At 62.2% G+C, this 110,357-nt stretch carries 120 protein-coding genes (1 of these 120 running past the window's edge); 66 read left to right on the plus strand and 54 right to left on the minus strand.

The window, feature by feature from the left end; genetic code table 11:
* Positions 1-152: 152 nt before the first annotated feature.
* A complete protein-coding gene (locus AN189_RS11440) occupies positions 153-1,811 on the minus strand; it encodes an ATP-binding protein (protein WP_056035819.1) in 1,659 nt (552 codons plus the stop codon).
* Positions 1,789-2,868, minus strand: a complete 1,080-nt coding sequence (locus AN189_RS18795) for a DNA cytosine methyltransferase (protein WP_157057465.1) — start codon at positions 2,866-2,868, stop codon at positions 1,789-1,791. The genes AN189_RS11440 and AN189_RS18795 overlap by 23 nt, the downstream gene beginning before the upstream one ends.
* A 474-nt stretch (positions 2,869-3,342) precedes the next feature.
* On the opposite strand from AN189_RS18795, the gene nrdR reads away from it, so the two are divergent.
* From nrdR to queF, 6 genes are all read left to right on the plus strand, one after another.
* Positions 3,343-3,810: a transcriptional regulator NrdR gene (nrdR, locus tag AN189_RS11450; protein ID WP_056035826.1), complete on the plus strand. Its 468-nt coding sequence runs from the start codon at positions 3,343-3,345 to the stop codon at positions 3,808-3,810.
* Positions 3,807-4,907 (plus strand): bifunctional diaminohydroxyphosphoribosylaminopyrimidine deaminase/5-amino-6-(5-phosphoribosylamino)uracil reductase RibD, encoded by a 1,101-nt coding sequence (ribD, locus tag AN189_RS11455; protein ID WP_056035828.1) that lies wholly within the window; start codon positions 3,807-3,809, stop codon positions 4,905-4,907. Before nrdR ends, ribD begins: the two co-directional genes overlap by 4 nt.
* A 132-nt stretch (positions 4,908-5,039) precedes the next feature.
* Positions 5,040-5,741 carry a 7-cyano-7-deazaguanine synthase QueC gene (gene queC, locus AN189_RS11460; RefSeq protein ID WP_056035831.1) on the plus strand — a complete coding sequence of 234 codons (702 nt, stop codon included), beginning with the start codon at positions 5,040-5,042 and terminating at the stop codon, positions 5,739-5,741.
* Entirely contained in the window at positions 5,741-6,094 is a 354-nt protein-coding gene (gene queD, locus AN189_RS11465) for a 6-carboxytetrahydropterin synthase QueD (RefSeq protein ID WP_056035836.1), read from the plus strand. Before queC ends, queD begins: the two co-directional genes overlap by 1 nt.
* On the plus strand, positions 6,091-6,801 hold the full coding sequence (queE, locus tag AN189_RS11470; RefSeq protein ID WP_056035839.1) for a 7-carboxy-7-deazaguanine synthase QueE: 711 nt from the start codon (positions 6,091-6,093) through the stop codon (positions 6,799-6,801). Before queD ends, queE begins: the two co-directional genes overlap by 4 nt.
* A 19-nt stretch (positions 6,802-6,820) precedes the next feature.
* A complete protein-coding gene (gene queF, locus AN189_RS11475) occupies positions 6,821-7,282 on the plus strand; it encodes a preQ(1) synthase (protein WP_056035842.1) in 462 nt (153 codons plus the stop codon).
* A gap of 16 nt (positions 7,283-7,298) precedes the next feature.
* Here queF and AN189_RS11480 read toward each other — a convergent pair whose 3' ends face one another.
* From AN189_RS11480 to AN189_RS11490, 3 genes are all read right to left on the minus strand, one after another.
* Positions 7,299-8,708 carry a cell wall metabolism sensor histidine kinase WalK gene (locus AN189_RS11480; RefSeq protein ID WP_056035845.1) on the minus strand — a complete coding sequence of 470 codons (1,410 nt, stop codon included), beginning with the start codon at positions 8,706-8,708 and terminating at the stop codon, positions 7,299-7,301.
* Positions 8,709-8,873: 165 nt separating this feature from the next.
* A complete protein-coding gene (locus tag AN189_RS11485; protein WP_253279607.1) occupies positions 8,874-9,587 on the minus strand; it encodes a GNAT family N-acyltransferase in 714 nt (237 codons plus the stop codon).
* Positions 9,584-10,468 (minus strand): trans-aconitate 2-methyltransferase, encoded by an 885-nt coding sequence (locus tag AN189_RS11490; RefSeq protein WP_253279608.1) that lies wholly within the window; start codon positions 10,466-10,468, stop codon positions 9,584-9,586. The genes AN189_RS11485 and AN189_RS11490 overlap by 4 nt, the downstream gene beginning before the upstream one ends.
* Positions 10,469-10,802: 334 nt before the next feature.
* On the opposite strand from AN189_RS11490, the gene AN189_RS11495 reads away from it, so the two are divergent.
* A complete protein-coding gene (locus tag AN189_RS11495) occupies positions 10,803-10,991 on the plus strand; it encodes a hypothetical protein (RefSeq protein WP_157057466.1) in 189 nt (62 codons plus the stop codon).
* 8 nt (positions 10,992-10,999) lie between these two features.
* Here the strand turns inward: AN189_RS11495 and AN189_RS11500 are convergent, their stop codons facing one another.
* Together AN189_RS11500 and AN189_RS11505 are read right to left on the minus strand one after the other, a co-directional pair.
* On the minus strand, positions 11,000-11,473 hold the full coding sequence (locus AN189_RS11500; RefSeq protein ID WP_056035851.1) for a hypothetical protein: 474 nt from the start codon (positions 11,471-11,473) through the stop codon (positions 11,000-11,002).
* The gene (locus tag AN189_RS11505; protein ID WP_056035854.1) at positions 11,470-11,784 is read right to left on the minus strand and encodes a DUF2218 domain-containing protein; all 315 of its coding nucleotides are present in this window, start codon (positions 11,782-11,784) and stop codon (positions 11,470-11,472) included. Before AN189_RS11505 ends, AN189_RS11500 begins: the two co-directional genes overlap by 4 nt.
* 88 nt (positions 11,785-11,872) lie before the next feature.
* Between AN189_RS11505 and AN189_RS11510 the strand changes: the two genes are divergently transcribed.
* The 4 genes from AN189_RS11510 to AN189_RS11525 are packed head-to-tail and all read left to right on the plus strand — an operon-like array spanning position 11,873 to position 15,419.
* Complete coding sequence (locus AN189_RS11510; RefSeq protein WP_056035858.1) at positions 11,873-12,775, plus strand: siderophore ABC transporter substrate-binding protein; 903 nt, start codon at positions 11,873-11,875, stop codon at positions 12,773-12,775.
* Between the two features lies 1 nt (position 12,776).
* On the plus strand, positions 12,777-13,724 hold the full coding sequence (locus AN189_RS11515; protein ID WP_056035861.1) for an ABC transporter permease: 948 nt from the start codon (positions 12,777-12,779) through the stop codon (positions 13,722-13,724).
* A complete protein-coding gene (locus tag AN189_RS11520; protein WP_056035863.1) occupies positions 13,717-14,661 on the plus strand; it encodes an iron chelate uptake ABC transporter family permease subunit in 945 nt (314 codons plus the stop codon). The genes AN189_RS11515 and AN189_RS11520 overlap by 8 nt, the downstream gene beginning before the upstream one ends.
* Entirely contained in the window at positions 14,658-15,419 is a 762-nt protein-coding gene (locus AN189_RS11525) for an ATP-binding cassette domain-containing protein (RefSeq protein ID WP_056035866.1), read from the plus strand. Before AN189_RS11520 ends, AN189_RS11525 begins: the two co-directional genes overlap by 4 nt.
* A 16-nt stretch (positions 15,420-15,435) precedes the next feature.
* Here AN189_RS11525 and AN189_RS11530 read toward each other — a convergent pair whose 3' ends face one another.
* Entirely contained in the window at positions 15,436-15,852 is a 417-nt protein-coding gene (locus AN189_RS11530) for a secondary thiamine-phosphate synthase enzyme YjbQ (protein WP_056035869.1), read from the minus strand.
* 59 nt (positions 15,853-15,911) lie between these two features.
* Here AN189_RS11530 and AN189_RS11535 point away from each other — a divergent pair, with 59 nt between their 5' ends.
* Positions 15,912-16,586: an SDR family oxidoreductase gene (locus AN189_RS11535; protein WP_056035872.1), complete on the plus strand. Its 675-nt coding sequence runs from the start codon at positions 15,912-15,914 to the stop codon at positions 16,584-16,586.
* A 44-nt stretch (positions 16,587-16,630) separates the two neighbouring features.
* Here the strand turns inward: AN189_RS11535 and AN189_RS11540 are convergent, their stop codons facing one another.
* The gene (locus AN189_RS11540; protein ID WP_367379439.1) at positions 16,631-17,029 is read right to left on the minus strand and encodes a winged helix-turn-helix transcriptional regulator; all 399 of its coding nucleotides are present in this window, start codon (positions 17,027-17,029) and stop codon (positions 16,631-16,633) included.
* Positions 17,030-17,138: 109 nt separating this feature from the next.
* Between AN189_RS11540 and AN189_RS11545 the strand changes: the two genes are divergently transcribed.
* On the plus strand, positions 17,139-18,002 hold the full coding sequence (locus tag AN189_RS11545; RefSeq protein WP_056035874.1) for an SDR family oxidoreductase: 864 nt from the start codon (positions 17,139-17,141) through the stop codon (positions 18,000-18,002).
* 54 nt (positions 18,003-18,056) lie between these two features.
* Here AN189_RS11545 and AN189_RS11550 read toward each other — a convergent pair whose 3' ends face one another.
* From AN189_RS11550 to AN189_RS11575, 6 genes are all read right to left on the minus strand, one after another.
* Complete coding sequence (locus AN189_RS11550) at positions 18,057-18,344, minus strand: HlyU family transcriptional regulator (RefSeq protein WP_056035877.1); 288 nt, start codon at positions 18,342-18,344, stop codon at positions 18,057-18,059.
* 2 nt (positions 18,345-18,346) lie between these two features.
* A complete protein-coding gene (rpoD, locus tag AN189_RS11555; RefSeq protein WP_056035880.1) occupies positions 18,347-20,323 on the minus strand; it encodes an RNA polymerase sigma factor RpoD in 1,977 nt (658 codons plus the stop codon).
* A 167-nt stretch (positions 20,324-20,490) separates the two neighbouring features.
* Positions 20,491-22,455 (minus strand): DNA primase, encoded by a 1,965-nt coding sequence (gene dnaG, locus AN189_RS11560; protein ID WP_056035883.1) that lies wholly within the window; start codon positions 22,453-22,455, stop codon positions 20,491-20,493.
* A gap of 136 nt (positions 22,456-22,591) precedes the next feature.
* On the minus strand, positions 22,592-23,902 hold the full coding sequence (locus AN189_RS11565) for an MATE family efflux transporter (RefSeq protein ID WP_056035886.1): 1,311 nt from the start codon (positions 23,900-23,902) through the stop codon (positions 22,592-22,594).
* Positions 23,895-24,383, minus strand: coding sequence for a PaaI family thioesterase (locus tag AN189_RS11570; RefSeq protein ID WP_056035891.1), 489 nt, complete (start codon positions 24,381-24,383; stop codon positions 23,895-23,897). The genes AN189_RS11565 and AN189_RS11570 overlap by 8 nt, the downstream gene beginning before the upstream one ends.
* Positions 24,380-24,847 (minus strand): PaaI family thioesterase, encoded by a 468-nt coding sequence (locus AN189_RS11575; protein WP_056035894.1) that lies wholly within the window; start codon positions 24,845-24,847, stop codon positions 24,380-24,382. The genes AN189_RS11570 and AN189_RS11575 overlap by 4 nt, the downstream gene beginning before the upstream one ends.
* 97 nt (positions 24,848-24,944) lie before the next feature.
* Between AN189_RS11575 and AN189_RS11580 the strand changes: the two genes are divergently transcribed.
* From AN189_RS11580 to AN189_RS11620, 9 genes are all read left to right on the plus strand, one after another.
* Positions 24,945-26,087: a putative manganese transporter gene (locus AN189_RS11580; protein WP_056035897.1), complete on the plus strand. Its 1,143-nt coding sequence runs from the start codon at positions 24,945-24,947 to the stop codon at positions 26,085-26,087.
* Positions 26,088-26,141: 54 nt separating this feature from the next.
* The gene (locus AN189_RS11585; RefSeq protein ID WP_056035900.1) at positions 26,142-26,510 is read left to right on the plus strand and encodes a MerR family DNA-binding transcriptional regulator; all 369 of its coding nucleotides are present in this window, start codon (positions 26,142-26,144) and stop codon (positions 26,508-26,510) included.
* Positions 26,511-26,638: 128 nt separating this feature from the next.
* The gene (locus AN189_RS11590; RefSeq protein WP_056036286.1) at positions 26,639-27,040 is read left to right on the plus strand and encodes a MerR family DNA-binding transcriptional regulator; all 402 of its coding nucleotides are present in this window, start codon (positions 26,639-26,641) and stop codon (positions 27,038-27,040) included.
* 31 nt (positions 27,041-27,071) lie between these two features.
* The gene (locus AN189_RS11595) at positions 27,072-28,847 is read left to right on the plus strand and encodes an acyl-CoA dehydrogenase C-terminal domain-containing protein (protein WP_056035903.1); all 1,776 of its coding nucleotides are present in this window, start codon (positions 27,072-27,074) and stop codon (positions 28,845-28,847) included.
* Positions 28,848-28,901: 54 nt separating this feature from the next.
* Positions 28,902-29,114 (plus strand): hypothetical protein, encoded by a 213-nt coding sequence (locus AN189_RS11600; RefSeq protein ID WP_056035906.1) that lies wholly within the window; start codon positions 28,902-28,904, stop codon positions 29,112-29,114.
* 257 nt (positions 29,115-29,371) lie between these two features.
* On the plus strand, positions 29,372-30,004 hold the full coding sequence (locus AN189_RS11605; RefSeq protein ID WP_056035909.1) for a glutathione S-transferase family protein: 633 nt from the start codon (positions 29,372-29,374) through the stop codon (positions 30,002-30,004).
* An 11-nt stretch (positions 30,005-30,015) separates the two neighbouring features.
* Positions 30,016-31,227, plus strand: coding sequence for an acetyl-CoA C-acetyltransferase (locus AN189_RS11610; RefSeq protein WP_056035912.1), 1,212 nt, complete (start codon positions 30,016-30,018; stop codon positions 31,225-31,227).
* A gap of 18 nt (positions 31,228-31,245) precedes the next feature.
* A complete protein-coding gene (locus AN189_RS11615) occupies positions 31,246-31,680 on the plus strand; it encodes a hypothetical protein (RefSeq protein WP_056035915.1) in 435 nt (144 codons plus the stop codon).
* 37 nt (positions 31,681-31,717) lie between these two features.
* Positions 31,718-33,916 carry a 3-hydroxyacyl-CoA dehydrogenase NAD-binding domain-containing protein gene (locus AN189_RS11620; RefSeq protein WP_056035919.1) on the plus strand — a complete coding sequence of 733 codons (2,199 nt, stop codon included), beginning with the start codon at positions 31,718-31,720 and terminating at the stop codon, positions 33,914-33,916.
* Positions 33,917-34,025: 109 nt separating this feature from the next.
* Here the strand turns inward: AN189_RS11620 and AN189_RS11625 are convergent, their stop codons facing one another.
* A complete protein-coding gene (locus AN189_RS11625) occupies positions 34,026-34,664 on the minus strand; it encodes a Hint domain-containing protein (protein ID WP_172794901.1) in 639 nt (212 codons plus the stop codon).
* Between the two features lie 181 nt (positions 34,665-34,845).
* Positions 34,846-35,493 (minus strand): sulfotransferase family 2 domain-containing protein, encoded by a 648-nt coding sequence (locus AN189_RS11630; protein WP_056035926.1) that lies wholly within the window; start codon positions 35,491-35,493, stop codon positions 34,846-34,848.
* Between the two features lie 108 nt (positions 35,494-35,601).
* Here AN189_RS11630 and AN189_RS11635 point away from each other — a divergent pair, with 108 nt between their 5' ends.
* Entirely contained in the window at positions 35,602-37,227 is a 1,626-nt protein-coding gene (locus AN189_RS11635; protein WP_056035929.1) for an AMP-binding protein, read from the plus strand.
* 27 nt (positions 37,228-37,254) lie between these two features.
* Positions 37,255-38,268 (plus strand): hypothetical protein, encoded by a 1,014-nt coding sequence (locus AN189_RS11640; protein ID WP_056035933.1) that lies wholly within the window; start codon positions 37,255-37,257, stop codon positions 38,266-38,268.
* 6 nt (positions 38,269-38,274) lie between these two features.
* On the opposite strand, the gene AN189_RS11645 is transcribed toward AN189_RS11640, so the two are convergent.
* From AN189_RS11645 to AN189_RS11670, 6 genes are all read right to left on the minus strand, one after another.
* A complete protein-coding gene (locus tag AN189_RS11645; RefSeq protein ID WP_172794902.1) occupies positions 38,275-39,597 on the minus strand; it encodes an SPOR domain-containing protein in 1,323 nt (440 codons plus the stop codon).
* Between the two features lie 117 nt (positions 39,598-39,714).
* On the minus strand, positions 39,715-40,368 hold the full coding sequence (gene upp, locus AN189_RS11650) for a uracil phosphoribosyltransferase (protein ID WP_056035941.1): 654 nt from the start codon (positions 40,366-40,368) through the stop codon (positions 39,715-39,717).
* On the minus strand, positions 40,365-41,354 hold the full coding sequence (locus tag AN189_RS11655; protein ID WP_056035945.1) for an adenosine deaminase: 990 nt from the start codon (positions 41,352-41,354) through the stop codon (positions 40,365-40,367). The genes upp and AN189_RS11655 overlap by 4 nt, the downstream gene beginning before the upstream one ends.
* A complete protein-coding gene (locus AN189_RS11660; protein WP_056035949.1) occupies positions 41,351-42,547 on the minus strand; it encodes a phosphopentomutase in 1,197 nt (398 codons plus the stop codon). Before AN189_RS11660 ends, AN189_RS11655 begins: the two co-directional genes overlap by 4 nt.
* Complete coding sequence (locus tag AN189_RS11665; RefSeq protein ID WP_056035952.1) at positions 42,544-43,845, minus strand: thymidine phosphorylase; 1,302 nt, start codon at positions 43,843-43,845, stop codon at positions 42,544-42,546. The genes AN189_RS11660 and AN189_RS11665 overlap by 4 nt, the downstream gene beginning before the upstream one ends.
* A gap of 3 nt (positions 43,846-43,848) precedes the next feature.
* A complete protein-coding gene (locus AN189_RS11670; protein WP_056035957.1) occupies positions 43,849-44,253 on the minus strand; it encodes a cytidine deaminase in 405 nt (134 codons plus the stop codon).
* 121 nt (positions 44,254-44,374) lie between these two features.
* Here AN189_RS11670 and AN189_RS11675 point away from each other — a divergent pair, with 121 nt between their 5' ends.
* Positions 44,375-44,581: a DUF3072 domain-containing protein gene (locus tag AN189_RS11675; RefSeq protein WP_056035960.1), complete on the plus strand. Its 207-nt coding sequence runs from the start codon at positions 44,375-44,377 to the stop codon at positions 44,579-44,581.
* Between the two features lie 12 nt (positions 44,582-44,593).
* Positions 44,594-44,773, plus strand: a complete 180-nt coding sequence (locus AN189_RS11680) for a hypothetical protein (protein ID WP_056035962.1) — start codon at positions 44,594-44,596, stop codon at positions 44,771-44,773.
* Between the two features lie 3 nt (positions 44,774-44,776).
* On the opposite strand, the gene AN189_RS11685 is transcribed toward AN189_RS11680, so the two are convergent.
* Complete coding sequence (locus tag AN189_RS11685; protein WP_056036288.1) at positions 44,777-45,859, minus strand: cupin domain-containing protein; 1,083 nt, start codon at positions 45,857-45,859, stop codon at positions 44,777-44,779.
* Between the two features lie 155 nt (positions 45,860-46,014).
* On the opposite strand from AN189_RS11685, the gene AN189_RS11690 reads away from it, so the two are divergent.
* The 3 genes from AN189_RS11690 to AN189_RS11700 all read left to right on the plus strand — a co-directional run bounded on the left by AN189_RS11690 (position 46,015) and on the right by AN189_RS11700 (position 50,939).
* Positions 46,015-48,294, plus strand: a complete 2,280-nt coding sequence (locus AN189_RS11690; RefSeq protein ID WP_056035966.1) for an NADP-dependent malic enzyme — start codon at positions 46,015-46,017, stop codon at positions 48,292-48,294.
* A 169-nt stretch (positions 48,295-48,463) separates the two neighbouring features.
* Positions 48,464-50,353, plus strand: a complete 1,890-nt coding sequence (locus tag AN189_RS11695) for a propionyl-CoA synthetase (protein WP_056035969.1) — start codon at positions 48,464-48,466, stop codon at positions 50,351-50,353.
* A gap of 115 nt (positions 50,354-50,468) precedes the next feature.
* Entirely contained in the window at positions 50,469-50,939 is a 471-nt protein-coding gene (locus tag AN189_RS11700) for a CIA30 family protein (RefSeq protein WP_056035972.1), read from the plus strand.
* Here the strand turns inward: AN189_RS11700 and AN189_RS11705 are convergent.
* Positions 50,936-51,700, minus strand: coding sequence for an NAD kinase (locus tag AN189_RS11705; RefSeq protein ID WP_056036290.1), 765 nt, complete (start codon positions 51,698-51,700; stop codon positions 50,936-50,938). The genes AN189_RS11700 and AN189_RS11705 overlap by 4 nt on opposite strands.
* A 154-nt stretch (positions 51,701-51,854) precedes the next feature.
* Here AN189_RS11705 and glyA point away from each other — a divergent pair, with 154 nt between their 5' ends.
* Together glyA and AN189_RS11715 are read left to right on the plus strand one after the other, a co-directional pair.
* A complete protein-coding gene (gene glyA, locus AN189_RS11710; protein WP_056035974.1) occupies positions 51,855-53,150 on the plus strand; it encodes a serine hydroxymethyltransferase in 1,296 nt (431 codons plus the stop codon).
* A gap of 142 nt (positions 53,151-53,292) precedes the next feature.
* Complete coding sequence (locus tag AN189_RS11715; RefSeq protein WP_056035977.1) at positions 53,293-53,949, plus strand: DsbA family oxidoreductase; 657 nt, start codon at positions 53,293-53,295, stop codon at positions 53,947-53,949.
* Here the strand turns inward: AN189_RS11715 and AN189_RS11720 are convergent.
* Positions 53,946-54,320 carry a hypothetical protein gene (locus tag AN189_RS11720; RefSeq protein WP_056035980.1) on the minus strand — a complete coding sequence of 125 codons (375 nt, stop codon included), beginning with the start codon at positions 54,318-54,320 and terminating at the stop codon, positions 53,946-53,948. The two genes, AN189_RS11715 and AN189_RS11720, sit on opposite strands and share 4 nt — an antisense overlap.
* A 79-nt stretch (positions 54,321-54,399) precedes the next feature.
* On the opposite strand from AN189_RS11720, the gene AN189_RS11725 reads away from it, so the two are divergent.
* From AN189_RS11725 to mprF, 5 genes are all read left to right on the plus strand, one after another.
* Complete coding sequence (locus AN189_RS11725; RefSeq protein ID WP_056035984.1) at positions 54,400-55,152, plus strand: alpha/beta fold hydrolase; 753 nt, start codon at positions 54,400-54,402, stop codon at positions 55,150-55,152.
* Positions 55,149-55,520, plus strand: a complete 372-nt coding sequence (rbsD, locus tag AN189_RS11730) for a D-ribose pyranase (RefSeq protein ID WP_056035988.1) — start codon at positions 55,149-55,151, stop codon at positions 55,518-55,520. The genes AN189_RS11725 and rbsD overlap by 4 nt, the downstream gene beginning before the upstream one ends.
* Before the next feature lie 72 nt (positions 55,521-55,592).
* Positions 55,593-55,739, plus strand: coding sequence for an entericidin, EcnA/B family (locus tag AN189_RS19160; RefSeq protein WP_157057468.1), 147 nt, complete (start codon positions 55,593-55,595; stop codon positions 55,737-55,739).
* 48 nt (positions 55,740-55,787) lie between these two features.
* Positions 55,788-56,141, plus strand: coding sequence for a hypothetical protein (locus tag AN189_RS11735; protein ID WP_056035992.1), 354 nt, complete (start codon positions 55,788-55,790; stop codon positions 56,139-56,141).
* Between the two features lie 77 nt (positions 56,142-56,218).
* Complete coding sequence (gene mprF, locus AN189_RS11740) at positions 56,219-58,807, plus strand: bifunctional lysylphosphatidylglycerol flippase/synthetase MprF (RefSeq protein WP_056036292.1); 2,589 nt, start codon at positions 56,219-56,221, stop codon at positions 58,805-58,807.
* 55 nt (positions 58,808-58,862) lie between these two features.
* Here the strand turns inward: mprF and AN189_RS11745 are convergent, their stop codons facing one another.
* The 3 genes from AN189_RS11745 to lepA all read right to left on the minus strand — a co-directional run bounded on the left by AN189_RS11745 (position 58,863) and on the right by lepA (position 62,862).
* Positions 58,863-59,723 carry an NAD(P)-dependent oxidoreductase gene (locus AN189_RS11745; protein WP_056035995.1) on the minus strand — a complete coding sequence of 287 codons (861 nt, stop codon included), beginning with the start codon at positions 59,721-59,723 and terminating at the stop codon, positions 58,863-58,865.
* Positions 59,724-59,781: 58 nt separating this feature from the next.
* A complete protein-coding gene (locus AN189_RS18800) occupies positions 59,782-60,927 on the minus strand; it encodes a PqqD family protein (RefSeq protein WP_083484378.1) in 1,146 nt (381 codons plus the stop codon).
* Positions 60,928-61,062: 135 nt separating this feature from the next.
* Positions 61,063-62,862, minus strand: coding sequence for a translation elongation factor 4 (gene lepA, locus AN189_RS11750; protein ID WP_056035997.1), 1,800 nt, complete (start codon positions 62,860-62,862; stop codon positions 61,063-61,065).
* Positions 62,863-63,031: 169 nt separating this feature from the next.
* Here lepA and AN189_RS11755 point away from each other — a divergent pair, with 169 nt between their 5' ends.
* The 7 genes from AN189_RS11755 to AN189_RS11785 all read left to right on the plus strand — a co-directional run bounded on the left by AN189_RS11755 (position 63,032) and on the right by AN189_RS11785 (position 69,120).
* A complete protein-coding gene (locus AN189_RS11755; protein WP_056036000.1) occupies positions 63,032-63,298 on the plus strand; it encodes a cupin domain-containing protein in 267 nt (88 codons plus the stop codon).
* 279 nt (positions 63,299-63,577) lie between these two features.
* Positions 63,578-63,751, plus strand: a complete 174-nt coding sequence (locus AN189_RS19605) for a hypothetical protein (RefSeq protein ID WP_253279609.1) — start codon at positions 63,578-63,580, stop codon at positions 63,749-63,751.
* Positions 63,752-63,850: 99 nt separating this feature from the next.
* Positions 63,851-64,831 carry a methylmalonyl Co-A mutase-associated GTPase MeaB gene (gene meaB, locus AN189_RS11765; RefSeq protein WP_056036006.1) on the plus strand — a complete coding sequence of 327 codons (981 nt, stop codon included), beginning with the start codon at positions 63,851-63,853 and terminating at the stop codon, positions 64,829-64,831.
* On the plus strand, positions 64,828-65,622 hold the full coding sequence (locus AN189_RS11770) for a hypothetical protein (RefSeq protein WP_056036008.1): 795 nt from the start codon (positions 64,828-64,830) through the stop codon (positions 65,620-65,622). The genes meaB and AN189_RS11770 overlap by 4 nt, the downstream gene beginning before the upstream one ends.
* Before the next feature lie 161 nt (positions 65,623-65,783).
* Complete coding sequence (rpmB, locus tag AN189_RS11775; protein ID WP_083484380.1) at positions 65,784-66,065, plus strand: 50S ribosomal protein L28; 282 nt, start codon at positions 65,784-65,786, stop codon at positions 66,063-66,065.
* A gap of 122 nt (positions 66,066-66,187) precedes the next feature.
* Positions 66,188-68,608 (plus strand): ATP-dependent helicase HrpB, encoded by a 2,421-nt coding sequence (gene hrpB / locus AN189_RS11780; RefSeq protein WP_056036013.1) that lies wholly within the window; start codon positions 66,188-66,190, stop codon positions 68,606-68,608.
* Between the two features lie 68 nt (positions 68,609-68,676).
* Positions 68,677-69,120, plus strand: a complete 444-nt coding sequence (locus tag AN189_RS11785) for an NUDIX hydrolase (protein ID WP_056036016.1) — start codon at positions 68,677-68,679, stop codon at positions 69,118-69,120.
* Between the two features lie 4 nt (positions 69,121-69,124).
* Here AN189_RS11785 and argF read toward each other — a convergent pair whose 3' ends face one another.
* The 3 genes from argF to AN189_RS11800 all read right to left on the minus strand — a co-directional run bounded on the left by argF (position 69,125) and on the right by AN189_RS11800 (position 72,279).
* Positions 69,125-70,030, minus strand: a complete 906-nt coding sequence (argF, locus tag AN189_RS11790; RefSeq protein ID WP_056036019.1) for an ornithine carbamoyltransferase — start codon at positions 70,028-70,030, stop codon at positions 69,125-69,127.
* Between the two features lie 61 nt (positions 70,031-70,091).
* Positions 70,092-71,276, minus strand: coding sequence for an aspartate aminotransferase family protein (locus AN189_RS11795; RefSeq protein WP_056036021.1), 1,185 nt, complete (start codon positions 71,274-71,276; stop codon positions 70,092-70,094).
* Positions 71,277-71,466: 190 nt separating this feature from the next.
* The gene (locus tag AN189_RS11800) at positions 71,467-72,279 is read right to left on the minus strand and encodes an ABC transporter permease (RefSeq protein WP_253279610.1); all 813 of its coding nucleotides are present in this window, start codon (positions 72,277-72,279) and stop codon (positions 71,467-71,469) included.
* Positions 72,280-72,461: 182 nt separating this feature from the next.
* On the opposite strand from AN189_RS11800, the gene AN189_RS11805 reads away from it, so the two are divergent.
* Positions 72,462-73,076, plus strand: a complete 615-nt coding sequence (locus AN189_RS11805) for a GcrA family cell cycle regulator (RefSeq protein WP_056036022.1) — start codon at positions 72,462-72,464, stop codon at positions 73,074-73,076.
* Positions 73,077-73,232: 156 nt separating this feature from the next.
* Positions 73,233-74,009 (plus strand): SDR family oxidoreductase, encoded by a 777-nt coding sequence (locus AN189_RS11810; RefSeq protein WP_056036024.1) that lies wholly within the window; start codon positions 73,233-73,235, stop codon positions 74,007-74,009.
* Here the strand turns inward: AN189_RS11810 and AN189_RS11815 are convergent.
* The gene (locus AN189_RS11815; protein ID WP_056036026.1) at positions 74,006-75,097 is read right to left on the minus strand and encodes an endonuclease/exonuclease/phosphatase family protein; all 1,092 of its coding nucleotides are present in this window, start codon (positions 75,095-75,097) and stop codon (positions 74,006-74,008) included. The genes AN189_RS11810 and AN189_RS11815 overlap by 4 nt on opposite strands.
* 133 nt (positions 75,098-75,230) lie before the next feature.
* Here AN189_RS11815 and rimO point away from each other — a divergent pair, with 133 nt between their 5' ends.
* Positions 75,231-76,625, plus strand: a complete 1,395-nt coding sequence (gene rimO, locus AN189_RS11820) for a 30S ribosomal protein S12 methylthiotransferase RimO (RefSeq protein ID WP_056036295.1) — start codon at positions 75,231-75,233, stop codon at positions 76,623-76,625.
* Between the two features lie 304 nt (positions 76,626-76,929).
* Here rimO and AN189_RS11825 read toward each other — a convergent pair whose 3' ends face one another.
* Positions 76,930-77,286: a YigZ family protein gene (locus AN189_RS11825; protein WP_056036030.1), complete on the minus strand. Its 357-nt coding sequence runs from the start codon at positions 77,284-77,286 to the stop codon at positions 76,930-76,932.
* A gap of 105 nt (positions 77,287-77,391) precedes the next feature.
* Between AN189_RS11825 and AN189_RS11830 the strand changes: the two genes are divergently transcribed.
* Positions 77,392-78,039 carry a hemolysin III family protein gene (locus AN189_RS11830; protein WP_056036032.1) on the plus strand — a complete coding sequence of 216 codons (648 nt, stop codon included), beginning with the start codon at positions 77,392-77,394 and terminating at the stop codon, positions 78,037-78,039.
* On the opposite strand, the gene AN189_RS11835 is transcribed toward AN189_RS11830, so the two are convergent.
* Positions 78,036-78,779 carry a M48 family metalloprotease gene (locus tag AN189_RS11835; protein ID WP_367379440.1) on the minus strand — a complete coding sequence of 248 codons (744 nt, stop codon included), beginning with the start codon at positions 78,777-78,779 and terminating at the stop codon, positions 78,036-78,038. The two genes, AN189_RS11830 and AN189_RS11835, sit on opposite strands and share 4 nt — an antisense overlap.
* Before the next feature lie 132 nt (positions 78,780-78,911).
* On the opposite strand from AN189_RS11835, the gene AN189_RS11840 reads away from it, so the two are divergent.
* The 3 genes from AN189_RS11840 (at position 78,912) to AN189_RS11850 (ending at position 80,565) form a co-directional block, all read left to right on the plus strand.
* Complete coding sequence (locus AN189_RS11840) at positions 78,912-79,157, plus strand: hypothetical protein (RefSeq protein WP_056036034.1); 246 nt, start codon at positions 78,912-78,914, stop codon at positions 79,155-79,157.
* A gap of 119 nt (positions 79,158-79,276) precedes the next feature.
* Positions 79,277-79,855 carry a nitroreductase gene (locus AN189_RS11845; protein ID WP_056036037.1) on the plus strand — a complete coding sequence of 193 codons (579 nt, stop codon included), beginning with the start codon at positions 79,277-79,279 and terminating at the stop codon, positions 79,853-79,855.
* On the plus strand, positions 79,852-80,565 hold the full coding sequence (locus tag AN189_RS11850) for an EI24 domain-containing protein (protein ID WP_056036040.1): 714 nt from the start codon (positions 79,852-79,854) through the stop codon (positions 80,563-80,565). Before AN189_RS11845 ends, AN189_RS11850 begins: the two co-directional genes overlap by 4 nt.
* On the opposite strand, the gene AN189_RS11855 is transcribed toward AN189_RS11850, so the two are convergent.
* Both AN189_RS11855 and mce read right to left on the minus strand, forming a co-directional pair.
* Positions 80,528-80,815, minus strand: coding sequence for a DUF1467 family protein (locus tag AN189_RS11855; RefSeq protein ID WP_056036043.1), 288 nt, complete (start codon positions 80,813-80,815; stop codon positions 80,528-80,530). The genes AN189_RS11850 and AN189_RS11855 overlap by 38 nt on opposite strands.
* 3 nt (positions 80,816-80,818) lie before the next feature.
* Positions 80,819-81,223: a methylmalonyl-CoA epimerase gene (gene mce / locus AN189_RS11860; protein WP_056036046.1), complete on the minus strand. Its 405-nt coding sequence runs from the start codon at positions 81,221-81,223 to the stop codon at positions 80,819-80,821.
* Positions 81,224-81,369: 146 nt separating this feature from the next.
* Here mce and AN189_RS11865 point away from each other — a divergent pair, with 146 nt between their 5' ends.
* Positions 81,370-82,086, plus strand: a complete 717-nt coding sequence (locus AN189_RS11865; RefSeq protein ID WP_056036049.1) for a response regulator — start codon at positions 81,370-81,372, stop codon at positions 82,084-82,086.
* Here AN189_RS11865 and AN189_RS11870 read toward each other — a convergent pair.
* The 3 genes from AN189_RS11870 to AN189_RS11880 are packed head-to-tail and all read right to left on the minus strand — an operon-like array spanning position 82,083 to position 85,403.
* The gene (locus tag AN189_RS11870; RefSeq protein ID WP_056036052.1) at positions 82,083-82,838 is read right to left on the minus strand and encodes a GNAT family N-acetyltransferase; all 756 of its coding nucleotides are present in this window, start codon (positions 82,836-82,838) and stop codon (positions 82,083-82,085) included. The two genes, AN189_RS11865 and AN189_RS11870, sit on opposite strands and share 4 nt — an antisense overlap.
* Positions 82,816-84,018, minus strand: a complete 1,203-nt coding sequence (locus AN189_RS11875) for a DUF1501 domain-containing protein (protein ID WP_056036055.1) — start codon at positions 84,016-84,018, stop codon at positions 82,816-82,818. Before AN189_RS11875 ends, AN189_RS11870 begins: the two co-directional genes overlap by 23 nt.
* Before the next feature lie 2 nt (positions 84,019-84,020).
* Complete coding sequence (locus AN189_RS11880) at positions 84,021-85,403, minus strand: DUF1800 family protein (RefSeq protein ID WP_056036058.1); 1,383 nt, start codon at positions 85,401-85,403, stop codon at positions 84,021-84,023.
* A 199-nt stretch (positions 85,404-85,602) separates the two neighbouring features.
* On the opposite strand from AN189_RS11880, the gene AN189_RS11885 reads away from it, so the two are divergent.
* On the plus strand, positions 85,603-86,205 hold the full coding sequence (locus tag AN189_RS11885; RefSeq protein ID WP_056036061.1) for a L,D-transpeptidase: 603 nt from the start codon (positions 85,603-85,605) through the stop codon (positions 86,203-86,205).
* 68 nt (positions 86,206-86,273) lie between these two features.
* On the opposite strand, the gene aspS is transcribed toward AN189_RS11885, so the two are convergent.
* Positions 86,274-88,052 (minus strand): aspartate--tRNA ligase, encoded by a 1,779-nt coding sequence (gene aspS / locus AN189_RS11890; protein WP_056036064.1) that lies wholly within the window; start codon positions 88,050-88,052, stop codon positions 86,274-86,276.
* Positions 88,053-88,261: 209 nt separating this feature from the next.
* On the opposite strand from aspS, the gene carB reads away from it, so the two are divergent.
* Positions 88,262-91,594 carry a carbamoyl-phosphate synthase large subunit gene (gene carB, locus AN189_RS11895; protein WP_056036066.1) on the plus strand — a complete coding sequence of 1,111 codons (3,333 nt, stop codon included), beginning with the start codon at positions 88,262-88,264 and terminating at the stop codon, positions 91,592-91,594.
* A 64-nt stretch (positions 91,595-91,658) separates the two neighbouring features.
* Complete coding sequence (locus AN189_RS11900) at positions 91,659-91,931, plus strand: hypothetical protein (RefSeq protein WP_056036069.1); 273 nt, start codon at positions 91,659-91,661, stop codon at positions 91,929-91,931.
* 2 nt (positions 91,932-91,933) lie between these two features.
* Here the strand turns inward: AN189_RS11900 and AN189_RS18805 are convergent, their stop codons facing one another.
* Positions 91,934-92,530, minus strand: a complete 597-nt coding sequence (locus tag AN189_RS18805; protein ID WP_083484382.1) for a DUF805 domain-containing protein — start codon at positions 92,528-92,530, stop codon at positions 91,934-91,936.
* Positions 92,531-92,652: 122 nt separating this feature from the next.
* On the opposite strand from AN189_RS18805, the gene AN189_RS11910 reads away from it, so the two are divergent.
* Entirely contained in the window at positions 92,653-93,771 is a 1,119-nt protein-coding gene (locus tag AN189_RS11910) for a beta-ketoacyl-ACP synthase III (protein ID WP_056036073.1), read from the plus strand.
* Here AN189_RS11910 and AN189_RS11915 read toward each other — a convergent pair.
* Positions 93,768-94,601 (minus strand): aldo/keto reductase, encoded by an 834-nt coding sequence (locus AN189_RS11915; protein WP_056036302.1) that lies wholly within the window; start codon positions 94,599-94,601, stop codon positions 93,768-93,770. The two genes, AN189_RS11910 and AN189_RS11915, sit on opposite strands and share 4 nt — an antisense overlap.
* Positions 94,602-94,734: 133 nt before the next feature.
* Here AN189_RS11915 and AN189_RS11920 point away from each other — a divergent pair, with 133 nt between their 5' ends.
* Both AN189_RS11920 and AN189_RS11925 read left to right on the plus strand, forming a co-directional pair.
* Positions 94,735-95,334, plus strand: a complete 600-nt coding sequence (locus AN189_RS11920) for a thymidine kinase (RefSeq protein ID WP_056036304.1) — start codon at positions 94,735-94,737, stop codon at positions 95,332-95,334.
* Between the two features lie 34 nt (positions 95,335-95,368).
* Positions 95,369-95,857: a cytochrome b gene (locus tag AN189_RS11925; RefSeq protein ID WP_083484383.1), complete on the plus strand. Its 489-nt coding sequence runs from the start codon at positions 95,369-95,371 to the stop codon at positions 95,855-95,857.
* On the opposite strand, the gene AN189_RS11930 is transcribed toward AN189_RS11925, so the two are convergent.
* The 4 genes from AN189_RS11930 to AN189_RS11945 form a co-directional block, all read right to left on the minus strand.
* Entirely contained in the window at positions 95,854-96,798 is a 945-nt protein-coding gene (locus AN189_RS11930) for a D-glycerate dehydrogenase (protein WP_056036079.1), read from the minus strand. The two genes, AN189_RS11925 and AN189_RS11930, sit on opposite strands and share 4 nt — an antisense overlap.
* Positions 96,795-97,136 (minus strand): tRNA-binding protein, encoded by a 342-nt coding sequence (locus tag AN189_RS11935; RefSeq protein WP_083484384.1) that lies wholly within the window; start codon positions 97,134-97,136, stop codon positions 96,795-96,797. The genes AN189_RS11930 and AN189_RS11935 overlap by 4 nt, the downstream gene beginning before the upstream one ends.
* On the minus strand, positions 97,129-97,944 hold the full coding sequence (proC, locus tag AN189_RS11940) for a pyrroline-5-carboxylate reductase (RefSeq protein WP_056036083.1): 816 nt from the start codon (positions 97,942-97,944) through the stop codon (positions 97,129-97,131). The genes AN189_RS11935 and proC overlap by 8 nt, the downstream gene beginning before the upstream one ends.
* 80 nt (positions 97,945-98,024) lie before the next feature.
* Positions 98,025-98,528 carry a YbjN domain-containing protein gene (locus AN189_RS11945; protein WP_056036088.1) on the minus strand — a complete coding sequence of 168 codons (504 nt, stop codon included), beginning with the start codon at positions 98,526-98,528 and terminating at the stop codon, positions 98,025-98,027.
* Positions 98,529-98,818: 290 nt separating this feature from the next.
* On the opposite strand from AN189_RS11945, the gene AN189_RS11950 reads away from it, so the two are divergent.
* A complete protein-coding gene (locus AN189_RS11950) occupies positions 98,819-99,850 on the plus strand; it encodes a M42 family metallopeptidase (protein WP_056036090.1) in 1,032 nt (343 codons plus the stop codon).
* 88 nt (positions 99,851-99,938) lie between these two features.
* Here the strand turns inward: AN189_RS11950 and AN189_RS11955 are convergent, their stop codons facing one another.
* From AN189_RS11955 to AN189_RS11965, 3 genes are all read right to left on the minus strand, one after another.
* Positions 99,939-100,502: a fasciclin domain-containing protein gene (locus AN189_RS11955; protein ID WP_253279611.1), complete on the minus strand. Its 564-nt coding sequence runs from the start codon at positions 100,500-100,502 to the stop codon at positions 99,939-99,941.
* 150 nt (positions 100,503-100,652) lie between these two features.
* Positions 100,653-101,351 carry an HAD family hydrolase gene (locus AN189_RS11960; RefSeq protein WP_056036092.1) on the minus strand — a complete coding sequence of 233 codons (699 nt, stop codon included), beginning with the start codon at positions 101,349-101,351 and terminating at the stop codon, positions 100,653-100,655.
* The gene (locus tag AN189_RS11965) at positions 101,351-101,629 is read right to left on the minus strand and encodes a DUF3572 domain-containing protein (protein WP_056036094.1); all 279 of its coding nucleotides are present in this window, start codon (positions 101,627-101,629) and stop codon (positions 101,351-101,353) included. The genes AN189_RS11960 and AN189_RS11965 overlap by 1 nt, the downstream gene beginning before the upstream one ends.
* A gap of 93 nt (positions 101,630-101,722) precedes the next feature.
* Between AN189_RS11965 and AN189_RS11970 the strand changes: the two genes are divergently transcribed.
* The 4 genes from AN189_RS11970 (at position 101,723) to AN189_RS11985 (ending at position 104,300) form a co-directional block, all read left to right on the plus strand.
* Positions 101,723-102,418: a two-component system response regulator gene (locus AN189_RS11970; protein WP_172794904.1), complete on the plus strand. Its 696-nt coding sequence runs from the start codon at positions 101,723-101,725 to the stop codon at positions 102,416-102,418.
* Positions 102,301-103,110, plus strand: coding sequence for a diguanylate cyclase (locus AN189_RS11975; RefSeq protein ID WP_172794905.1), 810 nt, complete (start codon positions 102,301-102,303; stop codon positions 103,108-103,110). The genes AN189_RS11970 and AN189_RS11975 overlap by 118 nt, the downstream gene beginning before the upstream one ends.
* A gap of 109 nt (positions 103,111-103,219) precedes the next feature.
* On the plus strand, positions 103,220-103,615 hold the full coding sequence (locus tag AN189_RS11980) for a DUF983 domain-containing protein (RefSeq protein WP_056036105.1): 396 nt from the start codon (positions 103,220-103,222) through the stop codon (positions 103,613-103,615).
* 1 nt (position 103,616) lies between these two features.
* The gene (locus AN189_RS11985) at positions 103,617-104,300 is read left to right on the plus strand and encodes an NUDIX domain-containing protein (RefSeq protein ID WP_056036310.1); all 684 of its coding nucleotides are present in this window, start codon (positions 103,617-103,619) and stop codon (positions 104,298-104,300) included.
* On the opposite strand, the gene AN189_RS11990 is transcribed toward AN189_RS11985, so the two are convergent.
* The 3 genes from AN189_RS11990 to AN189_RS12000 are packed head-to-tail and all read right to left on the minus strand — an operon-like array spanning position 104,282 to position 105,962.
* Positions 104,282-104,623, minus strand: coding sequence for an arsenate reductase family protein (locus AN189_RS11990; RefSeq protein ID WP_056036108.1), 342 nt, complete (start codon positions 104,621-104,623; stop codon positions 104,282-104,284). The two genes, AN189_RS11985 and AN189_RS11990, sit on opposite strands and share 19 nt — an antisense overlap.
* A 38-nt stretch (positions 104,624-104,661) precedes the next feature.
* Positions 104,662-105,144, minus strand: a complete 483-nt coding sequence (locus AN189_RS11995; protein WP_056036110.1) for a dihydrofolate reductase — start codon at positions 105,142-105,144, stop codon at positions 104,662-104,664.
* Entirely contained in the window at positions 105,144-105,962 is an 819-nt protein-coding gene (locus AN189_RS12000; protein WP_056036113.1) for a thymidylate synthase, read from the minus strand. The genes AN189_RS11995 and AN189_RS12000 overlap by 1 nt, the downstream gene beginning before the upstream one ends.
* 182 nt (positions 105,963-106,144) lie before the next feature.
* Between AN189_RS12000 and AN189_RS12005 the strand changes: the two genes are divergently transcribed.
* From AN189_RS12005 to AN189_RS12020, 4 genes are all read left to right on the plus strand, one after another.
* Complete coding sequence (locus tag AN189_RS12005; protein ID WP_056036116.1) at positions 106,145-107,158, plus strand: hypothetical protein; 1,014 nt, start codon at positions 106,145-106,147, stop codon at positions 107,156-107,158.
* Positions 107,155-108,579 carry a hypothetical protein gene (locus tag AN189_RS12010; protein WP_056036119.1) on the plus strand — a complete coding sequence of 475 codons (1,425 nt, stop codon included), beginning with the start codon at positions 107,155-107,157 and terminating at the stop codon, positions 108,577-108,579. Before AN189_RS12005 ends, AN189_RS12010 begins: the two co-directional genes overlap by 4 nt.
* Before the next feature lie 64 nt (positions 108,580-108,643).
* Entirely contained in the window at positions 108,644-109,072 is a 429-nt protein-coding gene (locus tag AN189_RS12015; RefSeq protein WP_056036122.1) for a VOC family protein, read from the plus strand.
* Positions 109,072-109,776: a DUF1194 domain-containing protein gene (locus AN189_RS12020; protein ID WP_056036125.1), complete on the plus strand. Its 705-nt coding sequence runs from the start codon at positions 109,072-109,074 to the stop codon at positions 109,774-109,776. Before AN189_RS12015 ends, AN189_RS12020 begins: the two co-directional genes overlap by 1 nt.
* Before the next feature lie 31 nt (positions 109,777-109,807).
* Here AN189_RS12020 and acs read toward each other — a convergent pair whose 3' ends face one another.
* Positions 109,808-110,357: the end of an acetate--CoA ligase gene (gene acs, locus AN189_RS12025; RefSeq protein WP_056036128.1), read on the minus strand. Its footprint extends 1,406 nt past the window's final position; only the last 550 of its 1,956 coding nucleotides appear in the window; the start codon falls outside the window, past its right edge — the gene reads right to left on this strand; its stop codon occupies positions 109,808-109,810.

Consider the following 110,357-nt stretch of genomic DNA (forward strand, 5'->3'; position numbering starts at 1 on the left):
AAGGGCGTGGCGGTGGTTGAGGGGGTGTTTTTGAGGGCGGAAACCGGACATTCTCTGCGCCAGCGGAACATTAACGCTTTTTCGAAAAGCAGCCATTCGGCGATGCAAGTGAAGTCAAAACACCCCTCTAAACGCCTTGCGTTTTCGACTGCCTAACTTGATATCAGGGTTCGAATACGTGCCTTGATATTCTCAAACGTTAAGTTCAGGTGATCCTTGGCGGTCTTTGTAAGTCGTCCAGTATGGCCTACAGCGTTTCTGACAGGCCTGAAGGCTCCAGCATCTGCCCAAAGAGATGGGCTAGGTGCTTTCTTGTTCCCCTCAGCCGTGAATGCAAGATCGTTCATATCTACATAGCTAAGGTCGAAGGACGCTTGGCGGATCGGAAAACTAATATTCGCAGCACCTTTGAAGGTCGTCTCCTGCTCCTTGAACTGATCAATCTTCGTCTGGATGTTTGATTTCAAAGGGAGGCTTTTGTGCGCAATGTATTTGCGAACGAGGTTTTCCGAAAGAAAGCAGTCCACATACGCTGAGGTGTTGAACTCTGCGTCGGGCATAATCTCTGTCAGCCAAGCATCAACTTCATCTTTGGCGGGTGCATCATCATCTGGTATATAGTCGTTGATAGCCTCTGCAACCAAAGCTTGAGCCTTCCGCTCTCGTTTGGACTTTCTCGTATTCTCCTCATCACCCTCATCTCTAACTTCGAGCCTAAGCCTGTCCCAATCGTCGATAATTTGGGACAGCAGTTCGCGCTTCAGGTAATCCATTAGACTGCGGAACCTTTCGTCGTCCTCAACGACACCTTCACGGCTGCTTGTGAACGGATCGACGCCCTCTCTGTCGAGAGTATCAAAGTGAATTTGGCCGTAAATGTAGCTTTCGACGATCCGCTGAGTGGGAATGTGTCTTATTATGTTCTTCTCGCGGAGCCTGCCATTTACAAAGAGATCAATGGTCGCCCGCTCCTCGGTTCCAGTGATCTTGAGCATTGCGGGCTTCTTTACTGATCCGATAAAACCTTTGATGGCTAATGGGCTAGTAATTTCAACCTTCGGTTTTTCCAGATTTTGAAGCCCTTTGACGTAATCGTCAGTATACTCATTTATAAGCCACAAGAATTGGGTCGCATCGGACAAGTTCTTCAGGTCGTCAATTGTAACCGGAGTTCCGTTTACGTGAATTGTGAAATCTGCATCCAGCAGAGAGAACTTAAAGCTAAGAGCAAGCAATTTTCTCAGATAGGAATCGGAGTTTCTGAGTTGATCGTTGGTTTCTTCAAAACAGATTATTGTTCCTTTTTCATGACCACCGCGCAGCCTAGCTATGAGGTCAAAGTTAAGTCCCTCAAGCGGGTATTCTTCGGTGCTTTGATCGCCCTTAATCGCGTCGTCTAATCCAGCATTGTCAATTACGCCGCCTGTATAATCGGAATTTTTGGTCTTAGAGAAAACAGATATGCGGTTTGCACAAGAAAGAAGGGCTAGCTTCCCAATACCTTTGGCCCCAATGTAGGGGCGATCCTTGGGCGAACGCCCCCCACCTTCAGCTCTCTTTGAGTAGCCAATCTTCAAGAATTTGGATTGAAACGACGTTGCATCCATACCGACGCCATCATCCTTTATCGAAAAATTTAATTTCTCACGATCAATCTCGATCCAAACGTTGTTAGCATCAGCGTCCCATGAATTTGAAATCGCTTCGCCAAGAACTGTAACGAAGTTTCGGTATAGGTTCCTGCCCAAATGGTTTAAAACACTAAGCGATATTTCAAACCTGTATGAGTCACGTTGTGGATCTTCTACCAAGTGATTTCTCCGTTATTATTGAACTTATACTTCTGCCGATAGCTTCTGCCAGCCCCACAGGAACCGCATTACCAATCCAACGGCCAACTTCTGAAAGGGCGGGCTTTTCACCCTTGGGTAGAAATGAATAGTCTTTTGGAAATGATTGCAAGATAGCTGCTTCACGGAGTGTTATCGCTCGATCCTGTTCAGGATGCCCAAAACGACCATTGCCAAATCCGTAACATTGGGTGGTCATGGTCGGAGACGGCTTGTCCCACTCCATCCGTGCATACACGCCTGAATACGTTTTACCTGTTGCTCGCTGATGGCACTTCGCCCTGAGGTCAAACGGCCAATCGCGCCAAGTTCCTCCAGGCTTTGATGCTCTGATGCGAGCAAGATTGGTTTCTGAAAGAGAGGCGGCCACATGGAGCGCATCCTTTTTCTTATTCTCTCCCGCCCCAATTGGCGGCAACGAGGCGATTGCATCTCTTACGGTCAAGGAGGTTGAATGGGTCGCTCTGAGTTTGGGTGGAAGTGCAATCCTAGATGCGATCACAACCAACCGCCTCCGTCGCTGTGGGACACCATATTGCTCACATCGGGCCACTTCCCATTGAACATTGTATCCAGCGTCTTCGATAACTTCTTTGAAGCGAGCGAATACACGCCCCTCCTTGTATTTCAGAAGGGACGGAACGTTTTCCATAGTCACAAAATCTGGCTGAACTCTCACAGCAAGCTGGGCGAAGCTTTCAACCAAATCCCACCGTGGATCTTCGTCATAACGCTGTTTGTATGTTGAGAAGGGCTGACAAGGTGCACAACCTGCCAAGACAGTCGGAAGATTACCTGAAAAGTGAGACTGTATCTCCTCTGGTTGCAACTTTGCGACGTCTCTGGAATGAAATTTTGCTTCGTTATTTACCTCGAAGGCATGCTTGCACCGGCTATCAGTGTCGTATCCCGCCCGTATATCAAAACCCGCTCTGAATAAGCCATGGCTTAACGCTCCTACGCCGCAGAACAAATCCACTACTTCAGCAAACGGTTCAGGGCCTTCTTTTTCGACCATATTTGAACATCCCTGTGCCATCACTATTGAGCTTTGGTAACTAGCTCAGTTTTTTGGAGCACGCTAAACAATCGAACGTCCAAGGGGAAGCTCTATTGCAATCTCAGGTGGCTTCCAGCCATGCGCGGCAACGAGATCCACCGAAGACTGCTATGGGGAAACTGTATGCGGCTTCGACTTAAGTTCTCAATGATCGGTTGAGGCCGGAAGCCGCTGGCGACGCAATTTATACAGTCTTCAAAAAAAACCGCTTGCTGCAACTTCAACTGTTACGCACTGCAAAACCTGCTGTCACGCTACAAACAGCTACACTTACAAAACCTACAGTCACGCTACCCGCCTGATGCATCCGGGACTCACCCTCGCAGCAACATCATGCGGGTTATCCACAGGGCTACCCAAAGTCTGGGGCCAATCCTATAGTCGATGTGGATAAGTGGGGTTCAGCCCCCAAGACAGGACAAGGAACGGCCCATGCGTTGCCCCTTTTGCGGAAATGTCGATACACAGGTCAAGGACAGCCGCCCCGCCGAAGATCATGTCGCCATTCGCAGGCGACGGTTCTGTCCGGCCTGTGGCGGACGTTTCACGACCTATGAACGGGTTCAGTTGCGTGACCTCGTCGTCATCAAATCCAACGGCCGACGCGAGGATTTCGACCGTGACAAACTGGAACGGTCGATCCGGATCGCACTTCAAAAGCGCCCGGTCGAACCCGAACGCATGGACCAGATGATCTCGGGGATCGTGCGCCGGTTGGAGAGCATGGGCGAAACCGACATCCCCTCGGGGACCATCGGCGAGATCGTAATGGAAAGCCTCGCGCGGATCGACACGGTGGCCTACGTTCGTTTTGCCAGCGTTTACAAGAACTTTCAGGCGGCGGACGACTTCGAGAAATTCATGGAAGACCTGCGCCCGAACACCAAGCCGGACGTATGACGCCCGACATCAGGTTCATGGAACTGGCGCTGTCGCTGGGCCGGCGCGGGTTGGGTCAGGTCTGGCCGAACCCGGCGGTGGGATGCGTCATCGTGCGGGACGGGGTCATCGTCGGACGCGGGCACACGCGGCGCGGCGGCAGACCGCATGCCGAACGCGTGGCGCTGGATCAGGCGGGTGAGGCCGCGCGCGGTGCCGTGGCATATGTCACGCTGGAACCCTGTGCGCACCACGGCCAGACGCCGCCCTGCGCCGAGGCATTGATTGCGGCAGGCATTGCCCGCGTCGTGGTCGGCACCGGGGACCCTGATCCGCGAGTGGCGGGCCGGGGTCTGGACATGCTGCGTGCAGCAGGCATCGCTGTCACCACAGGGGTCTGCGCCGCACAGGCGCAGGACGCCAACGCAGGGTTCCTGAAATCGGTGACGCAGGGTCTGCCCTGGGTCACGCTGAAACTGGCTACCACGCTGGACGGACGGATTGCGACCGCAACCGGAGAAAGCCGCTGGATCACCGGTCCGCAGGCCCGCCGCACGGTGCACGGTCTGCGGGCAAATCATGACGCGGTGCTGGTGGGGGCCGGAACGGCCCGCGCCGATGACCCGGCGCTGGACGTGCGCGATCTGGGTGATGTGCGCCAGCCGGTCCGTATCGTGGTTTCGCGCGATCTGAATTTGCGGGTCAATGGGCGTTTGGGACAGACCGCCCACCTGCAACCGGTCTGGATCGTTCATGCGAACGACGCCGAAACACGCGACTGGTCATCGACCGGGGCGACATTGATCCCCTGCCCCCTGCTCCACCATCAGATCGACATGCTGGCCGCCCTGCAAGAGCTGGCGCGCCGCGGATTGACCCGCATCCTGTGCGAAGGCGGCAGTCATCTGGCCGCGTCGCTGCTGCATGCGGGCCTGGTGGACGAGGTAGTGATGATGCAGGCCGGTTGCATGATCGGGGCGGATGGTCTGCCGTCGATGGCTGGCCTTGGCACACGCGCGTTGGGTGATGCGCCCCGGTTCGATCTGATCGAGACCCGCGCGTTGGGCGGTGATGTGCTGCATCGCTGGCGACCGCGCCGCAGTCGCGCCGACGACTGACAGGGCCCGGCCCTGACGTGACCGCCTGCGGCATGCTGACCCGGCGGTCACAACTTGGCATCCGCCGTGAATTGGTCTAAGCGGCGCACTCCGGTCGCAGCCTACCCGGATATCAAAACAAGGGTTAACATAATGAAGACGATTGTCATCTGCTCCGGCGGACTCGATTCAGTGTCGCTTGCCCATATGGTCGCGGCAGAGCATCAGCTGACCCGCCTTGTGTCGTTCGACTACGGGCAGCGCCACCGCAAGGAACTGGATTTCGCGGCCCGCTGTGCCGGGCGGCTGGGCGTGCCCCATGACATCATTGATTTGCGCGGGATCGGTGCCGCGCTGACGGGATCGGCGCTGACCGATGACCTGGATGTGCCCGACGGACACTACGCCGAGGAAAGCATGCGGATCACGGTCGTGCCGAACCGCAACGCCATCATGCTGGCCGTGGCATTCGGTGTGGCGGCGGCCAATGGTGACGATGCGGTGGCGACTGCCGTGCACGGCGGCGATCATTTCATCTATCCCGACTGTCGGCCCGCCTTTACCCAGGCCTTCGAGGCGATGCAGAAGGCGGCGCTGGACGGCTATGCCGACGTGTCGCTGTACACACCCTTTGTGACCCGGACCAAGGCGGATATCGTCACCGCAGGTGCGCGCCACGACACGCCGTTCGCAGACACATGGTCCTGCTACAAGGGTGGCGCGGTTCACTGCGGGCGTTGCGGCACCTGCGTCGAACGGCGCGAGGCCTTTGATCTGGCGGGGATCACAGACCCCACGGCCTATGCCGACCCCAATTTCTGGGCCCATGCCATCGCCGCAAAGGAAGGTGTCTGATGTACCGGATCACCAAGGAATTTCATTTCTCCGCCTCGCACCAATTGGCCCATCTGCCCGCGGACCATCAATGCGCGCGCCTGCACGGTCACAACTACATCGTGGTGGTGGAACTGGCGTCACCTACCCTGGACGGCGATGGTTTCGTGCGCGACTACGGCGAGCTGAAGGCGCTCAAGACCTATATCGACGACACCTTTGATCATCGCCACCTGAACGATGTTCTGGACGTTCATTCCACGGGCGAAAACATGGCGCGGCATTTCTACGACTGGTGCAGGGCGCGTTGGCCGGAGACCTGCGCGGTCAAGGTCAGCGAAACCCCCAAGACCTGGGCGGAATACCGGCCGTGACCCGGCTGCGGATCGTCGAAATTTTCGGTCCCACGGTTCAGGGCGAAGGCGCGCTGATCGGGGAACCAACCGTGTTCGTGCGTAGCGGCGGCTGTGACTATCGCTGCAGCTGGTGCGATAGCATGCATGCGGTTGACCCGGCGTTTCGCGCCTCCTGGACTGCAATGGACACCGCCGAGGTCTGGGCCGAGGTGCAGCGCCTGTCGGGGCATCAGCCTTTGACCGTTTCGCTGTCAGGCGGCAATCCGGCCATTCAGGATTTCGCGCCGCTGATCGCGCGGGGTCAGGCGCAGGGATACCGTTTCGCCTGCGAAACACAGGGGTCCATCGCCAAACCCTGGTTCGCCGATCTGGACACCTTGGTGCTGAGCCCGAAACCACCATCAAGCGGGGAATGCGTCGATTGGGACGCCTTTGAGGCCTGCTGTCAGGCTGCCCGCGGCGCGGGCGCGGTCGTGCTGAAGATCGTGATTTTCGACGACGCGGATTACGCCTGGGCGCGGGCGGCGGCGGATCGGTATCCGCATCTGCCGCTATATCTGCAACCCGGCAATCCAGAGGTCGATCCCGACTGCCCGGTCGATCCCCAGCGCCTGTCCGACAGGTTGCTGTGGCTGGTCGACAAAACGATGAACGACAACTGGTTTGCCCCCCGCATCCTGCCGCAATTGCATGTGCTGCTGTGGGGCAACAAACGCGGGGTGTGACCCGTTAGAGGAGACAACAATGGAAACGATTTACAGCGATCTGAAACAACTGGGCGACCAGACCAAACTGCCGAACTCTCCCGAAGAGGCGGTGCTGGAACGTGTGGCCAACCCCCAGGCCGATATCGCCTATTGCGTGCGATTTACCGCGCCAGAGTTCACATCGCTGTGCCCGATGACGGGTCAGCCCGACTTTGCCCATCTGGTGATCGACTATGTGCCGGGGGATTATCTGGTCGAATCCAAATCGCTGAAACTGTTTCTGGGGTCATTTCGCAACCACGGGGCGTTCCACGAGGATTGCACGATCTCGATTGCGCGGCGTCTGGTCGATTTTCTGAACCCGCAATGGCTGCGCATCGGTGGCTACTGGTACCCGCGCGGGGGCATTCCCATCGACGTGTTCTGGCAGACCGGCGCCGTCCCGCAAAATGTCTGGATCCCGGATCAGGGCGTGCCGCCCTATCGCGGTCGGGGCTGACCGGCGACATCGGACGTCAGGCGACCTGCGACAGCTGCGGGCCGCCGTCGTCCGCGTCCGCATCCCCGATCAACCGATCGAATTCCACAAAGAAGGTCGAGCCGACACCAAGTTCGCTGGTGTAGTCGATGAGACCACCGTGTTGTTCGACGATCAGTTTCGAAATGTTCAACCCCAGACCGGTGCCGCCTACCTTGCGGATGTCAGAGGAATCGACCTGCGTGAAACGGCCGAACACGTTCTCGCGGGCACCATCGGGGATGCCCTGACCATGGTCATGCACGGACACGCGCGTCCGCTGACCCAAGGTTTCGACCTGCACCGTGACCGTGCCGCCCTTGTCAGAGAACTTGATGGCGTTTGACAACATGTTGTTCATCACCTGGATCAGTCGCTTGCGGTCACCCGCGATCAGCGCCCCTTGGGCACAAAGATCGGTTTCCACATCAATCCCGAAATTGCTGGCGTAGCCTGCGATGCTCTCGACCGCCTCGATCGCCAGCGTATTCACCGAGATCGGACGCAGATCAAATACCATTTCGCCTGCTTCGATCTTTTGCATGTCGAGCAGATCCTCGACGAGGTCGGCCAGACGTCGCGCATTGCGCGCCGCAATTTTTATTGCAGGTTTGAGGTTGTCTGGCACAGGACCCAGACGGTCACCGTTTATCAGCTCCAATGAGCCGATGATGGACGTCAAAGGCGTGCGCAGCTCGTGGCTGACAGTGGCCAGAAACCTTGACTTGACCTCAAGCGCGGCCTTGGCGCGGGCGTGCTCTTGCTTGATACGTCGGAGTTGCTCGTAGCGCTCGCGATAGCCCTGATTGAACTTGATCGAGATGTCGCAGAGGAAATAGAGCACAAAGATGACCGTAAAGAATTCCAGCCAGATCGGCGAGGAAAACGCGGGCAGCTCTCGCATCACGTCAAGCAGCGCGATCGTCAGAAACGCAATGCCGTAGATGCCAAGCCGCAGCAGCAGAATGCCGATCATCTGGCTGTTGTGCATCGCCGCAAAGACAGAGGCCGAAAACAGCAGGAACAGCGGCGTGAAGTGACCGCCCGATGTTTGCTGGATCGCCATGTTCACGCTGAAAATGCTGATAGCGGTCGCGCTGACCAGCGTATTGATGGTGATCCGCCACAGAATTTCCCGCCCGACGGCACGGTTCCGACCGTCCCAATTTGCCGCAACGGAACCCAGCCGCAGATCGAGGATTTCTGCAAAGACGACAAAGCCGTAGCACAGCACGACTGACGATGGGTCAAAATAGAATGCCGCAAGTATCGCAGCAGCAAGAAAGCTGGCCTGCCGTTTCCAGATCAGCTGGTTGGAAAGGGCGATGTAGTCCTTGATCTTTTGCTCACGACCGTGAACGCTGAACCACCTGCGCGGAGACCCCACAAGAACGTTAAAGAAGGTCATCGTAACCTCTGCTGCAATTCCGAGGTCAGGTCTAACCAGAAGTTGTGTTTTAGTTGTGACGCCTGAGGGGCGCGGACGCACAAAAAGCAAAACCCTGCTAAGAAATTAGTAACATTTTAATGAATATGGTTGGATTGCCGTTGGGTAATCCGCAGGCAGGATCGGTCAGGCAGCTGCAGTGCGCCTGTCCTGCGACGGAATATAAACACCGGCAAGGTCGGGAAACGCGATGTCGGATTGGGGCATATCCGCAATGGGGCCGAAAACCGGGGTCCGTGACAACACGGCGGCGCGCTGTTCACGCACGTTTGTCGTCAGCAAGTGTATGGGTTTGGCCAACCCAGGGTAACTGCGCGGATCGAGCGTCGGCGCATAGCCCAGATAGCGGCGATAAAATGCCATGTGTTCTGACCGCACGGGCGCAAGCGCCAGATCCACATCGTAGAAAAGCGCTGCCATGAACGGAATGCGCAGCACGAGAAAGTGCAATGAAACCCGCTGCTTGCGTGCGGATGGATCAATCACGAAACGCGTCGGGTCAAGGACGGTCTTGCCTTGGCCGAAACCGGACGTGATTTCGGGGAAAACTTCGGCGGTGGGGGAAACCGCCGACAGTTCCGACATCAGATGCAACCGCACCGCTGCAAGCAGCTTGCCGTTGGTTTCGACCGCGATGTGCAGGCAATTTGCCGTGTCATCGTAGGCGTCATGCATGATGCCTTGTGCGTTTGCTGCGATCGACCCTTCGGCACGATAGCAATCGTATCGCAGACGGTAGATGTCTTCGAGGTCGCGATCGTCTGTCATCACACGGTACCGCGACTGACGCAGCGCATCCAGAACCCGCTCGTTCATGTTCAGGTCTCTTTGATAGGTCACAGGTCGGTCGCGCGGCAGATCAGCAGGTCGCTATACCCGCGATAAACGACCTCTTGGCGCAGGACCTCGAACCCGGCATTGCGGACCGCAGTCGCAAGTTCATCTCCGCTGTGTGTCCAGTAGGTGCCGTCGTCTTGGGATGCGCGGATATTCGCGTTCTGTTTCGCGATCTCACGCCCCTGCCAAAAAATCCGGCATGCGCCAAACAGGCCATGTTCCCGCCGCAGATGACCAAAGAGGTAGCGCCGCCAGTCAGAGACGTTCATCGCACGTCCCAGGTCCACCAGATACAGCAATCCGCCCGGTCGCAACATGCGGCGCATGTCGGCCAGTCGGTCCTGCTGGTCCGGCATGGCATAGAGGGAATGGATCGAAACGATCAGATCGGCGTCGCCCGGCGCACCTGCAGATTCCAGACCAGCATTTTCAAAGATGATGTTGTCGTGGTCCGAGAGTTTTCGCTGCGCGACGCCCAGCATTCCGGGATCAGGCTCGATAAAGCGTATCTGACTGGTAGGGCAGCATCGCGCGATGATCTGCGAATAGTTTCCCGTCCCGCCGCCGATATCGTAAATCACCGATGGACCATCCAATTGCGACAAGAAGTCCTCAAACCCCGAGAGAAGAGACTGATACTCGGGGTTGTGCGCCGACAGCAGGTCATAGGCGGCCGCGTAGGCTTGCCAATCGGTCTGCGCTGCGCGACTGCCCTTGTCTTTTGAAAAAACACCATCATTTTCAACGGAATATACGGACATGACTGCAACACCTCTGGCAACAGGAGCTTGAAATGTCCCGATCTGTGTCGGGCATAAGATCACTATAGGTTGCAAATTTAATCCAGCACAACCCGAACTGAGAACAGTTTCGACGTCACGCATATATTAGCCCCGGTCCGAGAACAATTTACCCGATCGCTCAGGTCAATATTATTAATCTGTATTTAGTTATTGGGGCGTATCAATCTGCCAATTCATGATTTGCACGGAAATCAGGCGAAACTGAAACGGCTATGCCTGCCCCGGTCCAGCGGCGTTTTTCGGACCGACCGGGATGTCCTGACGGCACCCAGCGTCCCGAATGGTCACCACCACTGGCAGGCCAGTGATCTGACCCCCCGGCCCTGCGCCATGAAATTCACGATGCCGCCAAACCGCGGCCTCAATTTTGGGCGATCAGGACATCGTGCGTCACGCCGATGCAAAAGGAGGCATCATGGAATACAATGCCGCGCGGCCCAGTGACATGGACCTCGAACTTGTCGCGCATTTTTTGGGGCTGGTGACCTGTGCCAATGACAACGCCCCACCGCAACAGACCGAGGCGCATGCCCCCTATCGCAGTGCCGGGAACAGGACCACACTGCGCCGCCCGCGGCCCTGCAACACAACTCCAGACGTCTGAACCGTTTGTCAGTGCAATTTGCGGGCGGCGTTGATCTGTCTTGAGATCTGCCAGATATCCCGCCCTGCCCGTTCTGCATATTGGATCAGGACAAGCAGCACCTCGCCGGGGACCAGCAGCGACAGCAGCAACATCGCATCCTCGCGGTCTGCGGTCACAGCGGCGGTCAGGATATGGGCGACGACCGCCTCGTCCGCGCCCACACAACGGCAGTCGGCACCGTGACGCATGACCGGACGGCGTGCATGATCGACCAGCGCCGTCACAAAGCCCGCCCAGTTTTCAGTTGCGGCTTGCCCACGCGCAGGCCCGAGGGCGGATTCAAAGAAGTCGCTGACCCGGTCACGACCCGCCGGACCGTCGAACCAGTCGCGAAACAGTGAAACGCTCACGAACTGCATCGGGTTCAGCGCGCGGATGTCGCCAACGACGACGCTACCCGTCACGGATTGGCGAGTGTCGATCTCCGTATCCATCATCATGACGCGGCACCCCCGGTTTGCGTGGCCCAGACCATCGTCGAAAACGAGTCCCGGAACGCGAAACGCGCGAGGTGGCTGTCGACGATACCGCGCATCCTGTCCAGTTTTTCCGGATCATCCGTGGTGACAACGACGCGCAGCACATCGTCGGTCGCTGTCAGTGCAATCTTGCCGGGCGGCAGCGCGATTTCGGCCGCTGCCGGATCGAAACGCACCTCTGCCTTGTGCGCGAAATGTTTGCTGAGTTGCTGAAGGTAGCGGCTGGCCTGTGTCGTGTCGAAGTGACCTTCATCGCGAAAAGCGGGTTGCATCTGATTTTATCCTGAGTATTTCTGTCTGATATAACCTGACAAGTTTAATCAGGTTTGTCTAGCCACTTTGGACCAACTGGAGTCTCACATGAAAGTCACCCTTCCCATGCTCGCCCTGGCGGGGTTCGCAACCACGGCAGCAGCCCAGCAGGTCGAGGTTCTCACCTTTGCCGGGCCGGTCGATGTGGCAACCAGCCCGCAACGTGTCGTGGCACTCGACCTTGCGGCAATCGACAGTCTGGACGCCCTGGGGGTCACCGTGGACGGGGTGCCCGATTTCACACCGCCGGCTTATCTTGCGGATGCGATGGACGGGATCACGACCGTCGGCACCCTGTTCGAGCCCGATTTCGAAGCCTTGGCGGTCATGGCACCGGATCTGATCATCGCGGGCGGCCGGTCGCAAACACAGGTGGACGCATTGTCCCGCGTGGCCCCGACCCTGGACATGACCGTCAGCGAGACGCTGATTGACGATGCCATCGCACGCGTCACCGCCTACGGCCAGATTTTCGACAAACCCGAGGCCGCAGCAACCCTGACCGCCGATCTGGACGCTGCCGTGACACAGGCGCAATCGGTCGCAGCCGGCAAAGGCCGTGCGCTGATCCTGCTGACCAACGGCGGCAAGATTTCGGCCTATGGCGAAGGGTCCCGGTTCGGGTGGATTCACAGCGCATTGCACATCCCGCAGGCCTATCCCGACCTGACAGCCGGGTCACATGGCGAGGCCGTGTCGTTTGAATTCGTGGCCGAAGTCGATCCCGACTGGATCTTTGTCGTCGATCGCGGCGCTGCAATCGGTCAGGAAGGCGAGGCCGCAGCCGTCACACTCGACAACCCGCTGGTGGCTGAAACCAAGGCGGCACAGCAAGGTCAGATCGTCTATCTGGACAGCGCCCCCCTGTATCTGGCCGGCGGCGGTATCCAGTCGCTGATGGGCAGCATCGCTGACATCACAGCCGCCCTTCAGGGCGACACGGACAGCTAAGGTGACCCGCAACGGCCTTCTTGGTGCATTGACGCTCGTGCTGTTGATCGGCACGAGCGTTTTCGTCGGGGCAACGGATATGCTGTCGGGGGATCTGGATGCGGGGTTCCTGATGGCCGTCAGCCGCCTGCCCCGGACCGCTGCCGCGATCCTGACGGGCGCGGGTCTGGCAATGGCGGGTGTCGTCGTGCAACTGTGCGTGCAAAATCGGATGGTCGAACCGGGTCTGGTCGGCACACCTGAATCCGCGATGCTGGGCTTGCTGGCCATCACCCTGATCGCCCCCGGGGCCGCACTGATGACCAAGATGTCGGTGGCGGCCGTCACGGCCTTGGTCGGCACGCTGGGATTTATGGCCCTGGCCCGGCAGGTTCCCCGGCAGGACCCCGTGCTGTTGCCATTGGTCGGGTTGATCTACGGCGGCATTCTGGGGTCAGTCGTTCTGGGCATCGCCTGGGTCACCGATCTGGTGCAATTCATAGGCGTCTGGCAGTCAGGCGAATTTTCCGGCGTCCTGCAGGGCCGCTATGAATTGCTCTGGATCGTGGCACTGGTGGCGGCCGCACTTTACCTTGCGGCTGACCGTCTGACGCTGCTGGGTCTGGGCGAGGATGCCGCCCGCAGTCTGGGACTGGATTACCGGCAGACGTTGATCGGCGGACTGGTCCTTGTGGCGATCACGGTTGCAGTCATCGTCGTCACCGTTGGCAGCATCCCGTTTGTGGGCCTCGTTGTGCCCAACATCGTCTCCCGCCTGCGCGGGGACAATCTGCGCGACAATCTGCCTGTCGTGGCGTGGACGGGTGCTGTGCTTGTGCTGGCCTGCGACATCCTGGGCCGCGTGCTGCGCTGGCCTTATGAAATTCCTGCGGGCACGATCTTTGCGGTGTTCGGTGCGGGCCTGTTTTTGTGGTTGCTGCACAGCAGACCGGGGCGGTCCCATGGCTGAGCGTCGCCTGTTCGCCCTGTTGGGTCTGCTCGCACTGCTGTCGGCGCTGTTCCTGGGCTGGGGATTGCGCGAACCAGCAGGGTTCATCCTGTCGCTGCGCGCGGTCAAGCTGGCCGCACTGCTGGTCGTCGGTGCCGCGATCGGTGCTGCGACGGTCATGTTTCAGACGGTTGCCGCCAATCGGCTGCTGACCCCCGGTATCGTGGGTTTTGACGCGCTGTTCGTCTTTCTCCAGACGGGGTTGGTCCTGCTGCTGGGGGGAGCGGGGTTCGCCACATTGCCGGACCTGGCAAAGTTCGGTGCGGAACTGTTGTGCATGTTGCTGGCCGGTGTCGCCCTGTTCGGGGTGATGTTGCGCCGAGGGGCCGAGGACGTCCTGCGGCTGGTGCTGACAGGCGTCATTCTGGGCGTTTTCCTGCGGGGGCTGTCCGGTTTTGCGGGCCGCCTGCTGGACCCGTCGGAATACAGTATCGTGCAGCAGGCCAGTTTCGCGACATTCGGCACCGTTGACGGCACGCAACTGGCCATCGCCGCGGCGGTCCTCGCTGCGGCCCTGACCGGCGCACGCCTGTTGGCACCGGCGCTGGATGCCGCGGCACTGGGGCGCACGACCGCGCGCGCCATCGGGCTGCCGTTCGACCGTATCGCACTGTTGGCACTGGTCATCGTGTCGGCTTGTGTCGCCGCATCGACCGCACTGGTCGGGCCGATCACCTTTCTGGGCCTGCTGGCCGCGAGTCTCGCCCATGCTGTCCTGCGGACCTGGCGGCATGCGCTGCTGATCCCCGGTGCCGCGATCATCGGCGCAAGCATCCTGGTAGCCGGGCAGTTCGTGTTCGAACGCCTGCTAGGCCAGCAATCGACATTGGCCGTGATCGTGGGATGCGTTGGCGGCCTGCTGTTCCTGTTCCTTGTCCTACGAAAGTCTCGCCCATGATCCGGATCGAAAACATGTCCGTCGCACGTCAGGGCATCACGACCCTGTCAGACATCAACCTCGGCTTTGGCGAAGGTGGCGTCACCGCGCTGATTGGTCCGAACGGCGCGGGGAAATCCACCCTGTTGCATGCGATGTCGGGGCTGCTGCCGCTGGCCAGCGGTCGCGTCACGATCGCGGGTCAGGATATCGCCCGTGCGACGGCGCAGGTGCGGGCCCGCACCGTCGCCCTGCTGACCCAGTCGGAACATGTGACCGCCCGGCTGACCGTCGCCGATCTGGTGACCTTCGGACGTTGGCCGCACCATCGCGGCAGGCCCGGTCCGGCCGACCATGCGGCCGTCGCACAGGCGTTGGACCTGTTTGCGCTGACCGACCTCGCGCAGCGGCAGATTGACCGGCTGTCCGGTGGCCAGCGGCAACGGGCCTTTGTCGCGATGGCCTATGCGCAGGGCACGCCGTGGATGCTGCTGGATGAACCACTGGCGGCACTGGACCCGCGCCATGCGCGTGATCTGATGGAACGGCTGCACGCGTTGTCGCGGCCAGGACCACGGCAGCGCAGCGTCGTCATCGTGGTGCACGACCTCAATATCGCGGCCCGCTATGCCGACCGGATCGTCGCGCTGAAGGATGGCCGGATCGCCCGGACCGGACCCAAGGTGATCGCCCTGACCTCGGCCATGCTGTCAGACCTGTTCGACACGCGCATGGCGGTGGACGCGGTAAACGGCCATCCCGTGGTGGTCCCGGTCTGAGGCCGAGGCTGCCCCCTCACCCGCTGAAATGCGCCATCACGTTCCGCCTGTGCGGGGCCGTGCGGTGTTCGAACACGTAAATCCCCTGCCAGGTGCCGAGGGCCATGCGCCCCGCTGTCACCGGGATCGACAGGCTGACTGGCAAAAGCGCCGCCTTGATATGGGCGGGCATGTCGTCGGGGCCTTCGTAGGTATGGGTCAGATAGGACATGGCCGGGTCCGTTGTCGGCGGCACGAGCCGCGCAAAATAGGCGTTCAGGTCGGTCTGCACCTCGGGGTCGGCGTTTTCCTGCACCAGCAGGCTGGCAGAAGTGTGCTGGATGAACAGCGTCAGCAGGCCGTCGCGGCCAGTCTGGCGGACCCAGTCCGCGACCTGATCGGTGATGTCCGTCAGGCCGGGGCCGCGCGTCGGAACGGTGAAACGGGTCTGCATCGGGAACCTTTCAGGTGGGGGGCGGCGTTGGGTCGGCAACACGCATAAGGAGTGACAGAATGGCCGACAAGACATTGTTCATCACAGGCGCATCCAGCGGGATCGGTGCAGCAACCGCACGCAAGGCGGTGGCAAGCGGATGGAACGTGGGTCTGTTAGCCCGGTCCAAGGACAAGCTGGCGGATCTGGTCGACGAACTGGGTGACGCCGCACTGGCCCTACCGGGTGACGCGACCGACTATGGCGAACTGACCGCGGCACTGGACACGCTGGCCGACAAGTTCGGCGGTGTGCACGCGGCCTTTGCCAACGCGGGCCGTGGCACGTCGCAGGGCGGCACCGAAGGCGGCGATTTGGATGATTGGCAGGGCATGATCGATCTGAACGTCATGGGCCTGCTGAAAACCACCAAGGCCGCGCTGCCGCACCTGAAAAAGACCAAGGGACATATGGTGCTGACCGGCTCTGCCGCCGGACGCCGCCATTTGTCCGGATCAGTCTACGGCGCAACCAAATGGTTCGTGCATGGTTACGGCGGCAACCTGGCCGAAGAGATGAAGGACTGGGGCGGTCGCTGTACCGTCGTGGCACCCGGCATGGTGAACACCGCATTTTTCGACGAACCGAAACCCGACAAGCTGCAACCCGAGGACGTGGCCGATGCGGTCATGCTCGCACTGAACGCGTCCGAGGTGAACGACGTGCGCGAAGTGTTCCTGATGCCGCGCGGCTGATTTCGATTGTCGCAGCTACAGAGTTTCAGACGCGGCCGCAGGACTTAGCCTGCGGCCGCGTCGTATTTTGCCCGGGCCTGCGCCAACGTATCGGCGTGCGCCTCGGCCCAGTCCAGCAGACCGAACACAGGGATCAGCAAGGACTGACCAAGATCCGTCAATTCATAGGACACGCTGGGCGGTTTCGTCGGATAGACACGCCGCAGGATCAGGCCGTCCCGTTCAAGATCGCGCAGCGATTGGGTCAGCATCCGTTTCGATATATCAGGCAGGGCGCGGCCAAGGGCATTGAACCGCGCTGGCCCGTCATGCAGCGTCAGCAGGATCAGCGTCGTCCATTTGGCCGCCACATGATCAAGGACATGGCGCACAGGACAATTGTTCAGATCCATTTCCTCTGACTGCCAGCGTTCCATGCGCGAAATCTGTTTTTGTCCGTCCACGGGTGGTTCCCTCTGTGTGCCCTGGGCAGGAAATCCTGCCTCCTTTTCAGGATGCGATGCAGTCTCTAACTGAGACCTGTATTCGATTTTCATTGCAGAGGACAGAGTCATGTCAGAACACTACATGGTCACGGGGGCGACCGGCCAATTGGGCCGCAAGGTGATCGCAAGCCTGCGAGAGCGCGTTCCCGCGTCGCAGATCACCGCGATGGTGCGCAGCACCACGGCCAAGGACGCATTCGCGGCAGAAGGCATTGCCGCCCGGATCGCCGATTATCACGACCCAGACAGTCTGGACGCGGCACTGGACGGGGTCACGCGGCTGTTGCTGATTTCATCGTCGGACTTCAACGACCGACAGGGGCAGCATGCCAATGTCATCAATGCCGCCAAGGCGCGTGGCGTCGGTCTGATCGCCTATACGTCGGTCCTGCATGCCGCTGACAGCCCGCTTTGGCTGGCCAAAGATCACAAGGCGACAGAGGCGCTGCTGGCCGACAGTGGCGTGCCCCATACGCTGTTGCGCAACGGCTGGTACATCGAAAACCTGTTGATGAATCTGCCGCAGGATTTGGCGATGGGCCAGCATTTCGGTGCGGCCCGTGACGGCAGATTTGCAGCAGCCACACGCCAGGACTTTGCCGAGGCAGCGGCGGCAGCGCTTGCCGATCCCAGTCACGACGGCGCGACGTTCGAACTGGCGGGCGATACCAGCTTTACCCTCACAGAACTGGCGCAGGATATCAGCGCACAATCCGGCAAACCGGTCGCCTATGTCGATATGCCAGAGGCCGATTTCGCAGCCGCCCTGATCAGCGCGGGCCTGCCGCCTGCATTTGCGGAATTGCTGGCCCAGACGGATGCAATGGCCGCGGATGGTGCGCTGAATGACCAATCGGGCGATTTGCGCCGTCTGATCGGCAGGCCGACCACACCGTTGTCAGATGCGGTCAAGTCCGCGTTGGCCGCCTGAACACAAACGGGGCCGCAGTGCAGACTGCGGCCCCGTTTTGTCGATGCGTCGCGATCAGGCGTTGAACAGACCGGCCCCTTGCTGGTCGATCATCAGCTTGGCCTTGGCGATGGACGCAGCCGCGGCATCGTCGAACGACTGGAGCGTATCGGCCCTGATCAACTGGTGTTCGCGGCTCTCGCCATCGACCTCACCGATGATCCGTGCCCCGATGCGATAGGCCTTGTCAGCCTTGATCGGTGTCGGGATGATCGTGAAGCCCTTGTAGACCTCGCCTTGCGGTGCCTCTGCGACGGGGTCTGCGGATTGCCCGCCGCCAAAGAGTTTCGACAGCCAGGACATGCCTATTGATCCAGGAACGACCGCAGCTTGCGCGACCGGCTGGGATGCTTGAGCTTGCGCAGCGCCTTGGCCTCGATCTGACGAATACGTTCGCGCGTCACGCTGAACTGCTGGCCGACCTCTTCCAGCGTGTGGTCGGTGTTCATGCCAATACCGAAACGCATGCGCAGCACGCGTTCCTCACGCGGGGTGAGGCTTGCCAGCACACGGGTCGTGGTTTCCTTGAGGTTTTCCTGAATGGCGGAATCCAGCGGCAGGATCGCATTCTTGTCCTCGATGAAATCGCCCAGCTGGCTGTCTTCTTCGTCGCCGATCGGAGTTTCGAGGCTGATCGGTTCCTTGGCGATCTTCATCACCTTGCGGACCTTTTCCAGCGGCATCTGCAGTTTTTCTGCCAATTCCTCGGGCGTGGGTTCGCGGCCGATTTCGTGCAGCATCTGGCGACCGGTGCGCACCAGCTTGTTGATCGTCTCTATCATATGGACCGGGATGCGGATCGTGCGGGCCTGGTCGGCAATGGACCGGGTGATCGCCTGACGGATCCACCATGTCGCATAGGTCGAGAATTTGTAGCCGCGGCGGTATTCGAATTTATCGACGGCCTTCATCAGGCCGATGTTGCCTTCCTGGATCAGGTCCAGGAATTGCAGACCACGGTTTGTGTATTTCTTGGCGATGGAGATCACGAGACGCAGGTTGGCCTCGACCATTTCCTTCTTGGCGGCGCGCGCCTCTTTTTCGCCCTTCTGGACCTGGGCCACGATGCGGCGGAACTCGGTGATGTCGACGCCGACGTATTGACCGACCTGGGCCATGTCGCCGCGCAATTCCTCGATCTTGTCGGTGGACCGTTCCAGCAGCATCGACCAGCCGCGCCCGGATTTGGACGCGATTTCGTCCAGCCAGTTGGGGTCAAGTTCGCGGCCACGGTAGGCGTCGATGAATTCACGGCGGTTGATGCGGGCCTGATCGGCCAGTTTCACCATGGCCGAGTCGATCTGCATGATGCGGCGGTTGATGCCGTACAGCTGGTCGATCAGCGCCTCGATCCGGTTGTTGTGAAGGTGAAGCGAATTCACCATTTCGACGATTTCGGACCGCAGTTTCTGGTAGGTCTCTTCCTCGCCCGAGGAAAAGCTGCTGTCCTCGTTCAAGGTGGCGTCCATGCGCGCATCCTGCATGTCGGACAGTTTGGCAAAATCGGCGGCGATGATGTCGAGCGTTTCCAGCACGCGCGGTTTCAGCGCGGCCTCCATCGCGGCAAGCGACATGTTTGCCTGCTCGTCATCATCGTCATCGTCGTCCTTGGCGATCGGGTTGCCGTCGGCATCCAGATCGGGCTTGTCGTCACCTTCGGATGTGCCACCCGCGCCAGCCGTCACGACCGGTTCGGCGGCATCGTCGTCACCCAGCTGGTTGCCAAAGGTGGTTTCCAGATCGATCACGTCGCGCAGAAGGATGTCTTCGCTCAGAAGTTCGTCGCGCCAGATGGTGATGGCCTGGAAAGTCAGCGGGCTTTCGCACAGGCCGAGGATCATCGTGTTGCGACCGGCTTCGATCCGCTTGGCGATGGCGATTTCGCCCTCGCGGGACAGCAGTTCTACGCTGCCCATTTCGCGCAGATACATCCGCACGGGATCATCGGTGCGATCAAGCTTTTCAGCCTCTGCGCCGCCCAAGGCCACATCACGCGACCCGGCGATGGTCGCCACGTCAGTGCTGGTCTTGTTTTCTTCGGTTTCCTCGGATTCTTCTTCCTCGGTGACCTGGATGCCCATTTCGGACAGCATCGACATCACGTCCTCGATCTGGTCCGAGGACACCTGATCGGGTGGCAGAACCGCGTTCAGCTGATCATAGGTGATGTAACCGCGCTCGCGCGCGTCCTGGATCATCTTCTTGACGGCAGCCTGGCTGAGGTCGAGGGAAATGTCGCTGTCGGAATTGTCCTTGCGGTCGTCATTGTCTTTGGCGGCCATGGTACGGTCTCCCTCGTTCCAGCAACGATCAGTCCCAGTGATTCGGGTGATTCGGCTTCTCACGAATCAACGCGTCATTCGCGCGATTCGCAACCTGTTGCCGGTCAATTTCGGCTGATGTTGCAACTATCCCTGCGGCCAATGGCGAGTCTGACCGCGTGTCAGCGCTATTTAGGGTCCTCTGACGGCTTTGCAATCGTCAACGCCTCCCAAAGCGCCCGCGCCGCAGAAAGTTCGTCACTATCCAGCTCGGCGCCGTTCTCTGCGACGATCATTTCGCCACTGGACCCCGCCGCGATGATCGCGGCCCGGTCGCGCGCAGTCGTGGCCTGCCGCAGACGCCATGTCAGACCTTCGTCACCGGCGTCGATATCCTCCTGGGCTTCGCGGACCTCTTGCGGCAGGGCACGGGCGGTCGACAGCTTGGCAAAGGCCTCGGACAGGCAGGCGCTGGCGAACTCCAGATCACCGGGTTTGCGCAGCCCCGATGACAGCTGCACGATGCGCTGACCGGTCAGCGCATCAACCGCTGCTGCCAGCCCGGCATCATGCAATGCGGCGCGCAGATCGGTGCCGGGTGCCATGCGCAGAATGATCCCGCGCAGGGCCGCATGATCGTCATCGGTGCATTCCATCGCCTCGATCTGCGCCATGAAAGGGTCGATGGCGGCCGGCGTGGCGATCAGCGTAGCCAGGATCACCGCCTCGCGCAGATGATCGTCGCGCGTGGCCCCCGTCGCCAGCGCAGACGTGCGGTTGGTGGCCACCGGTGATTGATCCCGGTGCCAGGCGTCCTGCCCGCGCGGATTGAATGCGGCGCGGCGCGCCGTGGCGCGGGACTGCGGCTTGCGTGTCCGGAACAGCTGCCATTTCAGTTCCTTGAGCGCCTGATCGTAGTGATTGCGCAGATCGGGGTCCTGGATCAGGGCCGTTTTCTGGCGCAGCGCCTTGTCCAATGCGGCCCTGCGTTCGGGGCTGTCGAAGACGCGGCCCTCGGTTTCGCGCTGCCACAACAGTTGAACCATGGGGATGGCGGCATCCAGAATGCCCTGCATCGCGTCCTTGCCCTGTTGTTTCAGCACGTCGTCGGGGTCCAGCCCCTTGGGCATCACGGCAAAGCGCAGGGATTTGCCCGCCAACAGCAATGGCAATGCGATGTCGATTGTGCGCATGGCCGCGCGCAGACCGGCGGTGTCGCCATCGAGGGCGATGATCGGTTCGTCCGCCACCCGCCACAGCATCGCAAGGTGATGTTCGGTGACAGCGGTGCCAAGAGGGGCGACAGCGGCCTCGAACCCGGCCTCGGACAGGGCGATCACGTCCATGTAGCCTTCGGCCACGATCAGCGGCTGGCCCTTGCCCGCAGCGGTGCGTGCGTTCTGGATGTTGTAGAGCGTGCGGGATTTGTCGAACAGCAGCGTTTCGGGCGAGTTGTAGTATTTCGCCTTGGCATCTGCCGCCATCGCGCGACCACCCAGACCGATGGGCCGCCCCCGCGCGTTGCGGATCGGAAAGATGATGCGGTCGCGAAACCGGTCGTAGGGCGCACCGCCGTAATCGGATTTCGCAGCAAGGCCCGCATCAATCACCATCTGCTGTGACACGCCCTTGGCTGTCAGGGCGGCAAGCACGCTGCCCTTGTCCGGGGCGAAACCGATGTCCCAGCGCGCGCAGGCGTCGGCGTCCAGCCCGCGCCGGGTCAGGTAATCGCGGGCCTCTGCCGCGGCGGCCGTTTTCAGGTTCAGACGGAAATGCTGGACCGCCAGTTCCATGACGTCGGCCAGTTCGGTGCGGGCATCGGCCTTTTCCTGCGCACGCGGGTCGCGTTCGGGCATGGTCATGCCCGCCTCGCCCGCGAGGATCTGAACCGCCTCCATGAAACCCACGTTTTCGGTTTCGCAGACGAATTTGAAGACATCGCCCCCAGCATGACAACCAAAGCAATGATAAAAACCCTTGCGATCATCGACGTGAAAGCTGGCGGATTTTTCCTGATGGAAGGGGCAAGGTGCCCACATGTCGCCCTTGCCTGCATTGGATTTGCGGCTGTCCCACATGACCTTGCGGCCGACAACGTCGGAGATCGAGAGGCGGGTGCGCAATTCGTCGAGGAAACCGGGCGGGAGTGACATGACGCCAATATCGGGGTTGCAACGCGCGGAGTCGAGTGGCTGGAGCCCGGTTGTTGTGGATAACGTGGCGGGGGGCGCTGCCCCCGGCTGCGCCTCCCCCGGAGTATTTCTGGCAAGATGATGCGAAACGCCCGCGTCAGGCGCGCGCGGCGCGTTCGAGTGCGGGGTAGCGCAGGCCCAGCGTCAAGCCGCGAACGATGAAGCTGAGCAGCAAGGCCAGCCACAGGCCGTGGTTGCCGAAGGCCGCCATCAACGGCATGACGGCGGCGAAATAGACGGCAGCCGAGACGATCATCATGTTGCGCATATCCGTGGTGCGGGTCGCGCCGATGAAGATACCGTCAAGCATCCAGGCCGCGACCCCCAGCAGCGGGGCCGCGATCATGTAGGGCAGGTAATCGCGCGCCACGTCCCGGACCAGCGGGGCCGTCGTCATCAGGTCGATGACAGCCCCGCCCAGCATGAGAAAGCCCAGTGCAAGACCGGCACAGATGCCAGCGCCCCAGGCGCTGGTCAGCAGCGCCGCCCGGCGCAGGGCCTGTGGCGCGCGGCGGCCCAGGGCCTGCCCCACCAGCGCCTCGGCCGCGAGGGCAAAGCCGTCAAGCGCATAGGCCGTCACCTGGAGGAATTGCAGAAGGATCTGGTTGGCGGCCAGCTGGACGTCGCCGAAATCCGCCCCCCAGAACAGAAAGCTGACAAAAATCGCCTGCAACAGCACCGACCGGATCATGATGTCGGAATTCACGATCGCCATGCGGGTCAGCCTGACAGGGTCGAAAATCCGCGCGGTGTCGCGCCATGCGGGCACTGCAAAGGCCGCACGGCACAGCCACAGCCCGAACATCATGCCCGACCATTCCGCGATGAACGTGGCCCAGGCCACCCCCGGCACGCCCCAGTCAAACCCAAGCACGAACAACAGATCGAGGCCGATGTTGACACCATTGGTCAGCACCTGGACCGCCAGCACCGCCATCGTGCGTTCCTGGGCGATGAGCCAGCCGGTGATCCCGTAGAGCGCAATCGCGGCGGGTGCGGACCAGACCCGCACGGACATGTATTGCCGGGCCAGGGTTTCGACCTCGGCGCTGGCGGGGGAGACGACAAAGGCCCCGGCAAACAACGGCCATTGCAACAGGATGATCGCGGCCCCGGCCCCAAGGCCGATCAGAAGCACCCGGCTGAGCAGGGCTGCCACCTCGGCCGTGTCGCCCGCGCCGATGGCCTGGGCCGCAAGGCCCGAAGTCCCCATGCGCAAGAAGCCGAAGATCCAGTAGATGGCGGTGAGGATGATGGCGCCGATCGCCACGGCACCGATGGGTGCCGCCTGCCCCATCTGCCCCACAACGCCCGTATCGACGATGCCCAGGATCGGCACCGTTGCATTGGACACGACGACCGGCAGCGCGATGTGCAGCACGCGCCGATGGGTCAGCGTGTCAATCACGCTGCGGCATCAGGAAATGCCCGGTCGCCTGCGCAAAGGGGCGCGCGCTGTTGTCCTGCCAGCCCTCGGCGTGGACAGAAGCATAGCGCCGCCCCGACCGGGTGATCCGCGCACGGGCATAGGCGTCGCGCGGCAGACCCGAGCGCAGGTAATCCACGGTGAAATCAATGGTCTTGGGCAGGCGGCGCGGCGCATCCTCGACGCCCTCGCCCGCCTCGAGCGCATCCCACTGCGTAAACCAGCTGAGCGAGATGATCGACGTCACCTCGAGGAACGCCGCCGTCACACCACCGTGGATCGCGGGCAGCGCGGGGTTGCCGATCAGCATGTCGGCATAGGGCAATACGCCCGTCAGCTCGTCCCCGCGCCGGTCGAAACGGATGCCCAGGAACTTGATGTAGGGGACGCCGTCGATCAGCGCCTCGAGCGCGGCATCGCGACGTTGCTTGACGACCTGGACGGGTTCGGGGCGACGGCTCATGCGGGGTCCTTTGGGCGTTCGACGGTGAATGCGCCCGTGGCGCAGGCGACGGGCCGGTCAGGGTCGGCGTCATAGGCCGTGGCGCGCACGAATGCGACCGAGCGTGTCATGTGATAGCAGGTCGCCACCGCACGGATGGCCTGCCCCGGTGTGGCCGCGCGCATGTAGTCGATCCGCAGGTCGATCGTGGCGGTGCCCAGCGCGCTGTCGGGATGCGCGATCACGGCGGCACCGCAGCAGGTATCCATCAAGGCAGAGACCGCACCACCGTGGATCACCCCTGTGTCCGGATCACCCAAAAGGCGCGGATCAAAAGGCATGGTGATTTCGGCCATGCCGGGGCCGACGTCCGTGACCTGCATCGCCAGTTCGCGGGCATGCGGGATCATCCCGATGAACTGCCGCGCGATTTTCGCACGGCGTTCAGCCTGTGCATCAGTCTCGGTCGGGGGCGTCTGCGCCATGAATCTGCCTGCGTGATTGGACCTGCAATTTGGCACTTGTCGCTGCCAACGCAACCCCTATATCTTTTATTGAGAATAATTCGCAACTGGGTGATCCATGAGTGTTTCCGACATTGACCGGCCCATCGCCGTCGTTCCCCCGCGTATCGGGCCATTTCGACCACGACGCCTGATCGTCGCTCTCATCTTTCTTGCGCTGGCAGCAGCACCGGGTGATCTGGGCGCATTGACGCGCGAACTGATGACCGACGCCTTTGTGCAGGTGTCGGCCTTTGTGGCGGCGACGCTGATCATTTTCTACGGTGCCGAAAAGCTGTTCAATTTCAACATTGGCGCAGCGCTGAAGAACGCGAAGGGCTGGCAGGTGCCAATGGCGGCGCTCCTGGGGGCCACGCCGGGTTGCGGTGGTGCGGTCGTGGTCGTCGCGGCCTATTCGTCCGGCAATGTCGGGTTTGGCGCGGTCGTCGCCACACTGACGGCCACGATGGGCGACGCCGCGTTTCTGCTGATCGCGACGCGGCCCGATGCGGCCATGGTCGTGCTGCCGCTGTCATTCGCGGTCGGTATCATTTCGGGCTGGGTGGTCGACCGCCTGCCCGCGATTTCCATGACGCCGCGCAGGACCGACCCTGCCGACATGGTGCCCCGGATCGGTGCCACGCGTGCGCGCGACTGGTTGTTCGCGGCATTCGCCTTGCCCGGGTTGGTCATCGGCGTCAGTCAGTTGGCCGGTGTCGATGTGGCCGCCGTCTTTGGACCTGTGATGCCCATCGTGGGTGTCGGCGGCAGCATCCTGGGTCTGCTGATCTGGTCGACCTCGTCGTTGAAGGCGATGACCAACATCAATGACACGCCCGTGTCGCGCATGGCCGAGGAGACGGCGTTCATTTCGGTCTGGGTCATCGGTGCCTACCTTGCCTACGATTATCTGGTGGCCTACGGCGGCTTTGATCTGGCAGCCTGGTTTCAGGCTGTAGCCCCCCTGCTGCCGCTGCTGGGTGTCATTGTGGGCCTTGTGCCGGGCTGTGGACCGCAGGTGCTGGTGACGACACTCTATATCAACGGGCTGGTTCCGTTTGCAGCCCTCCTGGGAAATGCGATCAGCAATGACGGCGATGCGTTGTTTCCCGCGATTGCCATTGACCCGCGCGCCGCAGTCTGGGCCACGGTCTATTCCACGGTGCCTGCGCTGATCCTGGCCTACGCGTTCTACTGGCTGGCACCGGGGTTCATGAACTAGGGCCGTTTGCCACCGCCCGCAGGCGTGTTAGATATGCGTCCAAGGAGAGATCGCATGTCTGACAAACGCCTGACGTTCAAGGAAATGTGCGCTGCGTTCGATGTGACGCCGCGCACATTGCGGTATTACGAATATATCGAACTGCTCAATCCCGACCGCGAGGGGCGGTCCCGGTTTTACGGGCCGCGCGAACAGGCACGCATGACGCTGATCATGCGTGGCCGGCGGTTCGGATTCGCGCTGGAGGACATCCGCCAGTGGCTGTTGATCTACGAGCACGAAGGGACCGCGGCGCAGATGCAGGCCTGGGTCACACTGGCCGACCGGCAGCTGCAGGAACTGGAAGTCCAGCGCAAACAGCTGGACGATACGGTCGCCGAATTGCGCCGCCTGCGGGATGAAACACGCGCCACGCTGGGCTGATCCGGCCTGACCTTTCGTCACCCCCGATTTTGACGTCACGTTACGTTTACGTTTACGTCAACCGTCATTGTAAGCTTGGTCCAGAACGATGATCTGACGTGCAGACGACAGACCGAAGGACCATGAAGATGACCACCGAAACACTCAGCATCCGCGAGATGTGCGACGCGTTCGACGTGACCCCACGCACATTGCGTTTCTACGAATCCAAGGAATTGCTGTTCCCGCAGCGGATCGGACAGAAACGTCTGTTCACCCGGTCCGATCAGGCCCGGCTGAAGCTGATCCTGCGCGGCAAGCGGTTCGGATTCAGCCTCGAGGAAGTCCGCCAGCTGCTGGACCTGTATCACATGGGCGACGGCCAGCTGACACAGCTCAGCCGCACGCTGGACCTTGCACAGCAGCACCTGGCGGACATGCAGCGCCAGCGCGCCGAACTGGACGAGGCGATTTCGGAACTGCGCGTTCAGATGGATTGGGCCACCGACAAGCTGGCCGAGATTTCAAAAAACAAGTCCGACGCGGCCTGAACCGCGCGACACCAGACGGAGGAGAGACCCGATGACAACCTACACCACCCCGCACAAGGACCTGCAATTCGTCCTGCACAACCTGCTCAAGGTGTCCGAGCAGGACATCCCCGGCTTTGCCGACCTCGACCGTGATTTCACCGGGGCCGTCCTCGAAGAGGTGGGCAAGCTGTCCTCTGACGTGCTGCACCCGCTGAACGCCGTGGGCGACACCGAAGGCTGCACCCTGGAAAACGGTATCGTGCGCACGCCCAAGGGCTTCAAGGAAGCCTTTGATCAGGTGCGCGAGGGTGGCTGGACAGCACTGGATGCCGAGGAACAATACGGCGGTCAGGGCCTGCCCTATGTCATGCATTCGGCCGTGAACGAACCGATGGTCAGCGCCAACATGGCGTTCAACATGTACCAGGGCCTGACCCATGGTGCCTATTCCGCCATCCGCGTCCACGGGTCCGAGCAGCAAAAAGACACCTATCTGCCAAAGCTCGCATCCTGCGAATGGACCGGCACGATGAACCTGACCGAACCGCACTGCGGCACCGATCTGGGTCTGATGCGGACCAAGGCCGTCCCGCAAGAGGACGGCAGTTACAAGGTGACGGGCCAGAAGATCTTCATCTCGGCCGGCGATCACGACATGTCGGACAACATCATTCACCTGGTGCTGGCCAAGATCCCCGGTGGCCCCGAGGGCATCAAGGGCGTCAGCCTGTTCATCGTGCCCAAGTTCATCGTCAAGGACGACGGCTCGCTGGGGGAACGCAACGGCGTGTCGGTCGGCAAGATCGAAGAGAAGATGGGCATCCACGGGAATTCCACCTGCGTGATGAACTACGACGAGGCGACGGGTTATCTGATCGGCGAGGAACACAAAGGCATGCGCGCCATGTTCGTCATGATGAACGAGGCGCGTTTGGGCGTGGGTCTGCAAGGCTACGCACAGGCCGAAGTCGCGTATCAGAACGCCGTGGCCTACGCCAACGACCGCCTGCAGGGACGCGACGTGACCGGTGCGAAAAACCCCGACGGTCCCGCTGATCCGCTGATCGTGCACCCCGATATCCGTCGCAACCTGATGGACCAGAAAAGCTTTACCGAAGGTGCACGCGCCTTCACCATGTGGGGGGCCTATCTGATCGACCGCGCGCACAAGATGGATGACGCGCAGGCGGATGGCCTGATCTCGCTGATGACGCCGGTGCTCAAGGGGTTCCTGACCGACAAGGGGTTCGAATACGCGACCGCCGCACAGCAGGTCTACGGCGGCCACGGCTATATCGAGGAATGGGGCATGTCCCAATTCGCCCGCGATGCCCGGATCGCCATGATCTACGAAGGGGCCAACGGCGTGCAGGCGCTGGACCTCGTGGGTCGCAAGCTGGCTATCGACGGCGGCAAACACCTGATGGGCTTTTTCGAGATGATCAAGTCGTTCATCAAGGAAAACGAGGGCAACGCGGCACTGAAGGCGGATTTCCTCGACCCGCTGAAGGCAGCAAGCAAGGACATGCAGGCGGCCGCGATGTATTTCATGGGCGCGATGAAAAACCCCAACAACGCTTTGGCGGGGTCCTATGACTTCATGCACCTGATGGGTCACGTCTGCCTGGGCTACATGTGGGCGCAGATGGGCAAGGCCGCGATGGAGGCCCTGGAGGCAGGCGAAAGCGATACCGCCTTCTACCAGACCAAGATCGCGACCGGGCGCTACTACATGGCACGCCAGCTGCCCGCCACGGCGATGCACCTGGCCCGGATCAACACCGGGGCGGACACCGTCATGGCGCTGGAGGCCGCAAACTTCTGATCGGGGTGGCGGCGGGACACGTCCCGCCCTACGCTGACCACAAAGGAGATCCCGATGCCCAAACGCCTGCGCCTGACCCGTCGTTTCCCCGTGGCCATGACCGAAGACGGCTATCGCCGCCTGAAACGGTTCGCCAAGGAGGCAGGTCTGGACGAAGGCGAGGCGCTGTCATTCCTGTTCGAGAACTTTGACAGCATCCTTGACGACGACACCTTTGGGCATCGGTTGCGCCTGTTCAATGCGGAACTGGAAGCCCGCAAAAGGTGACGGCAGCGCAGGTGGCGGTTGGAGGCGCCTCCGGCGGGAGTATTTGGGGCAAGATGATACACATATCACCCTGCCCCGACGATGTGACCCATTGGGGACGCATCACCTTGCACGGTCATCGGCTCTCCAGCCTGTTCCGCGTCACCAGATGACACGGGCAAGGTTAAGTAATGATTGACGGCCTTTGGCATCATCTTGCCAAAAATACTCAAACACGACGCCGGCAAGGCGCGTGACACAAAACGGGAGGGCGACACATGACGATCAAGCTGCATTGCTTTGGCGAAAGCGGAAACGCCTACAAGGCGGCGCTGACGCTGACACTGGCCGAGGTGGAATGGGAGCCTGTCTTTGTCGATTTCTTCAAGGGCGGCAGTCGGACACCTGAATTTCGCGCGTTGAATGTCATGGGCGAAGTGCCCGTGATGGTCGACGGCGACATGGTGCTGACGCAATCGGCCGTGATTCAGGATTACATCACCTCGAAAACCAGCAAGCTGGGCGCGAAATCTGCCGATCAGCGGCGCGAAATCCTGCGCTGGATGTTTTTCGATAACCACAAGGTCAGCGGCATTGCCGGGCCGTTGCGGTTCAACATGAACTTTTTGCCAGCCGACAAGCGGAGCCGGGATGTCAACGACTACCTGCTGATGCGCCTGAACTCTGCACTCAAGGTGATGGACACCCATCTGAATGGCCGCGACTGGCTGGCGAGCGATGTCCTGACGATCGCTGACATCGCCTGTGCCGGATACCTCTATTACGAAGAGCCCTTTGGCTTTGACCGTACCGCATTTCCGAACGTGGATGCCTGGCTGGACCGGCTGGCGGCCACGGACGGATGGAAACACCCCTATGATCTGATGCCGCGCGCACTGCCTGCGGCCTGAAGGAGAAGACGATGACCGACGCTTATATCTATGACACCGTGCGCACGCCGCGGGGCAAGGGCCGCAAGGATGGCAGCCTGCACGAGGTGACCTCTGTCCGGCTGTCCGCCGGCGTTCTGAACGCGCTGAAGGACCGCAACGGGCTGGAAGGCCACGCCGTCGAGGACGTGATCTGGGGCAATGTCACGCAGGTGGGCGAACAGGGCGGCTGTCTGGCGCGGACCGCCGTGCTGGCCTCTGACCTCGACCAATCGATCCCGGGTCTTGCCATCAACCGGTTCTGTGCGTCCGGCATGGAGGCGGTGAACCTTGCCGCCAACCAGGTGCGTGGCGGTGCTGGTCAGGCCTATATCGCGGGCGGCGTGGAAATGATGGGCCGCGTGGCCATGGGCAGCGACGGGGCCGCGATCGCGGTTGACCCTTCGGTGGCGATGAATACCTACTTTGTGCCGCAGGGCATTTCGGCGGATATCATCGCGACGGAATACGGGTTCAGCCGTGACGATGCCGATGCGCTGGCGGTCGAATCCCAGCGCCGGGCCAAGGCGGCCTGGGACGATGGCCGGTTCGACAAATCCGTCGTCGCCGTGCGTGACATCAACGGTGTGCCGATCCTGGAACACGACGAATACATGCGTCCGGGCACCGACATGCAGTCGCTGGGCGCGCTGAAGGCGTCGTTCAAGGACATGGGTGAAACCATGCCCGGTTTCGACAAGGTGGCGCTGATGAAATACCCGCATCTGGAGCGCATCAACCATATCCACCACGCCGGCAATTCGTCCGGCATCGTGGACGGTGCCGCGGGCGTGTTGATCGGGTCCAAGGCATGGGGCGACGCGATGGGGCTGAAGCCGCGCGCGCGCATCCGGGCAACCGCCAAGATCGGCACCGATCCGACCATCATGCTGACAGGCCCCGTGCCCGTCACCGAAAAGATCCTGGCCGACAGCGGCATGGCCATCGGCGACCTTGACCTGTTCGAGGTCAATGAGGCCTTTGCCTCTGTGGTTCTGCGGTTCATGCAACGCTTTGATGTGGACGCGGACAAGGTCAACGTGAACGGCGGGTCCATCGCGATGGGTCACCCGCTGGGTGCGACCGGTGCCATCATCATCGGCACCCTGCTGGACGAGCTGGAACGCACCGGCAAGGGCACCGGTCTTGCGACGCTTTGCATTGCGTCGGGCATGGGGGCCGCCACGATCATCGAACGCGTCTAGCACAGCGGGATTGCGATCATGGACACGCGATTGTTTCAAGATTGGCTGGACCACGTATCCGATTGCGTGATTGCAGACGATTTCGAAAACTGGGCAGGCCATTTCGGCCTGCCGCTGTCCGTGGAATCCGACATCGGGCCTTCTGTGATCGCGACCAATGACGCCTTGCATGAAAAATTCATGCGCTGGCGCCAGATGTTCAAGGCCCATGCGGTCAATGACATGATCCGGACGGTCCGCGATGTCACGCGGGCGGCGGATGATTGCATCGTCGGGCATTACGACACGGATATCCTGCACAACGGCAAGCGGGTGAAACCTCGCTTTTCGTCCCAAATCACATTGAAATTGCAGGGCAACACCTGGCGCTGCGTCGCGGTTCGTACCGGGATGCAGGCCTCGGACAGGCACCTGTTTCACACACCCTCTGCGCAGGATCACGCGGTACGATAGCCCGCCAGACTGCCACCGACCTGAAGGATACGAGCACATGACAGATTTCACCCTCGCCACCGACGACCAGGGCGTCGCCGTCATTACATGGGACACCGTCGGCAAATCGATGAACGTGATGAACCAGCAGGGGTTTGCGGACCTTGATGCGCTGGTGGCACAGGCCCTGACCGATGACGCGGTCAAGGGGATCGTGATCACATCCGGCAAGGAAGGCTCCTTTGCCGGGGGCATGGACCTGAACATCATCGCCGCGATGCGCGACAGCAGCGACGACCCCGCCAAGGCGATCTTTGACGGCGTGATGGACATGCACGGCGTGCTGCGCCGGATCGAACGCGCTGGCATGGACCCCAAGACCAACAAGGGTGGCAAGCCGATCGCAGCCGCCCTGCCCGGCACCGCACTGGGCATCGGTCTGGAAATTCCGCTGGCCTGTCACCGCATCTTTGCCGCCGATAACCCCAAGGCGAAAATCGGCCTGCCGGAAATCATGGTCGGAATTTTCCCCGGTGCAGGCGGCACCACACGTCTGTCGCGCAAGCTGGGTGCCATGGGCGCGTCCCCGCTGCTGTTGCAGGGCAAGCTGAACGATCCCACCGCCGCGATGAAGGCGGGTGTGATCGACGAGGTGGTTCCGGCAGAGGACCTGCTGGCCAAGGCCAAGGCATGGGTCCTGTCAGAGCCGAACATCGTCAAACCCTGGGACGACAAGGGCTGGAAAATGCCCGGCGGCGCACCCTATCACCCCGCTGGCTTCATGACCTTTGTCGGTGCATCCGCGATGGTGAACGGCAATACCCAAGGCGTCTATCCTGCGGCCAAGGCGCTGTTGTCCGCCGTCTACGAGGGCGCGCTGGTGCCATTCGATACAGCGCTGAAGATCGAGGCGCGCTGGTTCACCCATGTCCTGCTGAACCCATCGTCGTCCGCGATGATCCGGTCGCTGTTCATCAACAAGGAAAAGCTGGAAAAGGGTGCCAACCGTCCTGATGTGGCGGATCAGCGCGTCCAAAAGGTCGGCGTGATCGGTGCAGGCATGATGGGTGCGGGCATCGCACTGGTTTCGGCCAAGGCAGGCATCGAGGTCGTGCTGATCGACAACAGCCAAGAGGCTGCCGACAAGGGCAAGGCCTACTCGGCCGCCTACATGGACAAGGGCATCGCCCGCAAGAAGTCCACGCCCGAGAAGAAAGAGGCGCTGCTGGGCCTGATCAACGCGACGACCGATTATGCGGCACTCGCAGGCTGCGATCTGATCGTCGAGGCGGTGTTCGAGGATATGGGCGTCAAGGCCGAGGTCACCAAGAAGGTGCAGGCCGTCGTCGGAGCTGACTGCGTGTTCGCGACCAACACATCCACGCTGCCCATCACGGAACTGGCGCAGGCTGCCGAAAATGCCGAAACCTTCATCGGCATCCATTTCTTTAGCCCCGTGGACAAGATGAACCTGGTGGAGATCATCAAGGGTCAGAAAACCGGCGACGTGGCCGTGGCCAAGGCGCTGGATTTCGTGCGCCAGATCCGCAAGACGCCCATCGTCGTGAACGACGCGCGGTTCTTTTACGCCAACCGCTGCATCATTCCCTACATCAACGAAGGCATCCGCATGGTAAAAGAGGGCGTCAGCCCTGCCCTGATCGAAAATGCGGCCAAGCTGGTCGGCATGCCGCTGGGCCCGCTGCAACTGGTGGACGAGACCAGCATTGATCTGGGTGTGAAAATCGCCAAGGCCACCAAGGCCGCAATGGGCGATGCCTACCCTGACGGCGAAGTTGACGAGGTGCTGTTCTGGATGGCCGACGCGGGCCGCATGGGGCGCAAGTCAAACGCAGGTTTCTATACCTACGACGACAAGGGCAAGCGCGAGGGCCTGTGGGCCGAACTGGGCGATAAATACCCGGTGGCGGCAGACCAACCCGACCTGATCACCGTGCAGCATCGCCTGCTGTTCGCACAGGTGCTGGAGGCCGTGCGCGCACTGGAGGACGGCGTTCTCACCGACATCCGCGAAGGTGACGTCGGCGCGATCCTGGGCTGGGGCTTTGCGCCGTGGTCGGGCGGTCCGTTCAGCTGGCTGGACATCCTGGGCGCACCTTTTGCGGCCGAAACCTGCGACATGCTGACCGAAACCTACGGCGACCGGTTCAAGACACCGGATCTGCTGCGCGAATTGGCCGACCGTAACGGGACGTTCTACGCCCGCTTTGGCGAGGGAGTCGATACGGCCGCCTGAGCGGTCCCCGGGGGGCTTTGCCCCCCGCCCTGTGTCAGATGATGCTATCGACAGCGCGCGCCACCGTGACCGGGGCGCGCGCTGTTTGCGTCTGGCGATGATGGCAGGGTCAGGCGGCCAGACGAAAGGCTTGGGTCGCCTGTCCGTCGGTGACGTGGCCCGCATCCTCTTGTTTCAGGAAATGCACCAGCAGTTCGGCGTCGTCCATGGACAGCGCCTCATAGGCAGGCACCGTCGGTTCCGCCAACAGATCGGTCTGCACGGGGCAGTAAAACAGGGCACCGACGTTGGCATAGACGATCTCGTCCTGGCTGAAATGCAAGGTCACGACCTCGATTTCAGCGGCGGGTGGTTTGCGATAGACGCCCCGCAAACCGTCCAGCGCCGCCGCCGGGATCAGCGCAAAGGGATCGCCGAACACCTGTTCTGCGGTATCGCTTTCGATCAGAACGGCCTGTTCAGGCAGCAACATCAGTTCATCGCGGTTGCCCAATGCACCGACAGGCACGACCAAAGGCCAGGTTAGCGGATCTGCGGCTGCACCCTTGGTCTTGACCGTTCTGCGGCTGACCGCCGTGACAACCTGAAGCCCGCCGTCAAACGTCAGGCATTGGTCGCCTGCGACGACCGCCTCGACCGGACGCCACCCCATGTGGGTTGCAACCATCGTCCCCGCAACGAGGCCAACGCCAAAGTCGAAAAGAAACGGTTCGGTACGTAATACACGTGTCTGTGCAAAATCGAACATGACTTCCATTCCCCTGATGTGCGCCCTGTTCTGACTGTGGGCAGGGCTGCGTTATCACAGGTTAAGGGGGCGCGATTCGCGGGGCTGAGATGCGTCTGAATAAAGGCAAGTTCTGGGCGCTGTTCAGAGATCTGGTGGTAATGCTACCCAGCTTGGCAGACTGTCAGTCAATCCGCGACAATCAGGCGGCGTCGTCGAACCGGTAACGTGATCTTGTGATGTCGGCGGCGCACAAATCCGCGATCAGGTCAGCGTCAGCAGGGGTGTAGCTTGTGCGCCAATCGACAGGGTGTGTCGCTGTATTCAGGCGCGGTAATGGCAGCGCAAACCCCAGATGCGCCGCAACCGGGGCCATGTCGCGGTCATAGTGTTCAAGCCTGACAAAATGGGCCGCCAGCAGCTGTCCCTGCGGATTGGTCACATAGGACGCATAGGGGTTGGCACGCAGGCTGGCGACCGTGTGCGGATGATGCAGGAACGCGCTGAAATCAAGTGTGGCGGCCAGCCTGACGGCCGGATGGTCAAATGATTGACGCCGCAGCCAATGGTAATAGCTGACCATACGCGCCCATGGGTTGCGCACCAGAACCATGATGCACATGCCCTCTGGCGCAATCAGGGGGCCGACATCCGCGATGCGGCTGTGTTTCCACAAACGGCCCGGCACATCCAGTTCCGCAAGCCGGTGCCTGCGATTGCGCGCCTTGGGCGTGTCACCGATCAGGATGTCGTCCTTTGCCGCACGCGCGTCATAGGCATGGGCAAAGGACGTTCCGCCGGTTTTGGGAATGTGAACAAAGACGAATTTTCGTGCGCGCGAGATGATCATGCGGTCACCCTATCGCCGGATGGTCTGATCGCAGCTCTCATATGCTTCCGCCATTGTCTTGCGCATCTGGTCTCTCATACTCTGACACGGGGACAGGAGGGAGCCATCATGGAGAACGTGACAAAGGCGGACGGCATGGGCAAGGGGCCGGCCAACCACGTGGCCCTGACGCCGCTGAGCCATCTGGCGCGTGCGCGGGACGTTTTTGCCGACAGGGTCGCGCTGATCTATGGCGAAATACGGCTGACCTATGCGGAATATGGCGCAAGGATTGATCGGCTCGCACATGCGCTGACACTGGCGGGGGTCGGGCGTGGTGATGTCGTGGCAACCATCCTGCCGAACGTTCCCGCACAATCAGAAGCCGCCTTTGCCGTTCCGGCCTGTGGTGCCGTCCTGAACACGATCAACACACGGCTGGATCCCGATACGATCGCCTATATTCTGGACCACGGTGGGGCGCGCGTCGCGATCATCGACAGCCAGCTTGTGCCATTGATCCGGCAGGCGGTCGCCATGATGACGACGCCTGCCCCAAGGATCATCGAGGTGCCGGACCCGACCGCCGGTGTTCCCGCCAGCGGCATGTTTGAGACCTACGACGATTTCATGGCCGGGGGTCAGATCGGGTTTGACTGGGTCTGGCCCGCGGATGAATGGGACGATCTGGCGCTGAACTATACCTCCGGCACGACGGGCCGGCCCAAGGGCGTGGTGTATCACCACCGCGGTGCCTATCTGATGACGATGGGCACGCCGATCAGCTGGCGCATGACGCTGTTCCCGGTCGTGTTGCAGATCGTGCCGCTGTTTCACTGCAACGGCTGGTGCCACACTTGGATGACACCGCTGCTGGGAGGCACCGTGGTCTGCTGCCGCGACATCACGGCGGCGGCCATCTATGATGCCATCGCGGACCATGGTGTGACGCATTTCGGCGGTGCGCCCATCGTTCTGAACCTCATCGTGACCGCCAAGGATGCGGACCGGCGCCCGTTTGGCCACAGCGTCGAGGTGTTTACGGCAGGGGCGCCCCCTGCGGCGGCCACGCTGGCCGCGATCGAGAAACTGGGGTTTAACGTCACGCAGGTCTACGGGCTGACCGAAACCTACGGCCACGTCACCGAATGCATCTGGTCTGATGCCTGGAACGACCTGCCCGAGGATGCGCGGGCCACGATCAAGGCCCGGCAGGGCGTCGGATTTGCGATCATGGACGGTGTCGCCGTAGTCGGCCCCGACATGAAGCCGGTGCCGCGTGACGGTCAGACCCAGGGCGAAATCGTCATGCGCGGCAATGCGGTGATGAAGGGTTATCTGAAAAATCCCGAGGCGACGGCGGCGGCTTTTGACGGCGGGTGGTTCCATTCCGGCGATCTGGCCGTGCAGCATCCCGACGGCTACATCCAGATCGTTGACCGGGCCAAGGACATCATCATTTCCGGCGGGGAAAACATCTCTTCGGTCGAGGTCGAGAGCGCGTTGATGCACCATCCTGCCGTCAGCCTGTGCGCCGTCGTGGCAAAACCCGACGACACATGGGGCGAGGTGCCGGCCGCCTTTGTCGAATTGCGCGACGGGACCGAGGCCACGGCCCAGGAGATCATCACCTTTGCCCGCGGCCGTCTGGCGGGCTTCAAATGCCCCAAGCAGGTGATCTTTGGCGAACTGCCGAAAACATCCACCGGCAAGATCCAGAAATTCGCGTTGCGGCAACAGGCGGCAGCACTCTAGACAGGATCAAATCATCCGGCGGACCACATGACGGCATTGGAACAATACGAACGACTGGAGAGTCTGGGTCTCTGGCGGGCAACGCGCAGCGAGCAGCGTCGCGAGGTCCTGGTATCGTTCGGCAAGGCGACCTTGATCGTCAGCGACATGGCTGACCGGCCATTGACGCATTGGTCATTGCCTGCGGTGGAACGGGTCAACCCCGACGCCATGCCCGCTGTATTCCGTCCTGGCCCCGATGCCGGTGAAAGCCTTGAAATCGAGGACGAAACCATGGTCGACGCCATCGAGGCGGTGCGTGGTTCCATCGCGCGGGCAGAGGCCAGGCCGGGGCGTCTGCGCTACTGGATCAGCGCCACGATCCTCGCGGCTGTCATCGGCGCTGGTGCAATCTGGGGGCCGGGGTTGCTCCGCGATCAGGCCCTGCTGGCGACACCGGACGCGCGCCGCGCCGAACTGGGGGCGCGCATCCTCGGCCACATGCAGGCGCAGACCGGCGCAATCTGCCGCAGTCGCGGCGGCCTTGTGGCGCTGGACCGGATGCGGGCCCGTCTGCTGGGAACGGATGCACCCGGCCAGACGGTCGTGCTTCCTGCTCCACTGCCCGGGCCGGTGCTGCTGCCCGGACAGATCACGGTCATCAACCGTGCGGTTCTGGTACGCTATGACGACCCTGCCGTCGTCGCAGGTGAAATCCTGGCGGCCAAGGCGAACACAACCGACCCGCTGCGCGCCGTGCTGAATTTTGCAGGGCTACGGGCGACCGTGCATCTGATGACGACGGGCGATTTGCCGCCTGGCACCCTCGCCGACTATGCGGCATCCCTGATCGACGCACCGCAGGCCGTGGCATCTGAACAGGCGCTGTTGCAGGCCTTTGGCCGCGTCGGCGTGCCCAGCGCACCCTATGCCGATCTGCGCACCGCGCGCGGTCAGGACGCGGCATTGCTGTTGACGCAATCGCCTGACGCAGGCACCCCGCCCAGCCCGATCCTGACGGATTCCGAATGGATCCAGCTACAGGGGATCTGCGATGCCTAGGCGGTGTCAGCCTCGGGTATAGGCGTCGCCAAAGCCCATGCCGCGCACGATGCCCAAGGCGCGCTGAAGGTCGGACGCATTGGCAAACGGACCTGCGGCAACAACCTTGAGGTTGCCCGACCGGCCAGAGGCCACGGGCAGACCGGCGGCCTGAAGCCTGCCGATCAGCCGCGTCGCATTGTCCGGGTCGCCAAAGCTGCCGACCTGCACATAGCGATGCCCCGTCGCGGCAGCCGCCGGAGCAGGAGCGGTCACAGGCGCAACCGAACGGCTGGATACACGGGCCTGCGGTGCAGCCTGAACCGCCACACGGGCCTGCGGCAGGCCACGCTGGGGATTGATGCGCCCGTCGTCCCAGACCTTGGCATAGCCACGGGGCGGCGATGCTGGCGTGACCGCACCCACCGGGTTGGACCGGGGCACGACAGGTTCGCTGAGAATGGTGCCAAAACCGCCTTCGGTGCGGGTGGAAATCGTGGCCGTGGACGGGTTCATGACGCTGCGCGTGACCGTGCCGCCGGACGGCGATTCCGCCTGTGGTCCGCAGCGTACCGGGAAACGCCCGTCGCTGTTCATGTTTGCAATGCCGCAGGCCGTGCTGGCCGTGCGGACGGGTGCGGGCTGTGCTGTGGCGACCCGCACGGGTGCAGACGTCTGGGGGCAGACAATCGGTGATCCGCCTGCATTGACCAGACGTTCGCCGTTCGCGATCCGCGCACAGGCCTGCGCCAACGTGATGCGCTGGGGTGCAGGCATGGCCCGTGGTTGCGGTGCGGCAGCGGCCACCTGCGGGGCTGGCCCGCAATCGATCGGCTGGCGCGTCGTCGCGCTGACAAAGCCGGGCTGCACACCAAACCGACCGTCACAGGCCTGCGCGAGCGAGATACGACGCGGTTCCGGTGCAGGGGCAGTCACGACGCGCGGTGTCGCAACCACCTGCCGCACGACCGGGGCCACAACAGGTGCCATGCGCGGTGTCGGGGCTGCGGCAGTGCGCGCCGCAGGTGCGGCTGCACGCGGGGCCGGTGTTGTCGGGGTGACGGGCTCTGCCGTGATGTTGATGATCGGCAGATCCTGCATGGCAGGCTGCGGCGGCGTCGGGCTGGTTTCCGACCGCGCAAGGCTGGGCTGGAAATTGCAAAGCTGCTCGCGGCGACGGTCAACGCGCGGCACCCATGTGACGCGACCATCCATGCCAGCCCTGACAAAGGCACAGCCCCGGCTGTCGACATATTGCGAAGCAGTATAGCTCGCGGGTGGGAATTCTGCGGGAACTGCCGTGGTTTGCGCGTTGACCTGACCGGCAAGGCCCGTCGTCAGCGCAGCCATCAATACGATGCCTTTTGTCATGCGTGTCACGAGAACAATCCCAACTTACCACCCGAATTGTCGCGAGAATCGCAAACAAACCGAATCAAGTAAAGGATTTATTCCCGTGACGGCCCCTTATTTTGTGCCGAACATGCGGTCGCCCGCATCCCCTAGCCCTGGAACAATATATCCATGGTCGTTCAATTTCTCGTCCACAGCGGCGGTGACGATGGGGACATCCGGGTGGGCATCCTTCATGCGGGCGATACCCTCTGGTGCGGCCAGCAGACACAGGAACCGGATGTTGGTGGCCCCCGCCTGTTTCAGCAGATCAATCGCGGCGACAGATGAATTGCCGGTCGCCAGCATCGGGTCGACCGCAATGACCATGCGGTCCTCCAGCGATTGCGGCACCTTGAAGTAATACTGAACGGGTTTCAGTGTTTCCTCGTCGCGGTAAAGGCCCACGAAACCCACTCGCGCCGAGGGGATCAGCTCAAGGATACCGTCCAGCAGACCGTTGCCGGCGCGCAGGATCGACACCAGCGCCAGCTTTTTGCCATCCAGCACGGGGGCGTCCATCGGCTGGATCGGCGTATCGATCCGTTCGGTGGTCAGCGGCAGGTTGCGCGTCACCTCGTAGGCCAGCAACTGACTGATTTCGCGCAACAACTGGCGGAACACGGCCGTCGAGGTCGCGGTCTGCCGCATCAGCGTCAGCTTGTGCTGCACCAAGGGGTGAATGACGTGGGTCAGGTGGCCGTCGGCGGTGCTGTGGTCCGTGATCATGTGGCAGGCTCCAGTCGCTTGAGGATCGCTGTGCGGGTGGCATCGTCGCAGAAGGCGGCCTCTGCGCCGGTGACGTTCAGCGCGTGGAAATCGGCCTCTTCCCAGCCAAAGGTCTTGTTCAGACCCTCGTATTCGGCGGTCATGGTGGTGTGGAAAAACGGCGGATCGTCGGTCGATACGGTGATCGGCGCACCTGCGTCGCGCAGCTTGACGATCGGGTGGGCGTCCCAGCCGCTGACCGCCTTGAGCACGACATTGGATCCCGGACAGACCTCGAGCGTGATGTTTTCGTCTGCGATACGTTGCAGCAGCGCTGCGTCCTCGACCGCACGGATGCCGTGGCCCAGACGTTCAACGCCCAGCGCGTCCAGCGTTTCGGTGATGCGACCGGGATCGCCCCATTCACCGGCGTGGGCGGTCAGTTGCAGCTGCGCCTCGCGCGCCATGTCGAAACTGTATTTGAAATCGGCCGGTCGTCCTTCGAGTTCGGCCCCCGCAAGACCAAATCCGGTCAGGAATCCACCGGCGGTTTCAGCCGCACAGCGGGCGGTCTGGCGGCAGCTGTCCTGCCCGTGGTGGCGCACGGCGGTGGCGATGCCGCGCAGCACGATCCCCTCGTCGCGTTCGGCATCCGTCGCGGCCTGCGCGATGGCCGCAAGGTAGTCGCGCCACGCCGCAACATCGCCGCCGCCGCAGAAATCGGGCGACAGGAATGTTTCGGTGTAAATCACGCCGTGGGCCGCGGATTGGGTCAAGACCGCGCGTGTCAGGCGGTAGAATTCCTCGGGGCCGGTCAGGACGGTGCAGGCCTCGTCGTAGATCGACAGGAAATGCGCGAAATCGCGGAACAGATAGCTGCCGTCATCGGCAAAAATGCCCGACAGGTCGACCTTTTTCTCGGCGGCCAGCTGACGGATGAATTCAGGCGGAGCCATACCTTCGAGGTGGGTATGGAGTTCGACCTTTGGGAGGGTGCTGTATGTCATAGGAAGGATTTGCCTTTGCCGCTGTGTGTGACGCCCAGATGATCCGCGACCGTGGCGGCAACATCGACGAAATTGATCAGGCCCAATGCGCGGGGCCCCATGCCGTGCACCAGCACCGGCACCCGTTCGCGGGTGTGGTCGGTGCCCATCCAGCTGGGGTCGTTGCCGTGGTCGGCCGTGACGATCAGCAGATCACCCTCGCGCAACCGTGGCAACAGATCGCCAAGGGCGGCGTCGAACCATTCAAGGTGCCCGGCATACCCCGGAATATCGCGGCGGTGGCCGTATTCGCTGTCGAATTCGACAAAATTGGCAAAGACGAATGCGCCGTCGGCGGCGGTATCGACCAGATCGCCCAGATGGCCCATCAGGTCGCGGTCCGCACCCTTGCGGACCTCGTCGATGCCGCGCATGGAAAAAATGTCACCGATCTTGCCTATCGCATGCACGGGCCTGCCCGCGGCCTGCACATCGTCGCAGATCGTGGGGCTGGGCGGGGCAATGGCGAAATCGCGACGCCGGGGCGTGCGTTTGAAGCCATCCTCCACCGACCCGACAAAGGGCCGCGCGATCACGCGGCCAATACGCATGGCGTGCAGCGTCGGGGCAAGATCCGCGCAAAGCTTCAACAGACGGTCAAGGCCGAAATGTTCCTCGTGAGCTGCGATCTGCAACACGGAATCCGCGCTGGTATAGACGATGGGCCAGCCCGTCTGGATATGGCGTGCGGCCTCCTCCTCGATCACCTGCGTTCCCGAGGCGTGCCGGTTGCCAAGGATGCCGCCGGTGCCTGCGGCCTGACAGATCTTGACCGTCAGATCATCAGGAAAGGCAGGTTGGGTGTCGGGGAAATAATGCCAGTCCCATGGCACGGGCACGCCTGACAGTTCCCAGTGGCCGGACGGTGTATCCTTGCCCCGGCTCACCTCGGTCGCGGCCCCCCATGCGCCCGTGGGTTCCGCGTCCAGCCCGGGTGCCGTTGCACCGCTGGCCAGCGTGACAGCACACCCCAAGCCCAGGGCGTCCATGACAGGCAGACGCAACGGACCACGCGACAGGGCAGCACATCCATCGGCGATATGGGCTACGGTGTTCGCCCCCGTATCCGGCACAGATCCATTGAAAAACTGATCCGCGTCGGGGGCACCGCCGATCCCGACTGAATCGATCACCACCAGAAAAGCACGTTTCATTTCAATATCCTGTCCAATACCAGCGGTCCTGCCTGCGGTGCGTCGCCCAGCGTTATGGCGGCGCGTACAGCGGCGACGGCAGCCTCTGCGCTGTTGTCATCGGCGGCCTGCACGATGGCCAGCGGGTCGCCCTTGGCCACGCGTTGCCCCAGCGATGCAACCGAAGTCAAGCCGACAGCCGGATTGATCCGGTCGGTTTCCACCGCGCGGCCCCCGCCAAGGCCCACCACCGCGAGGCCCAGCGCCTCTCCGTTGATTGCGGTGACATGACCATCGGCCGTCGCCGCAACGACCCGTTGCACCGGCGCATCCGGCAGATGCGTGCGCCAATCGTCGCCCATGTCCGGCGGACCGCCCAGCGCGTGCACCATGCGGGCAAAGCGGTCCATGGCCTGACCGTTCGTCAGTGTTGCGGCCAGACGGTCGCCTGCACCATCCCCCTGCCCTGCAAGGGTCAGCAGTGTCTCGCCCAGCGACAGGCACAATTCAGTCAGGCGCGGGGCGGCGACCCTGTCGCCCTCCAGCACGGCCATGCAGATGGCCAGTTCGGTCGCATTGCCCAGCGCAGGGGCCAGCGGTTGGTCCATATCCGTCAGCAGTGCAGCGGTCGGACAGCCTGCCCCTGTCGCGGTGTCGACAAGGGCCGTGGCCAGTGCCGCAGCATCTGCACGCGATTTCATGAACGCGCCCGACCCCACCTTGACGTCCAGCACCATGGCATCAAGCCCCGCCGCCAGCTTTTTCGACAGGATCGAGGCCGTGATGAGGTCAACCGAGGCAACCGTCGCCGTCACATCGCGAATGGCATAAAGCCTGCGGTCCGCCGGGGCGATCCCGCCACCTGCCCCCACGATAGCGCAGCCGACATCACCGACGATCTGGCGCAGGCGCGCCTCGTCCACATCGGTGGTAACGCCGGGGATCGCCTCGAGCTTGTCCAGCGTCCCGCCGGTGTGGCCCAATCCCCGACCCGATATCATGGGCACATAGACACCGCAGGCCGCCAGCATGGGCGCAAGGATCAGCGACACGCAATCACCGACGCCGCCCGTGGAATGTTTGTCCACGACCGCACCGGGCAGGTCCCAGTCCAGCGTGCGCCCGCTGTCGCGCATGCCGCGGGTCAGCGCGACGCGGCCCGCATCCGACAGGCCCCGCAGACAGACGGCCATGGCGAATGCCCCGGCCTGCGCGTCGCTGACCCGTCCATCCGCAAGCCCGGCTGCGAATTGCATCAGATCATCCGCCGTCGGGGTGGCACCGTCGCGGATACCGGCAATCAGGGCACGCACATCCATGGATCAGGCCTTGGACATATAGTCTTGGTCAAACGCACCCGGCAGCAGCGCGGCGACGGTGGTGTGCTGCACCAGACCGTCCGTTGTCGCCAGCGTCACCGGGGTGTCACCCGATGCGAATTCGGCGATTTTCTGCCGGCATCCGCCACAAGGGCTGACCGGTTGCGGGCTGTCGGCAATGACGGCGATGGCAGCGATCCGCGTCTCGCCACTGGCGACCATGGCGGCGATGGCACCGGCCTCGGCGCAGGTGCCTTCGGGGTAGGCCACGTTTTCGACATTGCAGCCGACATGCAGCGCACCGCCCGCCCCGCGGATGGCGGCCCCGACCTGAAACCGCGAATAGGGGGCATGGGCATTCAGGCGCACATCGGTGGCGGCGGCGATCAGGGCATGGGGGTCTGACATGGGTGGCTCCGTTTTGATCGGACGACCTTGCCGCCCGGTGCTGCGGGATGCAAGGGCAGCCCCGGCGGAACCCCGCAGGCGTCAGCCGCGTTTACCCTGCGAGCCATGACAGGAGGACCACATGATTTCCCCAACCACCAAGACCGTGACTGACGAAACGATCGCACAGACGTCCGGTGATCCCGATTCCCCGATGACGGGCGATCAGGCCGACCTGCTGCGCGTCCTGTGCGAAGAGGCCAGCGAACCCTTTGATGCCAGCCTGACACAGCGTCAGGCGCTGGAACGGATCGAGGCGCTGCGCGACAGCACGAACAAGACGTTGTAAAGGATCTGACCAATGGCCAACATGATGGCAGACAACACGAAAATGGACGGCGAACAGGCCGCCATCCTGCGCGACCTGTGTGAAAAAACAGGCCACCCTTTTAGCGACCAGATGTCGGCGTCCAAGGCTGCCGCACTGATCGACGAGCTGTCTTTGCAGGTGGATGACACCGATCTGAAGAGCGAACGCTAGGCCTCAGCCGGGATGGGTCACAAACCGTCCCGGCAGCGCCACCTGCAGCAACGTCAGGTCCTCTGACGGGTCCGCATAGAGCGTGCGCAGACCCGGCGGGATCACGAACGCATCCCCTGCGGACAATGCGACCGGCGCGTGACCCTGCGCCTGAAGCTGCATCTCGCCTTCCATCACGAATGTGAAATGGATGTCCGCGTCGTGCTGCGTCCACGCAGGATTTCCGGCAGATCTGCGCAGGACCAGAACCCCCGCCACATCGCCGGTATTGGCGGCAATCGTGGTATCGCGCGCCACAAACCCCGGCAGATCGGCGTCCTGCCAGACCGCATGCCTCTGTTGATTGAATACGAACCGCTGGCCCTGCCAGACCCGGTCCGGCCTCAGGTGCGGTGTCGGCAGCGTCATGTCGTGGTCAATTTCGGTCACGTGTTCGGCCGGCACGCCGATCTCGATCACCTCGATCCCATCAGAAGCCTCGAGCACGCGGTGCCGGATTTCGGGGGGCTGGATCACGCAATCGCCAGCATGCAGGCGGATCGGCCCGCCTTGATCCTCGTAGATCACATCGACCCAGCCCCGGTAGCAAAAGATCAGCTGAAATCCGACGCGGTGGAAATGGACAGTGTCCGGCACCGGCCCACCGTCGGGAATGCGAATGTGGCTTGCGATGATCGACCCGCCCAGCCGGTCCGGGATCAGGTCGCGATAATGCATACCCGCGCGGCCAATTACCCAAGGGGCCTGATCCGCAAGCCGCCGCACGACAAACGCATGGATGGTCTGCGGCTGTTCCACCGGCGACATGCGCGGCAGGATTGATACCTGCGTTCCGCCCGGCGCGGTCAATGCGCCAGCCCCTTGGGCAAAGGTTGCATCGTCTGTCATGATTCGCAGCCGCCCCGCGGGACCCTGCCCGCGCTCCAGCCGCACCCGACAGCCATGGCCTGCGAATACCGCAACGGCCGGATCGTCGGCGGGATAGATCGACATCATCCGCATCCCCAGCACGCGGCTGAAAAACGCGATGTCGCCGGCCAGGTCGGTCGTGTTCAGGCAGACCTCTGCCATGGTGTCCAGTGTCATGCCCTCAGACTGCCTCGCACGGGACCGTGCGGCAAGCGGCAAGATGCGGAACAGTGCGGCACGCGGCAAGATGCGGGCAGAGGTGGCCGCAATCGCTTCCCCTACGTCGGAAAACAGCGTAATCGGGCGCCGGAACCAGACAGGAAGGCCCGGCCATGAGCAACGATCCCAAAGAAGCGACACGCCGTGCGGCCCTTGATTACCATCAGTTTCCGCGCCCCGGAAAACTGGAAATCCGGGCCACGAAACCACTGGCCAATGGCCGTGACCTGGCGCGCGCCTATTCACCCGGCGTTGCCGAGGCCTGCCTTGAAATCAAGGCGGATGCGGCGACGGCGCGGGATTACACCACCCGCGGCAATCTGGTCGGAGTCGTCACCAACGGCACCGCCGTGCTTGGGCTTGGCAATATCGGCGCACTGGCCTCCAAACCGGTGATGGAAGGCAAGGCGGTGCTGTTCAAGAAATTCGCGGGAATCGATTGCTTTGACATTGAACTAAATGAAAACGACCCGGAAAAGTTGGCGGAACTGGTCTGCGCGCTGGAACCCACCTTTGGCGCGATCAACCTCGAGGACATCAAGGCACCCGATTGCTTTATCGTTGAACAAATCTGCACGGAGCGGATGAATATCCCGGTTTTCCACGACGACCAGCATGGCACCGCCATTGTCGTCGGTGCCGGTGTGACCAACGCGCTGCGGATCGCGGGCAAGGATTTTGCGGATATCAAGGTCGTGTCCACCGGCGGCGGGGCCGCTGGCATCGCCTGCCTGAACATGCTGCTGAAACTGGGCGTCAAACGCGAAAACGTCTACCTGTGCGACCTGCAAGGTTTGGTCTATGAGGGCCGCGAGGCCGACATGACCCCGCAAAAGGCCGACTACGCCCAAGGGTCGGAGCCGCGCACGCTGGCAGATGTCATTGCAGGGGCCGACCTGTTCCTGGGCCTCTCCGGTCCGGGTGTTCTGACGCCCGAAATGGTCCAGACCATGGCGGATACGCCGATCATCTTTGCCCTTGCCAACCCGAACCCCGAAATTGACCCCGACGCCGCCCGTGCCGCAAACCCAAAGGCGATCACCGCCACGGGCCGGTCCGATTTCCCCAATCAGGTCAATAACGTGCTGTGTTTCCCGTTCATCTTCCGGGGCGCGCTGGACGCAGGTGCAACGACCATCAACGACGAGATGAAAATCGCCTGCATCGAAGGGATCGCCGCGATGGCCCGCGCCACCACCAGCGCAGAGGCCGCCGCCGCCTATCAGGGCGAACAGCTGACATTCGGGCCTGATTACCTGATCCCGAAACCCTTTGATCCGCGCCTGATGGGTGTGGTCGCCACCGCCGTGGCCCGCGCAGCCTGCGAAACCGGCGTGGCCCAGCGCCCGATTGCCGATCTGGATGCCTACAAGGCGGGCCTCGATGCCAGCGTGTTCAAATCCGCTTTCATCATGCGGCCCGTGTTCGATGCCGCCCGTGACGCCGCCCGCCGCATCGTTTTCGCCGAAGGCGAGGACGAACGCGTGTTGCGCGCGGCCCAGGCCGTGATGGAAGAAACCACCGACGTGCCGATCCTGATCGGGCGGCCCGACGTGATCGCCGCTCGCTGCGAACGTGCGGGCCTCGATATCCGCCCGGACGTCGATTTCAAGATCGTGAACCCGCAAAGCGACCCGCGCTACCGCGACTACTGGGGGACCTACCACGACATCATGGCGCGGCGCGGCGTGACCCCCGATCTGGCCAAGGCGGTGATGCGTACCAATACCACCGCCATTGCCGCCGTCATGGTGCAGCGCAACGAGGCAGACAGCATGATCTGCGGCACCTTCGGTCAATTCCTGTGGCACAAGAAATACATCGAGGAAATCCTGGGCCACGGCGGGCTCCATCCGGTTGCCGCCCTGTCACTGATGATCCTTGAAAACGACAGTCTGTTCATCGCCGACACACAGGTCCACGAGGAACCGACACCCGAACAGATCGCGGAAACGGTCGTATCCGCAGCCCGGCATATCCGTCGTTTCGGGATGGAACCCAAGATCGCCCTGTGTTCGCATAGCCAGTTCGGCAACCTCGACAGCAATTCCGGTCGCCGGATGCGTGCGGCAATGACGATCCTCGACGCAGCACCGCGCGACTTTGCCTACGAGGGCGAAATGCACATCGACAGCGCGCTGGACACGACCCTGCGCGATCATATCTTTCCCGGCTCGCGCCTGGATGGCGCAGCCAACTGCCTCGTCTTTGCCAATGCGGATGCCGCCAGTGCCGTGCGCAACATCCTCAAAATCCGCGCCGGCGGACTGGAAGTCGGCCCGATCCTGATGGGCATGGGCAATCGCGCCCATATTGTCACCCCGTCGATCACGGCCCGAGGCCTTTTGAACATGTCCGCGATCGCGGGTACGCCTGTATCGCACTACGGCTAGTGCCTTCTTCTGGTCACAAGTATCCCGGAGGTTTGGAGGCAGCGCCTCCAAGCCGTCCGCAGGACGGCACCTGTCAAATAATTCACAGCCCTCGCCCGGGTCACGTGACACACCTTGCCCGATCACGCGTCTGTGCCTATCCAAGTCCTGCAATGTTTGGGAGGACACGATGCGCTACGCCGATATTTATCAAAGCTGGCAGGACAACCCCGAAGGCTTTTGGATGGAACAGGCAAAAGCCATCGACTGGGTCACCCCACCGTCCAAGGCGCTGAACGACAGCCGCGCGCCGCTGTACGAATGGTTCACCGACGCGCAGGTCAATACCTGCTACAATGCCGTTGACCGCCATGTCGAAAACGGACGTGCTGATCAGACGGCCATCATCTACGACAGTCCGATCACGGGGACGGTCGCGCATATCACCTACGCCGAATTGCTGAACCGGGTGGCGTCCCTTGCAGGCGCGCTGCGCGACAAGGGCGTCGGCGTCGGCGACCGGGTCATCATCTATATGCCGATGGTGCCCGATGCCCTGACCGCGATGCTGGCCTGCACGCGCATCGGCGCGATTCATTCGGTGGTTTTTGGCGGATTTGCCGCCCATGAACTGGCGGTGCGAATCGACGATGCCACACCCAAGGCCATCATTGCCGCCTCCTGCGGGTTGGAACCCAATCGCGTGGTCGCCTATAAACCGCTGCTGGATGGTGCCATCGCTCAGGCAAAACACAAGCCCGATTTCACGATCATCCTGCAACGCGATCAACAGCCCTGCGACCTGACGCCGGGCTATGATTTCGACTGGCACGCGGTTCAGGACGGCGTGACCCCGGCGGATTGCGTGCCCGTATCCGGCGACCACCCGGCCTATATCCTTTATACCTCGGGCACCACCGGTGCGCCAAAGGGCGTGGTGCGTCCCACCGCAGGCCATCTGGTCGCGCTGCACTGGACGATGAAAAATTTTTACAACGTCGATCCCGGCGACGTGTTCTGGGCCGCCTCGGACGTGGGCTGGGTCGTCGGCCACAGCTACATCTGCTATGCGCCTCTCATCCACGGCAACACCACCGTTGTGTTCGAAGGCAAACCGGTCGGCACGCCCGATGCGGGCACGTTCTGGCGGGTGATCCAGGATCACAAGGTGCGCAGCTTCTTTACCGCGCCGACGGCCTTTCGCGCGATCAAACGCGAGGACCCGACGGGCGCACTGATCAAGGACTACGACATTTCCTGTCTGCGCGCGCTGTATCTGGCGGGCGAACGGGCGGACCCCGATACGATCATCTGGGCGCAGAATGTCATGCAGGTCCCGGTCTATGACCACTGGTGGCAAACCGAGAGCGGGTTCCCCATGGTGGGCAATCCCGCCGGGATCGAGGCCCTGCCCGTCAAGATCGGCAGCCCGACGGTCGCGATGCCGGGCTACGACATCCGCATCCTTGCCGACGACGGGACAGAGATGCCGGCGGGCGAGCTGGGGTCCATCGCGATCAAGCTGCCGCTGCCGCCGGGGACCTTGCCGACGCTCTGGCAGGCCGAAGACCGGTTCGTGAAATCCTACCTCACGACCTTTCCGGGGTACTACGAGACAGGCGACGCGGGGCTGCTGGACGCGGATGGTTATCTCTATGTGATGGCGCGCACCGATGACGTGATCAACGTGGCGGGCCACCGGCTGTCCACCGGCGCGATGGAGGAGATTCTGGCCAATCACCCGGATGTGGCCGAATGCGCCGTGATCGGGGTATCGGATGCGCTGAAGGGTCAGCTGCCGATGGGATTCGTCTGCACCAACAGCGGCACCAGCCGATCGAATGACGAGATCGTCGCCGATTGCATCAGGATGGTGCGCGAGAGCATCGGGCCGGTGGCCGCGTTCAAACTGGTCGCCGTCGTCAACCGCCTGCCCAAGACCCGGTCCGGCAAGATTCTGCGGCGGACGATGGTATCCATCGCGGACAATACGGATTTCAAGATGCCCGCGACCATCGACGACCCCGCCATCCTGGACGAAATTCGCGACACTCTGCGGCCCCTGGGCTATGGCGGCTGATGTCGGAGGGGGCGCTGCCCCCGCGGCTGCGTCGCCCCCCGGAGTATTTCGGGCAAGATGATGCATGGGCCTCGCCGCAAGGCGGGCTAGCTTTGCGGTGAAAGCGAGGACCGCGATGCAGATTGATTTTCAGACCCCCGATGATTGGCGTTTCATCAGTGATCAGGTGATGGGGGGCGTTTCGACGGGTGGCGTGGATTTCCACGGGACCGGGGGACGGCATTTCGCCACCCTCGTCGGGGATGTCAGCACCGAGAATAACGGGGGATTCATTCAGATCAGACGCGATGTTGACGGGCTGCCTGCGGGTGCGACCGCGATGGTTCTGACGGTGCGCGGCAATGGCGCGGCCTACAAGGTCCACCTGCGCACCAGGCAGTCGGAACGGCCCTGGCATTACTTTGCCGCAAGTTTCGATGCCCCGGCCGAATGGACTGACATCACGCTGCCGCTGGCGGATTTCGCGCCGAACAAGGACCACCTGCAGGCGCCTGTTCGTCCCACTGAAGTCAGGTCCATTGGCATCGTGGCCTACGGCGCCGATTACCATGCAAATCTGGATATCGCCGGGATCGTCCTGCGCTAGACGAATTGTTCGCGCAGCAGCCGTTCCTCGAGCCCATGGCCGGGGTCGAACAGGATGCGGTGGCGGATGTCGGGTTCGGACCGGATTTCGACGCTGACCACGTTACGGACAGATTTGCCGTCCGCGTCAGCCATGACAGGGCGTTTGGCCGCATTCAGCACGTCGAACCTGACCACCGCCTTTTGCGGCAAAAGCGCCCCGCGCCACCGGCGCGGGCGAAAGGCCGCCATGGCGGTCAGTGCCAGAACGCCTGACCCGATGGGCAGGATCGGCCCATGCGCCGAATAATTGTAGGCGGTCGAGCCTGCGGGCGTCGACACCAGCGCCCCGTCGCAGACCAGTTCGGACATCCTGACCTTGCCATCGACGGTGATCCGCAACTTTGCCGCCTGTGCGCCTGCGCGCAGCAGACTGACCTCGTTGATCGCGAGCGCCTCGTGCATCGACCCGTCAGCGGCCAGCGCATTCATGACCAGGGGGTTGATCACCTCTTCTTCGGCATTGTCGAGGCGGGCGGGCAGATCGTCCTGTGTAAACTCGTTCATCAGGAAACCGACCGTGCCGCGGTTCATGCCGTAGACCGGCACGCCGAAATTCTGGGTTTCGTGCAAGGTTTGCAGCATGAAACCGTCCCCGCCGAGGGCCACGATGACCTCTGCCCGGTCAAGGGGGACATTGGTGTAGCGTTTGGCCAGACTGGACAACGCCTCTTGGGCGCTGGGCGCATGGCTGGCAACAAAGGCGATGGGGCGATGCGGCATGTCGGGTCCGGGTGTCAGGCGATCTGTGCACAGGTTCACGTGTCTGGCGCACAAAGGCAAGGCAGGGTGCGACGAATGGGGGCTTTAGCACGGGCCACAGATGGATTAAGAGGACGGCAACCGGCCGGCCGGCCGCGAGCGAAAGGATTGTCCCATGAACGCTTCCCACCGTGATGACGGATTTTTCACCGAAACCCTGGCAACGCGCGACCCTGATCTGCACGCCGCGATGCAGGCAGAGCTCAAGCGTCAGCGCAAGGAGATCGAGCTGATCGCGTCCGAGAACATCGTCAGCGCCGCCGTCATGGAAGCGCAGGGCGGCGTGATGACCAACAAATACGCCGAAGGCTATCCCGGTCGCCGCTATTACGGCGGTTGCGCCCATGTGGACGTGGCCGAAAACCTGGCGATCGAACGGGCAAAGCAGCTGTTTGGCTGTGGTTTCGCCAATGTGCAGCCGAACTCTGGGTCTCAGGCCAACCAGGGCGTGTTTCAGGCGCTGTTGCAGCCGGGCGATACCATCCTCGGGATGTCGCTGGACGCCGGTGGTCACCTGACCCACGGCGCGCGCCCGAACCAGTCCGGCAAATGGTTCAACGCGGTCCAATACGGCGTCCGCGAGGAAGATTTGTTGCTGGACTATGACGCCGTGGCCGATCTGGCGGCGGAACATCAGCCCAAGATGATCATCGCCGGTGGGTCTGCCATTCCGCGGATCATCGACTTTGAAAAGATGCGCGCGATTGCCGACAGCGTCGGGGCCTATCTGCTGGTCGATATGGCGCATTTCGCCGGTCTGGTCGCAGCCGGTCTGTATCCGTCGCCGTTCCCCCATGCCCATGCGGCAACGACCACCACGCACAAGACCCTGCGCGGCCCGCGCGGCGGCATGATCCTGACCGACGACGAGTCGCTGGCCAAGAAATTCAACTCGGCCATCTTTCCCGGTATTCAGGGTGGCCCGTTGATGCATGTGATCGCAGGCAAGGCTGTCGCCTTTGGCGAGGCGCTGCGCCCGGGGTTCAAGGACTATCAGGCGCAGGTCGTCAAGAACGCGCAGGCCCTGTCTGACGAGCTGATCAAATGCGGTCTGGACATCGTCACCGGCGGCACCGACACGCACCTGATGCTGGTTGACCTGCGCCCCAAGGGCGTCAAGGGCAACGCCACCGAAGAGGCATTGGGCCGCGCCCACATCACCTGCAACAAGAACGGTATCCCGTTTGACACGGAAAAGCCCACGATCACGTCGGGCATCCGTCTGGGCACACCCGCCGGCACCACCCGCGGTTTCACCGAAGAGGAATTCCGTCAAGTCGGTCGCTGGATTGGCCGGGTCGTTGACGGTCTGGCCGCCAATGGCGAGGACGGCAACAGCGAGGTCGAGGCGCAGGTTGCAGCCGAGGTCGAGGCCCTGTGCGACAAGTTTCCGATCTACCCGAACCTGTGATTTCAACAGACATGGCAAAAGGCCGTCGCATCTGCGGCGGCCTTTTGTTTTGGGCAGGTTGCAAGGCGTGCCTTGCTCTGGCTTGACCTTCGGCGTGCAGCGCCCCACGTGAGGGGCAACCAGACGATCAAGAGGTGCTGCCATGACCGACCAGACTGCCCCGCTGCGGATTGATATCGTATCCGACGTGATGTGCCCGTGGTGCATCGTCGGCTATCGCCAGTTGAAACAGGCGCTGGATGGGACCGGCACGGCCTATGATCTGCAATGGCATCCGTTCGAGCTGAACCCCGATATGCCCGCCGAAGGTCAGAACATGACCGAACACATCATGGAAAAATACGGGTCCACCGCCGCACAGAGTGCTGAAAACCGTGCGCGACTGACCCAGTTGGGACATGATCTGGGATTTGCTTTCTCATTCGATGACGACACGCGGATGCACAACACGTTCAACACACACCAATTGATCCATTGGGCGCAGACGCTGGATCGTGGGCACGACATGAAACAGGCATTGTTCGTCGCGCATTTCACCCACGGGCGTGACCTGTCCGACACCGCCGTGCTGGCGGCCATTGCTGGTGAAATCGGTCTGGATGAAACCGAGGCAGCAGCGGTACTGGACGATCAGCGCTATGCGCAGGCCGTGCGGTCCGAGGAACGTTTCTGGGTGCAGCAGGGCATCAGCGGCGTGCCTGCCGTAATCTTTGACCGTCAACATCTGGTCACCGGCGCGCAGGGCACCGACAACTATACCAGCATACTCAATCAGCTCGCTGCGGGGGTGCCCGCCTAAACCCGCCCCGTGGCCCACAGCCACCAGACAAACCCGATGAACAGGGCGATGGCCAGCGCGCTCCATTTCGCGAGCTTGCGCAGGATGATCGTCTTGCGCTGTTCCCAGGGGTCGATCTGTTTGAGGGCCGCTGTGGCAAGTCGCGCAGATTGGGCCACACGGGCGGTGTCGATCTGACGGGACAGTTTGGGGTGGGTCAGCATCAGCTGCGCTTGTGCGACACCCGCGATATCGCGCCGCAGGGTCGTCGGCAGGCGGCGGCGTCCCAGTTTGGACATCTGCGCCTGAATCGTGGGCCCTTTCAGGCCCAGACGCGCCTCGATCAGGCGGCTGACATCTTGGATGTGGCGAAGGGTCTGGGCATCAGGCATAAAGGGGCGTGTAAACCTGCGGCGCGTCTGTCTCAAGCGGTCAGATGGCGGCCCTGCGCGCCTGTCACGAGGAGGCCACATGCTCAATACCGTTGTCACCGGCACCGCCACGGACAAACCCGCGCTGCTGATCGCGCACGGGTTGTTTGGATCAGCCCGCAATTGGGGTGTGATCGCCAAACGGCTGGCCGATACGCGGCGGGTCATCGCGGTGGACATGCGCAACCACGGCGAGAGCTTTCACAGCGACACGCACCGCTATCCCGAGATGGCCGAGGATCTGGCAGAGGTCATTGCCGCGCAAGGCGGTCCCGTTGACGTCATGGGACATTCGATGGGCGGCAAGGCTGCGATGATGCTGGCACTGACACAGCCCGCATTGGTGCGCCGCCTGATCGTCGCCGATATCGCGCCTACCGCCTATGCCCATGACCAATTCGGCCCCCTGAATGCGATGCGCGGCGTTGATCTGTCCGCCGTGACCACGCGCAAGGATGCAGCCGACCAGATGGACATCGACCCCGCCGTGATCCCGTTTCTGTTGCAAAGCCTGAACCTGCGCGACAAACGCTGGGATCTGAACCTGGAGACGCTGGCCGCCGACATGGGGCACATCACCGGCTGGCCCGAGGTAGACGCCCAATTCAACGGACCCGTGCTGATGCTGCGCGGGGCCAATTCGGATTACGTGACCCCGGACCACACCGCGACTATCGCGGCCTTGTTTCCGCAGGCACAGACTCAGACCATCGCCGATGCAGGCCATTGGCTGCACGCCGAACAACCCCGCGCGGTGGAAACAGCCGTGCGCGACTTTTTGGACCAGCCATGAAGAAAACGGGTATCCTCAACGCGGAACTGTCCCGCGCCATCGCACAGATGGGGCACGGCGATTGTCTGGTCGTGGCCGACGCGGGCCTGCCGCTGCCCGCACATCTGCCGGTGATTGATCTGGCCGTCGTGGCGGGCCTGCCCCGTTTCGCTGATGTGCTGGCCGCGATCCTGACCGAACTGGAAGTCGAGCGCTGCCTGATGGCAACCGAGGCCAGCCCTGCATTGCAGGAACTGGCCCCCTGCCCGCCTGCCTGTGTGCCACATACGGATTTCAAACGTGCCACGCAGTCGGCCCGCGTTCTTGTGCGCACCGGCGAAACCACACCCTATGCCAACATCGCCCTGTATTCGGGGGTCACGTTTTGACCCCGCGTTGCCGGGCAATCCGTTCGTTTTAGTTTAACAATGCAATCGAATCATGTCTGACCGGAGAAAACCATGACACGTCCACTGACCTTTATCCTTGCTCTCGCCACCTTTGCGGCCTTGTCCGCCTGCAATACCATCGCAGGTGTTGGTCAGGATCTCAGCGTGACGGGCGCCACCATCACGCAAGAAACCCGGCAGGTGCAGTCCAACCTGTAACGGCCGCATACGGCCTTCGCCCTTGTCTGACCTTACGAAAGAATCCGCATGTCCCTGACCCGTAGCCTTGTCGTCGCCGTTATCGCCGGCATCATCGGCACCATCATCAATGCCATCGCCGTCAACATCATTTCCGGTGCTGACGTGATGCCGCTGATCGTCTCGTTCGGACGCAACGCCGTTGCCGTCTTGGTGGCGCTGCTGCTGATCCCGCTGTTTCACCAGATCGGCGGCACGGTGGCGTTCGTGGCAGGATTGGTCCTGCTGACGGTGCTGCCGTCGGTGCTTGCGGTCTATGTCTTTGCGGCACAGGCCCCCTGGTCGATCATCCTGGGCGTCAACCTGGTCTATGCGCTGACGGCCACGATCATCTTTGCCGCCTGCTACCGCAGTAAACGCTGATCGGTCGCAATGACCTCTGACGGGCCTGCACCCATGCGGTGCGGGCCCGTTTTCCTGACCCAATGGCCGAGCATGTGATGTCAGACGCCCCATCAGACCAAGGTCGATTGTCCGCCATCCTGTCGCATCCGCTGTTGCGGATGGCCATTCCCCTGACGATCATGCTGATCGCACTGGCCGTCCTGCGTGACCTGAGCCGCGAAATCGCACCAGCCGAACTGATCGCCGCTGTCCGCAGCTATCCCTGGACTGCCATCGCGCTGTCGACCTGCGCGATGGTGACCAGCTATGTCGCGCTCGCGCTTTATGATCCGGTAATCCTGCGCGGCATGAAAACGCCTGACATGCCGGGCTGGGTGCCGGTTCTGACAGGGGTCAGTTCCATGGCAATTTCCAACCTGCTGGGGTTTTCCTGGCTGACGGGTGGTGCCATCCGATACCGGATCTATGCGGCGTTCGGGGTGGATATCGCGGCGGTCGCACGATTGATCGCGACCAGCTGGATCGCCTTTGCACTGGGCCTTTTGACACTGCTGGGCCTGATGTTCACATTCCATCCCACGGGCATGAGCCAGGTGATCGTCCTGCCGCGTCTGCCCGAAACCATTCTGGGTATCCTGATCCTGGCCGGGGTGGTCGGGTTGTACATCTGGACCTGGCCGGGTGGGCGCGAATTGCGGATCGGGCGACTGTCGACACCGCTGCCAAAGGCCACGCGCGGGCTGACCCTGATGGTCATTGCGCTGGTCGATCTGGTCGCCACGGCGCTGACATTGTATTTCCTGATGCCCGCTGATCTGGCGGGCAATTTTGTCTATTTCTTCATCATCTTTATCGGGGCGCTGGGGTTGGGTTTCGTCAGCAACGCGCCGGGCGGTCTGGGCGTGTTCGAGGCGACGATCATCGCCGCACTTGGTGGCACGGGCAGGCCCGACCTGCTGGCGGCCCTGTTGGTGTACCGGCTGATCTACACGCTGCTGCCATTTACGATTGCTGCATTGGGTCTTGCGTTGGCCTGGACGTTGGCCAATCGGACCAAGGCAGGTGTTGCAGCACAAACGCTGCGCCGGGCCATGCGCCCCATCGTGCCGGTGCTGATGGCCGCCGTCGCCCTGCTGTCAGGTGCTGCGCTGCTGCTGTCGGGTGACTTGCCCACCACGGCCAAACGGATGGAGGTTTTGCAAGACATCCTGCCGCTTGCGCTGATCGAGACATCGCACCTGCTGTCATCCGTCGCGGGTGTCATGCTGCTGATCGTCGCACGGGGCCTGTACCGCCGGATGCGGCGGGCATGGCTGATCGCGATGGCACTGCTGTCGGCCGGTCTGATCGCGTCACTGCTGCGCGGGATCGAATACGAGGCGATGATCGCCCTGACGCTGGCCATCGTCGTGCTGTGGTCATTCCGCGATGCGTTCTACCGGGTCGGCCTTGGCAGTGCGCTGCACCTGAATGCGCGCTGGGTGATCACCGTTGTCCTGCTGTTTGCGGGGATCACCTGGATCGGATTCTTTGCCTACCGCAACGTCGCCTATTCGCAGGATCTGTGGTGGCAGTTCGCCTGGGGCGGTGATGCGCCGCGATTCCTGCGGGCAACCGTATTGGTCGCGGTGGTGCTGGCGGCGGTGTCACTGAACACATTGATCAGCCGCGCGGGCACCCGCCTGCCCCCGCAACCCATCCCCGACACGGTCAGGCGCCTCGTGGCGCAAAGCAGCCAGACCGACAGCGCCATGGCGTTGACCGGCGATAAGCGGTTCCTGATCGCACCGCAGGGCGCGGCCGCCATCGCCTATGCCGACACCGGGCGCAGCCTGATCGCCAAGGGCGACCCCATCGGCGACCGCACGGCCGGCGAGGCGCTGATCTGGGACCTGCGCGACATGGCGGACCGGATGGGCCGGACCTGCGCGTTCTATGCCGTACAGACCGACTATCTGACGGCCTACCTCGATATGGGGTTACAGGTGGTCAAGATCGGGGAAATCGCACGGGTCCCCCTGGCCGGGTTCACGCTTGATGGCCCCAAACGCAAGGACTGGCGCCATGCCAAGAGCCGTGCCGCGCGCGACGGCTATGTGTTCGAGGTCATTCCGGCAGCGCAGGTCAGCGGGCATATCGCGGCGTTGCGGATGGTGTCCGATGCCTGGCTGGCGCTGAAGGGAGGCGCGGAAAAGAACTTTGCCCTTGGGGCCTTTGATCCGGATTTCCTGTGCCATTTCGATATTGCGGTGCTGCGACATGCCGAAACGGGGCGGATCGCATCATTCGCCAACCTGTTGCAGGCCGCCGACGGCAGCGAGCTGGGGATCGACCTGATGCGCTATGATCCGGCGACGACGCCTGCCGCGATGGACGGGCTGTTCGCCGACATGATGCTGTGGGGGCGCGACCGGGAATTCGACTGGTTCTCATTGGGGGCAGCCCCGCTGGCCGGGTTGGAAAACCGGCCCCATGCGCCTGTCTGGAACCGTGTCGGCGGGTTCATCTATACCCACGGCGCGCGGTTTTATCATTTCGAAGGGCTGCGGTCGTTCAAACAGAAATTCGATCCCGTATGGGAGCCGAATTACCTCGCCTCGCCGGGGCAGTTGCAGGCGGCGCGGGTGCTGTACGAGGTGTCGCTGCTGATTTCCGGGGGATTGCGCGGGTTGCGGCGCAGGTAGGGGGCGCTGCCCCCGGCTGCGCCTCCCCCGGAGTATTTTCGGCAAGATGATGCGGTCAGTCGCGCAGGCGTTTGAGCAGGCTTGATGTGTCCCATCGGCCGCCGCCCATTTTCTGAACGTCCTTGTAGAACTGATCGACGAGCGCGGTGACAGGCAGGCTGGCACCGATGGCATTGGCGTTTTCCAGCACGATGCCCAGATCCTTGCGCATCCAGTCCACGGCGAACCCGTGGTCGTAATGGTCGGCAAGCATGGTTTTGTAGCGGTTTTGCATCTGCCAGGACCCGGCGGCACCCTGGCTGATGACCTCGACCACGGCTTCGCCGTCGAGGCCAGCCTTTTGCGCGAAATGCAGCGCCTCTGACAGGCCCTGGACGAGGCCCGCGATGGCGATCTGGTTGCACATCTTGGTGGTCTGGCCTGCGCCGGATGGGCCGATGCGACGGCAGAGCTTGGCGTAAATGTTCATGACGGGTTCGGCGCGGTCATAGGCGTCCTGGTCGCCGCCGCACATGATGGACAGCTGGCCGTTTTCGGCCCCGGCCTGCCCGCCACTGATGGGCGCGTCGACAAAGTGGAGGCCGCTTGTCTGTGCCGCGTCATAGAGTTCGCGGGTGACGGCGGCGCTGACCGTGGTGTGGTCGACAAAGAGTGCGCCGTCCTTCATCCCGTGGAACGCGCCGCCCGCGCCCGTGGTGACGCCGCGCAGGTCGTCGTCGTTACCCACACAGGCAAAGACGATATCCGCCCCCTGTGCCGCCTGTTCGGGCGTGGAGGCCATGGTGCCGCCATGTTCCGCGACCCAGGCCTCGGCCTTGGAGGCGGTGCGGTTGTAGACGGTGACGTCGTGGTGCTTGGCGAGGTGGCCGGCCATAGGGTAGCCCATGACGCCGAGGCCGAGGAAGGTGATGTTCATGTGCTTATCCTGCGGTTACAAAAGAAAGAACTTTAGTAATGAAAGCCACTAAAGTAATTTAACTATTTAAACTTTGCCGATCAAAATACCAGTTCACAGGGCTATCCGAGCTACTTGGATCATCCAATGCCTGCCTGATTTGGTTTGAAATTTCAGACCTCCAAAGTTCTAGTTTAGGAGTCCATGTGTATATGTCCGTATTATCTATTGGAATAGTCCGCAATTGATTGACGTCAAATGGTATATTATCAGATTTCTGAATTATTTGAACCACCGGCTTTCGCACCATATGCCTTATCGCAAGTTCGTAGAAGACATTAGGATTATGAAAAGATAAATCCGCAATAACAAGACGTGCCTCAACAAGATACTGTATTACTTGTTTTGTGATTACGCCCGGTTTATCAATCTGATCTGCCCTAACAACCTTAAGTCCAAACCTCTCAACAGCTGGCTCTATCAGAGTGTTCAGAAATAGGTCAGAGTGCTTCCTTTGAACCGAACCATCAGAGCCGATTGGAGTGACGTAAAAAGCCGTAGTTTCTAACGCAGCCTGTCCACTAGTAATCGGCGGAGCGAATGTCGCGGGACTAGTGGGTCGGCTAGTATCGGACTGAAAACTAGGGTCGGAAACAACTCCATCAGCCAAATGCTCTTTTGAAACTATTCTCTCAGCACCGCTAAGCGTCTGAAGCAAATTTACCTCTTGCATATTTTCCAAAAATATATCAACAGCTTGCTCCGCAATTTCTCTATCTATATCAAATTCTTGAACGGCATCTACCAAAACTGACTTAGCAGGTAATTTATTACCCTTAAATTTTTCGTAAAGTCCCAAAAACGCTGGTATTGTCGAAATTGCACAATCAACTTTAGCAATTGCTCTTACTTTTGGATCGAATCCATCATCTACCACCTTGCGTCCATCTTCGGTAAGTTCAATGAACTCCGCTGAGGCGCTGCCTTTCGTCAAGCCATATTTGGAGGAAGCTGAGACAAGAGACCTGCTCGGACCGCTTTCCGGAGCCTTGCCAATTGCATCGAATAGGGTGAGCCGCCTAACTGGCTGCCCTGCGCCAGTTCGAAAGAGCGCCTCTGCGAATGCCCTTGGCTGATCGAATGGTATCGTAGGGAATGAGACGACGCGGCGCTTCCTCTCACCCTTCTTTTCGGAACCGATCCCATCTTTATTTTTGGCAGACATAGACAACTCCCTTATGCTTGAAGAGAGTGAAACACTTCGTTGACATAACATCAACGCCTAGAACCGCTATCAGGTGCCGGCCGCGATTGGCTGCGCCATTCGCTTTCCCGCACTCGCTCTTAAAATGGTCAGCTTTCAGCTGTCCATCTTCAGCGCCGAAATAAACGCTTCCTGCGGAATATCCACCTTCCCGAACTGGCGCATCTTCTTCTTACCCGCCTTCTGCTTGTCCAGCAGCTTGCGCTTGCGCGAGGCGTCGCCGCCGTAGCATTTGGCCGTCACGTCCTTGCGCAGGGCGGACAGGGTTTCCCGTGCGATGACCTTGCCGCCGATGGCCGCCTGGATCGGGATCTTGAACATGTGGCGGGGGATCAGGTCCTTGAGCTTTTCCACCATCGCGCGGCCGCGCATTTCGGCCCGGTCGCGGTGGACCATCATGGACAGCGCGTCCACGGGTTCGTCGTTCACCAGCACCGACATCTTGACCAGGTTGTCCTGCTGATAGCCGGTCATGGCATAGTCGAATGACGCGTAGCCCTTGGTCACGGATTTCAGGCGGTCGTAGAAATCGAACACCACCTCGTTCAGCGGCAGGTCATAGACGACCATCGCGCGGGTGCCCGCATAGGTCAGGTCCAGCTGCACGCCGCGGCGGTCCTGGCACAGTTTCAGCACGTCGCCCAGGTATTCGTCGGGCACGAGGATCGTCGCCTTGATCCGCGGTTCCTCCACATGGTCGACGTGGGTCAGGTCGGGCATGTCGGCAGGGTTATGCAGATCATGCATCGTCCCGTCCTTCATGTAGACGTGATAGACGACCGAAGGGGCGGTGGTGATCAGGTCGATGTTGTATTCCCGCTCGATCCGGTCGCGGATGACCTCGAGGTGCAACAGTCCGAGAAAGCCGCAGCGGAAACCAAAGCCCAGCGCGGCAGAGGTTTCCATCTCGAAGCTGAAGCTCGCGTCGTTCAGGGCCAGTTTGTCGATGGCGTTGCGCAGGTCCTCGAATTCGGACGAATCCACCGGGAACAGACCGCAGAACACGACAGGTTGCGCGGGTTTGAAGCCGGGCAGCGGTGCGTCGGTGCCCTTGCGTTCGTTGGTGATCGTGTCACCGACGCGGGTGTCGCGCACCTCTTTGATCTGGGCGGTGAAAAAGCCGATTTCGCCGGGTCCCAGCTCGTCGACGGGCAGCATGCCGGGTTTGAACACGCCCAGACGGTCGATCAGGTGGACGGTGTCGTTCTGCATGAACCGCACGCGGTCCTTGACCTTGATCGTGCCGTCGATGACGCGGATCAGCACGACCACGCCAAGGTAGGCGTCATACCAGCTGTCCACCAGCATCGCCTTGAGCGGGGCCGCGCGGTCGCCCTTGGGGGCGGGCAGCTTGTGCACGATCGCCTCGAGCGTTTCCTTGATCCCGACGCCGGTCTTGGCGCTGACGCGGATCGCCTCGCTTGCGTCGATACCGATCACGTCCTCGATCTGTTCGGCCACGCGGTCGCATTCGGATGCGGGCAGGTCGATCTTGTTCAGGACGGGCACGATCTCGTGGTCGGCCTCGATGGCGTGATAGACATTGGCGAGGGTCTGCGCCTCGACGCCTTGGGTGCTGTCGACGACCAGCAACGATCCTTCGACCGCGCGCATGGACCGAGACACCTCGTAGGCGAAATCGACGTGACCGGGGGTGTCGATCAGGTTCAGGACGTAGGTTTCGCCGTTGTCGGCGGTATAGTCGATCCGCACGGTCTGGGCCTTGATGGTGATGCCGCGCTCACGCTCGATATCCATGCTGTCCAGCATCTGCGCCTTCATGTCGCGGTCGGCGACGGTGCCGGTGGACTGGATCAACCGGTCGGCCAGGGTCGATTTCCCGTGGTCGATATGTGCCACGATCGAGAAATTGCGGATATGCGAGAGTTCGGTCATGTCGGGCCCCGGAGGTCTGAATTAGCGTCTGTCAATGGCGCGGACGCCGCGATTTTGCAAGGGGCCAAAGGGCCGCAGTCCGCTGGCCTGATGCGTGGGATCGGGGGTGGTCGGGGACCGGCAGCAGCGCTAGGCTTGGCACCCCGGAACCCCGTGCAGGATGCATCCCATGACCGAAGACGACTACCGCGACATCGCCCGATCCCAGGACTATGGCACACCCCAAGAGGTCAGCATCGCAGCCGATACCCGCCGCGAGACGCATACCCACGATCAAACCTCCTTTGTCTACGTGGTCAGCGGTCGTTTCATCCTGAATACCGCCGAAGGGTCGCCCGCCTACGGTCCCGGCGACATCGTCATTCTGCCCGCCAATATTCCCCATGCCGAAGAGGCCGGACCAGAGGGGGCGACGATCCTGGTCGCCCGCAAATAGGCCAGCCGCCTCACGCGATTGCGATCCGGCAGCGTGACCGGTGCCCGCATCCAGCATTGCAAGACGACAAGGCCGCTGGCATAGTTGTAACACGGCAGTAAGGCGACGACACCGGAAAACCGGGCTCGCCACACAAGAACAGGCAGTCTCATGCGGTTTCTCTTTCTGGGCATGGCCCTTGTTGTTTTGAATTCATGTGGCGCAGGTGTGCGCGGCGAGTTGGGCAAGGCCTGCATGGCATCAGGCCGATCTGCCGCCAATCCGGCTTTGTGTTCCTGCGTGCAACGTACAGCGAACCTGAATTTGTCGGGACGCGACCAGAAACTGGCTGCCACCTTCTTTGAGGATCCGCAGCGCGCGCAGGACACCCGCCAGTCCGACAATGCCGGCGACGAGGCGTTCTGGCTCCGCTACCGGGCCTTTACCGATACCGCCCAACGTCAGTGCCGCTAGGCAAGGCGCTGGCGGTTCAGACTTCTTCTGGCTAGAAATATCCCGGAGGTTCGGAGGCAGCGCCTCCGATCGGCGCAGCCGACCCCGACAGGAGAAGCAATGACCGACATTCCCGCCATGGCTCAGGCGTTGCGTGCAGGCGACAGGCGCGCGCTGGCCCGCGCGATCACCCTGATCGAAAGCGGCAGGCCAGATCACCGCGATCGGGCGCTGGCACTGCTCGATGCGGTCGGGTCCGACCGTCAGGCCCTGCGCATCGGGTTATCGGGCACACCGGGCGTGGGCAAATCCACATTCATCGAAAGTTTCGGCCTGATGCTGACGGCGCAGGACCTGCGGGTCGCGGTGTTGGCGGTCGATCCATCCTCGGCCAGGTCGGGCGGGTCGATTCTGGGGGACAAGACGCGGATGGATCACCTCAGCCGTGACCCGCGCGCATTCATCCGCCCCTCGCCCAGCCAGACCCATCTGGGTGGTGTGGCGCGCCGCACCCGCGAGGCGATCCGGCTCTGCGAGGCAGCTGGTTTCGACATCGTGCTGGTTGAAACCGTGGGGGTCGGCCAATCCGAAACGGTGGTCGCGCAGATGACGGACCTGTTCGTGCTGCTGCTGGCCCCGGCAGGGGGTGACGAATTGCAGGGCGTGAAACGCGGCATCATGGAAATCGCCGACCTCGTGCTGGTCAACAAGGCCGACGGCGATCTGAGGGCTCAAGCAAGCCGCACCTGTGCCGATTACGCAGGCGCGCTGCGGCTGATGCGCAAACGGGCGGGCGACGCCGACGGCTTTCCAAAGGCGTTGACCGTCTCGGCCCTGGATCAGTCGGGTCTGACACAAGCCTGGGACGAGATGCAGGTGCTGTCGGATTGGCGCCGCGCCACCGGGCATTGGGACACGACGCGCGCCGCACAGGCCCGGCACTGGTTCCAGCAGGAATTGCGGTCCGAGATGATGGCGCTGCTGACCCATGACGCAGAGCTGCGCGACCGACTGACGGGACTGGAAAACGAAGTGGCCGCCGGCAGGCTGACCCCCGCGGCCGCGGCCCGTGCCGCCCTCGCCCCGCTGGATCGCCGGTGACCGTCACCCGCCTGTTCAACGGGACGCACCTGCGCGCCGACCTGATGCGGACCGGTGCCCCGGATCTGGTCGTCACATTCGATTGGCGCGTGATCGGACGTCGCGGGTTCACGAAGATGACGCCAAACCAGCGGTTTCTGGATGCAGGATACGATCAGCTGATGATCGCCACGGCGGCCAACGACTGGTTCGTCAATCCTGACACGACAGCATTGGAGCACGCGCTGGACGGTGTGTCCGCGCAATACGATGGGGTTCTGGGCATCGGGTTTTCGATGGGCGGTTATGGTGCGGTCAGGTTCAGCCGCACCTTGGGTATCCAAAGGATCGTGGCCGTGTCGCCTCAGGTTTCCATCAGCCATGCCCATGCACCATTCGAATGGCGCTACCGCGAAGAGGCGGCCGGTTTCGATCCGGCACTGGGTGACCTGACGCAGCGCGCCGATCCTGATCTGACCGGCCATCTGCTGCTTGATCCATTGAACAGCGCCGATCTGGCCCATGGACGTGCATTGCAGGTGCATTGCCCGGGCCTGCGTCTTGTGCGTCTGACGGGGGCTGGGCATCCGGCCTCGGGCCTGCTGCGCGCGGTCAAACGCGCCGGACGTATTCCGGGGTTGCTGCTGGACCCCGAGGGTGGTCTGCGCCCCTTGTTGCAGGATCACCGCAGCGCCCGTCGTGGCCAGCCAGACTACTGGACCCGGCTGGCCGCAGCATTGGATGCGCGTCGACCCGCGCTTGCTGCAAAAGCACGCGCAAGAGCCGCTGATCTGGCGTCACAGATGCGCTGAGGGGTTGACGGCATAACCGATTCACCGTAGGCGCTGCGAACTGAATTTATGCCCTCATGCCGTTGGGGGTTGTTGTCCATCCGGCCACCCAGCGTGGCCCCCATGTCAGGCCAGTCGCGCCCCGCCGCCGACAGGACCGAAGAAGAAGAAGGAACACGCCCATGTCGCGCCGTTGCGATCTGACCGGAAAAGGCCCGATGTCGGGCAACAACGTCTCTCATGCGAACAACCGCACCCGTCGCCGGTTCCTGCCGAACCTGCAGGACGTCACGCTGATGTCCGACACGCTGGGCCGTTCGTTCAAGTTCCGCGTGTCCAGCGCTGCACTGCGCACGGTCGACCACCGCGGTGGTCTGGACGCTTTCATGGCCAAAGCCAAGGAAGCCGAGCTGTCCCCCGAGGCGCTGAAAGTCAAAAAAGAGATCGCAAAAGCAACGGCCTAAGCCTTGCTGCGACCGATAATGACTGAAACCCGGCTGCCCTGCAGTCGGGTTTTTCCGTCTGCGATGCCAGATTTTTCGCGAAAAATCATGGGCCCTCCGCATTTTCGCGAAAATGCGGGGCGATGACGATGCTCCCTATTGATGACGTACTGGATGACGTGACCGCGGCACTTTGTGCCACCGGCCGCGTCGTGCTTCAGGCACCACCCGGTGCCGGCAAGACGACCCGCGTGCCGCTGGCGGTGCTTGAAACGGGATCGACCAACGGCATGATCGTCATGCTGGAGCCCCGCAGGCTGGCGGTGCGGGCGGCGGCCGAACGCTTGGCCGCGCAGCTGGGAGAACAGGTCGGCCAGCGTGTCGGCTACCGCATGCGCGGCGAATCCAGGGTGGGCACCGGCTGCCGCATCCTTGTCGTGACCGAAGGAATCCTGACCCGCATGGTGCAGGATAACCCCGAATTGCCCGGCGTGGGCTGCGTGATCTTTGACGAATTTCACGAACGCTCCTTGCAGGCGGATCTGGGGCTGGCCCTCGTCTGGGAGGTCAAGGGCGCATTGCGACCGGACCTCGGGCTGATCGTGATGTCCGCCACGCTGGACGCGGCACCCGTTGCGGCAATGCTGGACGATGCGCCCATCGTCACGGCACAGGGCCGCGCTTTTCCGGTGGACGTCAGATACCTGGACCGGTCACTGGGGCCCCGCGTGCGACTGCCGCAGGCGGTTGCAGAGCTGATCGCTCAGGTCGTACCGCAAACCACGGGCGGGGTGCTGGTGTTCCTGCCCGGAGCCGGCGAGATACGACAGGTCGCCAGCGCATTGGCGGGACGCCTGCCTGCGGATTGCGATGTCAGGCCGCTCTATGGGGCATTGCCGTTCGCGCAACAGCGCGCGGCCATCGCACCTGTGTCGTCGGGGCGCAAGATCGTGCTGTCGACATCCATCGCCGAGACGTCGCTGACAATCGAGGATATCCGCGTCGTGGTGGACGCAGGTCGGGCGCGCCGCGCACGATTTGATCCCGGATCGGGCATGTCGCGTCTGATCACGGAACGGGCCTCGCGGGCCGAGACGGATCAGCGTGCCGGCCGCGCCGGTCGGGTCGCGGCAGGCACGGCTTATCGTTTGTGGACGCAAGGCGAACATGGCGCCCTGCCCGCCTTTGCCCCACCCGAAATCGCGGCCGCCGACTTGACCGGGCTGGCGCTGGACCTCGCACTTTGGGGCAGCGATGACCTCGCCTTTCTCACACCGCCACCAGAGGCCGCGCTGGCCGAGGCGCGCGCGCTCTTGCGGGATCTGGGCGCATTGGACGAAAAAGACAGGATCACGGCGCATGGACGGGTGCTGGCCGCCCTGCCCGTGCACCCGCGACTGGGGCATATGCTGACCCGCGCGGGGGCGCAGGCCGCGCCCTTGGCAGCACTGCTGGAGGCGCGCGACCCGCTGCGCGGGGCTGGCTGCGACCTCGCGCTGCGCCTGACGGCGCTGGATGGCGGTGCTGTCCCGGCGGCCGCCGACCGCAGCGCCCTCGCGCAGATCAGGGCCGAGGCAAAACGGCTGGCGCAGGGCATGCCGCAGAGGCCGGCCCTGACGGCGGGTCAGATGGCGGCACTGGCATATCCGGACCGGATCGCGCTGCGCCGCCCCGGCGATGACCCGCGCTATCTGCTTTCGGGTGGCAAGGGGACCATGATGGAGCCGGGCGACCCGCTGGCCGGTCAACGCATGCTGGTCGTCACCGATACCGACGGCAACCCGCGCGAGGCGCGGATCTGGCAGACCGCCAGCATCGACGAGGCCGCACTTCGGGCGGTGCTGGGCAACCGTATCGCCTGGCGCAACACCTGTGTGTGGTCGCGTCGCGACGGGCGCGTATTGGCACGCCGTCAGGAATGCCTGGGGGCCATTGTGCTGGACGACAGGCGCTGGGACGATGCCCCGCCCGAAACCATCGCGGGCGCGATGCTGGACGGGGTGCGCCAGTTGGGCCTGCGCCCCAGCCGGGCAGCCCAACGGTTTCGCGCCCGCGTGGCGCTGGTCCGTGACGACGGGACCGATCTGCCGGATCTGTCCGACGACGCACTGATGGCGACGCTGGATGACTGGCTGTTGCCGCATCTGGGGACAGCGCGATCAACACAGGACTGGGCCAATTTCGACCTGCTGGACCCGCTGCGCGCCATGCTGGACTGGACCCAGATGCAAGCCCTCGACAGGGCCGCCCCCCCTGCATTCACCACGCCGCTGGGGCGGCATATTCCGATCGACTACGACAGCACGGTTCCGGAAATCACCCTGCGCATTCAGGAAATGTTCGGTCAGACAACACATCCGACCATCGGCAAGACCCCGCTGCGCGTCACGCTGCTGTCGCCCGGACACAAACCCGTTCAGACCACGCAGGACCTGCCCGGATTCTGGGAAACGTCCTATGCGGACGTGCGGCGTGACATGCGCGGGCGCTATCCGCGCCACCCCTGGCCAGAAGATCCCAGAGACGCGGATCCAACTTTGCGTGCAAAGCCGCGCAAGCGTTAGTTGCTATTTTACGCCAAACCCCTACCTTGGGTGACAATAACGCAGAAAAATGACCGAGATTGCGCGCAGTGACCGCTGAAACGAAATTTGCTGATCCGACTGAGGTTGCGCCCGACACCGTGACGCAGGTCGCGGCTTTGTGTCATCGCAAGGGTGAAAAAGGACGCGAAGTCCTCTTGGTCACGTCCTCACGCGGGCGCTGGATCTTGCCCAAGGGTTGGCCGATCGATGGATTGACCGACGCCGAGGCCGCCATGCAGGAAGCCTGGGAAGAGGCTGGCGTGCGCAAGGGTTCCGTCAGCCGCAAGCCCGTAGCCAAGTTCCTCGGCGCAAAACGGTTCAGCGATGGCCGCCAGGTCCCCGCCAAGATCAAGGTCTATGCGATCCGTGTGCGCGAGACCGCCCGCAAATACCCCGAACACAAGCGCCGCGACCGGCGCTGGGTCAGCCTGCCCAAGGCAGCCAAGCTGCTGTCGGACAAGGGATTTCGCAAGGCGCTCAAGGCGCTTTGACGCGTCAGCCCTGCAGGCAGTAGCGCATGATTGCCTTTTGGGCGTGCAGGCGGTTTTCAGCCTCGTCGAAGATCACGGAATGCGGGCCATCCATCACGCTGCTGGTCACCTCGTCGTCGCGGTGTGCCGGCAGGCAGTGCATGAACAACGCATCAGGATTGGCCTGCGCCATGAGCGCATCATTGACCTGATAGCCGCGCAGCTGGTTGTGGCGGCGTTCACGCGCCGAGGCCGGATCATGCATGCTGACCCAGGTATCGGTCACCACCAGATCCGCCCCCTGCACCGCGCGCGCCGGATCGCGTTCGATGCTGTACAACCCGCTGAGTGCCGGTTCGGGATCAAGCGGAGCGGGACCGGTGAACACCAGCTCGAAATCGAATTGCTTGGCCGCATGGGCAAAGCTGGCAAAGACGTTGTTGCCGTCGCCGGACCAGACGACCTTGCGGCCCTTGATGGGGCCGCGGTGTTCCTCGAACGTCATGATGTCGGCCATGATCTGGCAGGGATGCGTGCGGTTGGTCAGGCCGTTGATCACCGGAACGGTGGCATATTCCGCCATTTCCAGCAGTGTCGCCTCTTCGAATGTGCGGATCATGATGAGATCGACATAGCGCGACAGCACGCGCGCCGTATCGGCGATCGTCTCGCCGTGGCCCAGCTGCATGTCGGCCCCCGACAGAACCATCGTCTGCCCCCCCATCTGCCGCACGCCCACGTCGAAACTGACGCGGGTCCGGGTCGAGGGTTTTTCAAAGATCAGCGCGACAATGTGGTCCTGCAACGGCTGTTCCGCGTCGGGGCGGCCCTTGGGATGGCCGTTGCGGGCCTGTTTCATCCGCATGGCGTCGTCGATGATCGCCCGCAGATCGGCGGCGGGTGTCACGTGAAGGTCGAGAAAATGGGTCATGGTCGTTTCCTTGGCGGGCGAAGGCCGGGGGTTTCACACCCCCGGACCCCCGTGGAGTATTTCAGGCAAGATGATGCGCGACAGTCGCGGCGGCGGCGTCCAACCGGTCGATGGCCTGTGCGATTTCGTCGTCGGTGATTGTCAGCGGCGGCAGCAGACGGATGACATTGTCGGCGGCAGGCACGGTCAGGATGTCCTGCGCGTAGCCGGCCTGCACGATGTCGGTGTTGGTCGCCTTGCATTTGAGGCCCAGCATGAGGCCCGCACCGCGCACGCCCTCGAACACGTCCGGATGGCTGGCAACAAGGCCCTCAAGCTTTTGTCGCAGAAGGCCCGCCTTGCGGTTGACCTCGGCCAGAAAGGCAGGGTCCGCGATGATATCCATGACGGCGTTGCCGACGGCGCAGCCCAGCGGGTTGCCGCCGTAGGTCGATCCATGGGTACCCGCGGTCATGCCGGAGGCGGCCCGTTCGGTTGCCAGAACGGCCCCGAGGGGGAAACCGCCGCCGATGCCCTTGGCCACCATCATGATGTCCGGGGTAATGCCGGACCATTCATGGGCAAACAGCTTGCCCGTGCGGCCCACGCCGCATTGCACCTCGTCAAAGATCAACAGCAGGCCGTGTGCATCGGCGAGGTCGCGCAACCCCTTGAGGCATTGGTCAGGCACGGGACGGATCCCGCCTTCGCCCTGGACCGGTTCGATCAGGATGGCGCAGGCGGTGGGTTGCGCGGCGGCCTGCGTCAGGGCGTCGTGATCGCCAAAGTCCAGATGGATGAAGCCGGGCAGCAGCGGGCCGAAGCCCTTGGTCATCTTCTCGGAGCCGGCCGCGGCGATACCGGCAGAGGACCGGCCGTGAAAGCTGCCCGAAAAGGTGATGATATCCGTGCGGTCGGGCTGACCAGCATCGTAAAAGTGCTTGCGCGCCATTTTCACGGCTAGTTCGCAGGATTCCGTGCCGGAGTTGGTGAAGAACACCGTATCGGCAAAGGTATGTGTGACCAGCTTGTCGGCCAGCGCCTGTTGCGCCGGGATCTGGTACAGGTTCGAGGTATGCCACAGCGCCTGTGCCTGATCCGTCAGTGCGGCGACCAATGCGGGATGTGCATGTCCCAGGGCGTTGACCGCGATGCCGGCCCCCAGGTCCAGAAATCGGCGCCCGTCGTCCGCGATCAGCCAGGTGCCCTCGCCCTTTTGAAAGGCAAAGGGTGCGCGGTTATAGGTCGGCAGGACGGATGGGATCATGGGATCATTCCTATGGGACGCGTCAAAGCCCGTTTGATGCCGAAGCAGCGCAGGCAGGTCAACGATTTTTCAGGGGGTTAGGACAGACGAGCAGCAGCGGACGCAGGTCAGCGTCGGCGTCGGATCAAGGATGATGTGCACGTTGTCATGCCGCGCGTGTAACCGGCGCGTGACGCAGGGGCAAGCCCTATCAAGCCTTGAGCCGGTAGCCACGGTCGAGCCAGCGCCAGACCAGCCCCAGGACCGCCACGTTAGCCACCAGCACGATCACCAGACCCAACCAGGGCGAGCTGTCAGAGACGCCGATCATGCCGTAACGCACGCCGTCGATGATGTAGAAAAACGGGTTGGCATGGGATGCGGCCTGAAGCGGGCCGGGCAATGCCTCGATGCTGTAGAACGTGCCCGACAGGAACGACAGCGGGGTGACGAGAAAGTTGGAAATGGCGGACAGCTGGTCGAATTTGTTGGCGAAAATGCCGGCGATCATGCCCAGACCGCCCATGAACAATGACCCGAGGGTCACGAAGGTCAGCACCCAGAACACGTTTTGCACCGCCACGCCAAGAAAGATCCACGACCCCAGCGCAATGACAAAGGCCACGATCAAGCCGCGCGCCAAAGCGCCCGCCAGATAGCCGATCAACAGTTCCAGCGCGGACAGCGGCGGCATGAGCGTATCGACGATATTGCCACCCACCTTGGCGCTGGCGAGGCTGGACGAGGTATTGGCGAATGCGTTCTGGATCACCGTCATGATCAGGATGCCGGGTGCCAGAAACGTCATGAACGGCACACCCATCACGTCGCCGCGCTGTGGCCCGATGGCGATGGTAAAGATCATCAGCAACAGGCCCGCGTTGATCAGCGGTGCCATGACCGTCTGTGACCATACATTCATGAACCGGCGCACCTCGCGTCCCGCGAGGGTCAGCGTGCCTTGGGTATTCCAGCGGCCGAAACGGCGCACACCCATCTGGGTCGGCGGGGTCGATGGGGTCATGGCGGTCTCCTTTGCGTCGGGGACAGACATAGCGATCTGGGCTGAATTGGCCAGTATCCGCATTTGACGGGTCGGCGTGGTTGTATCCGCCGCTGGCATGCTTAGAATAGGGATAACCTGAAAAAGAGCGCAGGCCGGTCATGCGACCGCGCCTGCCGCATGCAGTGAAGCAAGGAAAGCCGATGTCCTGGACAGACGAACGTGTCGAGACGCTGAAACGGATGTGGGGCGAAGGCCAGTCAGCCAGCGTGATCGCCAAGGAATTGGGTGGCGTGACCCGCAACGCCGTGATCGGCAAGGTCCACCGTCTGGGCCTGTCGAACCGCGCGGGGTCTGCCGCTGCCGCACCCGCCGAAACCGAAGCCGCACCGGCACCCGTTGCAGAAACATCTGCGGCGGACGAAAAACCCGAGATGATGACCAGATCGGCTGCACCGCCCCCCAAGGCCAAAAAGGTCGCCGGTGAAGAAGAGGTCGAGGAGCTGGACGAAAACGGTATCCCGATTTCCGCCGCGCGCCGTGCGATCATTCCCGCAGGCCAGCCGCTGCCGCCGCAGCCCAGCGCCAATGAAATTTCGCCGGAAGCACTGGCAAAGGTCAACGAGGTCGAAAAGACCGCGCGCAAGATCGGACTGATGGATCTGACCGAAAAGACCTGCAAATGGCCCGTGGGTGACCCTGCAACGCAGGATTTCTGGTTCTGCGGCCTGCCATCGCAAGCGGGCAAACCCTATTGCGAGGCCCATGTCGGCGTTGCGTTCCAGCCCATGTCGTCGCGCCGCGATCGCCGTCGCTAAGCCAATCGGCAAAGTAACCGAGGGCCGTGCCGGAGAGATCCTGCGCGGCCCTTTTTCATTTTGCGCACACTTGAGGTCGGCGAAACCTAGGTTTTTCCGCAGCGCAGCATATATCTGACAGGCTAGCGACAGCCCGCAGACGCGAAAGGACAGCACATGCCGAACCTTGCACTGATCACCGGTGCCTCTTCTGGTATTGGAATGGAATTTGCCCGGTATCACGCCAGCAAAGGCGGCGATCTGATCATCACGGCCCGCAGTGCGGACAAGCTGGCGGCCCTGAAGGCCGAGCTGGAACAGGCCCATGCGGTCAGCGTGCAGGTGATCCCGGTTGATCTGGGGGCCGATGGTGGCGCACAGGCGCTGCTGTCACAGATTGGTGACGCCACAGTGGATGTGCTGATCAACAACGCAGGCTTTGGCGGACACGGCATGCATATCGAACGTGATCTGGCAGCAGAGCACGCGATGATCGACCTCAACGTCAAGGCGCTGATGACCCTGAGCCATGCCATCGGCTCCGGTATGGCCGCGCGCGGCAAAGGGCGCATTCTGAACGTGGGGTCCACCGCAGGCATGATCCCCGGCCCGCTACAGGCGGTCTATTTCGCAACAAAAGCTTTCGTGCGCAGCTATTCGCTGGCGCTGGCCGAGGAACTGCGCCGCAAGGGCGTCACGGTAACCGTTCTGGCACCGGGCTATGTGGAAACCGGGTTTGCCGATGCCGCCGATCTGGGCGGCACCGGTCTGGTCAGCGGCGGAGGGGCCAGCGCCGCAGAGGTCGCAAAATTTGGCTACGACGCAATGTTGGCCGGCAAGTTGCACGTCATCAACGAACCCAAGCTGTCGTTTGCGCTGAATTGGGTCCTGCCCCAGCTGCCACTGCGTGCGGTCATGTCGAACGTCCGCAAGATGCAGGAAAAGCGCACCTAGTCCTCGTCTTCCCAATTGCTGCCGATCGCTTCGCGGTCGGACCTGCGTTCCCTGTCGACCATCTCCTCGACCTCGTTCAACTCTTCGGATGTCGCATCTTCGGGGCGGCTTTCGGCGGCTTCCTGCGGAGTCAACAGCAGCTTGAAATACATCGGAAAGTGGTCGGAGTTGATATCAGGCAACCGTTTCATGTCGATCAGGCGAAATCGTGCGTCGTGGAACAGGTGGTCCAGCGGCCAGCGCATCAGTGGCATGCGCGCCGAGAACGTGTTGTAGAAACCGCGCCCCACGCGCGGGTCCAGCAGGCCGGACACGTTCTGAAACCGTTTGGTCGTGATCGACCAGGCCACGTCATTCATGTCACCTGTCACGATGGCAGGCAGCGGATCGTCGCTGACCTCGATCCCGATGGCACCCAGTTCCGCGTCACGTCCTTCGGTCGATTGATATGGCACGGGCGGTTCGGGATGCGTGACATAGAGGCGGAAAGCCTGCCCGGATGGCAGCGTGACGCGCGCGCGCAGTGACGGCACCTCGTCCACGACCAGGTTGCGGAATGCAGCTTCCTCCAGGGCGTATTTGCTGAAAATGGCCATGCCGTACCCGTTGTCATAGGGTTGCGACATGACGTGCGGGTATCTGTCGGCCAATGGGGACAGGCCTTCGATCCAGTCTGCATCGGTTTCCAGTGCTGTCACGATATCCGGCTCGTGCGTGCGGACCAGCTGTATCAGCCGGTCGTAGTCACGGTTCGATTTTTTGACGTTCGCGGCGATCAGGCTGATGGTGTGCCCCGGTTCGATCGCCTCATGAACGGCCGGTCGCGTCGATTGGGTGTGCCAGATCGGCAGATAGCGCCCGATGTAGAACCCCTGGTTCAGGCCGCACAGCACAAGCGCCGCAATCATCCACATCGCCCCCTCTGGTTGCAACCAGATCGCGAGGGGGATCAGAACCAAGAGCAGCATCAGCACTTGCTGGCGCGGGAAATCGGCCGACCGGACGAACCCGTGCGAAATCCGCAGCAATGGCACGATGGTCATCACGATGACGAACCCGGTCAGGCCCCACAGCAGTATCGAAATCATGTTTCAGCCTTTTCATTGCGCCAATCTGACGCACCAACGCATCTCGCGGCGGTTTGGCTCCGTCCAGTGGGAAAAACCATTGCCGGCACCGCGCCCCCTTTTCGCATTGGCCCGACAGGCGTATAGCCGCGCCATGACACAAAACCCGCCAGAACTCCGCCCCGACCTCGCACGTGCCCGCGTGACAGAAACCCGCCGCCCCGGCCAACCCGTGATCGGGATGGTGTCGCTGGGCTGTCCCAAGGCGCTGGTCGACAGTGAACGCATCCTGACGCGTCTGCGCGCCGAAGGCTACGCCATTTCGTCGGATTATGCAGGGGCCGAGGCGGTGATCGTGAACACCTGCGGTTTTCTGGACAGCGCCAAGGCCGAAAGCCTGGAGGCCATCGGCGAGGCATTGGTCGAAAACGGCCGGGTCATCGTGACGGGCTGCCTGGGAGCAGAGCCGGATTACATCCGCGAACATCACCCCAGCATCCTCGCCGTGACGGGGCCGCACCAATACGAACAGGTGCTGGATGCGGTCCATACCGCCGTGCCGCCATCGCCCGATCCATTCGTGGACCTGTTGCCCGCACGCGGCGTGTCGCTGACGCCACGGCATTACAGCTATCTCAAGATTTCCGAGGGCTGCAATCACAAGTGCAAGTTCTGCATCATCCCCGACATGCGCGGCAAACTGGCGTCACGTCCGGCCCACGCCGTGCTGCGCGAGGCCGAAAAACTGGTCGAGGCCGGGGTGCGTGAACTGCTGGTGATCTCTCAGGACACCAGCGCCTACGGGTTGGACCGCAAGTACGACCTGAACCCGTGGAAGGGTGGCGAGGTGCGGAGCCACATCACCGATCTGGCGCGGGAACTGGGCACGCTGGGGGCGTGGGTGCGGCTGCATTACGTCTATCCCTATCCGCATGTGCGCGACATGATCCCGCTGATGGCTGACCCTGCGTCTGGCGTGCTGCCCTATCTGGATATTCCGTTCCAGCATTCCCACCCCGACGTGCTGCGCCGCATGGCCCGCCCCGCCGCCGGGTCCAAGACGCTGGAGGAAATCACCGCCTGGCGCGCGATCTGCCCTGACATCACGCTGCGTTCGACCTTTATCGTGGGGTATCCGGGCGAAACCGAGGCTGAATTCCAGCATCTGCTGGATTGGATGGACGAGGCGCAACTGGACCGCGTGGGGTGTTTTCAATACGAAAACGTCGCCGGCGCCCGGTCCAACGCCCTGCCCGACCATGTCGCGCCCGAGGTCAAGCAGGACCGCTGGGATCGGTTTATGGCAAAAGCGCAAGCAATATCCGAGGCGAAACTACAGGCCAAGGTTGGAAAAGTGCTGGAGGTCATCGTCGATGACATCGACAGCGACGGCATCGCCACCTGCCGCACCTGGGCCGATGCACCCGAAATCGACGGCAACCTGTTCATCGACGAGGGCACCGAAGGGTTGTCGGTCGGTGACGTGGTCAAGGTCACCGTAGACGAGGCGGGAGAGTATGATTTGTGGGGGGCCATTCTGGCCGAGTAGACCGTTCACCCAAGAGCGAGGAGCCACAAACCAGGCGGACCGGACTCCGTGGCTCGCTACATTATTGCCGCCTACTTTGATGAAGGTCGACAGAGAACTTGCCTCGGTTGAAGTGAGTGGATCTCAACATGTGGCACCGGCATGACCCAGGGTCGTGACGATGCCTTGACGTCCCGCCCGGCATCGCCGGGCAGCGCCCGGACCTCCCCCCAGGGGAGGGCGCTTCGCACCCGCCCCGAGGTCCGAGCGTTGCCCTCTTGTTCGCATCAAGGGTGAGGTCAGCGCAGTCTTGGCAGCTTTTACCCTACCCTGCTCCCAGATCGTCCAGATACACACGCACCGCGTCCTGGACGCGGCGAAAGCGGTCTCCGCCGAGTTTTGTGCCGCCGAACCAGCGGGTGACGACAATGATGTGGCCGGTCAGGCCTTCGCGCTCCAGCATCCGCAGAATGACCATCCCGGCACCGGATTCGCCGTCGTCGTTTTTCAGCGGACCGTCAGGTAGCAGCACGGCCCAGGTGTTATGCGTGGCCTTGGCGAATTTCTTGTTCCGGCACAATGTCTTGACGAACGCCTTGGCCGCGTCCGCGCTATCCACCGGCCCGCCAGAGACAGCATAGGTCGACCCACGGTCGCTGAGTGCTTTGTCGATGATCCGCATGCCTCTGTCTAACCTGTGCGGTCCCCTGCTGACAGGGGGGGCCGAACGACATTCGTGACCCAGCGTCATACTATGGTCGTAGGGCAAAGCGTTTATGGTCGGGACATGATCCAGACCTACCCGACCCAGGACCCCTCTGCCCGGCGCGCCGACTGGGCTGTCCACACGCTCGGCACGGCCTTTGCCGTGATCGGTGGTGCGCTGCTGGTCATCTGGGCTGCGTTGAATACCAGCGGTGGCACCATCGCGGCACTGTCGGTCTACGGGTTCGGCCTGGTGGCGACGTTCCTCGCGTCCAGCCTCTATCACATGACGCCCTGGCACCGGGTCCGTCCGACCCTGCGGCGCATCGACCATGCCGCGATCTATGTGATGATTGCGGGCACGGTGACACCGCTGGCGGTGATGGTGCATTCACCCTTTGCCTATGCAGTGCTGGCCGCGATCTGGGCGATCGGGCTGGTGGGCGTGGTGCGCAAGCTGTTTTTCTGGGCGACACCGGGCCGGTTCGGCCCGCTGATCTATCTGGCGATGGGCTGGCTGGGCATCCTGCTGGTCCGCGACCTGATGGGGCTGGTGCCCGGTGTGGCGCTGATGCTGATGCTGGCGGGTGGCGCGCTTTATTCCGTGGGCGTGCTGTTCTACAGCCGCGAAAGCCTGCGGTTTGCGACCGCGATCTGGCACGGGTTCGTCGTCGCCGCCTCGGCCTGTTTTTTCGCGGCAATCACGATCAGCACGGTGGCGCTGACCTAGAACCCCAGCGCGCCTGCGGCCTCGGTCACCACGCGGACCCGGTCGGCATTGGCCGGATGCGTCCCCAGGAACGTGTTGCCGGGATCAGGTATCCGAAAGAAGAATTCAGCCCCCCGCAGCGGGTCATAGCCCGCACGCGCCGCAATGACCGTGCCCAGCGCATCGGCCTGCAATTCGAACTGCTGCGAATAAGTGCGTGCGCCCACGGCCGCGCCAAAGGCCGCTGCCTCGCGCCGCGTGCGTGGATCGTCGGACAGGCCGACCAGCTGCCCCATGACGGCGGCCCCGATGGATGCGGCCTGTCGCTGCTGCGCGATGTGACCCAAGATGTGATGCGCCGCCTCGTGGCTCAGGATGAACGCCAGTTCGTCCGCATTGCGCGCCTCGGCCACCAGGGTGCCGGTAAAGGCGATCAGCGGCTGATTGCCATTCACCAGCGTCTGAAAGGCATTGGGCGGTGACCGCGGATTGGCGTCGATGGCGAATTCGAAATCGCAGTTCGGCTCGATCCCGGCGGCACGGCATTCCGCCTCGGCGACGGGTTCAATGCGGTCCACGACCTGAACCAGCATCTGCACCGCAGCCTCGGCGTCCATCCGGTCAACCAGCCGCGATCCGGCGGCGGCCTGGGGCGACATGACGACGGGCGAAGGCACGGCCACCGGGGCGGTCGGGCGCGGGTTGGCCGCACAGGCGGTCAGCACCAACAGGGCAACCACAGCGCAGATCCATCGCATCATCGTCGTCCCATCCCTATTTGCAGAGCACCCTCCCTTAGGTATCACGCGGCCCGGACACCGCCACCCCCCGGTCAATGACACTTGCGTCAAACCGCCCTTGGCGCACGCGCGGGACCGCGCTAGGTTCAGGGCATGTTTACCATTGAGCACGACTTTGACGCGACGACGGTCACCCTGGTGGATGACGCAGGTCCCCCGTTCCAGGAGGATGTGATCGTCAACACCTTTGACGATTGCGTCACGGTCAGCCAGTTCGACCCCCGCTTGGGGGAAAACCGTACGATCACCCTGTCATTGGGGCAGGTCCGCGACCTGTTCGCGGCCCTTGATCTGCCAGAGGGGGCCTATGCCCTGAAACCCGCACCGGACAAATCCTAAGCCGGTCCGTCGGTTTCCCTCCGGTCCGGCAACACCCAAACCAGGGCCTGCGCCGATCGCATGGTTGCCGCGTTGTTGCTGCACGCTTATCTGTGCCGTAACAGTTACGAGGATACCCCATGCCCGACCGCAATCAACACGCACTGGATTTTCTGCTGACGCGGCGCTCGCGCCCCAGCAAGACATTGACGACACCGGTCCCCACACGCGACCAGTTGACCGAAATCCTGACTGCCGCGGCCCGCAGCCCCGATCACGGCAAGCTGGAACCCTGGCGGTTCATCGTGTTGGAGCGCGCCGCCCTGCAACGGCTGGCCGATGCCGTTCCCGCCGCCGCCGCACAGGCCGGCATCCCAGAGGACAAGATGATGAAACAGCGCGACCAGTTCGCCCATGCGAACCTGGCCGTCGTCGTCGTCGAAAGCCCCAAACACTCGGACAAGGTGCCGACCATCGAACAGACCTACGCTGTGGGCGGTGTCTGCCTTGCGCTGGTGAACGCAGGCCTTGCGGCTGGCTGGGGGACCAACTGGCTGTCGGGCTGGGCCAGCCATGACGCCGAATTCGTGCAGACCCACCTTGGGCTGAACCATGATGAACGGGTTGCAGGCATCATCCACCTGGGCACCGAAACCTCGGCACCGCCGGACCGCCCGCGCCCCGATCTGGATCAGATCACGACCTGGGTCGCTACATGATCCTGACGGCGTTTTTCAAGGCGCTGTCGCAATTGCCCGACCCCCGGTTCCAGCGCGTGCTGTGGCTGGGTGTCGGTCTGACGTTGGCACTGCTGGTCGGCGCCTATCTGCTGATCCTGGGTGTGATCGGCTGGTTTGTGTCTGACCCCGTGTCCCTGCCCTGGATCGGCGAAGTGACCTGGATCGACAACCTGCTGGGTTGGGGATCATTGTTCGGAATCCTGATCGCATCGGTTTTCCTGATGATCCCGATTGCATCCGCAATCACATCGCTGTTTCTGGATACCGTCGCAGAGGCGGTCGAGGATGCCCACTATTTAGACCTGCCCCATGTTGCCCCCACGTCGATCATCGACGGGCTGCGCGACAGCATCGGGTTTCTGGGGGTGCTGGTGGGTGCGAACCTTGTGGCGCTGATCGGATATGTGCTGCTGCCGTTTGCCGCGCCGTTCATATTCTACGGGCTGAACGGCTACCTGCTGGGCCGCGAGTATTTTCAGGTCGCAGCCATGCGCAGGCTGGGCCGCACCGGTGCGCAGGCCCTGCGCAAACAGCATATGGGCACGATCTGGGCCGCGGGAATCCTGATGGCGCTACCGCTGTCCATCCCGCTGGTGAACCTGTTCGTCCCGATCATCGGGGCTGCCACGTTCACACATTTGTATCACAGGATCACTCGGACCGCAGGCTTGGCGGGCCCATCCGGTTGAACCAGTCGAAATCGCGCACTTCAATTGCACCCGACAGGATGATCCCCGCGACGACGATGTAAATACCGATCGCCCAAAAGGTCGTCGTCCTTGCCTTTTTCTTGAAACTGAATTCGGCCGGAGCCGAGGCATGGGTGCCCGGCTCGATCTCGTTGGTGTCGCCTTGCGTCACGTTGCGCAGGGGCAGCACGATGAACAGCGTCATCCACCAGATCACGGCGAACAGCACGATGGCGGAAATGATGCTCATGGTTCAGACCTCTTCAAGTTCGATGAGACAGCCCTGGAAATCCTTGGGGTGCAGGAACAGGACGGGTTTGTTGTGGGCACCGATCTTGGGTTCACCGTTGCCAAGGACGCGCGCGCCCGTCGCCACCAGCTTGTCACGGGCGGCGATGATGTCGTCGACCTCGTAGCAGATGTGGTGGATGCCGCCGGCCGGGTTCTTGTCCAGAAAGTTCTGGATCGGGGATTCCGCGCCCAGCGGGTGCAGGAATTCGATTTTCGTATTCGGCAGTTCGACAAAGATCACGGTCACACCGTGATCGGGTTGATCAATTGCAGGACCGACCGCAGCCCCCAGCGCGCCGCGATATTGTTCGGCGGCAGCGTCAAGGTCCGGCACGGCGATGGCCACGTGGTTCAAGCGTCCGATCATCACATTCCCCTTGCATTTCGCCAGTGTTATGCAGGCCGGGCAGCCCGTTGCCAAGAGCAGGGCGGATTTTCCGCTGCGACATTAAGCTCTCCTTCACCTTGGGATGATTGTCTGGCCGCAGACGTTCAGATCATAGGAGTGGGGACATGGACAACGTCGATGAATTCATGGTGCGGCGACCGCCGACCGCATTGCGGCCGCTGTTGGGCATGACACTGCTGGTCGTCGAGGACAGTCGCTTTGCCTGCGAGGCGGTGCGCATGCTGTGCATGCGGTCGGGCGCACGCGTGCGCCGGGCCGACAGTCTGACCAGCGCGATGAAACATCTGTCGATCTACCGACCGACGGCGATTATCGTCGATGTCGGTCTGCCTGACGGGTCCGGTCTGACACTGATCCGGCAATTGGCGCAGGCAACGCCGCGGATCGATGTGATCCTTGGCACATCCGGTGATCCGGACACGGGCGGTGACGTCATCGCGGCAGGGGGTGACGGTTTTCTGCCCAAACCGATCGCCAGCCTGTCGGATTTTCAACAGGCAATCCTGTCGCATCTGCCCGCCAACCGCCAACCACAGGGACCCCGGATTCTGTCGGCGGAACAGGTCGCACCCGACCGGATCGCCTATCGCGAAGACCTGGAATACGCGGCCAAGGTGCTGAAACAGGATCAGGGCGGTGACACGCTCGATTACGTTGCGGGGTTTCTCGTCGGGATCGCGGATAGCGCAGGCGATACGGACCTGGCCTGCATGGCCAATCGTCTGATCCATGACCGGCGGCAGGGGGACCCATCAGACGGGCCGCTGAACAGCCTCATGGATATGGTGACAGCCCGCCTGAAAACGGCGTCAGGGTTCTAGGGGCCGGTCGCTGACACCAGCGCAGGATCGGATGCGACGCGACAGGGTGTCGTCAACGCCCCCAGACTGCTTCGTTGCTGGCCAGCCCCGTCAAAATTTGCCGGTGCCAACCAACCCAGATAGGCGGGGCGCAGACCTGTCCAATCCCCATCCGTCATCGCGAACCAGGCGGTGTCCCGATTGCGTCCCTTGACGATCAGATGTTGACGGAATGTCCCCTCATAGCTGAACCCCAGCCGCTGTGCCGCCCGGCGCGAGGGCATGTTCAGCGCGTTGCATTTCCAGACCATGCGTCGATAACCAACAGCAAAGGCCCAGTCGCACAAAAGAAAGAACGCTTCGGTGGAGATGGGCGTGCGTTGCACATCCGGCGACAGGTTGACGTTGCCGATTTCGATCGCGCCTGCGGCTGTATCGACGTTCATCAGGCAAGCATAACCCAGCGGATCGGTGGCCCCTGCCCTGCAAATCGCAAGGGCCAGCCCGTCCAAGGCACAAGCAGCCGCCATGATCGCACCAAAATCATCGACCGTCGCAGGCGATGCATCGAACAAATAGTCGAACAGCCAGGGATGCGGTCCGATGCGGTCGAACAACGGGGCGGTATCGCGCGCGGGATCCAGCGGGCGCAGATGCGCATGATGCCCCGTCAGGGTCAGGTCAGCGGGCGGATCAGCAGGCGGCCGCCATTGCACGACGATCGGCCCGACAGGACGCTCAACCACCGGATCAGACAGCCAGCCGTGGCGCATCGGCCATGTCCAACCCCGGAAAGATCGTGTCTTCGATATCGCTGCGCGACAGGCCGAACAGGTCCTGCATGACACGACCGGCGGCGGCCCGCACATCCGATGTCGGCATCAGGTCGCGCCGATCGAACAGATCGGCCTCGGCCAATCCAGGCCAGCGTCCCAGGACCTGCCCGCCACGCAGCGCCCCGCCCGCAAACAGCATCGCACCGCCCGTGCCATGATCGGTGCCCAATGTTCCGTTTTCGTGCGCCGTGCGTCCGAATTCGGTCATGCACAGCACCGCAGTCTGTTCCCAGACCGGGCCCAGCCCGTCCCGCAGTGTCAGGATCGTTTCGGTCAGATTTTCCAACGCGCTGTTCAACTGGATGTCCTGACGGCTGTGCGTATCCCAGCCGTGCAACGAAAAACTGGCGATCCGCGTCTCGGCGCGCAGGCGCTGCGCGGCAAAAGCGGCGACCCCTGCATGTCCCCGCGTGGGGGCCGGTGCCATCATCATGCCCATCTCGCCGTCTGCGCCCGCCTCCTCTGCGTCGGCGGTTGCCTCGGTAAACAGGGTATCGGCAATGTCGACGGCCCGCAGTGCCGCGTCGCGAAAGATAGGATCGTCATGCAGGATCAGGTCCAGCAGACGTCGCGATTGCGGTGACAGGTCCAGTTCCGACCGAGGCGACCATTGCAGATAGGGGTTGGTCCCGGACAGGATCTTCATCTGTTCGTGACCCACCGAATAGGCGGTTTCGGCCGTCATGCCGGGGACAATGCCCAACATCCGGTTCAGCCAGCCGCTGCGCGTTTCACCGGCGGGAAATGTCCCTGCCTCCAGCACGTCCTGCGCGTCAAAATGACTGCGCGGTCCGCGATATGGTGACGACGTGGCGTGCAGCGCCCCGAACTGCCCCGCATCCCACAAGGCACGCAAGCCCGACAAACCGGGGTGAAGGGCCCAGGCATCGTTCAACCCCAGACCGGCGGTTTCCATCAACCGCGGGCGCAGGCGCGCAAGGTCAGTGTCACCGATGGGACGTATGACATCAAGGCCATCCAGCCCGCCCCGCAGCACGATCACCACCAGACGCGCATCCCATGGCCCCTGTGCAAGCGCCACGGGCGTCACCAGTGGACTGGCCGCAAGAGAACAGCCAAGGGCGAGACTGCGCGTCAGAAATGCACGGCGATCCATCTTCAAATCCTTTGAAATGCGGGTGACGTCAGCACGAGGCCGATGCCTTCGGACCGGGTTTCGGCGCTGCTGGCCGCGAAAGTGACCTCGGCCGGGGCATCCGGACCCAAGGCGGTCTGCACGAAATCACGTGGATCAGGCAGCGGGTCCAACATGACACGTGGGGCCCCCATGGCCCAGTTGATGCGCCCCGCCAGACCCTGCGGCGTGATCCAGCTTTCCGCGTCCTCTGGCCAACCGTCCGGGCCAGACGGTGCCTGATAGGGCTGGCCCATGACCTGCAAGGGCCGCAGCATCCAATCCCGGTAATCCGCCGGTCGCATGTTCAGGATGCCATCACCGTCGACCCCCAAGGCACGCAGACTGGCCATCACGAACAGATCGGGGCGGCGCACCTTGGACCGGCGCGGTGTCCAGGCCGCCGGATGTGACAGCATCGCCTCTGTCACCGCCAAAAGATCCCCGCCCGTTTCGCGAAAAACGCCTGCCAGGGTCGCGACAAGGGCCGGTTCGGGCAGGTCCGACACGAAATGGACCACCAGCTTGGACGCGATGTGCTCCGCCACCTCGGGCCGGGTTGCCAGATCGATCAGTGCCGATTTCACGGTCTGCAAATCCGCCTCGGCACTGTAGCGGCGGCCCATCACCACCTCGGCCCCCGGTTCGGCACGATCGGTGCGATAGGCAAAACCCTGACGGAAATCATAGGTCACGCCGGTCAAAAGTTCGGCCAGTTCGGTGACATCCCGCTGGGTGAACGGTCCATCGGCGCCGAACAGGTGCAGTTCCAGCAACTCACGTGCGAGGTTTTCGTTCAGGCCGAACCCGCGTCTTTGCCCGACCGTGCTGTTTGGCCCGGTGGACACCCATTGATCGAGGTAGTGCAGCATCACCGGATGCAGCGTGGCCGCCAACACCATATCCGGGAACCGGCCCACCACATGGGGTCGGATTGCATCGGTGACGTAGGGTGTGATCATCGACCGAAAGGCAAAGGTTTTTGCCCGGACGGCAAAATGGTCCGCCCAGAACAATGTCAGGCGTTCGCGCAGCCCGTCATCGGTGGTCACGGCGCGCGCAATTGTCCGCAGGTGATCATTGCGACGGGTCACGTTCATGGCCTGTCGAAATGCACCTTCCTTCTGGCGCAGTTCCTCTTCTTCGGGCGTTCCGCGTGCCGCACGCCGCGCGGCGGCCGCAAAACGAAACTCTGCCATCGAGGGATCGGTCTCGTTCATGCCTGCGATCGGATAGCGGTCGGCGGCATGATCCGGCCCCGACAGCGATGCGATCATGGCCTGCACCGATGCAGGACCGGGCGCGGACGGCCCCAACCCCACGCCAAAGCGAAAGGCAGCAAGTGTCGGATCGAATGGAATGGTCATCGCGGCAAATCCTTTGGGATCGGATTATCATTTTTCGCACTGTGATGCACCTCAAACTCGCGCGGGTCCGGCACGACAAAAGACCGATTTTGATGGATGCCGAAATATTCGCACATGCGCTTGTGACTGGCGGAACCTTGCGCGACCGTGCGAAATTCACCAGATAGTGATACAAAGACGCGACCAAAGGACCGTTGTGATGATTGACCGCCGCCGCTTTCTGACATCTGCCGCCATCGGGGCCGGTGGGCTGACCTTGCCGACCCTGTTGCAGGCCCAAGAAGACACGCAAGCCATCGCAGAGCCGGCATTCGACATGTCGCCCAAGGTTGTGCAGCTGGACAACCCACTGCCCCCCGGTGAAATCCATGTGGTTCCAGATGTCTATTCGCTGTACTGGACCCTGCCTGACGCCGAAGCGATCCGCTATTACGTGGGTGTCGGCCGAGATGAGCTGTACGAGGCGGGCGAATTCACCGTAGGTGCAAAAAAGGAATGGCCCAGCTGGACCCCGACGCCCGACATGATCGAGCGTGATCCCGAATCCTATGCGAAATACGCCGACGGCATGCCCGGTGGCCCGGACAACCCGCTGGGCGCTCGGGCGCTGTATCTGTTCCAGCAGGGGATCGGTGACACGTTCCTGCGGATTCACGGCACGAACAAGCCAAGCACGATTCGCACCGATGTGTCGAATGGCTGCGCCCGCCTGACCAATGAACAGGTCATTGACCTTTATCCGCGCGTCCCGACTGGATCGCGCGTTTTTCTCTACGAAAAGAACCTCCTGCCCCGCGCCTGATGCGCCAGTGGCAATGAAAAAGGCGCGTCCCTTGCGGGGCGCGCCTTTTGCGTTGTCAGGTCGCGCGATTATTTGTCGGCGGGGATTGTCCGCAAGTGCAGCTCGCGCAGCTGTTCGTTCTGCGGCAGGCTGGGCGCGTTCATCATCAGATCCTCTGCGCGCTGGTTCATCGGGAACATGATGACCTCGCGGATGTTCGCCTCGTCGGCCAGCAGCATGACGATCCGGTCGATGCCGGCTGCACAACCACCGTGGGGCGGCGCGCCATATTGGAACGCGTTGACCATGCCGCCAAAGCGTTTCTCGACCTCGTCCTTGCCATAGCCTGCGATCTCGAACGCCTTGAACATGATTTCCGGGCGGTGGTTCCGGATCGCGCCGGACACCAGCTCATAGCCGTTGCAGGCCAGGTCATACTGGTAACCCAGCACCTGCAACGGGTCGCCCATCAGCGCCTCCATCCCACCTTGCGGCATGGAAAACGGGTTATGCTCGAAATCGATGCGGCCGGTTTCCTCGTCCTTTTCGTAGATCGGGAAATCGACGATCCAGGCAAAGGCAAAGCGGTCGGTGTCGATCAGTTTCAGTTCCTGACCGATCTCGGTGCGCGCACGGCCTGCGACCCCCTCGAATGCGGCAGGTTTTCCACCAAGGAAAAACGCCGCATCACCCACACCCAGACCCAGCTGCTGGCGGATCGCCTCGGTGCGTTCCGGTCCGATGTTCTTGGCCAGCGGACCGGCGGCCTCCATCCCCTCGCCCTGATCGCGCCAGAAGATATAGCCCATGCCGGGCAGACCTTCTTTTTGGGCAAAGGCGTTCATGCGGTCGCAGAATTTGCGGCTGCCGCCACCGGGGGCCGGAATGGCGCGGATTTCGGTGCCGTCCTGTTCCAGCAGCTTGGCAAAGATCGCAAAGCCCGAACCGCGGAAGTGGTCGCTGACGACCTGCATCTTGATCGGGTTGCGCAGGTCGGGCTTGTCGGTGCCGTACCACAGGGCCGCGTCGCGGTAGCTGATCTGTTCCCACGTCTGGTCGACTTTGCGGCCGCCGCCGAATTCTTCGAAAATGCCCCCGATGACAGGCTGAATCGTGTCGAACACGTCCTGCTGTTCGACAAAGCTCATTTCCAGATCGAGCTGGTAGAAATCGGTGGGCGACCGGTCGGCGCGCGGGTCCTCGTCGCGGAAACAGGGCGCGATCTGGAAATACTTGTCGTAGCCGGACACCATGATCAGCTGTTTGAACTGCTGCGGGGCCTGTGGCAGCGCATAGAACTTGCCCGGGTGCAGGCGCGAGGGCACAAGGAAATCGCGCGCGCCCTCGGGGCTGGACGCGGTGATGATCGGCGTCTGGAATTCGCGGAACCCCAGATCCCACATGCGCTGGCGCATGGACCGCACGACATCGGTGCGCAGTTTCATGTTGTGCTGCATCGCTTCGCGGCGCAGGTCGAGGTAGCGATACTTCAGCCGGGTTTCCTCGGGGTATTCCTGATCGCCAAAGACCTGCAACGGCAGTTCCCTGGCCGCACCCAGCACCTCGATGTCGCGGACAAACACTTCGATCTCGCCGGTAGGCAGCTTGGGGTTGACCAGCTCGGGGTCGCGGGCCTTTACCTCGCCGTCGATGCGGATGCAGTATTCGGCGCGGACCTTTTCCACGTCGGCAAAGGCCGCGGAATCGGGGTCGCACAGCACCTGCGTCACGCCGTAGGTATCGCGCAGGTCGATGAACAGGATGCCGCCGTGGTCACGGACCCGGTGGACCCAGCCGGACAGCCGGACCTTGTCACCGACATTCGCGGCCGTCAGATCGGCGCAGGTATGAGAGCGATAGGCATGCATGGCAGGGTCCTTGGGTCAAAAAACGGTTGTCCCGATACACCCCTTTGACCCCGATAAGTCAAGCATGGCACCCGTGCGCCGTGTCTGGGCGATCACGCCAGCCCGGAGGTGCCGATTTTTCGCGAAAAATCGGTTCCCGGTCATCGGGCCTTGCACCTTGCCCGCGCCCTTCTATAACGCGGACAATTTGCTGCAATTTGGGGGCCGCCATGCCAAAACGCGATGATATCAAGTCCATCATGATTATCGGGGCCGGTCCCATTGTCATCGGACAGGCCTGCGAATTCGACTATTCCGGCGCACAGGCCTGCAAGGCGCTGCGCGAAGAGGGCTACCGCGTCATCCTCGTGAACTCGAACCCTGCGACGATCATGACCGATCCCGGCCTTGCGGATGCCACCTATATCGAGCCGATCACCCCCGAGGTCGTGGCCAAGATCATCGCCAAGGAACGTCCCGACGCGCTGCTGCCCACGATGGGCGGACAGACGGGCCTGAACACCTCGCTGGCGCTGGCCGACATGGGCGTGCTGGAAAAATACAACGTCGAACTGATCGGGGCCAAGCGTGAGGCCATCGAGATGGCCGAGGACCGCAAGCTGTTCCGCGAGGCGATGGACCGGCTGGGGATCGAGAACCCCAAGGCCACGATCGTGACCGCGCCGAAAAAGGACGACGGCAAATTCGACATCAAGGCCGGCCTGCAGCTGGCCATCGACGCGATTGAATACGTGGGTCTACCTGCGATCATCCGTCCTGCCTTTACCCTTGGCGGCACCGGTGGGGGCGTGGCCTACAACCGTGACCAATACGAACATTACTGCCGCACCGGCATGGAAGCGTCACCCATGGCGCAGATCCTGATCGACGAATCCCTGCTGGGCTGGAAAGAATTCGAGATGGAGGTGGTGCGCGACACCGCCGACAACGCGATCATCGTCTGTGCCATCGAAAACGTGGACCCGATGGGCGTGCACACCGGCGACAGCATCACCGTGGCCCCTGCCCTGACGCTGACCGACAAGGAATACCAGATCATGCGCACGCACAGCATCAACGTGCTGCGCGAAATCGGCGTGGAAACCGGCGGGTCCAACGTGCAGTGGGCCGTGAACCCCGACGATGGCCGCATGGTCGTCATCGAAATGAACCCGCGCGTCTCGCGGTCCTCGGCCCTTGCGTCCAAGGCGACGGGCTTCCCGATTGCGAAGATCGCGGCGAAACTGGCCGTGGGTTACACGCTGGACGAGCTGGACAACGACATCACCGGAGTGACCCCTGCGTCATTCGAGCCGACAATTGACTATGTCGTGACGAAAATCCCCCGCTTTGCCTTCGAGAAATTCGCAGGCTCTGAACCGCTGCTGACCACGGCGATGAAATCCGTGGGCGAGGCGATGGCGATTGGCCGCACCATCCACGAATCCTTCCAAAAGGCGTTGGCCAGCATGGAAACCGGGCTGACCGGGTTCGATGACATCGCGATCCCCGGCGCCCCTGACGTTGCCGCCATCACCAAGGCGCTGGCACGCCAGACCCCCGACCGCATCCGCGTGATCGCGCAGGCAATGCGCCACGGTCTGAGCGATGACGACATCCACGCCGTCACCAAATTCGACCCCTGGTTCCTGGCCCGGATTCGCGAAATCGTGGATGCCGAAGAGGTGGTCAAGTCGAACGGCCTGCCCTCGGATGAGACTGGCCTGCGCAAGCTCAAGATGATGGGCTTTACCGATGCGCGTCTCGCGACCCTGACGGGTCAGTCAGAGGCAGACGTGCGGCGCGCGCGGACCAACGCCGGTGTCGTCGCCGTATTCAAACGCATTGATACCTGTGCGGCCGAATTCGAGGCGCAGACCCCGTATATGTATTCGACCTACGAGGCCCCGATGATGGGCGAGGTCGAGGACGAGGCGCGTCCATCCGACCGCAAGAAGGTTGTCATTCTGGGCGGTGGTCCCAACCGGATCGGACAGGGGATCGAGTTCGATTATTGCTGCTGTCACGCCTGTTTCGCCCTGACCGATCAGGGCTACGAGACGATCATGATCAACTGTAACCCCGAGACGGTTTCGACCGACTACGATACCTCGGACCGGTTGTATTTCGAGCCGCTGACCTTTGAGCACGTCATGGAAATCCTGCGGGTCGAGCAGGAGAACGGCGTTCTGCACGGTGTGATCGTGCAGTTTGGCGGTCAGACGCCGCTGAAACTGGCAAATGCCCTGCAAGAGGCAGGCATTCCGATCCTCGGCACCTCGCCTGACGCGATCGATCTGGCCGAGGACCGCGAGCGGTTCCAGGATCTGGTCAACCGTCTGGGGCTGAAACAGCCGGTGAACGGTATCGCGTCCACCGACCAGCAGGCCTTTGCGATTGCCGCGGATATCGGGTTCCCGCTGGTGATCCGCCCGTCCTACGTGCTGGGTGGCCGTGCGATGGAAATCGTGCGCGATCAGGCACAGCTGGAACGCTATATCTCTGACGCGGTGGTGGTGTCGGGTGACAGTCCCGTGCTGCTGGACAGCTATCTGTCGGGTGCTGTCGAGGTGGACGTGGATTGCCTGTGCGACGGGGAAAACACCCATGTAGCCGGTATCATGCAGCACATCGAAGAGGCCGGCGTGCATTCCGGCGACAGTGCCTGTTCGCTGCCGCCGCATTCGCTGTCTGACGCGATGATCACCGAGATTCGCCGCCAGACCGACCTGCTGGCCAAGGAATTGCGCGTCGTCGGCCTGATGAACATCCAGTTCGCCGTCAAGAACGAAGAAGTCTACCTGATCGAGGTGAACCCCCGCGCGTCCCGCACCGTGCCATTCGTGGCCAAGGCGACCGACAGCGCCATTGCATCCATCGCCGCCCGTCTGATGGCAGGCGAGCCGCTGTCGAATTTCCCGCTGCGCGCGCCCTACCCCGAAACAGACAACCCGATGGATGTGCTGCCGCTGGGCGACGCCTTTACGCTGGCTGATCCGAAAACACCTTGGTTCAGCGTCAAGGAGGCAGTTCTGCCATTCGCGCGGTTCCCCGGCGTCGACACGATCCTGGGGCCGGAAATGCGGTCCACGGGCGAGGTGATGGGCTGGGACCGCAACTTTGCCCGCGCGTTCCTCAAGGCGCAGATGGGGGCGGGCACCGACCTGCCGACGACTGGCCGCGTGTTCGTGTCGATCCGCGACGATGACAAGACGGACGCCATGGCAGAGGCCGCACGCGGCCTGACCGACCTTGGGCTGTCCATCGTGGCCACCCGCGGCACCGCGAAATGGCTGGCCGATCTGGGCATCACCGTGGAAACCGTGAACAAGGTCTACGAGGGGGGCCGGACCATCGTCGATCAGCTCAAGGACAGCGAAATCGCGCTGGTGCTGAACACCACCGAAGGGGCGCAGGCCGTCGAGGATTCGCGCGATATCCGCGCCGTGGCCCTGAACGACAAGATCCCGTATTTCACCACTGCCGCCGCCGCACAGGCTGCGGTGATGGCAATGCAGGAACGTGCGAATGGCGAAATCGAGGTGCGCAGCCTGCAAGGCTGACGCCTGCGGTTAACGCGGCAACGCAAACGTGCTATGACGGGACCAGATCACGAAAGGTCCCGTCATGCTGCGCCTGATGCCTGTTGTTTTCCTCGCGGCCTGCACGGTCGCACCGACCTATACCCCACCCCTGTTCGGCGATGGCTACCGCGCTGACGGCGATCAATGTCGCCGCGTGGGCGAGGACGACTTCACGAACCAGTTTCTAGACGACGCAGCCGACCTTGTGGCCTGCCCCGTCGACATGGAAAACATCGGCGTCTTTGCGCTGGATACGGGCGCGTCAGCGGTGGCACAGGTGCCCGGCTACATCCTGTATTCCGTGCCGCGCCGCTAGGGTCAGCCGAACCGGTTTGGTCCGTCAGGCACGCGGCACCACCACACGATCAGGATGATCCAGCCGATCACCGGCAAGAGCAGCAGCAACTGCCACCAGCCCGATTTGTCGATGTCATGCAGGCGGCGTGCGGTCAGCGCGATGGTCGGGATAAAGACCGCAAGCGACCAGATATTGCCCAGCACGCCGAATTCCTGACCAACTTCGCCAAACAGAGCGGCATCGACGATGCCCAGAACGATACCGATGATGATGCTGTCCAGCATGAACCACCAGAATTCACCACGGTTGCTGCGTCCCTTGAAATCGAAATAGCGGGCAAAGAATTGCTGAAACGCGTCTTTCATCCCGCTTTGACGGCGATAATCGCGGCCCGTGTCTGCATACTCTGGCACTGCGGGTCGCCCGGCACCCGCTGGCTGTGCCGGGGTCCGCGACACGCCCTCGACGTGCATATGCGCGGGTTCCCATTCCTTCATGGTGTCAGTCCAGACCAATGTGCGGGGGCCTATGATGCCGGACCGGGTCAATGCCCCGAATTCGGATTCGTCAATTGGGCCGTGTTCCTTGCCGTCGTTCGCATAGTACCATTGTGCCATGGTCTGTCTCCTCGCGGTGTCGCTGGAAACCTGCGACGAAGCTGACGTCGTGTAAAGAGACCACTTGCTGGACAAGCGCGCCCGGCAACGGCAAAATCAGTTACCCAGCGAAAGGTCCCATCATGCCAAATGCCGCCATCACCGGAACGGGTGTGTTCACCCCGTCCGAAATCATCACCAATGCCGAGCTGGTGACGGCTTATAATGCCTATGCGGATCTGTGGAATGCGGAACATGCCGACGACATCGCCGCAGAGAAAATGGCGGCAAAGCCCCATTCGTCAGAGGATTTCATCGTTGCCGCATCCGGGATCGAACGGCGTTATGTGATCGACAAATCCGGTGTGCTGGACCCGACGCGGATGTATCCGCATTTTCGCGCCCGCAGCGATGATGAACCATCCCTGATGGCGGAAATCGCCCAGGACGCGATTGCCAAGGCGTTGGCGCAGGCCGGGATCACGGGCGCGGATGTCGATCTGGTGATCTGTGCCGCATCCAACATCGAACGTGCCTATCCGGCGGTGGCGGTCGAAATCCAGCAGTTGATCGGTGCCGGCGGCTTTGCCTTTGACATGAACGTGGCCTGTTCGTCCGCGACATTCGGCATCCAGCTGGCGGCCGACATGATCAAGGCCGGGTCGGTCCGGGCGGCTGTCGTCGTCAACCCCGAAATCACCAGCGGCCATCACGAATGGCGCGACCGCGACTGTCATTTCATTTTCGGTGACGTCTGCACCGCGACCGTCCTGCAATCCCAGGACGCGGCCAATGGTGCGCATTTCAAGGTCCTGTCGACCCGTTGTGCGACCGCGTTTTCCAACAACATCCGCAACAATGCCGGTTTTCTGCGCCGGACGCGCGACCAGATGGAAGACCGACGTGACATGCAGTTCATGCAGAACGGGCGCCGCGTGTTCAAGGAGGTGCTGCCGATGGTCAGCCAGCACATGGCGGATCACATGGCAGACGAGGGCCTGACGGCGGCTGACCTCAAACGGCTGTGGCTGCATCAGGCCAACAAGACGATGAACAGCTACATCGGCAAAAAGGTCATGGGCCGCGACCCCGAACCCGATGAACAGCCGAATATCCTGCAGGATTATGCCAACACATCGTCGGCCGGATCGATCATCGCGTTTTCGAAATATTCGGACGACCTGGCCCCCGGCGACAAGGGAATCATCTGTTCCTTTGGCGCCGGGTATTCCGTCGGGTCGGTTGTCGTCGAACGGGCCTAGTCGACCCCGTTGAACGTATCGGGGTCAGGCCCGGTGCGTTCCCCGGTGTCCAGCGCAGCGATGGCCGTCAGGTCATCGTCGGTCAGGTTGAAATCAAAAATGTCCATGTTGGCCCGCAGGTGATCGGGGTTGCCGGACCGGCTGATCACGACGTTCCCGATGTCGATGTGCCAGCGCAGGATCACCTGTGCCGGGGACTTGCCCGTGCGGTCTGCAATCGCCTTGATCGGGGCGGCATCGAATGACCGCGCACTGCCCAGCGGTGACCAGCTTTGTGTGACGATGTCGCGCGCGTCGTTGACCTGGGCCAGTTTGGCCTGCTGCAGGCGCGGGTTCACCTCGACCTGGTTCAGGACGGGTTTAACGCCGGTTTCGCCAATGATCCGGTCCAGATGATCCTTGTGGAAATTCGACACACCGATTGATGTCATCTGTCCGTCGGCCTGCGCGTCGATCAATGCCTTCCACGCGGTCACATAGGTGTCCTGCTGCGGAAAGGGCCAGTGCAGCAGCATCAGGTCCAGTTTTTCCAGACCTGTGCGTTTCAGGCTGTCCTCGACCGATTTGCGCACGTCGTCATAGGACATGCCGTCGTTCCAGACCTTGGACGTGATGAACAAATCATCGCGTGACACCTCGCTTGCGCGGATGCCCTCGCCCAGCTCCTCTTCGTTTTTGTACATCGCCGCACCGTCGATCAGGCGATAGCCCATGCCGATGGCATCACGCACGACATCGGCGCATGTGTCCTTTGGCACCTGCCAGAGACCCAATCCGAATTTCGGGATCGCGTTTCCGTCGTGAAAGGCTTGGGTCGGAATGTCGGTCATGGCTTTATCCTTTGTCTTTTCAGTCGGACAACGGATCGCAGGGCTGAACTGTTCCATGACGATCCGGCGGTGTGATCGGCAGACAGGCACGCACGCTCTTGCAAAGGGTTGGATCGTGGCGGTAGGCAGGCGCATGGCGAAGCTCTATTTCAATTATTCCACGATGAACGCGGGCAAATCGACCGTGTTGCTGCAGGCCAGCCACAATTACATCGAACGCGGGATGCGGACCTATCTGATGACGGCGCGGCTGGATACGCGCGCGGGGCAAGGCCGCATCGCAAGCCGGATCGGCATTGGCGACGTGGCCGATACATTCGCCCCCGGCGAAAACCTGTTCACCAAGATCGCCAAGCGTCTGGATGACGGCCCCTGCGCCTGCGTCTTTATCGACGAGGCACAGTTCCTCGAGGACGAACAGGTCTGGCAACTGGCCCGCGCGGTCGACGATCTGGGCGTGCCGATCATGTGTTTCGGCCTGCGCGTTGATTTTCAGGGCAAACTGTTCCCCGGCTCTGCCACCCTCTTGGCGCTGGCCGATGAAATGCGAGAGGTCCGCACGATCTGCCATTGCGGGCGCAAGGCCACCATGGTGATCCGCAAGGACGCCGAAGGCCGCGTCGTTCAGGCGGGCGAACAGGTGCAGGTCGGCGGCAACGACCGCTACGTGTCGCTTTGTCGCAAACACTGGCGTGACGCGATGGACGACGCGGAACCCGATCGCCTGATCTGAGTTTGCTTCCTATTCACTTGGTAGGTCCAAAGCCATGTCCGACACCCTTCGGTATTCCCGCAAACACATGTTCCTGCACTGGGTCATTGCGCTGCTGGTCGCCGTCCAGTTCTTCTTCGCCGAAAACATGGGGGCTGCCTTCGACGCCAAGCTTGAGACGGCCAGCGGCGGCTGGACGACTGGAGCAGCATTCCACGCGATACCGGGCGCCACGATTGGCCTGCTGATGCTGTGGCGGCTGATGATCCGTCGCACGACCGACATCCCGCCGCCGCCGACACATGCCCCGGAATTGATCCAGACGGTCAGCCGGGCCACCCATTGGCTGTTCTACGCAATCTTGATCGCCATGCCGGTCGCAGGCGCAATCGCGTGGTTTTTCAAACTGGAATGGATGGCAGAGGTTCACGACGTCACCGGCAAGGTGCTGATCGCCCTGATCGTGCTACACATCGCCGGGGCAGCGTATCACCATTTCATAGGTGGCGACAAAAGCGTCATCCACCGCATGATCCCGCGCTAGACCACGTTTGGCGGCGAATCCCCTTGATCCCACGCGATCAGGTTATCCACGGCGAGCTGCCCCATCGCCTCGCGTACCTCCAACGCTGCCGTGCCAAGGTGCGGCAGCAATACCACGTTGTCCAAGCCCAGCAATTCTGATGGCACCGTCGGTTCGTTCTCGTAGACGTCCAAACCTGCGCTGATGCGGCCGGATTTCAGCGCAGCCACCAATGATGCTTCGTCCACGACATCGCCACGCGCGATATTGATGAAAATTGCACCGTCGCTCAGTTCCGCCAGTGCGTCAGCGTCGATCAGGTGGACGTTCTCACCGCCTCCCGGCACGGCCACAACGACCACATCCGATTGGCTCATCACGCCGCTGAGTTCCTCGACCTGACGAGCGGGGAAATCGACGTCTTTGACTGAGCGATTGTAATAGATCACCTTCATGTCGAAACCGAAATGCGCGCGACGCGCGATGGCCTGACCAATGCGGCCCATGCCGACGATGCCGATACGTTTGCCGGTCAGATGCATCCCCAGCAGTTGCGTCGGCTCCCATCCGGTCCATTGTCCCGCGCGCACCAAACGCTCTCCCTCGCCCGCGCGGCGGGCGGCCATCAGCATCAGCGTCAGCGCGATGTCAGCGGTCGCATCTGTGACGGCACCGGGCGTGTTGGACACGGTGACGCCAGCAGCCTTGGCCGCGCGCACGTCGATGTGGTTGTAGCCAACGCCGAAATTGGCCAGCATCTTGCACCGCAGGTCGGGCGTCGCGAATGCCATGTCGGTGAAACCGTCACCCAAGGTGCACATGATTGCGTCGTATTCCTGCAATGCCGATGCAGCGGCCTCGACGCTTAGCGGGCCGTCGTCGCTGATCGTGACATCAAAATGCGGGCGCACCGCCTCGATGGTCGCGTCCGGAAATGGGCGGGTCAACAGAAGGCGTTTCAATGCAACCGCCCCCCGTTCGGCACAGTCTGATCCGGTGTGGCCAGCACAACGGCACCATCGGCATCGGGAAATCCCATGACCAGCACCTCTGACATGAATTTTCCGATCTGGCGCGGCGGAAAATTCACGACCGCCATGACCTGACGTCCGATCAACCCTTCCGGTGTGTAGTGGACCGTCAGCTGGGCCGAGGTTTTGCGTTCACCGATGTCGCCACCGAAATCGATCCACAGCTTGATCGCGGGTTTGCGGGCCTCGGGGTAGGGTTCGGCCCGCACCACGGTGCCAACGCGCACATCGACCTTCATGAAATCGTCGAAATCGATCTGATCAGTCACGCGACAGCTCCCGTCCGCGGTCAGCCGCCGCAGTGACCGCGCGCGACAACAGTTTGGGGAAGCCGGTTTCCGCGTCCATCAGCACCTCCAACGCGGCCTGGGTCGTGCCATTGGGCGAGGTCACGTTGCGGCGCAGCTGGGCGGGATCCTCGTCCGAGTCCTCTGCCAGCTGCCCTGCCCCGCCGACCGTCGCCTTGGCCAGCCGCATGGCGACATCCTCGGACAGCCCCTGTTCTACCCCGGCAGCGGCAAGCGTTTCGATCAGGTGAAACACATAGGCCGGGCCAGACCCGGACACGCCGGTGACCGCGTCGATCTGCGCCTCGTCGTCCAGGCGAACGGTCTGACCGACCGCGTTCATCAGCGTTTCCGCCAGTGACAGGTGATCATCGGTCGCAGCGGTATTACCGACCAGCGCACTGATACCGCGCCCTATGGCGGCGGGTGTGTTGGGCATGGTGCGCACGATGGGACTGTCCGCGCCAAAGGCGGCCTCGAACCGCGCCAGCGACGTGCCTGCCGCGACCGACACGAACAGCGTCTTGCCGCCGCCCAAGGCTGCCATCGCAGGCAGCGCATCGCCCATCATCTGCGGTTTCACGGCCACCAGCGCCACGGCGGGTGCCTCGGGCGTGCCATCGTTGATATGGCAACCGGTGGCGCGCACCCAGTCGCTGGGGTTGGGGTCCAGTATCCAGACCGAACCTGCAGGCAGGCCGGATTTCAGCCAGCCGTCCAGCAGGGCCGATCCCATCTTGCCACAGCCCAGCAGCACCAGACCACGATCAGCGACGTCATTCATATCCATATCAGGCACCCCATCTGTCAATTCGTCCAGACGCTACGCCCCGCCATGCAGGGGTGCAAGCAATTGACCAATGCGCAGGGTCAGGCGCGACCGTAGGTTTCCGCGATGGCGATTTTCAGCGCTTCTTCGGGGGACCGGTTCGCCCAGGTGACCAGCTGCAGCGCGGGGTAGTAGCGTTCGCAACAGGTCACGGCGGTGTGGATCATCGTGTCGATCTGTTCAGGGCTGGCCACCTGATCGCCCGCAAGCACGAGACCGTAGCGGTAGACCATCATCTTTTGATCGCCCCACCATGTGAACGTGCCGCCCCAGCTGTCGTCATTGATCGCGTTCAGCGCCTCGAACAGCGCAGGCAGGCGGGATGCGGGCGGTTCCATCTCATAGGTGCAGATCAGGCGCAGGGTTTCGTCCGCCTGCGACCAGGCCAGAGTCAAAGCGTAGGTGCGCCACTGGCCTTCGACAGCCATCGCGATCCGGTCATCGTGCACACGGTCGAATTCCCAGGCGTGATGTTCCGCCAGATGTTCGACCAGATCGATCGGATGCACATCGTCGGTGTCCAGAAACATGTCTGTCAGGGCCATATCGTTTGCCTCTCTGCGGGACTTCGGATGAGGTCCTGCCCGCTTGTTCGCTGCTCTATGACGGGTATGGTTCTTGTTCCGCCCCTACAAGATATCGTGACGGCAGGTTTACTTTGTGTAAAGTCCGTTTTGGCGAATCTGCTGTGGATAAGGCGGCGAATCGCCGGTGAACGGCACATTTCGCGGGGATAAGTCGCATCCACTGCCCGCCATCGCGATCGCTGCCGCGTTGCGGGTCCCGTGGCACAGGCATAGGGTGCCGGCAAATCCAAATTGCAAAAGGTGCCCCCATGAACATCGATCTGCTCAAGCGACTGTGCGAAACGCCCGGCGTCCCCGGACGCGAGGACCGGGTCCGCGACCTGATCCTGTCGGAAATCGACGGTCTGTTCGATCATGTCGAAACCGACCCGATGGGCAGCCTGCTGTGCCGCCGCGATGCGAGCACCGAAGGTGCGCCACGCATCATGCTGCTGTGCCACATGGACGAAATCGGATTTCTGGTCAGCCATATCGACGACAAGGGGTTCATCTATGTCCAGCCCGTCGGCGGTTTCGACCCGCGCAACCTGTTTTCGCGCCGCGTTCTGGTCTGCACCGACAATGGCGACCTCAAGGGGGTGATGAACCCCGGCGGCAAGCCGATCCATATTTCCAGCCCCGAGGATCGCAAAAAGGTGCCCGAGGTCGGCGAATTCTTTATCGACACCGGGCTGGGTGCCGCGACCAGGGACCATGTCCAGATCGGTGATTTCGTGGTGATGGACGAACCGCTGCTGGAAATGGGCGACAAGATCGTGTCCAAGGCGCTGGACAACCGGATCGCCTGCTGGCTGGGGATCGAGGTCATCCGCGCGCTGGCCGAGGACGGTCGCGGCGCAGAAATTCACGTGGCATTCACCAGCCAGGAAGAAGTCGGTCTGCGCGGTGCCAAGACCGCCGCGCACCGTATCCAACCCGATATCGGCATCGGTATCGACACCACTCTGGCCTGCGACACCCCCGGTATCGCCGACCATCTGGCGACAACGCGCCATGGCAAGGGGTTCGGCCTGCACGTGCGCGACAGCTCTTTCATCGCGGACACGGGACTGGTCCGCGACTTTGCGGCACTGGCCGACAAGGAAGGCATCCCCTACCAGCGCACCATGCTGGCCGCCGGTGGTCAGGACGGGGCCGCCGCCCAGCAGGCCGCATCGGGAGCGCGCGCCATCGGGATCGTGGTTGGCACGCGCTATATCCATACCGTCACCGAAATGGTGGACCGGGGCGATCTGGAGGCCGCGCGCCAGATCCTGACGGCCTATCTGCGCACGTTCTGATCCGCACCTGTCCGAACGCAAAGCCCCCGCACAATGATGTGCGGGGGCGATGTCGTTCTGCCAATCCGGCCCGAGGGCCAGGATCAATTTATTCGGCAGGCAGGATGACCGTGTCGATGACGTGCACGACGCCGTTGGACTGGAACACGTCAGCCTGTGTGACGGTGACCACCTGGCCACGCTCGTCGGTCAGCGTGATGGTGTCGCCGTCCTGTTTTGCCATCAACGTGCAGCCACCGACGGTTTCGACAGCGTGCATGCCACCGTCATCGGCGATCATCCCGAGGATCGTGGCAGAATCCGCGTTGGCCGCAACCACGTGACAGGTCAGGATCTGCGCCAGCGCGGCCTGGTTTTCCGGCTTCAGCAGCTCGGCCACCTGGTCCTGGTTCAGTTTCGCGAATGCATCGTTGGTCGGTGCGAAAACGGTGAACGGACCCGGTCCGGACAGCGTGTCGACCAGACCGGCAGCGGCGACAGCGGCGACCAGCGTGGTCAGGTTGTCGGCGTTGGATGCGTTTTCGACGATGGTCATGCTGGGCAGCATTTCCGCGCCGCCGACCATCGGGTTCTCTGCGGCGTGGGCTGCGGCAAATGCGGAACCAGTGGACAGGGTCAGAACGGCAGCGGCGGTCATCAGGGATGTTTTCATCGTCATGGCATCTTCTCTCTGTTGTCTCGGCGGGTCATTCCGCCGTGTGATGCCAGAACCACGATGAAGCACGACACAGAGTTTCGCAGGCCGCCGAAAATTTTCCCGCGCAGGGATCACGAAACCGTCAGGCGATCAACCTGCGGGCCGTCAGCCCCGGCCATCCAGCCAGGCCGGAAGGTCCGCGATACTGTCGAGCACGACATCGGCGTGGGGTGCCAGCTCTGTGCGCGGCGCAGGTCCGGTCAACACGCCAATGCAGATCATGCCGGCGGCACGTCCCGCTGTCAGGTCGTGCGTGCTGTCACCGATCATCGCGCAATTCTGCGGTGCGATCCCTGTCTGCGCACAGAATGCATCCAGTTGCCCCGGTCCCGGTTTGTGACCAAAGCCGCTGTCCGCCCCGGCCACGAAATCAAACGCAGCGTCGATCGCATGATCTGCCAGATGCCTGCGCGCAGGCGCCTCGCTGTCATTGGTGGCCAGCCCCAGGACATGACCAGCCGCGCGCAAGCGCGACATCAAATCCGGCAGATCTGCCGCCGGGTGCTGCGTGACCTCGGCGCTGGCCGCGTCCATGCGCGCGATCAGGGCGGACTTGTCCGTCTGGCCCGTGATCCGCAGAATGGTGTCGGCCACGACATGGACGGGTTCCGCAATGACGATGCTGCCGGCCAGGAACCGGCCTGCCGTCAGGTCATAGCCCAGGGCCTGTGCCAGCGGTTCAACCAATGCCATGTCCCCGCTGGCCTCTGCATCCAGCATGGTGCGGGTCCACGCCCCCCAGGTGGCGTTGAAATCGAACAGGGTGCCATCCTTGTCAAAGATCAGTCCGGTCGGGTGTGCCATCAGGTCCAGCTGACCTCCTCGTTTCCGGGCAAACTATAACGGGCCTGCATCGGCACCTCGTAGGCGTGTCCATGCGCATCGCAAAATGCCATCACCCAATCATCCCGCTGGCACAGAAATTCGAGCAGCGCCGCGAGAAAGGCAGGGTCGGTCGCGCCCGCCCGCATGTCACCGGCCGACAGACCGTTCGGCCCCATAAAGGCGGCACTCAGGTCCTGATCCGCCACGACATGTGCCAGCGCCTGCAGCGCGATGATTTCGGCGTATTCCGGTGTCATCGAATGTCCCTCGGCAATGATGAACCTTTTTTTAATCTATCGGGCGCAGTGTCCAGTCAGAAGGTGGTGAAACCATCAGACAGGGTTGGAAGAATGTCCGGTAGATTATTGATCGTGGACTCTGTGTCCACAAATCGCATCGTCCTGCGGGTGAAACTCCTCGCTGCCAAATATGATGTCGAGGCTGTCAGCGACTGTACGGCCGCATATGCCAGCGTTCAAAAACGATGCCCTGACATGATCCTGATCAACCTGACCGACAATTTTTCCGATGGCCACGCTTTTTGCACGCATCTGCGCGCACAGCAGGCAACGCGCAACGTGCCGATTATTTCGGTTGGCGGTCAGGACACCAGTGCGGCACGTTTCATGGCGCTGGATGCGGGGGCGGACGATGTGTTGCCGCGCCCCGTCTGCGATACATTGCTTCTTGCGCGGGTTCGCAATCTGCTGCGCCGCGGCAACCGCGCGCGTGAACTGGACCTGCGCAGCGAGACGCTTCGCATGATGGGGCTGGATGAAACGCGCAGCCCCCGGATCGCACCAGCCTGTGTCACGCTGCTGTCGGATCACGCACTGGCGGCGGCGACGTTTCAGCGCAGCTGCAGGCCGGGCTGGGGCAGCGGGTGCGGGTCATGGACCGCGACGGTGCCCTTTCCGACGAATCCCGTGTGGCAACGGATGTTTTCATCATCGACGCAAGGCGCTGCCGGTCCGACGGGGACGACCTGTTCCGCCTGCTGGCTGATCTGCGCACCCGCGATCAGACAAGACATGCAGCACAACTGATCCTGCTTGCCCAGGATGACCTGCGGACGGCTGCGCTGGTGCTGGATCTGGGGGCCGACGACGTGATCCTGGGACCGTTCGAGCAGGACGAACTGTGTCACCGCACGCGTGTCCTCGTTGCACATAAATGCCAGCGTGACCGCCTGCTTGATCAGGTTGAAACCGGGCTGGCCGCCGCGATGACGGACCCCCTCACGGGATTGTTCAATCGCCGCTATGCCTTGGCCCATCTTCGCCGGATTGCGGAACAGGCCCGCGAAACCGGGTGCGACTATGCCCTGATGGTCGCTGACATTGACCACTTCAAGGCGGTGAATGATACCTATGGCCATAGCACAGGCGACCGTGTGCTGACGGGCGTCGGGGCCTGTTTGCGCAACAGTTTCCGACCTGACGATCTGGTGGCGCGGATCGGTGGTGAGGAATTTCTGATCGTGATGCCGCGCACATCGCTGGCGGACGCCACGACCGCAGCCCAGCGCCTGCGCGAAAGGATCGGCGCAAAATATTTTGACGCAGGCGGCGACCGCAGCCCGCTGCGTGTCACCATTTCGGTCGGCATTGCGGCTGGGTCCGGCGACGGGCAATCCCTTCGGGCGCTTGATGCGCTGTTCGACCGGGCTGACCTCGCGCTCTACCGGGCCAAGGCGGAGGGTCGCAATGCGGTCGCTGTCGATCTGTCAGCAGCCTGACCCGCGGCGATAACGTCACGATCTGGACTGCACCCCGACCGTTCACCCTGCAAAAGAGGGTTTCAATTTCCCCACGGAACGCCATGTTGGTTCTAAAAGGACCGACGCCATGACCCAAAGCTACAAACAGACGCCGCTGCAAGACCGCGAAATGAAGACCGCCATGCTGCGCGGTTTCAAACGGATCTGCCCTAATTGCGGCGAGGGTGACATGTTCGACAGCTATCTGCACGTGGCTGATCGCTGCCCGGCCTGCACCGAAGACCTGTCCCAGCACCGCGCTGACGACGGCCCCGCCTATCTGACGATCCTGATTGTCGGTCATTTGCTGGCACCGCTGATGATCTGGGTCTTTACCGAATTTCGGCCCGGCGCGATGACGATGGCGATCCTGTTTTCGGTCTCGACCGTTGCCTTGTCGCTCTACCTCCTGCCACGGCTCAAGGGGGTGGTCGTGGGCATTCAGTGGTCAAAGGGGATGCACGGGTTTGGCCAGCCCAGCTGATATCCCCATCCGTGATGCGGCCACGGTGATTTTATTGCGCCGTGACGGTACCCCGCGGGTGTTGATGGGACAGCGTGGCGCCTCTGCCGTTTTCATGCCCAATAAATTCGTGTTTCCCGGCGGTGCCGTCGATCCCAACGATGCCCTCGTTGCACCCACCGGCTTGTGCCACGAAACCCTGCAGGCCTTGCAAGACGACAGTGACGCAGATGCGCAGGCCCTGGTTGCCGCCGCAATCCGAGAGTTGTGGGAAGAAACGGGTCAGATGTTGGGCGTGCCCGGCGATTGGGCGGACCCGCCACGGGGCTGGCGCGGTTTCGCGGCCAGTGGCCATCGCCCGACGGCTGCGGGCATGCGTTTCTTTTTCAGGGCCGTGACGCCGCAGGGGGCACCCCGCCGGTTCGACGCCCGTTTTTTTCTGGTGGATGCCACGGCATTGATCACCGACCCCGATGACTTTGGCAGGGCCGAGGACGAATTGTCCCACCTGCAGTGGGTCGATCTGAAGGCCGCACGCGCGCTGGACCTGCCATTCATCACCGAGGTGGCGCTGGCCGAACTTGCAGCGCATCTGGCAAATCCCGCGGCCCCGCTGACGGTTCCGTTTTTCCGCAACGACGACGAACGCCACCTGATTTCACGGTTGGGCGGCAGACGCCCGCTGGATCACGCGCCCGAGGTCTGACCAAGGTGGGCGGCTTGCGCGTCAGCCTTCCAGCCCAGGGTCCAGACATCACCATTGAGCACGACGGGGCGTTTCATCAGGGTCGGATGCGCGCCCAGCAGGACATCGGGTGCCCCGGCGCGTTCGGTGTCCGACAGCTGTCGCCATGTGGCCGAGGACCGGTTGATCAGGTCATCGCCAAAGCGGTCGATCAGCGCGGTCAGATCCGCCTCGGCGATACCGTCTGCCCGCACGTCGATCACCACAGGGTCATGGCCCGCAGCCCGCAGGGCCTTGATCGCCTTGCGGCAGGTATCGCAGGTCTTGAGTGAAAAGATACGCATGTCGTTGCAATGGCTCCTGTCTGGGCGGGATACGGGCGCTAGCCCCTGACCCGCAGATATTCGTGCAAGACGCAGGCCGGGTCAGCGGAACGCAGCGTGCGGGTCGCGATCTGCGTCCACCCGCCTGCGTCAAAGTCGGGAAAGAACGTATCCGCGTCGGGCACATCAAGATCGACCCGCGTGATCAACAGACGATCCGCCATGCCCAACAGGGCGCCATAAATACCGGCCCCGCCGATCCCGTAAATCCGCTGATAGCCCGCCGCATAACAGGCGGCGACCGCTGCCGCGACATCGCCAAACACGTGTTCTGTCAGGCTGCTATCCTGCGAGACAACGCAGTTCATCCTGTTTTTCAAAGGCTTCACCGGAAGACTGTTCCATGTGTGCCGCCCCATGATCAGTGCGCCACCCGTGGTTTCGCGCTGGAACATCGCCAGATCCTCTGGTGCGTGCCACGGGATGTCCCCGTCGCGTCCGATCGCCCCGTTGCGGGCGCAGGCAACGATCAGCGTCAGCATCAGACGGCCACCGGCGCGCGGATCGCCGGGTCCGGATCATAGCCATCAAAGGCAAAATCGTCGTAGCTGAAATCGAAAATCGACGTCACATCGCGCGTCAGGCGCAGCCTCGGCAGCGTCTTGGGGGTGCGGGACAATTGCAGATCCACCTGTTCGCGATGGTTGCTGTAGATATGCGCGTCGCCAATCGTATGGATGAAATCCCCCGGGGTATAGCCCGTCACATGGGCCAGCATATGGGCCAGCAGCGCATAGGACGCGATGTTGAAGGGCACGCCCAGGAACATGTCGGCCGACCGCTGGTAGAGTTGCAGATGCAGTTTGCCTCCCGCGATCCGGACCTGCCACAGGGTGTGGCATGGCGGCAGCGCCATGGCATCAACCTCGCCGGGGTTCCAGGCGGACACAATCAGGCGACGACTGTCGGGTGTTGTGCGAATGGCCTCGACCAGTTTGGCAATCTGATCGACCTCGCCCAGCAGCGCGGTGCCGTCATCGTCCCGTGTCACGCGGGGGAAATGACGCCACTGGTGACCGTAAACCGGTCCCAAATCACCGTTTTCATCGGCCCATTCGTTCCAGATCGACACACCGTTTTCCTGCAGATACCGCACGTTGGTATCCCCCGACAGGAACCACAGCAGTTCGTGCACGATGGATTTCAGGTGCAGCTTCTTGGTGGTGACCAGCGGGAAACCGTCGGCCAGCGGATAGCGGCACTGCATGCCGAAATGACTGATCGTGCCGGTGCCGGTCCGGTCGGTGGATGGCACACCCTGTTCAAGGACGAGACGCAGCGCGTCATGATACTGGCGCAAGGGGCAAACTCCTTGGACGGTGACGATTCCGAGGCAAGCTAAATGATGCCGCAGGCAAGTGCCACGTTGTAAATGGCGCACGCACGGCCCCGTTTTTCGCGCGTCGTGACCGTACCGATTGACTCAGGCCCTGCCCCTGCGGACATTGGGTCAACAAAAACGACCTGAGCAGGTGTGCGACCATGACCCGATTCTTGACGACAGTCTCTGCACTGGCGTGGCTTGCCGCATGCGGTGACGGCCAGCCCCTCTTTGAAGACGTGCAATCGGACGCGCAGGTCGCGGACGATGACGACCTTGACCTGCCCCCCGGCACCGAGGATGTCAGCGCATCGTCTGACATTTTCCGGTTCGAGGCGCGCAACAGCCAGGGCGGCGGTCTGGTGACCGATGTCTCCTACAATGCTGCAAACGATACGTTCAGTGTCGACAACCTCGGGTTTGATGGTGAAAACGTCTATACGCGCAAGACCGGTGCGCTTGCCACGCTTGGCACCACGCGCGTCTACGAGGCCGACGCGACGGTTCGCGATTTCCTGACGGGTGATCCCGTCAGCCAGATCGTGCCCTATGTCGCACTTTATGGTGTCAGCAAGAACCGGGTCGATGGTGATCCGCGCACCAGTTTTGCCATCGTGCGGACCGGCGGCTACGCAGGCTATGGGTTTGGTGGCTATGTCTATGAACGCAACGGCGGCACCGTCCTGCCAAACGAGGGACAGGCGACATTTTCAGGCGACTACGCCGGGGTCAGGGTTTTCGCCCCGGCACGGTCAGAGCTTGAATATGTCACAGGTCAGATGAGCATCGACATTGATTTCGAAGACTTCAACGCCAATGACGCGGTCAAAGGTGCAATCACGAACCGCCGGTTCTTTGACGAAAATGGTGTGCGGATTGTGACCGGGACGGGCCCTGACGATCTGCAGGACCCGAATGTGCCGATCATTGTCGTCGAGGGCAGCAAATCGCTAAGCACCGCAGGCGAAATCGAAGTCGAACTGCAGAATTTCATACTGAACGAGTCCGGCGTGCTGGAACCGTACGAAGGCGGAAAATTCACAGGGATCATCGCTGGCGATACGACCAGCGGATCGGGCGGCGAAATCGTCGGTGTTGTGGTGCTGGAATCAGAGGATCCCCGGTTCGAAGGGATCACCGCGCAAGAAACCGGCGGCGTGATCCTGTACCGATGACACGACTGTCCCATTGTCTGTCCGCCCTCGCCGTGGTTGCGGCATTGCAGACCACTGCCGCCCATGCGCAGAACGTGGAACTGACCGCGGACGAGACGCGCGCACTGGCGATTGAGCTGGCAAATGCAGGCGACCTGGCCGCGTCGCAATCCGTATTGGATGCCTTGCTGGCGCGTGACGACCGGGACGTGACCGCGCTGATTACGGCCGCGCGGATCGCCACGGCGCAAAACAGGCCAGCGGATGCGGTCGCGCTGGGTGCGCGCGCCTATAGCGCGTCCACAACCGACGTCGAAGCCTATGTCGCCGCCCGCATCGTGGCCCGCGCCCATGTCGAACAGAACAACGACAGCCGCGCCCAGTTCTGGCTGCGGCGTGCCCGCCAATACGCACCGGACACCGAAACCGCCGAGGGTGTGGCCGAAGACTATGCCTTTGTGCGGAACCGCAATCCACTGTCGCTGGACCTGTCGTTCGGGATCCGGCCATCGTCCAACATCAACAACGGCTCTCAATCCCAAGAGGCGTTTTTGCTGGGGCTGCCGTTCGCGCTGACATTGTCACGCGATGCGCAGGCCCTGTCAGGTCTGGCCTACAACCTGGGTGCGACCGCCCGCTATCGCCTGCGTGAAAGCGAAACGTCAGCGACATTTTTCGACGTGAGCGTCGACGGGACCACCTACACCCTGAGCCAGGACGCCAAGGACGACCTGGAGGCAGAAGCCCGGCTGGAGGACGCGACAGGCGACATCCCCAGCGCCGACGCCTTGCGCGATATCAAGGGCAGCGACTATGCCTTTGTGCAGTTGTCGTTCGGACTGACCCACCGGGTCAGACTGGCACCCGACCTGTTGCCGACCACGCTGTCGGCGCGGATCGGCACCAGTTGGTATGGTGGCGACCCTTATCAGGATTTCGTGGACGCAAGCGTGGCGCAATCCCTGGCGACCAGTGACCGTTCACGGTTGCGCCTGATTGCGGGTGTCCAGAAACAGATTGCCGAGGACAGTTTCGACGACGTGATGAGCTACCGGTTCGGGGCGCGCTACAGCTATGTTCTGGACCGCGGTGATCTTGTGACGTTTTCGATCGACGACCGGATCAGCGTGTCCGACAACGTCGAACGGGACTACACCGCGATCCGGGCAGGCGTTGATTACGACCTGTCGGAACCCGTCTATGGTGTGCGTCTGGGTTTTGGCCTGTCGGTCGAAAACCGCGCCTATGATTTCTCGCGTCTGAATGCCGGGCCCCGCGATGACCTGACGGTGGATGCGCGTGCCACGGCGCAATTCAGTCAGGTGGAATACTACGGGTTCCAGCCTGTCGGCACGCTGGAAATCAGCAAGACGAGCTCTGACAATGCGCTGTTCGACCGCGAATACATCAGCCTGGGGTTTGATCTGCGTTCTGCATTCTGAGGCGTGACACCCGGCCACATGGCACTAGGTTTCGTGGCAGACACAGAACAAAGGAAGGCCTGAGATGCCCGTGAAATATCTGCACACCATGGTCCGCGTGAAGGACCTGGAAAAAACGATGGCGTTTTTCAACCTGTTGGGATTGCGCGAAATTCGCCGCCGCGATGACGAGGGCGGACGCTTTTCCCTGATCTTCATGGCGGCCGAGGGCGACGAGGATTGTCCGGTGGAGCTGACCTACAATTGGGACGGCGACGACGCCCTGCCCGACGACAGCCGCCATTTCGGCCATCTGGCCTATAGCGTGCCCAACATCTACGAGATGTGCCAGCACCTGATGGACAACGGCGTAACGATCAACCGTCCGCCCCGCGACGGCAACATGGCATTCGTGCGCTCGCCCGATAACATCTCGGTCGAGCTGTTGCAGGACGGCGATGCCCTGCCGCCGGCCGAGCCGTGGAAGAGCATGGAAAACACCGGGCACTGGTGATGATGCGGGGACTGATCGCAGGGCTGTCCCTTGCGGCGGCCCCCGCCGAGGCCTGCCGGCTGGCGCTGGTTCTGGCCATCGACGTGTCATCCTCGGTCGATGCGACCGAGGATGCGTTGCAACGTCAGGGGCTTGCCGCGGCCCTGATCGCACCCGAGGTGCAGGCGGCATTCTTTGCCTCATCCGATCCGGTCGCGCTCTATGTTTTTGAATGGTCGGGCCGCTACAATCAGGTGGCGCTTAGCGATTGGCGGATGATCGAAACGCCGGGTGATCTGGACGCAGTCGCGGCTGCCGTGTCGTCCAGCATCCGCAGCCACAACGATTTTCCGACGGCCATGGGTCACGCGCTGGGCCATGCGGCGACGGTGCTGCAAAACGGCCCGCGCTGCCTGTTCCAGACGATCGACATGGCAGGCGACGGTATCAACAACGAAGGGTTCGGCCCGATCGAGGCCTATGACGCCTTTCCCTTGGGCGACGTCACGGTCAATGGGCTGGTCGTGAATGCCGCCGATTTCGAGGGCGAGGTCAATCTGATCCCGTTCTACACCAACGAGGTCATCCGTGGTCCCGGCGCATTCGTCGAGGTCGCCAACAGCTTTGCCGATTACGAGACAGCGATGCGCCGCAAACTGGTCCGTGAACTGGGTGTCATCGGGCTGAGCGGCTGGCCCGCCGCAGCGGACAGATCGCCGTCATAGGCCCCCACCCGCCGGGCGGGGGCCAGAGCCGTCAGCCCTTGTTCATCCGGTTGGCGATCAGATCATCCACCACCTCTGGTTCTGCGAGGGTCGAGGTATCACCCAGCGCACCATAGTCGTTTTCCGCAATCTTGCGCAGGATACGGCGCATGATCTTGCCGGATCGCGTTTTCGGCAGGCCCGGCGCGAACTGGATCAGGTCCGGTTTGGCAATCGGCCCGATCTCCGCGCGGACCCAGTCGGACAGCTCCTTGCGCAGCTCTTCTGACGGGTCCTGACCTGCCATCAGCGACACATAGGCGTAGATGCCCTGCCCCTTGATGTCGTGGGGATAACCGACCACTGCGGCCTCGTTCACGGCCGTATGGGCGACCAGTGCGCTTTCGACTTCTGCTGTGCCCATGCGGTGGCCTGACACGTTGATCACGTCATCCACGCGGCCCGTGATCCAGTAATAGCCGTCGGCGTCGCGACGGCAGCCATCGCCGGAAAAGAACATATCCTTGTACTGGCTGAAATAGGTCATTTCGAACCGGTCGTGATCGCCCCAGATCGTGCGCATCTGGCTGGGCCAGCTGTCG

Origin of the sequence: Loktanella sp. 3ANDIMAR09, assembly GCF_001420005.1 — a bacterium.
GTDB lineage: Bacteria > Pseudomonadota > Alphaproteobacteria > Rhodobacterales > Rhodobacteraceae > Loktanella.

Excerpts from the sequence above, each read along its gene's own strand:
- AN189_RS11630 (WP_056035926.1), bottom strand. The coding sequence starts at position 35,493 with ATGATCATCTCGCGCGCACGAAAATTCGTCTTTGTTCACATTCCCAAA.
- AN189_RS11605 (WP_056035909.1), top strand. The coding sequence starts at position 29,372 with ATGACGATCAAGCTGCATTGCTTTGGCGAAAGCGGAAACGCCTACAAG.
- AN189_RS11745 (WP_056035995.1), bottom strand. The coding sequence starts at position 59,723 with ATGAACATCACCTTCCTCGGCCTCGGCGTCATGGGCTACCCTATGGCC.
- AN189_RS11870 (WP_056036052.1), bottom strand. The coding sequence starts at position 82,838 with ATGCGCCACGGCTGGCTGTCTGATCCGGTGGTTGAGCGTCCTGTCGGG.
- AN189_RS11495 (WP_157057466.1), top strand. The coding sequence starts at position 10,803 with ATGGAATACAATGCCGCGCGGCCCAGTGACATGGACCTCGAACTTGTC.
- AN189_RS11580 (WP_056035897.1), top strand. The coding sequence starts at position 24,945 with ATGAGTGTTTCCGACATTGACCGGCCCATCGCCGTCGTTCCCCCGCGT.
- AN189_RS11625 (WP_172794901.1), bottom strand. The coding sequence starts at position 34,664 with ATGTTCGATTTTGCACAGACACGTGTATTACGTACCGAACCGTTTCTT.
- AN189_RS11490 (WP_253279608.1), bottom strand. The coding sequence starts at position 10,468 with ATGCGTGACGTCGAAACTGTTCTCAGTTCGGGTTGTGCTGGATTAAAT.
- upp (WP_056035941.1), bottom strand. The coding sequence starts at position 40,368 with ATGATCACGGACCACAGCACCGCCGACGGCCACCTGACCCACGTCATT.
- queC (WP_056035831.1), top strand. The coding sequence starts at position 5,040 with ATGAAGACGATTGTCATCTGCTCCGGCGGACTCGATTCAGTGTCGCTT.
- AN189_RS11655 (WP_056035945.1), bottom strand. The coding sequence starts at position 41,354 with ATGACATACAGCACCCTCCCAAAGGTCGAACTCCATACCCACCTCGAA.
- AN189_RS11970 (WP_172794904.1), top strand. The coding sequence starts at position 101,723 with ATGTCCGGTAGATTATTGATCGTGGACTCTGTGTCCACAAATCGCATC.
- AN189_RS11910 (WP_056036073.1), top strand. The coding sequence starts at position 92,653 with ATGCCAAATGCCGCCATCACCGGAACGGGTGTGTTCACCCCGTCCGAA.
- AN189_RS11840 (WP_056036034.1), top strand. The coding sequence starts at position 78,912 with ATGTTTACCATTGAGCACGACTTTGACGCGACGACGGTCACCCTGGTG.
- AN189_RS11800 (WP_253279610.1), bottom strand. The coding sequence starts at position 72,279 with ATGACCCCATCGACCCCGCCGACCCAGATGGGTGTGCGCCGTTTCGGC.
- AN189_RS11520 (WP_056035863.1), top strand. The coding sequence starts at position 13,717 with ATGGCTGAGCGTCGCCTGTTCGCCCTGTTGGGTCTGCTCGCACTGCTG.
- AN189_RS11855 (WP_056036043.1), bottom strand. The coding sequence starts at position 80,815 with ATGAGCATCATTTCCGCCATCGTGCTGTTCGCCGTGATCTGGTGGATG.
- AN189_RS11925 (WP_083484383.1), top strand. The coding sequence starts at position 95,369 with ATGTCCGACACCCTTCGGTATTCCCGCAAACACATGTTCCTGCACTGG.
- proC (WP_056036083.1), bottom strand. The coding sequence starts at position 97,944 with ATGGATATGAATGACGTCGCTGATCGTGGTCTGGTGCTGCTGGGCTGT.
- AN189_RS11885 (WP_056036061.1), top strand. The coding sequence starts at position 85,603 with ATGATTGACCGCCGCCGCTTTCTGACATCTGCCGCCATCGGGGCCGGT.
- AN189_RS11640 (WP_056035933.1), top strand. The coding sequence starts at position 37,255 with ATGACGGCATTGGAACAATACGAACGACTGGAGAGTCTGGGTCTCTGG.
- AN189_RS11585 (WP_056035900.1), top strand. The coding sequence starts at position 26,142 with ATGTCTGACAAACGCCTGACGTTCAAGGAAATGTGCGCTGCGTTCGAT.
- hrpB (WP_056036013.1), top strand. The coding sequence starts at position 66,188 with ATGACGATGCTCCCTATTGATGACGTACTGGATGACGTGACCGCGGCA.
- AN189_RS11700 (WP_056035972.1), top strand. The coding sequence starts at position 50,469 with ATGCAGATTGATTTTCAGACCCCCGATGATTGGCGTTTCATCAGTGAT.
- AN189_RS11525 (WP_056035866.1), top strand. The coding sequence starts at position 14,658 with ATGATCCGGATCGAAAACATGTCCGTCGCACGTCAGGGCATCACGACC.
- rbsD (WP_056035988.1), top strand. The coding sequence starts at position 55,149 with ATGAAGAAAACGGGTATCCTCAACGCGGAACTGTCCCGCGCCATCGCA.
- meaB (WP_056036006.1), top strand. The coding sequence starts at position 63,851 with ATGACCGACATTCCCGCCATGGCTCAGGCGTTGCGTGCAGGCGACAGG.
- mprF (WP_056036292.1), top strand. The coding sequence starts at position 56,219 with ATGTCAGACGCCCCATCAGACCAAGGTCGATTGTCCGCCATCCTGTCG.
- AN189_RS11705 (WP_056036290.1), bottom strand. The coding sequence starts at position 51,700 with ATGCCGCATCGCCCCATCGCCTTTGTTGCCAGCCATGCGCCCAGCGCC.
- AN189_RS11620 (WP_056035919.1), top strand. The coding sequence starts at position 31,718 with ATGACAGATTTCACCCTCGCCACCGACGACCAGGGCGTCGCCGTCATT.
- AN189_RS11805 (WP_056036022.1), top strand. The coding sequence starts at position 72,462 with ATGTCCTGGACAGACGAACGTGTCGAGACGCTGAAACGGATGTGGGGC.
- AN189_RS12015 (WP_056036122.1), top strand. The coding sequence starts at position 108,644 with ATGCCCGTGAAATATCTGCACACCATGGTCCGCGTGAAGGACCTGGAA.
- AN189_RS11550 (WP_056035877.1), bottom strand. The coding sequence starts at position 18,344 with ATGTCCTGGCTGTCGAAACTCTTTGGCGGCGGGCAATCCGCAGACCCC.
- AN189_RS11735 (WP_056035992.1), top strand. The coding sequence starts at position 55,788 with ATGTCCCTGACCCGTAGCCTTGTCGTCGCCGTTATCGCCGGCATCATC.
- argF (WP_056036019.1), bottom strand. The coding sequence starts at position 70,030 with ATGACCCATTTTCTCGACCTTCACGTGACACCCGCCGCCGATCTGCGG.
- AN189_RS18800 (WP_083484378.1), bottom strand. The coding sequence starts at position 60,927 with ATGTCTGCCAAAAATAAAGATGGGATCGGTTCCGAAAAGAAGGGTGAG.
- AN189_RS11825 (WP_056036030.1), bottom strand. The coding sequence starts at position 77,286 with ATGCGGATCATCGACAAAGCACTCAGCGACCGTGGGTCGACCTATGCT.
- AN189_RS19160 (WP_157057468.1), top strand. The coding sequence starts at position 55,593 with ATGACACGTCCACTGACCTTTATCCTTGCTCTCGCCACCTTTGCGGCC.
- glyA (WP_056035974.1), top strand. The coding sequence starts at position 51,855 with ATGAACGCTTCCCACCGTGATGACGGATTTTTCACCGAAACCCTGGCA.
- AN189_RS11645 (WP_172794902.1), bottom strand. The coding sequence starts at position 39,597 with ATGGCTGCGCTGACGACGGGCCTTGCCGGTCAGGTCAACGCGCAAACC.
- AN189_RS11685 (WP_056036288.1), bottom strand. The coding sequence starts at position 45,859 with ATGACACTGGACACCATGGCAGAGGTCTGCCTGAACACGACCGACCTG.
- rpoD (WP_056035880.1), bottom strand. The coding sequence starts at position 20,323 with ATGGCCGCCAAAGACAATGACGACCGCAAGGACAATTCCGACAGCGAC.
- AN189_RS11530 (WP_056035869.1), bottom strand. The coding sequence starts at position 15,852 with ATGCAGACCCGTTTCACCGTTCCGACGCGCGGCCCCGGCCTGACGGAC.
- AN189_RS11830 (WP_056036032.1), top strand. The coding sequence starts at position 77,392 with ATGATCCAGACCTACCCGACCCAGGACCCCTCTGCCCGGCGCGCCGAC.
- AN189_RS11955 (WP_253279611.1), bottom strand. The coding sequence starts at position 100,502 with ATGAAAACATCCCTGATGACCGCCGCTGCCGTTCTGACCCTGTCCACT.
- AN189_RS11720 (WP_056035980.1), bottom strand. The coding sequence starts at position 54,320 with ATGCCTGATGCCCAGACCCTTCGCCACATCCAAGATGTCAGCCGCCTG.
- mce (WP_056036046.1), bottom strand. The coding sequence starts at position 81,223 with ATGATCGGACGCTTGAACCACGTGGCCATCGCCGTGCCGGACCTTGAC.
- AN189_RS11675 (WP_056035960.1), top strand. The coding sequence starts at position 44,375 with ATGATTTCCCCAACCACCAAGACCGTGACTGACGAAACGATCGCACAG.
- AN189_RS11575 (WP_056035894.1), bottom strand. The coding sequence starts at position 24,847 with ATGGCGCAGACGCCCCCGACCGAGACTGATGCACAGGCTGAACGCCGT.
- AN189_RS12020 (WP_056036125.1), top strand. The coding sequence starts at position 109,072 with ATGATGCGGGGACTGATCGCAGGGCTGTCCCTTGCGGCGGCCCCCGCC.
- AN189_RS11865 (WP_056036049.1), top strand. The coding sequence starts at position 81,370 with ATGGACAACGTCGATGAATTCATGGTGCGGCGACCGCCGACCGCATTG.
- AN189_RS12005 (WP_056036116.1), top strand. The coding sequence starts at position 106,145 with ATGACCCGATTCTTGACGACAGTCTCTGCACTGGCGTGGCTTGCCGCA.
- AN189_RS11610 (WP_056035912.1), top strand. The coding sequence starts at position 30,016 with ATGACCGACGCTTATATCTATGACACCGTGCGCACGCCGCGGGGCAAG.
- AN189_RS11755 (WP_056036000.1), top strand. The coding sequence starts at position 63,032 with ATGACCGAAGACGACTACCGCGACATCGCCCGATCCCAGGACTATGGC.
- AN189_RS11965 (WP_056036094.1), bottom strand. The coding sequence starts at position 101,629 with ATGACACCGGAATACGCCGAAATCATCGCGCTGCAGGCGCTGGCACAT.
- queD (WP_056035836.1), top strand. The coding sequence starts at position 5,741 with ATGTACCGGATCACCAAGGAATTTCATTTCTCCGCCTCGCACCAATTG.
- AN189_RS18805 (WP_083484382.1), bottom strand. The coding sequence starts at position 92,530 with ATGGCACAATGGTACTATGCGAACGACGGCAAGGAACACGGCCCAATT.
- AN189_RS11635 (WP_056035929.1), top strand. The coding sequence starts at position 35,602 with ATGGAGAACGTGACAAAGGCGGACGGCATGGGCAAGGGGCCGGCCAAC.
- AN189_RS12010 (WP_056036119.1), top strand. The coding sequence starts at position 107,155 with ATGACACGACTGTCCCATTGTCTGTCCGCCCTCGCCGTGGTTGCGGCA.
- AN189_RS11815 (WP_056036026.1), bottom strand. The coding sequence starts at position 75,097 with ATGATTTCGATACTGCTGTGGGGCCTGACCGGGTTCGTCATCGTGATG.
- AN189_RS11595 (WP_056035903.1), top strand. The coding sequence starts at position 27,072 with ATGACAACCTACACCACCCCGCACAAGGACCTGCAATTCGTCCTGCAC.
- AN189_RS11505 (WP_056035854.1), bottom strand. The coding sequence starts at position 11,784 with ATGCAACCCGCTTTTCGCGATGAAGGTCACTTCGACACGACACAGGCC.
- AN189_RS11995 (WP_056036110.1), bottom strand. The coding sequence starts at position 105,144 with ATGCTGACGCTGATCGTTGCCTGCGCCCGCAACGGGGCGATCGGACGC.
- AN189_RS11845 (WP_056036037.1), top strand. The coding sequence starts at position 79,277 with ATGCCCGACCGCAATCAACACGCACTGGATTTTCTGCTGACGCGGCGC.
- AN189_RS11510 (WP_056035858.1), top strand. The coding sequence starts at position 11,873 with ATGAAAGTCACCCTTCCCATGCTCGCCCTGGCGGGGTTCGCAACCACG.
- AN189_RS11600 (WP_056035906.1), top strand. The coding sequence starts at position 28,902 with ATGCCCAAACGCCTGCGCCTGACCCGTCGTTTCCCCGTGGCCATGACC.
- AN189_RS11615 (WP_056035915.1), top strand. The coding sequence starts at position 31,246 with ATGGACACGCGATTGTTTCAAGATTGGCTGGACCACGTATCCGATTGC.
- AN189_RS11695 (WP_056035969.1), top strand. The coding sequence starts at position 48,464 with ATGCGCTACGCCGATATTTATCAAAGCTGGCAGGACAACCCCGAAGGC.
- AN189_RS11900 (WP_056036069.1), top strand. The coding sequence starts at position 91,659 with ATGCTGCGCCTGATGCCTGTTGTTTTCCTCGCGGCCTGCACGGTCGCA.
- AN189_RS11690 (WP_056035966.1), top strand. The coding sequence starts at position 46,015 with ATGAGCAACGATCCCAAAGAAGCGACACGCCGTGCGGCCCTTGATTAC.
- AN189_RS11715 (WP_056035977.1), top strand. The coding sequence starts at position 53,293 with ATGACCGACCAGACTGCCCCGCTGCGGATTGATATCGTATCCGACGTG.
- nrdR (WP_056035826.1), top strand. The coding sequence starts at position 3,343 with ATGCGTTGCCCCTTTTGCGGAAATGTCGATACACAGGTCAAGGACAGC.
- rimO (WP_056036295.1), top strand. The coding sequence starts at position 75,231 with ATGACACAAAACCCGCCAGAACTCCGCCCCGACCTCGCACGTGCCCGC.
- AN189_RS11915 (WP_056036302.1), bottom strand. The coding sequence starts at position 94,601 with ATGACCGACATTCCGACCCAAGCCTTTCACGACGGAAACGCGATCCCG.
- AN189_RS11810 (WP_056036024.1), top strand. The coding sequence starts at position 73,233 with ATGCCGAACCTTGCACTGATCACCGGTGCCTCTTCTGGTATTGGAATG.
- AN189_RS11680 (WP_056035962.1), top strand. The coding sequence starts at position 44,594 with ATGGCCAACATGATGGCAGACAACACGAAAATGGACGGCGAACAGGCC.
- AN189_RS11670 (WP_056035957.1), bottom strand. The coding sequence starts at position 44,253 with ATGTCAGACCCCCATGCCCTGATCGCCGCCGCCACCGATGTGCGCCTG.
- AN189_RS11660 (WP_056035949.1), bottom strand. The coding sequence starts at position 42,547 with ATGAAACGTGCTTTTCTGGTGGTGATCGATTCAGTCGGGATCGGCGGT.
- AN189_RS11590 (WP_056036286.1), top strand. The coding sequence starts at position 26,639 with ATGACCACCGAAACACTCAGCATCCGCGAGATGTGCGACGCGTTCGAC.
- AN189_RS11570 (WP_056035891.1), bottom strand. The coding sequence starts at position 24,383 with ATGAGCCGTCGCCCCGAACCCGTCCAGGTCGTCAAGCAACGTCGCGAT.
- AN189_RS18795 (WP_157057465.1), bottom strand. The coding sequence starts at position 2,868 with ATGGTCGAAAAAGAAGGCCCTGAACCGTTTGCTGAAGTAGTGGATTTG.
- ribD (WP_056035828.1), top strand. The coding sequence starts at position 3,807 with ATGACGCCCGACATCAGGTTCATGGAACTGGCGCTGTCGCTGGGCCGG.
- AN189_RS11835 (WP_367379440.1), bottom strand. The coding sequence starts at position 78,779 with ATGATGCGATGGATCTGCGCTGTGGTTGCCCTGTTGGTGCTGACCGCC.
- AN189_RS11950 (WP_056036090.1), top strand. The coding sequence starts at position 98,819 with ATGAACATCGATCTGCTCAAGCGACTGTGCGAAACGCCCGGCGTCCCC.
- AN189_RS11960 (WP_056036092.1), bottom strand. The coding sequence starts at position 101,351 with ATGGCACACCCGACCGGACTGATCTTTGACAAGGATGGCACCCTGTTC.
- AN189_RS11990 (WP_056036108.1), bottom strand. The coding sequence starts at position 104,623 with ATGCGTATCTTTTCACTCAAGACCTGCGATACCTGCCGCAAGGCGATC.
- AN189_RS11980 (WP_056036105.1), top strand. The coding sequence starts at position 103,220 with ATGACCCAAAGCTACAAACAGACGCCGCTGCAAGACCGCGAAATGAAG.
- AN189_RS11880 (WP_056036058.1), bottom strand. The coding sequence starts at position 85,403 with ATGACCATTCCATTCGATCCGACACTTGCTGCCTTTCGCTTTGGCGTG.
- queF (WP_056035842.1), top strand. The coding sequence starts at position 6,821 with ATGGAAACGATTTACAGCGATCTGAAACAACTGGGCGACCAGACCAAA.
- AN189_RS11535 (WP_056035872.1), top strand. The coding sequence starts at position 15,912 with ATGGCCGACAAGACATTGTTCATCACAGGCGCATCCAGCGGGATCGGT.
- AN189_RS11545 (WP_056035874.1), top strand. The coding sequence starts at position 17,139 with ATGTCAGAACACTACATGGTCACGGGGGCGACCGGCCAATTGGGCCGC.
- rpmB (WP_083484380.1), top strand. The coding sequence starts at position 65,784 with ATGTCGCGCCGTTGCGATCTGACCGGAAAAGGCCCGATGTCGGGCAAC.
- AN189_RS11795 (WP_056036021.1), bottom strand. The coding sequence starts at position 71,276 with ATGATCCCATCCGTCCTGCCGACCTATAACCGCGCACCCTTTGCCTTT.
- dnaG (WP_056035883.1), bottom strand. The coding sequence starts at position 22,455 with ATGTCACTCCCGCCCGGTTTCCTCGACGAATTGCGCACCCGCCTCTCG.
- AN189_RS11665 (WP_056035952.1), bottom strand. The coding sequence starts at position 43,845 with ATGGATGTGCGTGCCCTGATTGCCGGTATCCGCGACGGTGCCACCCCG.
- AN189_RS11875 (WP_056036055.1), bottom strand. The coding sequence starts at position 84,018 with ATGGATCGCCGTGCATTTCTGACGCGCAGTCTCGCCCTTGGCTGTTCT.
- AN189_RS11920 (WP_056036304.1), top strand. The coding sequence starts at position 94,735 with ATGGCGAAGCTCTATTTCAATTATTCCACGATGAACGCGGGCAAATCG.
- carB (WP_056036066.1), top strand. The coding sequence starts at position 88,262 with ATGCCAAAACGCGATGATATCAAGTCCATCATGATTATCGGGGCCGGT.
- AN189_RS11945 (WP_056036088.1), bottom strand. The coding sequence starts at position 98,528 with ATGGCCCTGACAGACATGTTTCTGGACACCGACGATGTGCATCCGATC.
- AN189_RS11725 (WP_056035984.1), top strand. The coding sequence starts at position 54,400 with ATGCTCAATACCGTTGTCACCGGCACCGCCACGGACAAACCCGCGCTG.
- lepA (WP_056035997.1), bottom strand. The coding sequence starts at position 62,862 with ATGACCGAACTCTCGCATATCCGCAATTTCTCGATCGTGGCACATATC.
- AN189_RS11850 (WP_056036040.1), top strand. The coding sequence starts at position 79,852 with ATGATCCTGACGGCGTTTTTCAAGGCGCTGTCGCAATTGCCCGACCCC.
- AN189_RS11500 (WP_056035851.1), bottom strand. The coding sequence starts at position 11,473 with ATGATGATGGATACGGAGATCGACACTCGCCAATCCGTGACGGGTAGC.
- AN189_RS11480 (WP_056035845.1), bottom strand. The coding sequence starts at position 8,708 with ATGACCTTCTTTAACGTTCTTGTGGGGTCTCCGCGCAGGTGGTTCAGC.
- aspS (WP_056036064.1), bottom strand. The coding sequence starts at position 88,052 with ATGCATGCCTATCGCTCTCATACCTGCGCCGATCTGACGGCCGCGAAT.